Source organism: Micromonospora gifhornensis (assembly GCF_016863515.1).
In the GTDB taxonomy this organism is placed as follows: Bacteria; Actinomycetota; Actinomycetes; order Mycobacteriales; family Micromonosporaceae; genus Micromonospora; species Micromonospora gifhornensis.
The window spans coordinates 1-85,229 of sequence record NZ_BOPA01000022.1; the positions used below are offsets into that span (position 1 = coordinate 1).

Annotated in this window: 77 protein-coding genes; 28 read left to right on the forward strand and 49 right to left on the reverse strand. The window is 71.4% G+C overall.

The window, feature by feature from the left end:
• The first annotated feature begins 298 nt into the window (after positions 1-298).
• A complete protein-coding gene (locus Vgi01_RS16810; protein WP_204291636.1) occupies positions 299-1,177 on the forward strand; it encodes an inositol monophosphatase family protein in 879 nt (292 codons plus the stop codon).
• On the forward strand, positions 1,123-2,406 hold the full coding sequence (locus tag Vgi01_RS16815; protein WP_239089017.1) for a hypothetical protein: 1,284 nt from the start codon (positions 1,123-1,125) through the stop codon (positions 2,404-2,406). The genes Vgi01_RS16810 and Vgi01_RS16815 overlap by 55 nt, the downstream gene beginning before the upstream one ends.
• 40 nt (positions 2,407-2,446) lie before the next feature.
• Here Vgi01_RS16815 and Vgi01_RS16820 read toward each other — a convergent pair whose 3' ends face one another.
• From Vgi01_RS16820 to Vgi01_RS16830, 3 genes are all read right to left on the reverse strand, one after another.
• A complete protein-coding gene (locus tag Vgi01_RS16820) occupies positions 2,447-3,652 on the reverse strand; it encodes a helix-turn-helix domain-containing protein (protein ID WP_204291637.1) in 1,206 nt (401 codons plus the stop codon).
• Positions 3,636-3,806 (reverse strand): hypothetical protein, encoded by a 171-nt coding sequence (locus Vgi01_RS16825; RefSeq protein ID WP_204291638.1) that lies wholly within the window; start codon positions 3,804-3,806, stop codon positions 3,636-3,638. The genes Vgi01_RS16820 and Vgi01_RS16825 overlap by 17 nt, the downstream gene beginning before the upstream one ends.
• Positions 3,807-3,940: 134 nt before the next feature.
• Positions 3,941-5,125 (reverse strand): helix-turn-helix domain-containing protein, encoded by a 1,185-nt coding sequence (locus tag Vgi01_RS16830; protein ID WP_204291673.1) that lies wholly within the window; start codon positions 5,123-5,125, stop codon positions 3,941-3,943.
• A 240-nt stretch (positions 5,126-5,365) separates the two neighbouring features.
• Between Vgi01_RS16830 and Vgi01_RS16835 the strand changes: the two genes are divergently transcribed.
• Entirely contained in the window at positions 5,366-6,799 is a 1,434-nt protein-coding gene (locus Vgi01_RS16835; RefSeq protein WP_204291639.1) for a RelA/SpoT-related domain-containing protein, read from the forward strand.
• On the opposite strand, the gene treZ is transcribed toward Vgi01_RS16835, so the two are convergent.
• From treZ to glgX, 3 genes are read right to left on the reverse strand one after another with little or no spacing between them, the layout of a single operon-like run.
• The gene (treZ, locus tag Vgi01_RS16840) at positions 6,794-8,515 is read right to left on the reverse strand and encodes a malto-oligosyltrehalose trehalohydrolase (protein WP_204291640.1); all 1,722 of its coding nucleotides are present in this window, start codon (positions 8,513-8,515) and stop codon (positions 6,794-6,796) included. The genes Vgi01_RS16835 and treZ overlap by 6 nt on opposite strands.
• Positions 8,516-8,531: 16 nt before the next feature.
• Positions 8,532-10,823, reverse strand: a complete 2,292-nt coding sequence (gene treY, locus Vgi01_RS16845; RefSeq protein ID WP_204291641.1) for a malto-oligosyltrehalose synthase — start codon at positions 10,821-10,823, stop codon at positions 8,532-8,534.
• 1 nt (position 10,824) lies between these two features.
• Positions 10,825-12,942, reverse strand: coding sequence for a glycogen debranching protein GlgX (gene glgX, locus Vgi01_RS16850; protein ID WP_204291642.1), 2,118 nt, complete (start codon positions 12,940-12,942; stop codon positions 10,825-10,827).
• A 394-nt stretch (positions 12,943-13,336) separates the two neighbouring features.
• On the opposite strand from glgX, the gene Vgi01_RS16855 reads away from it, so the two are divergent.
• The 4 genes from Vgi01_RS16855 to Vgi01_RS16870 all read left to right on the forward strand — a co-directional run bounded on the left by Vgi01_RS16855 (position 13,337) and on the right by Vgi01_RS16870 (position 19,021).
• Positions 13,337-14,740, forward strand: a complete 1,404-nt coding sequence (locus Vgi01_RS16855; protein ID WP_204291643.1) for a glycosyltransferase family 4 protein — start codon at positions 13,337-13,339, stop codon at positions 14,738-14,740.
• Between the two features lie 573 nt (positions 14,741-15,313).
• Positions 15,314-15,970, forward strand: coding sequence for a response regulator transcription factor (locus tag Vgi01_RS16860; protein ID WP_102656369.1), 657 nt, complete (start codon positions 15,314-15,316; stop codon positions 15,968-15,970).
• Positions 15,971-16,100: 130 nt separating this feature from the next.
• Positions 16,101-18,263 carry a M14 family metallopeptidase gene (locus Vgi01_RS16865; protein WP_239089018.1) on the forward strand — a complete coding sequence of 721 codons (2,163 nt, stop codon included), beginning with the start codon at positions 16,101-16,103 and terminating at the stop codon, positions 18,261-18,263.
• An 89-nt stretch (positions 18,264-18,352) separates the two neighbouring features.
• Entirely contained in the window at positions 18,353-19,021 is a 669-nt protein-coding gene (locus Vgi01_RS16870; protein WP_146017418.1) for a fasciclin domain-containing protein, read from the forward strand.
• 145 nt (positions 19,022-19,166) lie between these two features.
• On the opposite strand, the gene Vgi01_RS16875 is transcribed toward Vgi01_RS16870, so the two are convergent.
• The 4 genes from Vgi01_RS16875 to Vgi01_RS16890 form a co-directional block, all read right to left on the reverse strand.
• Entirely contained in the window at positions 19,167-20,450 is a 1,284-nt protein-coding gene (locus Vgi01_RS16875; protein WP_102656366.1) for a citrate synthase, read from the reverse strand.
• A 215-nt stretch (positions 20,451-20,665) separates the two neighbouring features.
• Positions 20,666-22,699: a sulfatase-like hydrolase/transferase gene (locus Vgi01_RS16880; RefSeq protein ID WP_204291644.1), complete on the reverse strand. Its 2,034-nt coding sequence runs from the start codon at positions 22,697-22,699 to the stop codon at positions 20,666-20,668.
• Positions 22,692-24,188: a class I SAM-dependent methyltransferase gene (locus tag Vgi01_RS16885; RefSeq protein WP_239089019.1), complete on the reverse strand. Its 1,497-nt coding sequence runs from the start codon at positions 24,186-24,188 to the stop codon at positions 22,692-22,694. Before Vgi01_RS16885 ends, Vgi01_RS16880 begins: the two co-directional genes overlap by 8 nt.
• Positions 24,189-24,194: 6 nt before the next feature.
• Entirely contained in the window at positions 24,195-24,344 is a 150-nt protein-coding gene (locus Vgi01_RS16890; RefSeq protein WP_013734425.1) for a hypothetical protein, read from the reverse strand.
• 180 nt (positions 24,345-24,524) lie between these two features.
• Here Vgi01_RS16890 and Vgi01_RS16895 point away from each other — a divergent pair, with 180 nt between their 5' ends.
• A complete protein-coding gene (locus tag Vgi01_RS16895) occupies positions 24,525-24,929 on the forward strand; it encodes a VOC family protein (protein WP_204291645.1) in 405 nt (134 codons plus the stop codon).
• Between the two features lie 76 nt (positions 24,930-25,005).
• Here Vgi01_RS16895 and Vgi01_RS16900 read toward each other — a convergent pair whose 3' ends face one another.
• The 4 genes from Vgi01_RS16900 to Vgi01_RS16915 all read right to left on the reverse strand — a co-directional run bounded on the left by Vgi01_RS16900 (position 25,006) and on the right by Vgi01_RS16915 (position 28,382).
• Positions 25,006-25,731, reverse strand: a complete 726-nt coding sequence (locus Vgi01_RS16900) for a helix-turn-helix domain-containing protein (RefSeq protein WP_204291676.1) — start codon at positions 25,729-25,731, stop codon at positions 25,006-25,008.
• A gap of 153 nt (positions 25,732-25,884) precedes the next feature.
• Complete coding sequence (locus Vgi01_RS16905) at positions 25,885-27,324, reverse strand: sensor histidine kinase (protein WP_204291677.1); 1,440 nt, start codon at positions 27,322-27,324, stop codon at positions 25,885-25,887.
• 17 nt (positions 27,325-27,341) lie between these two features.
• A complete protein-coding gene (locus Vgi01_RS16910) occupies positions 27,342-28,085 on the reverse strand; it encodes a response regulator transcription factor (protein ID WP_373306981.1) in 744 nt (247 codons plus the stop codon).
• 75 nt (positions 28,086-28,160) lie between these two features.
• Positions 28,161-28,382: a DUF8847 domain-containing protein gene (locus tag Vgi01_RS16915; RefSeq protein WP_102656362.1), complete on the reverse strand. Its 222-nt coding sequence runs from the start codon at positions 28,380-28,382 to the stop codon at positions 28,161-28,163.
• 155 nt (positions 28,383-28,537) lie between these two features.
• On the opposite strand from Vgi01_RS16915, the gene Vgi01_RS16920 reads away from it, so the two are divergent.
• The 3 genes from Vgi01_RS16920 to Vgi01_RS16930 all read left to right on the forward strand — a co-directional run bounded on the left by Vgi01_RS16920 (position 28,538) and on the right by Vgi01_RS16930 (position 31,116).
• On the forward strand, positions 28,538-29,479 hold the full coding sequence (locus Vgi01_RS16920; RefSeq protein WP_102656361.1) for a serine/threonine-protein kinase: 942 nt from the start codon (positions 28,538-28,540) through the stop codon (positions 29,477-29,479).
• Between the two features lie 59 nt (positions 29,480-29,538).
• Entirely contained in the window at positions 29,539-29,961 is a 423-nt protein-coding gene (locus tag Vgi01_RS16925; RefSeq protein ID WP_013734432.1) for an OsmC family protein, read from the forward strand.
• Between the two features lie 279 nt (positions 29,962-30,240).
• Complete coding sequence (locus Vgi01_RS16930; RefSeq protein WP_204291646.1) at positions 30,241-31,116, forward strand: hypothetical protein; 876 nt, start codon at positions 30,241-30,243, stop codon at positions 31,114-31,116.
• A 30-nt stretch (positions 31,117-31,146) separates the two neighbouring features.
• Here the strand turns inward: Vgi01_RS16930 and Vgi01_RS16935 are convergent, their stop codons facing one another.
• The 4 genes from Vgi01_RS16935 to Vgi01_RS16950 form a co-directional block, all read right to left on the reverse strand.
• Positions 31,147-31,599: a response regulator gene (locus Vgi01_RS16935; protein ID WP_199180067.1), complete on the reverse strand. Its 453-nt coding sequence runs from the start codon at positions 31,597-31,599 to the stop codon at positions 31,147-31,149.
• Positions 31,600-31,655: 56 nt separating this feature from the next.
• Positions 31,656-32,009: an STAS domain-containing protein gene (locus Vgi01_RS16940; RefSeq protein WP_204291647.1), complete on the reverse strand. Its 354-nt coding sequence runs from the start codon at positions 32,007-32,009 to the stop codon at positions 31,656-31,658.
• A 77-nt stretch (positions 32,010-32,086) separates the two neighbouring features.
• Positions 32,087-33,148 (reverse strand): cobalamin B12-binding domain-containing protein, encoded by a 1,062-nt coding sequence (locus Vgi01_RS16945; protein WP_204291648.1) that lies wholly within the window; start codon positions 33,146-33,148, stop codon positions 32,087-32,089.
• Positions 33,145-34,875 carry a PP2C family protein-serine/threonine phosphatase gene (locus Vgi01_RS16950; RefSeq protein ID WP_102656357.1) on the reverse strand — a complete coding sequence of 577 codons (1,731 nt, stop codon included), beginning with the start codon at positions 34,873-34,875 and terminating at the stop codon, positions 33,145-33,147. The genes Vgi01_RS16945 and Vgi01_RS16950 overlap by 4 nt, the downstream gene beginning before the upstream one ends.
• A gap of 244 nt (positions 34,876-35,119) precedes the next feature.
• On the opposite strand from Vgi01_RS16950, the gene Vgi01_RS16955 reads away from it, so the two are divergent.
• Positions 35,120-35,476 (forward strand): STAS domain-containing protein, encoded by a 357-nt coding sequence (locus tag Vgi01_RS16955; RefSeq protein WP_233196587.1) that lies wholly within the window; start codon positions 35,120-35,122, stop codon positions 35,474-35,476.
• 99 nt (positions 35,477-35,575) lie between these two features.
• A complete protein-coding gene (locus tag Vgi01_RS16960; protein WP_102656356.1) occupies positions 35,576-35,920 on the forward strand; it encodes an STAS domain-containing protein in 345 nt (114 codons plus the stop codon).
• A gap of 58 nt (positions 35,921-35,978) precedes the next feature.
• On the opposite strand, the gene Vgi01_RS16965 is transcribed toward Vgi01_RS16960, so the two are convergent.
• Entirely contained in the window at positions 35,979-36,272 is a 294-nt protein-coding gene (locus Vgi01_RS16965) for a hypothetical protein (RefSeq protein ID WP_102656401.1), read from the reverse strand.
• Positions 36,273-36,490: 218 nt separating this feature from the next.
• Here Vgi01_RS16965 and Vgi01_RS16970 point away from each other — a divergent pair, with 218 nt between their 5' ends.
• A complete protein-coding gene (locus tag Vgi01_RS16970) occupies positions 36,491-37,471 on the forward strand; it encodes a 4a-hydroxytetrahydrobiopterin dehydratase (RefSeq protein ID WP_102656355.1) in 981 nt (326 codons plus the stop codon).
• Positions 37,472-37,591: 120 nt separating this feature from the next.
• Here the strand turns inward: Vgi01_RS16970 and Vgi01_RS16975 are convergent, their stop codons facing one another.
• The 5 genes from Vgi01_RS16975 to Vgi01_RS16995 form a co-directional block, all read right to left on the reverse strand.
• Positions 37,592-38,893 carry an NAD(P)/FAD-dependent oxidoreductase gene (locus Vgi01_RS16975; RefSeq protein ID WP_204291649.1) on the reverse strand — a complete coding sequence of 434 codons (1,302 nt, stop codon included), beginning with the start codon at positions 38,891-38,893 and terminating at the stop codon, positions 37,592-37,594.
• A gap of 51 nt (positions 38,894-38,944) precedes the next feature.
• Entirely contained in the window at positions 38,945-39,229 is a 285-nt protein-coding gene (locus Vgi01_RS16980; protein ID WP_204291650.1) for a DUF6510 family protein, read from the reverse strand.
• Between the two features lie 52 nt (positions 39,230-39,281).
• Positions 39,282-40,004, reverse strand: a complete 723-nt coding sequence (locus Vgi01_RS16985) for a ferredoxin reductase (RefSeq protein WP_204291651.1) — start codon at positions 40,002-40,004, stop codon at positions 39,282-39,284.
• Positions 40,005-40,012: 8 nt separating this feature from the next.
• Positions 40,013-40,603 (reverse strand): sulfite oxidase-like oxidoreductase, encoded by a 591-nt coding sequence (locus Vgi01_RS16990; RefSeq protein ID WP_204291678.1) that lies wholly within the window; start codon positions 40,601-40,603, stop codon positions 40,013-40,015.
• 74 nt (positions 40,604-40,677) lie between these two features.
• Entirely contained in the window at positions 40,678-41,694 is a 1,017-nt protein-coding gene (locus Vgi01_RS16995; RefSeq protein WP_204291652.1) for a TerC/Alx family metal homeostasis membrane protein, read from the reverse strand.
• Positions 41,695-41,915: 221 nt separating this feature from the next.
• Between Vgi01_RS16995 and Vgi01_RS17000 the strand changes: the two genes are divergently transcribed.
• Entirely contained in the window at positions 41,916-43,082 is a 1,167-nt protein-coding gene (locus Vgi01_RS17000; protein WP_204291653.1) for a CaiB/BaiF CoA transferase family protein, read from the forward strand.
• A 118-nt stretch (positions 43,083-43,200) separates the two neighbouring features.
• Here Vgi01_RS17000 and Vgi01_RS17005 read toward each other — a convergent pair whose 3' ends face one another.
• Complete coding sequence (locus Vgi01_RS17005; RefSeq protein WP_102656349.1) at positions 43,201-43,611, reverse strand: DUF2267 domain-containing protein; 411 nt, start codon at positions 43,609-43,611, stop codon at positions 43,201-43,203.
• A 142-nt stretch (positions 43,612-43,753) separates the two neighbouring features.
• On the opposite strand from Vgi01_RS17005, the gene Vgi01_RS17010 reads away from it, so the two are divergent.
• Positions 43,754-44,026 (forward strand): DUF2795 domain-containing protein, encoded by a 273-nt coding sequence (locus Vgi01_RS17010; protein ID WP_204291654.1) that lies wholly within the window; start codon positions 43,754-43,756, stop codon positions 44,024-44,026.
• Positions 44,027-44,248: 222 nt separating this feature from the next.
• On the opposite strand, the gene Vgi01_RS17015 is transcribed toward Vgi01_RS17010, so the two are convergent.
• The 5 genes from Vgi01_RS17015 to Vgi01_RS17035 all read right to left on the reverse strand — a co-directional run bounded on the left by Vgi01_RS17015 (position 44,249) and on the right by Vgi01_RS17035 (position 49,903).
• The gene (locus Vgi01_RS17015) at positions 44,249-44,911 is read right to left on the reverse strand and encodes a hypothetical protein (RefSeq protein ID WP_204291655.1); all 663 of its coding nucleotides are present in this window, start codon (positions 44,909-44,911) and stop codon (positions 44,249-44,251) included.
• 49 nt (positions 44,912-44,960) lie between these two features.
• On the reverse strand, positions 44,961-45,932 hold the full coding sequence (locus Vgi01_RS17020) for a pirin family protein (RefSeq protein WP_204291656.1): 972 nt from the start codon (positions 45,930-45,932) through the stop codon (positions 44,961-44,963).
• A 195-nt stretch (positions 45,933-46,127) separates the two neighbouring features.
• Positions 46,128-46,766, reverse strand: a complete 639-nt coding sequence (locus tag Vgi01_RS17025; RefSeq protein ID WP_102656346.1) for a hypothetical protein — start codon at positions 46,764-46,766, stop codon at positions 46,128-46,130.
• A 13-nt stretch (positions 46,767-46,779) separates the two neighbouring features.
• Positions 46,780-48,564, reverse strand: coding sequence for a DUF4012 domain-containing protein (locus tag Vgi01_RS17030; protein ID WP_204291657.1), 1,785 nt, complete (start codon positions 48,562-48,564; stop codon positions 46,780-46,782).
• 79 nt (positions 48,565-48,643) lie between these two features.
• On the reverse strand, positions 48,644-49,903 hold the full coding sequence (locus Vgi01_RS17035; RefSeq protein ID WP_102656344.1) for a glycosyltransferase family 4 protein: 1,260 nt from the start codon (positions 49,901-49,903) through the stop codon (positions 48,644-48,646).
• A gap of 159 nt (positions 49,904-50,062) precedes the next feature.
• Between Vgi01_RS17035 and Vgi01_RS17040 the strand changes: the two genes are divergently transcribed.
• Positions 50,063-50,617, forward strand: coding sequence for an arsenate reductase/protein-tyrosine-phosphatase family protein (locus Vgi01_RS17040; protein ID WP_204291658.1), 555 nt, complete (start codon positions 50,063-50,065; stop codon positions 50,615-50,617).
• Here Vgi01_RS17040 and Vgi01_RS17045 read toward each other — a convergent pair.
• Positions 50,598-52,055, reverse strand: coding sequence for a tyrosine-protein kinase domain-containing protein (locus Vgi01_RS17045; RefSeq protein WP_102656342.1), 1,458 nt, complete (start codon positions 52,053-52,055; stop codon positions 50,598-50,600). The two genes, Vgi01_RS17040 and Vgi01_RS17045, sit on opposite strands and share 20 nt — an antisense overlap.
• A gap of 362 nt (positions 52,056-52,417) precedes the next feature.
• Here Vgi01_RS17045 and nhaA point away from each other — a divergent pair, with 362 nt between their 5' ends.
• A complete protein-coding gene (gene nhaA, locus Vgi01_RS17050; protein WP_204291659.1) occupies positions 52,418-53,746 on the forward strand; it encodes a Na+/H+ antiporter NhaA in 1,329 nt (442 codons plus the stop codon).
• 4 nt (positions 53,747-53,750) lie between these two features.
• Here nhaA and Vgi01_RS17055 read toward each other — a convergent pair whose 3' ends face one another.
• The 9 genes from Vgi01_RS17055 to Vgi01_RS17095 all read right to left on the reverse strand — a co-directional run bounded on the left by Vgi01_RS17055 (position 53,751) and on the right by Vgi01_RS17095 (position 61,283).
• Complete coding sequence (locus Vgi01_RS17055) at positions 53,751-54,041, reverse strand: hypothetical protein (RefSeq protein WP_102656340.1); 291 nt, start codon at positions 54,039-54,041, stop codon at positions 53,751-53,753.
• Positions 54,038-54,403 carry a DUF1622 domain-containing protein gene (locus tag Vgi01_RS17060; RefSeq protein WP_102656339.1) on the reverse strand — a complete coding sequence of 122 codons (366 nt, stop codon included), beginning with the start codon at positions 54,401-54,403 and terminating at the stop codon, positions 54,038-54,040. Before Vgi01_RS17060 ends, Vgi01_RS17055 begins: the two co-directional genes overlap by 4 nt.
• 51 nt (positions 54,404-54,454) lie before the next feature.
• The gene (locus tag Vgi01_RS17065) at positions 54,455-55,042 is read right to left on the reverse strand and encodes a TMEM165/GDT1 family protein (protein WP_204291679.1); all 588 of its coding nucleotides are present in this window, start codon (positions 55,040-55,042) and stop codon (positions 54,455-54,457) included.
• Between the two features lie 258 nt (positions 55,043-55,300).
• Complete coding sequence (egtD, locus tag Vgi01_RS17070; RefSeq protein ID WP_204291660.1) at positions 55,301-56,266, reverse strand: L-histidine N(alpha)-methyltransferase; 966 nt, start codon at positions 56,264-56,266, stop codon at positions 55,301-55,303.
• A 41-nt stretch (positions 56,267-56,307) separates the two neighbouring features.
• Entirely contained in the window at positions 56,308-57,054 is a 747-nt protein-coding gene (gene egtC / locus Vgi01_RS17075; RefSeq protein ID WP_204291680.1) for an ergothioneine biosynthesis protein EgtC, read from the reverse strand.
• Between the two features lie 10 nt (positions 57,055-57,064).
• Positions 57,065-58,402 carry an ergothioneine biosynthesis protein EgtB gene (gene egtB, locus Vgi01_RS17080; RefSeq protein WP_373306977.1) on the reverse strand — a complete coding sequence of 446 codons (1,338 nt, stop codon included), beginning with the start codon at positions 58,400-58,402 and terminating at the stop codon, positions 57,065-57,067.
• Positions 58,399-59,634, reverse strand: coding sequence for an ergothioneine biosynthesis glutamate--cysteine ligase EgtA (gene egtA / locus Vgi01_RS17085; protein ID WP_204291661.1), 1,236 nt, complete (start codon positions 59,632-59,634; stop codon positions 58,399-58,401). Before egtA ends, egtB begins: the two co-directional genes overlap by 4 nt.
• Before the next feature lie 130 nt (positions 59,635-59,764).
• Complete coding sequence (locus tag Vgi01_RS17090; RefSeq protein WP_204291662.1) at positions 59,765-60,652, reverse strand: hypothetical protein; 888 nt, start codon at positions 60,650-60,652, stop codon at positions 59,765-59,767.
• A 1-nt stretch (position 60,653) separates the two neighbouring features.
• A complete protein-coding gene (locus tag Vgi01_RS17095; protein WP_102656335.1) occupies positions 60,654-61,283 on the reverse strand; it encodes an RNA polymerase sigma factor in 630 nt (209 codons plus the stop codon).
• Between the two features lie 341 nt (positions 61,284-61,624).
• Here Vgi01_RS17095 and Vgi01_RS17100 point away from each other — a divergent pair, with 341 nt between their 5' ends.
• On the forward strand, positions 61,625-63,007 hold the full coding sequence (locus Vgi01_RS17100; protein ID WP_102656334.1) for a serine/threonine-protein kinase: 1,383 nt from the start codon (positions 61,625-61,627) through the stop codon (positions 63,005-63,007).
• Between the two features lie 118 nt (positions 63,008-63,125).
• Complete coding sequence (locus Vgi01_RS17105) at positions 63,126-64,388, forward strand: nucleotide sugar dehydrogenase (RefSeq protein WP_204291663.1); 1,263 nt, start codon at positions 63,126-63,128, stop codon at positions 64,386-64,388.
• Positions 64,389-64,443: 55 nt separating this feature from the next.
• On the opposite strand, the gene Vgi01_RS17110 is transcribed toward Vgi01_RS17105, so the two are convergent.
• The 4 genes from Vgi01_RS17110 to Vgi01_RS17125 form a co-directional block, all read right to left on the reverse strand.
• Entirely contained in the window at positions 64,444-66,912 is a 2,469-nt protein-coding gene (locus Vgi01_RS17110) for an ABC transporter permease (RefSeq protein ID WP_308441787.1), read from the reverse strand.
• A 27-nt stretch (positions 66,913-66,939) separates the two neighbouring features.
• Entirely contained in the window at positions 66,940-67,740 is an 801-nt protein-coding gene (locus tag Vgi01_RS17115) for an ABC transporter ATP-binding protein (protein ID WP_204291665.1), read from the reverse strand.
• 131 nt (positions 67,741-67,871) lie between these two features.
• A complete protein-coding gene (locus Vgi01_RS17120; protein ID WP_013734471.1) occupies positions 67,872-68,555 on the reverse strand; it encodes a response regulator in 684 nt (227 codons plus the stop codon).
• Positions 68,552-69,757 (reverse strand): sensor histidine kinase, encoded by a 1,206-nt coding sequence (locus Vgi01_RS17125; RefSeq protein ID WP_204291666.1) that lies wholly within the window; start codon positions 69,755-69,757, stop codon positions 68,552-68,554. Before Vgi01_RS17125 ends, Vgi01_RS17120 begins: the two co-directional genes overlap by 4 nt.
• A gap of 151 nt (positions 69,758-69,908) precedes the next feature.
• Between Vgi01_RS17125 and Vgi01_RS17130 the strand changes: the two genes are divergently transcribed.
• The 5 genes from Vgi01_RS17130 to Vgi01_RS17150 all read left to right on the forward strand — a co-directional run bounded on the left by Vgi01_RS17130 (position 69,909) and on the right by Vgi01_RS17150 (position 74,250).
• On the forward strand, positions 69,909-71,363 hold the full coding sequence (locus Vgi01_RS17130) for an LVIVD repeat-containing protein (protein WP_204291667.1): 1,455 nt from the start codon (positions 69,909-69,911) through the stop codon (positions 71,361-71,363).
• 118 nt (positions 71,364-71,481) lie between these two features.
• The gene (locus Vgi01_RS17135; RefSeq protein ID WP_013734474.1) at positions 71,482-71,703 is read left to right on the forward strand and encodes a DUF2188 domain-containing protein; all 222 of its coding nucleotides are present in this window, start codon (positions 71,482-71,484) and stop codon (positions 71,701-71,703) included.
• A 140-nt stretch (positions 71,704-71,843) separates the two neighbouring features.
• The gene (locus Vgi01_RS17140) at positions 71,844-73,055 is read left to right on the forward strand and encodes an ArsB/NhaD family transporter (protein WP_102656326.1); all 1,212 of its coding nucleotides are present in this window, start codon (positions 71,844-71,846) and stop codon (positions 73,053-73,055) included.
• Positions 73,056-73,153: 98 nt separating this feature from the next.
• Positions 73,154-73,888: a hypothetical protein gene (locus Vgi01_RS17145; RefSeq protein ID WP_204291668.1), complete on the forward strand. Its 735-nt coding sequence runs from the start codon at positions 73,154-73,156 to the stop codon at positions 73,886-73,888.
• Complete coding sequence (locus Vgi01_RS17150) at positions 73,885-74,250, forward strand: winged helix-turn-helix domain-containing protein (RefSeq protein WP_204291669.1); 366 nt, start codon at positions 73,885-73,887, stop codon at positions 74,248-74,250. Before Vgi01_RS17145 ends, Vgi01_RS17150 begins: the two co-directional genes overlap by 4 nt.
• 44 nt (positions 74,251-74,294) lie before the next feature.
• Here Vgi01_RS17150 and Vgi01_RS17155 read toward each other — a convergent pair whose 3' ends face one another.
• Both Vgi01_RS17155 and Vgi01_RS17160 read right to left on the reverse strand, forming a co-directional pair.
• A complete protein-coding gene (locus Vgi01_RS17155) occupies positions 74,295-75,905 on the reverse strand; it encodes an asparagine synthetase B family protein (RefSeq protein ID WP_204291670.1) in 1,611 nt (536 codons plus the stop codon).
• A 4-nt stretch (positions 75,906-75,909) separates the two neighbouring features.
• A complete protein-coding gene (locus Vgi01_RS17160) occupies positions 75,910-76,866 on the reverse strand; it encodes a DUF5715 family protein (RefSeq protein ID WP_102656321.1) in 957 nt (318 codons plus the stop codon).
• A gap of 185 nt (positions 76,867-77,051) precedes the next feature.
• Between Vgi01_RS17160 and Vgi01_RS17165 the strand changes: the two genes are divergently transcribed.
• On the forward strand, positions 77,052-78,752 hold the full coding sequence (locus tag Vgi01_RS17165; protein WP_102656320.1) for a DEAD/DEAH box helicase: 1,701 nt from the start codon (positions 77,052-77,054) through the stop codon (positions 78,750-78,752).
• 197 nt (positions 78,753-78,949) lie between these two features.
• On the opposite strand, the gene lon is transcribed toward Vgi01_RS17165, so the two are convergent.
• Entirely contained in the window at positions 78,950-81,280 is a 2,331-nt protein-coding gene (gene lon, locus Vgi01_RS17170; protein WP_204291671.1) for an endopeptidase La, read from the reverse strand.
• A 267-nt stretch (positions 81,281-81,547) separates the two neighbouring features.
• Here lon and Vgi01_RS17175 point away from each other — a divergent pair, with 267 nt between their 5' ends.
• On the forward strand, positions 81,548-81,892 hold the full coding sequence (locus Vgi01_RS17175) for a histone-like nucleoid-structuring protein Lsr2 (RefSeq protein ID WP_102656318.1): 345 nt from the start codon (positions 81,548-81,550) through the stop codon (positions 81,890-81,892).
• Between the two features lie 107 nt (positions 81,893-81,999).
• On the opposite strand, the gene Vgi01_RS17180 is transcribed toward Vgi01_RS17175, so the two are convergent.
• Together Vgi01_RS17180 and Vgi01_RS17185 are read right to left on the reverse strand one after the other, a co-directional pair.
• Positions 82,000-83,268, reverse strand: a complete 1,269-nt coding sequence (locus tag Vgi01_RS17180) for a hypothetical protein (protein ID WP_102656317.1) — start codon at positions 83,266-83,268, stop codon at positions 82,000-82,002.
• A gap of 273 nt (positions 83,269-83,541) precedes the next feature.
• Positions 83,542-84,402, reverse strand: coding sequence for a hypothetical protein (locus tag Vgi01_RS17185; protein ID WP_102656316.1), 861 nt, complete (start codon positions 84,400-84,402; stop codon positions 83,542-83,544).
• A 235-nt stretch (positions 84,403-84,637) separates the two neighbouring features.
• On the opposite strand from Vgi01_RS17185, the gene Vgi01_RS17190 reads away from it, so the two are divergent.
• Complete coding sequence (locus tag Vgi01_RS17190; RefSeq protein ID WP_373306982.1) at positions 84,638-85,189, forward strand: hypothetical protein; 552 nt, start codon at positions 84,638-84,640, stop codon at positions 85,187-85,189.
• The last annotated feature ends 40 nt before the right edge of the window (positions 85,190-85,229 follow it).

The window sequence follows — 85,229 nt, forward strand, 5'->3', positions numbered from 1 at the left end:
CGATCCGACATTGAGCACGATCTTGTGACGAGGTCAGGCGACGATGGGCTCCCTTTGGCGAGATCACGCTCTCGCCACGCAGGCGGGTTCCGGTGACGGTTACCGCACCGCGTCGCCAGAGCCACGATGATGATCGACATGCGGGAGACTTGTCGCCATCGGTAGGCAATCAGCGCGATGGTGAATGCGCCCCGAGCTGTGACCCTCATCTGTCACTCGGCGGATCAGTGCCAGAGTGGAATGATGACCTCGTCCATCGAGTGGCCCCGTCGAGTTGGTCGCGAGGAGAGTCGAGCCGATGAATCTTGACAAGCTGTGGACCGACCTAGCCACAGAACTGTTGGGCGTGCTCACGGCGTACCGGTCACGGGTGGCCGACTTGGACGTGCAGGAGAAGGCCGACCAAACCCTGCTCACCGAGGCCGATCTCGCGGTTGAAGAGTTGGTTATCAACCGGATCCGGGCCCTGGATCCGGCTGCTCGGGTGCTGGCGGAGGAGTCCGGCAGCGGTACCTGGCGGCCCGGTGAGGACGAGGAGCCCGAGCGGATCTGGGTGATCGACCCGATCGACGGCACAGCCGAGTTCGTCAATCCCAGCAGCGCGGAGTTCTGTTCCGTGATCTGCCTGCTGGAACGACGGGAACCGGTCGCCACGCTCATCGTCGCACCCGAGTTGGGGACCGACCGCACACCGATCGTGGTGGTCGCCTCCCAGGCTGAGCGCACGATCACGGTCAACGGCAGACCGGCGAGACACATCAACGAACCGGTTCGTGTCGCATCCCTGACTCGTAGCGCTCGTTCCGAAGCCCCACCACACGAAACCGCTATGGCTGCGGCTGGCTACACCCTGAAGACGCGGACGACGTCACAGACGCTGGACATGCTGCGTACCGCCGTGGATCTTACCGATTTCGCGGCCGATGCGCCGCGCTTCGACCTCTTCTACCGTCCTCGACAGAAGGTCTGGGACGGTCTCGCAGGCTTGTGTCTCGGTGAGATCGTCGGTCTAATGTCCACGGATGCGAAAGGGGTTCGGCATCTCCCCGTATCCATGGAAACACTTGCCCAACCAGAGCCGACGTTCGCCAGCACCGTGATGGGTCGCCCGGAGGCCGTCAAGTGGTTCGTAGAGCAGGCGCAGGGCTCCCCCACCGCAATACGGAAGTCCTCGTAGACGTCACATCGATCATCAGTGCCGAGGACTTCGTCGTTGCGCAGAACCGGGTCAGCCGGCCTGACGATCCGTTCGCCCGTCAGGCATTTGTCGAGCTGATCCAGTCCCTGATCTTCATGGAACGGGTATGGGTGGCCCACCCGGTGCTCGCTCGCCCTTCGGCCGCTGATTTCGGTGGTAAGCCATACCTCCTCCGAGCGTTGGCCGACGCTGGGCTGCTGCATCCATTGCAGTTGGATGTCGACGAGACCAGCCGGGTGCGCGACGCCGAGGACCTGGCGCTGCATGAGTTGCAGAGTTGGCGCGGCCACAAGGTCCTTGGCCAGTTCATCGAGCAGGCGGTCGCCTGCGACGATGCCCTGCCTGATCAGCGCAACTCACTATCGAAGCGTATTCACGGCTGGTGCGCTTTCCAGGCAGCCAATGTACGCGTGGCCGGCCACCACTCGGATCGAATCGCCACACCCGACGGGGTGGAGGACGACCCTTTCGGCGCTTGGGCGCGAGCGGCATCGATCGTGCTGCGAGGCCCCCTTCAGTCCATGGCGCCCACCGGTGAGGAGGTCTACGTCGCGGCAACCCTGGCGCGTGGGCTTAAGTATCAGGCGCGCGCGGATGCCACCCGTCTCTCCTACCAGGCACACCCCGTCAGACGCGACTTCCTGCTGACCTTTGACCTCTCCACCGAGGGTGCCACCGAGACCGTGGTGTTGGACGTCATCAAGGCCATTCGGGGCATCCATCAGTCGCTCGTCACGGCGGCGGATGACAGCGACACCCACCGAGTTCAGCTGCTCGAACTAGAACTACCACTGCTCGGAGGCCGGCTCTGGCAGGCGGGCGAGATCGGCCAGATGGGCGATCGTGCCTGGGTCGACCTTGTCGTCGCCCGCATCGCCGAATATCGCGACAAGGCCGCCGACTTACGCGCTGCCGTGGCCCGCTGCGTTACCGACGAGGACTACCTTCGCCTCGCTCGCGACATCAACGGCGCGAAACGACAGCTACTCGAACGCCTCGGCTTGCGCAAGGTCGCCCTGTCGCCGGTAGAGCAGGAACTGGTCAACGGGGTGGCCTCGGTGACCGAATCGGTGCCCGGTGTCCCCAAGGTGGCCGGCATGTGGATTGGAGCACGGGTCCTCGGCAAGCAGGTCACCGCCACGGGCACGCCGGTGCAGCGCTTCCTCTACAAGGAGTTCTACCGCGCCTGGAAACGCGCCGGCCGCTGAACCATCATCGGGGCGACGAGCGTCGTTGGGCAGCGGTGGGTCAGCGGGTGAGGCCGACGAGGGTGGCCAGGCGGGTTACGCCGGGTGGGGTGGGGCGGCCACGAGCTACCTCGGTGAGGAGGGTACGCGCCGACGGCCGCAACCGGACCTCAGCGGGCGCGACTCCATCCGCCGCGACCAGCATCCGTCCCGCCCCGGACAGGTCACCGGCCAGCAGGTACGCCCGCGCGGCGTCCACCAGGTAGGCGCCCCGGTACTCGGGCGACAACCGCCGCCACCCGTCCCGCCGGATCAGCAGCTCGTGCCGACCGACCGCCTCGGCCGCAGCGCCCCGCTCGACCGCCACCACCACCCGCGCCAGCTCCACGGCGACCGGCCCGAAACTCGTACCGTACGGATCGTCGGCGACCTCGACCCGGCCCGCCACCGCTGCGGCCTGGTCGAGCAGCACCCCGGCCTGCCCAGGCTCGCCGCAGCCCGCCGCGGCGAGAGCGGCCTGGAGCAGCAGCGTCCCACCTACCGCCAACTCCTGCGCCCGCCGACCCGACGCCACCCCATCCCCCGCCGGTCGCGCCGCAACGCCGGTCAGCCGCTGCGCGGCGGCAACGGTGGCGGCCAGCGCCAGCCGCTGCCGACCGGCGAGCCGCAGCGCCTGCCCGATCGAGATGGCCGCCGCACCCGCCAACACCGCATCCTCGCCGGCCGCCGCCACCGCCCGGTCGGCGGTCAACCACCCGAGGTCGGCCTCACCCAGCTTCACCAGCACCGACGAGGCGACCCGGTACGCCTGCACCGGCAACTCCCCGTCCTCCGAACCCGACGACAGTTGCACGGCGTCCAGCAGCCCAGGCAGCGCACGCACCACCTGGGCGTACTGCCCATGCTGAAAGCTCAACCAGGCATGCCCCACCCGCCGACGCAGCTCCGCCACCGGCACCTCACGCGCCGACGCCTCGAACACCCCGTACCGCGCGAGCGCCGCTCGCACCCCGTCAAACCCATCGCGTACGTCGCCGCCGGTTGACAGCGGATGCTGGCCGAGCAACACCGCCGGGTCGATGCGCAGCACCTCGGCGATAGCCTGGATCACCGAGAACCTGTCGAGTCGACGGGCACCTCGCTCCACCTTGTCCACCCAGCTCTTCGACTTCCCCAGCCGGTCGGCGAGGCCCTGCTGCGTCATCCGCCGCCGCATCCGCCACTGCGCCACCCGCCGCCCGATCGGCACCTCACTGCGGCCGGTCACGCCGCCACCGCCGATCCGGCACCGCCCGAGTGGTCTCCTCCATCGGTACGCGCTCCGCCTCGGCCTGCTCCAACAGCCGCCGCTTCGCCGCCTCCCGCTCAGCCGCCTGAATCTGCTCACCCCGACTGACCGACTCGTCGCCCTGACCTGGCATCCCTACCTCCAACAGACCCGGCCGTGGAGATCGTGATCAGGAGGGGCTGCTCGCCGTCTCATCTGGCCGAGGAAGGCGATCGCCTTCCCAAACCGGACGCTAAGACAGTGCGGTAGTTACTTAATTACCACCAGTTATGCAGCCAGGTGGATGCCCATCCGGCTGGCAAGCAGCCGCAGGTCTTCCGAGACAGCCCGCCGCCTCGCCCGCTGGGCAAGGGCCACCACCGCATCGCGGGCTAGCGGGTTCAGCGCGAACGGTACGGGTGCGGCCCGCTCGGCCTGCACGAAGGCACCCAGCGCTTCGGCATCCCGACGACCGGTGTCGGCGAACGCCCGACCAAGATCGAGCCAGTACGACATCTGGCGATTGGTGGCCGCGAGAACCTGAGGCCGCACCGCTCGGGACAGCTCGATCACCTTGCCCATCTCGCCCTGCTCTGCGGCGATGGACATCTTCCAGAGACCCACGTTGGTCGGACCGAACCCGCACCCGTTGAAGCCGCCGCCGTCCACAGGATCCCCGAGGCTCGTCGCCTCGCGGCTCGCCTCAGCCAGATGGTCCCGGGCGACGTCTACCCGGCCGTCCACAGTCGAAGTCAGGGCCGCCGACAGGTGAAGTTGACCGAGCATCTGTCGCACCTGCTCATCACCAGCGTCGTTTTGCAACTCGACAAGCGATCGGCCGGCGGCCCGGGCAGCCAGCGACGCGGACTCGATCGGCAGGCTCTGTACATAGGCAAACCGTGCCGCACCGATCCATGCGGAGTGCTCGGCCTCCTCGGCGGCGGAAACGGCGACGCGAGCCGCGTTCAGCGCCAGATGGCGGTACCCGAGGTGCCGCAGACATGTCGCAGCCTGGTAGGCCGCTTGAGCGAGCACGGTGCCGCCCGCGGCAGCGGACTCCAGCAGCAGGTCGGGAAGCATGCGCGCCATCGCCGGGTAGTTACAGAGGTTGCGAAGCTGATCAGTGCGCGCCAGGTCTGCCGTCAACTGCTCCTGCGTACGGGTAGACGGTCGACGCTCACCGTCCTCAATCTCGATCAGCGCGGACCAGATCGCCGGTACGCACTCGGCGGCACCCTCGCGGGCCGGATCGCCCGGTTCCGTGCCCTGACCGAGAAGGTCAGCCACGGTGACCTGTAGGGCTGCGGCGAAGGACACGAGAGTGGAGCGCCGGTCGATGGTCTTCCGACCCGACTCGATCTGCGAGACATAGGGCTGGCTGACGCCAGCGAGCCCGGCGAGGACGGCCTGCGACATCCCGCCCCGACGCATCCGCCAGTAGCGGATCCTCGCCCCTACGGTGTCCGTATTCATCACCACGCTTACCGCCTACCTCCCGTGTGGTTGGCCTGGTTAGCGGGCGGCCACCAAGCCGCCTGTCGGACGCTACCCTTCCTCACCACCGAGCGCGACCCTCGCAAGCGGCGAAAGGGAACCTTGAGCAGCACCTATTGACCACGTCGGATCATCTGCCATGCGCGAGGAAGTCGCTCCCGACAAGGACCGGCCAAACCACCCCTCCCTTTTGGATGCAGCCGCCGGTAGCATCCAGGCGTGTCCCACGGCGAAGACATGGAAATGGTCCCCACTCACCTGTGGCGCTACGCGCAGGATCAGCCATTCTTGGCCGAGGTGGCCGACGAGACGAGACGCTTCCTCACGGAGTTGGCGCGGGACGCCAGCATTGACGTGCACCTTGTGAAGGCACGCCCAAAGACGCTTGCCTCGTACAAGGACAAGTCAGCGAAGCTAAAGGACGATGGAACTCCGAAGTACTCCGACCCCGCTACAGAGATCCATGACTGCGTGGCGGCGCGTGTCATCGTCTACACCACCCGAGCGCGCAACGACATGGCCAACCTCATCGAGAATCGCTGCGAGTGCCGGGAACGGCACAACCCCGGCGAAAAAAGACACAACGGATACGACAGCGAGCACCTCGTCATCACGGGCCTCAAAGATCCCGATTTGCAGCTCCGCTACAGCGCTCTCACGAAGTTCTTCGACAACTACAAGGGCTTGGAGATCCAGGTGCGCAGCGTGGCGGGCCACGCCTGGGCAGAATACGAGCACGACATCCGCTACAAGTCCGGCGGCTACAAAGAACTGCCATCCAATGACAAAGGTCGAGTCGATCAGTACTTCATTGAGGCCGGCGGTATGCGCCGGTACATGGACGAGATCTTCGACAAGATCGAAGAGTTGCTCCGGCCGCAAGGTGCGGATGATGCAGCAACAGCTGACGAGCCCGTGATCGAAGTCGACGAGCCGTCACCGGAAACGCTCGACCCGACTCTCCTGGGCCCGGCGTCGTTGGGCGCACTGGTCGCCAGTCGTTTCCCAGACGATGAGCCGGGCGACACGCTGTCACTCGCCGTTCTCGTCGACCAACTGGCGGAACTTGGTGTGACCACGGTCGGTCAGTTGGAGGCCGCGCTCTCAAACCTCGGCCAAGGCCAAGTCGCACGGCTGATGGATTATCCGATCGAGACGACCCGCGTCCGAAAATTGGACGACGAACTGCTCGCCATCTTCCTGGACCGCTATGTCGCGGCTGCTGCAGACGATGGCCGACGGCAACTCCTACGCCTGCGACTCCGCCGTGTACGGGGACGGTTCACGATCTACTCATTGGAGGGGCCGAGCGGCACCCGACGCCCTGTCACCGCCGCGCGAGCGGTACGCGATCTTGCGAAGTTCGTCGCCGAGCGTCAGGGCGTCGCGGCGGCAGCATACAACGGCTTCATCAGTGCGAGCAGAAGCGACATCTCGCCAGGCTATTTCCCGAAGGAGGTAAGGACATCCGCCGGTCCGGTGTACGTCGCGACGAACTTGTCTCGCGCCCACGCGGAGAGCCTCATGGGCGAAATGGTCTCGCGGGTTCCCGGCGTTGGGCTGCGGGTCAAACGAGCCGGTGACCTTCTCTTCGAGGCGGCTCCGGATGTCAGCGCCACAAACCCCGAGACAAGCTCAGGGCCAGGGTCATAGCGCCACTATCGCGGCTGTTTCTGCTGGTAGGTCGATGCGGTCTCGGGTCACCGTGACCCCCTCCCCCGTCGCCAGCAGCACCCGTCGCGCCACCCCCGGCAACGTCACCCGCTGCGGCTTGTCGGCCAGGTTCGCCGCTACCAGGCACCCACCGCGCCGCATCACCAGGAACCGGTCCCCGTGGCGCACCTCGACGGCGAACAGGTGCGGATCCGACAGCTCGGGCCGTGACTTCCGCAGGGCGATCAACCGCCGGTAGAAGTCGTACATCGCGCGGTGTTCGGGTTTGTCCAGCTCGGCCCAGTCCAACCGGGAGCGTACGAACGTCTGCCGGTCCTGCGGGTCCGGCACCGCCTCGGCGGTCCAGCCGTGGGTGGCGAACTCCTGACGGCGACCCAGCACAACGGCGGTGGCCAGTTCGGGTTCCGGGTGGGAGGTGAAGTACTGCCAGGGCGTCGAAGCAGCCCACTCCTCCCCCATGAACAGCATCGGGGTGAAGGGCGAGGCCATCAGCAGCACCGCGCCGACCCGGAGCATGGCGGGCGACAGCGACGCCGAGAGGCGATCACCGACCGCACGGTTGCCGATCTGGTCGTGATTCTGCAGGTACGCCACGAAGCGGTGCCCGGGGGTGCGCGGGTCGACCGGGCGGCCGTGTTGGCGGTTGCGGAAGCTGGACCAGGTGCCGGTGTGGAAGAAGGCGCCGGTCAGCACCTCGGCGAGGCATTCCATGGTGCCGAAGTCGCCGTAGTAGCCCTGCCGTTCGCCGGTGAGCAGGGTGTGCAGGGCGTGGTGGGCGTCGTCGTTCCACTGGGCCTGCAGGCCGTAGCCACCGGCCTCGCGTGGGCTGATCAGCCGGGGGTCGTTGAGGTCGGATTCGGCGATCAACGACAGCGGGCGGCCCAGGTGCACCGACAGACTCTCGACCTCGACGGCGATCTCCTCCAGCAGATGCACCGCGCGGGTGTCGGGCATGGCGTGTACGGCGTCCAGGCGCAGGCCGTCGACGTGGTAGTCGCGCAGCCACATGAGCACGCTGTCGAGGATGAAGCGGCGTACCCCGTCGGAGTGCGGGCCGTCGAGGTTGACGGCCTGTCCCCAGGGGGTGGTGCGGTCGCTGAGGTACGGCGCGAAGCGCGGCGCGTAGGCCCCGGAGGGCCCGAAATGGTTGTAGACGACGTCGAGGATCACCCCCAGACCTTTGGCGTGGGCGGCGTCGACGAGCCGTTTCAGCCCGTCCGGGCCGCCGTACGGTTCGTGCGGGGCGAACCAGCAGACGCCGTCGTACCCCCAGTTGTGTTCGCCGTTGAAGGCGTTGACCGGCAGCAGTTCGATCATGTCGACGCCGAGGTCGACCAGGTGGTCGAGCTTGTCGATCGCGGCGTCGAAGGTGCCTTCGGGGGTGAAGGTGCCGACGTGCAGTTCGTAGAGGATGCTGCCGGGCAGTTGGCGGCCGGTCCAGGCGCTGTCGGTCCAGGCGAAGGCCGAGTGGTCGTAGGCGCGGCTGACGCCGTGCACGCCGAAGGGCTGCCACAGGGAGCGGGGGTCGGGCAATGCCTGGTCGTCGTCGTCCAGCAGGTACGCGTAGTCGGAGCCGGCGTCGGGGACCTCGACGCGCCACCAGCCGCCCCGGCCGGCTCTCATCTCGTGGTCGGCGTCGGGCAGGCGCAGCCGTACCCGTTTCGCCTCGGGCGCCCAGACCGTGAATTCGGACATGACGCAGCCTCCCGGGTCAGGTGGTGGGCACCAGCAGAGCGACGGGATATGTGGCCAACAGGTCCGCGAGTCGGACCCGTCCATCACTGTAGACCCGACCGGTGAACAGGCACGACATCTGATTAACGGGCAATGACAGGGTGGTGTCGCGCCAGCCGCCCTCGGCGGCCAGCCGCAGTGGCAGGCGGGTGGCCACGGCTACCGCGCCACCCCGGTCGAAGACGACGGCGTGGCGGGCCGCCGGGCCGTGCACGAGCATCGGCTGGTAGTCGCCGAACAGCTCCGGCCGGTCCCGGCGGGCCCGCAGGGTGCGGGACACCACGAGCAGCTTGGCCGCGCCGGTGTCGTCCACCGCCGGCTGCCAGCCGGCGTCGAGCCGGGCCAGCAGTTCCCGGCGTACGCCGAAGTCGACCGGGCGGCGGTTGTCCGGGTCGACCAGGGAGTTGTCCCACAGTTCGGTGCCCTGGTAGGTGTCCGGCACCCCGGGCATGGCGAGTTGGATCAGCTTCTGACCGAGCGAGTTGGACCAGCCGGCCGGGGTGATCTCGGCGGCGAAGGCGGCCAGCTCGCCACTGACGGCCGGGTCGTCGTACATGGCGTCGACGAGGGCGTGCATGGCCTGCTCGAAGGCCGGGTCGGGGTCGGTCCAACCGGTCGAGACCGCGGCCTCCCGGGCGGCTTTCTCGGCGTACGCGTGCAGGCGCTCACGCTCGACGGGCCAGGCGCCGACGGCGGTCTGCCACAGCAGGTGCGCCAGGGCGGCGTCGGGCAACGGCACGGCCGCCATCCAGCCGGTGACCAGCTGCGCCCAGCGTTGCGGCAGTTCGGCGAGGACGGCGAGGCGGGCGCGGACGTCCTCGCCGCGTTTGGTGTCGTGGGTCGACAGGGTGGTCATGCTTGTCGGCCAGCGGTCGTGTCGGGCGACGGCGAAGCGGTGGAACCGGCCGGGCAGGGTGCCGAAGTGGGCGGGGCTGCCTCCGACCTCGTTGAGTGCGACGAACCGGCTCCACCGGTAGTAGGCGGTGTCCTCCACCCCCTTGGCCATCACCGCGCCGGTGAACTGGGGGAAGCGGCGGGCCAGTTCGTCGTCGGGGTCGCGCAGCCGCCGGGTGATCGCGTCCAGGGCCCCGGTCAGGTCGGTGCGGCGGCGGCCGGCCTCGGCGCGGGCGTTGGCCAGGTGGCGTACCCCGTCGGGCGGGTAGCCGCGGTAGACCGGGAACGCGGCGGCCAACTCGGCCAGGGCGGCGCGGGCGGCATCGGCGTCCACCTCGGGGGCGAGGGCGGCCAGTCGGGTCAGCTCGGCGGCGAGCAGTCGGGTGGCGGCGCCGAGTTTGGTGTCGTGGGTCAGGTCGGCCCAGGAGGTGGCCCGGCCGGTCAGCCGGGTGTCCAGGGCGGTGAAGTCGGCTTCGGCGTCACCGTCGACGAAGATTCCGCAGACCGCCGCGAGGGCGTCGTACCCGGTGGTGCCGTCGACCGGCCAGCCGGGCAACTCCTCGCCGTACTCCAGGATCTTCTCCACGATCAGCCACGTGTCGGGGGCGGCGTCGCGTAGCCGGGCCAGGTAGCCGGCCGGGTCGCGCAGCCCGTCGGGGTGGTCGACCCGGATGCCGTCGATCTCGCCGGCCGCCGCCCAGGCCAGGATCAGCTCGTGGGTGGCGGCGAACACCGCCGGATCCTCCACCCGCAGCCCGGCCAGGCTGGAAACGGCGAAGAACCGGCGGTACGTCAGCTCGGCGTCGCCGCGCCGCCAGCAGACCAGTTCGTAGTGCTGCCGGTCGTGCACCTCGCGGGGGCTGCCGTCGCCGGTGCCGTCGGCGATCGGGAACCGGTGCTCGTGATAGCGCAGTTCCCCGTCGACGATCGTGAGGGCGTCCAGCGCGTCGGGGTCCTCGGCGAGCACCGGCAGCAGCAGCCGGCCCCGCGCCCAGTCGATGTCGAACCAGTCCGCATACGCCGAGTCCCGTCCCCGGCGCAGCACGTCCCACCAGGCCGGGTTGGCGGCCGGTACGGCGACCCCGGCGTGGTTGGGCACGATGTCCACGACCAGGCCGAGCCCGACGGACCGCAGCGCCCGCAGCAGCCGCTGCCGGGCGGGTTCGCCGCCGAGTTGCGGGTTGACCTGAGCGTGGTCGACCACGTCGTAGCCGTGTGTGCTGCCCGGTGCGGCGGTCAGCAGCGGCGCGCTGTAGAGGTGGGTGACGCCGAGGTCGGCGAGGTAGCCGGCGAGGCCGGCGGTGGCGTCCAGGTCGAAGTCGGGGCGCACCTGCACCCGGTAGGTGGCGCCGACCGGTCGAGGGGTGTCGGTCATGTCAGGCGACCCTCTCCAGCACCACCAGGGACCGGTCCGGTACGCAGACCGTGCCGCCGGCCTCGACGGTGGTGCCCTTGTCCTGGTCAGGTTCGGCGGTGCTGATCACCAGTTCCCACCGCTGGCCGAATTCGGCCGGCGGTGACGTGAAGTCCAGTGGCGCGTCGTGGGCGTTGAAGCAGAGCCAGAAGGAGGTGTCGTGGTGGCGTTGGCCGTACTGGCCGCGTTCCCGGATGCCGTCGCCGTTGACGAACAGCGCCACCGAGCGGCCGAAGTCGTTGCCCCAGTCCTCGCCGGTCATCTCCCGCCCGTCGGGGGTGTACCAGGCCAGGTCGGGCAGGGGTTCGTCGGCGCCCCGGCCGCGTACCGGCAGGCCGGTGAAGAAGCGGCGGCGTTGGAACACCTGGTGTTGACGGCGGAAGGCGACCAGTCGGCGGGTGAAGTCGAGCAGGTCGTGGTCGATGTTGTCCCAGTCGACCCAGGCCAGTTCGCTGTCCTGGCAGTAGGCGTTGTTGTTGCCGCGCTGGGTGCGGCCCAGCTCGTCGCCGTGACCGATCATCGGCACTCCCTGGGAGAGCAGCAGGGTGGCGATGAAGTTGCGCCGCTGCCTGGCGCGCAGGGCCAGCACCCCGGGGTCGTCGGTGTCGCCCTCGACGCCGCAGTTCCAGGACCGGTTGTGGCTCTCCCCGTCCCGGTTGTCCTCGCCGTTGGCCTCGTTGTGCTTGTCGTTGTACGACACCAGGTCGGTCAGGGTGAACCCGTCGTGGCAGGTGACGAAGTTGATGCTGTGGAAGGGGCGACGCCCGTCGTCCTGGTACAGGTCGGCGGAGCCGCAGATGCGGGAGGCGAACTCGGCGAGGGTGGCCGGTTCGCCGCGCCAGAAGTCACGCACGGTGTCGCGGTACTTGCCGTTCCACTCGGTCCACTGCGGCGGGAAGTTGCCCACCTGGTAGCCCCCGGGACCGACGTCCCACGGCTCGGCGATCAGCTTGACCCGGCTGACCACCGGGTCCTGCTGCACCACCTCGAAGAAGGTGGAGAGCCGGTCCACCTCGTAGAACTCGCGGGCCAGGGTGGCGGCCAGGTCGAAGCGGAACCCGTCGACGTGCATCTCGGTGACCCAGTACCGCAACGAATCCATGATCAGCTGGAGTGAGTGCGGGTTGCGCACGTTGAGGCTGTTGCCGGTGCCGGTGTAGTCGACGTAGTACTGCCGGTTCTCTTCCGACAGGCGGTAGTAGCTGGGGTTGTCGACGCCCTTGAAGCTCAGCGTCGGGCCGAGGTGGTTGCCCTCGGCGGTGTGGTTGTAGACCACGTCGAGGATGACCTCGATGCCGGCGGCGTGCAGCGCCTTCACCATGCCCCGGAACTCCTGCACCTGCTGGCCCAGGTGGCCGAGGGCGGAGTAACCGTGGTGCGGGGCGAAGAAACCGATGGTGTTGTAACCCCAGTAGTTGCGCAGCCCCAGGTCGGCCAGGCGGTGGTCGTGGACGAACTCGTGGACCGGCATCAGCTCGATGGCGGTGACGCCGAGCCGGGTCAGATGGTCGATCATCGGGGGTGAGGCGATGCCGGCGTACGTGCCACGCAGTTCCTCCGGGATGCCGGGCAGTCGCATGGTCAGTCCGCGTACGTGTGCCTCGTAGATGACCGAGTGGTGGTACGGGATGCGCGGTGGGGCGTCGTTGCCCCAGTCGAAGTACGGGTTCACCACCACCGACTTCGGCATGAACGGTGCCGAGTCGGTCTCGCTCATCCGCTCCGGGTCACCGAGGGTGTAGTCGTACACCGCCGGGTCCCACCGCACGTCGGAGTCGATCGCCTTGGCGTACGGGTCGATGAGCAGCTTGTGGGGATTGCAGCGCAACCCGTTCGCCGGGTCGTACGGGCCGTACACCCGGTAGCCGTACCGCTGTCCCGGTCCGATCCCCGGGATGTAGGCGTGCCAGACGTACGCGTCGACCTCGCGCAATTCGACCCGGCGCTCATGGCCGACGTCCCACTCGTCGAAGAGGCAGAGTTCGATGCGCTCGGCCACCTCGGAGAAGATCGCGAAGTTGGTGCCCATCCCGTCGTACGTCGCCCCGAGAGGGAACCGCTCGCCCGGCCAGACCTGCATGTCGCTCCTTCGGCAAGAATCATGAGCGCGCCCGCATCATGAGCGCACCGTCCGGGGGCCGGGCGGATGCGCGCGGCGGTAATGCCCCGCACGGTCGGCCATCAATCCATCCGATCGGATGAATGCCTGGTATCCGCCCGACTGACCCCGAGTGAATTCCTACGGTGCCGTCAGTCACTGTGACCGTCCTCAAGGTGCGGAATCGGCCAAGATGACGTTTCCTTGTTGCGGGCAGACGTCCATGCGCCGGTGATCGTGCAGGTTCGCTGGCGCCTGGTCGCGCATGCCTCGATCCTCGCACCGCCGGACGCGTCCGCGCGTGTCCGAAACCCAACCTTGTTCCTTCGCCGCCATCGACGCCGGCGCGTTCCTTCCTGCACGGACGGAGACTGATGTGACGACCCTGCGGGTCGGCGGGCGGACCGCCACCGCCACGGACCGGACCCACCGGCCCACTCTCACCTCGCGAGCCCAGATCCCGACGCAGCCCGGCCCGGCCACCCCGCCGCGCAGCCACCGCATCCTGATGCTGTCCTGGGAGTTCCCGCCGGTGCTCGTGGGTGGCCTCGGCCGGCACGTGCACGCCCTGTCGGTGGCGCTGGTCGCCGCGGGCCACGAGGTCACCGTCGTCACCCGTCATGCCGAGGGCGCGCCGCTTGAGGAGTACGTCGACGGGGTGCGGGTCGTCCGCGCCGCCGAGGACCCGGTGACCTTCCCGCTGGCCACCGAGAGCCTGCTGGCCTGGACGATGGCGTTCAACCACACGCTCACCCGCGCCGCCCTGCGCGCCGTCTCCACCGGCGGGTACGACGTCATCCACGCCCACGACTGGCTGGTCGCGCACACCGCGATGACCCTGCGCGAGCACCTCGACCTGCCGCTGGTCAGCACCATTCACGCCACCGAGGCGGGCCGGCACCAGGGCTGGTTGCCCGAGGAGATGAACCGCACCATCCACGGTGTCGAGCAGTGGATCAGCACCGAGTCGACCCGGGTGGTGGTCTGCTCCGGCTACATGCGCGACGAGGTGACCGGGCTGTTCGGCGTGCCGGCCGGTCGCGTCGACGTGGTGCCCAACGGGGTGGAGCCGCACCGCTGGCGGGTGCCGGCGAGCGCGGTGGCGCAGGCCAGGGCCCGGTTCGCCGGGGACGGTCCGCTTGTCACCTTCGCCGGTCGACTGGTGTACGAGAAGGGTGTGCAGCACCTGCTCGCCGGGTTGCCCCGGCTGCGGGAACGGCACCCGGGTCTGCGTGCGGTGATCGTCGGTGACGGCCCGTACCGTGGCGAACTGGAGGCCGACGTACACCGACTCGGTCTGGCCGACACGGTCAGCCTGCCCGGCTTCCTCGGCGGCACGGACCTGCCGGCGGTGATGGCCGCCTCGGACTGCTTCGCGGTGCCCAGCATCTACGAGCCGTTCGGCATGGTCGCCCTGGAGGGGGCCGCCGCCGGTGCGCCACTGGCGGTCGCCGAGACCGGCGGGCTCGCCGAGATCGTCGAGCCGGGTGTCACCGGAGTGACCTTCCGTCCACATGATCCGGAGGCGTTGACCGACGCGGTGCACACCCTGCTCGCCGACACTGACCACGCCCGGGCGCTGGCCCGACGTGCCCGCGCCATGGTGCACGAGAAGTACGGCTGGGCGGCCATCGCCAGCCGCACCGCGTCCGCGTACGCCTCGGCGATCGCCCAGGCCCCGGCCGTGGCGGCCGAACGCGCGGCCCAGCAGATGGCGCACGGCCGGCCTCGGCTCACCGTGCCGGAGGGCAACCTGCTCGCCGCCGCCGGCCTGCGCTGACCGCCACCTGTTCGCAGTTGGCGTCGCCCGACGTCCCACGGTCCGCGATGTCGCCACCTCGGCGTCGCGGACCGCGGCGTCGGACGGTGGCGTCGGACGGTGGCGTCGCAGAGTGTGGGATCGCCTGCCGTGGTGTCACGGACCGGGATGTGGCGTTGCGTGACCGATACGGTGATCAGCGACTATTCCCCCACCGCCCTTTGCTCTGCTTCAACCCACGCAATAGCGCCTGAGCTGGGCGGATCCGGCGGGCGGCAGAAGCGGACGCGCAGTGTCCCGCACTGTCGGTGACCGTTGCGTGGGTTGAAGCAGAGCAAAGGGGACAGTGCGGGGACGGCCGGGCGGCGGAGCTGATACAGGCGGTGACGACCGCGGGCCGGGTCGTGGTGACCGAGCCGTCGCGCCCGGCACGTAGGGTGATCGTCACACGACAGTGCGCAGTCTCGGGTTGCCGCCAGGGCCGTTCGGGTAGCCGTTTCTAGCGTTACGATCTTGTATCCGCACTGGTCAACGCACGTTCACATCCGACAGACTCGCGTACATCCAGCGGGGGCGGGTCGAGGAGGGATGTAGGTGCGGGTGCTCCTGGTGGAAGACGATCTGCGTGTGTCGGCGGGGCTCGCCTCGGCGCTGCGACGACGGGGGCACGAGGTGGTGCAGGCGCTCACGGCCGCCGAGGCGGCCGAAGCCGAGCCGGTCGACCTCATCCTGCTGGACATGAACCTGCCGGACCGCGACGGTCTGGAGGTGTGCCGGCGGATCCGCCAGCACAACGAGGAAGTCGCCATCATCGCGGTGACCGCCCGCGCGGAGGAGCACGACCGGGTGGCGGGGCTGCGCGCCGGTGCCGACGACTACGTGGTGAAGCCGTTCTCGATGGTCGAGTTGCAGGCCCGTATCGATGCGGTGATGCGGCGGACCGGCCGTGCGGTGCGGGCGGCGGCGGCCCTTCAGATCGGGCCGCTGCGCATCGACGTCGACGCCCGCCGGGTCTGGATCCGCGAGCGGGAGGTCGCCCTGTCCCGCAAGGAGTTCGACCTGCTCGTGGCGTTGGCCCGGCAGGCAGGGACGGTGGTGCCCCGGGACCGGTTGCAGCTGGAGGTGTGGCAGACCACCTGGGCCACCCGGCACAACCTCGACGTCCACGTCGCGGCGTTGCGCGGCAAGTTGGAGAACCCCCAACTGGTGGAGACCGTACGCGGAGTGGGATATCGATTGCGGGTGGACTGAGTCGGCGGTCAAACCGGGATGTGAGGTGAACCTCAGATGATCCTCAAGAATCCCAGCTACCGGCCCCGCGCCCAGTCCGCGGCGGGTGTGCTGTCTGACACCCAGCCATACCTCCTGTTTGGAGATCCCTTTGCGATACAGACGGACAAAGGCCGGTGTCTTCTCCAGCCTCCTTGCCGCCATCCTCGCGGTGACGGCGCTGCCGGCGCTGGCACACGGAAAGCCGGCCGCCACCGCTCTTCAGATGCAGGCGGAGCCGAACCAGGTTCAGAACGTGACGGTGGTCCAGGGCGACGGCTACGCGACCCTGGCCTGGACCCACGTCGACGGCGCCACCGACTACCAGATCGAGCGGACGCCCGTCGCAGAGGACGGCAGCGCGACCGGCAACGGTGTGATCGTCGGTCTCTGGCGGCCGAACCGTCAGATCAACAACGACAAGCCGACCTTCGCCGACGCTGGGTTCGCTCCCGGTGACCGCTTCCAGTGGCGGGTCCGGGCGCGCTTCGGCACCGAGGCGCAGCCGTACTCGGCCGCCGTCGTCGGCACCACCAAGCCGCACTGGGGCGACCCGAACATCCCGGGTCAGAACCTGCGGACCCAGTGGGAGCAGACCCTCGGCGCGCAGTACACAAGCGACGTCAACGAGTACGCGTACACGGCGGCCATCGACGAGCTGAGCGACCGGGTGCGCGTGACGGAGATCGGCCGCACGGTCCTCAACCGGCCGATCAACATGTTCATCATCGGCTACCCGAAGCCGCCGGCGACCCCGGAGGCGGTGGCCGCGACGAGCCCGCTGGTCGTCAACTGCAACGTGCACGGCAACGAGCCGGGTGACCGTGAGGCGTGCTTCATCATGGCGCGTCAGCTGGCCTTCACCCAGGACCGGGCCACGCTCAACCTGCTGTCGAAGACCACCGTGCTGATCGTCCCGACGATCAACGGTGACGGCCGGGCGGCCAACAGCCGGGGCAACTCCACCGGTCAGGACCTCAACCGGGACCACTCGCTGATCCGTCAGCCGGAGACCCAGGCCTTCGCGGAGATGGTCCGCGACTACCGGCCGATCGCCGGCTACGACGGCCACGAGTACGGCAACGCCAACACCGGTGACCTGCCGATGCTGTCGCCGCGGCACGCCAACGTGCCTCAGGGCATCTTCGACGAGTCGCAGGACATGATCGAAGGCCACATGTACACCCAGGGTGCCAAGGACGGCTGGTGGGCCTGCCCCTACGGCTGCACCCCCGGTGCCACCGTGGGTCTGGGTCAGGAGACCATCCTGCGCAACACCCTCGGCCTGAAGAACGTGGTCAACTCTCTGCTGGAGCTGCGCAGCTCCGGTGGCCCCACTCGGCCGAACGAGAGCAACACCGCCAACAACCGGCGGCGTAAGACCTACTCGGGTCTGTGGACGTTCAACCAGTTCTTCCAGTACCACGGCGCACAGCTCAAGGACCTCAACAAGGCCCGGGCCGAGGCGATCCAGTTCCAGTCCGCGAACACCGGACCGATCGTTCTCGAGGGCTCCCGGGAGATCAAGGCGTACCCCGCCCCGCACCCGGGTGAGGCCCCGCCGCCGGTCGACGCTCCGCGCGAGGAGAACATCCTCCAGCACGCGCCGTGCGCGTACAAGCTCACCGAGGAGCAGTACAACGGCGCCCGCACCGACGGTCCGGGCGGCCAGGGCACCACGGTCGCCCAGCGGCTCGCCGCGCACGGCTGGAAGGTCATCAAGACCAACGACGGGTACATCGTTCCGCTGTCCCAGCCGCAGCGGGGCCTGGTGCCGCTGCTGCTCGACGAGCAGGCCGTCGCCGGCCTGGTCGCCGCCGAGCGGATCATGCCGACCGTGACCGGTACCCGCAAGGGTGCGCTGACGGTCTCCGGTGTCACCTGCATCGCCGACGCCACCGTGCGGGGCGCGATCACGGTGAAGAAGGGTGCCACGCTCATCGCCACCGGCAGCACGATCAACGGTCTGGTCAACGCTGACCGCGCGGCCGGGTTCGTGCTGACCGACAGCAAGGTCAACGCGATGGTCAACGTGCTCAACACCGCCGGCCCGGTCATCATGGTCGGCAACAAGATCAGCGGCTCGGTGCTGGTGCACGGCACCAAGGCCAGCGGCCCGGCCAACGTGGCCAACGGTGTCATCGGGGCGCCGCTGGTGGCGGGCAACACCCTCACCGGCCTGCTGACCTGCACCAGCAACGCCGTCACGCCGGTGAACCTGGAGACCCCCAACACCGTTCGGGGCCTCAAGATCGGCCAGTGCGCTCGTATCTGAGTCACTGACCGTCAACCGGTAACAGACGTACCGGCAGGCCGGATCCGCGCCCGGCCTGCCGGTACACCAAGTGCGGAGTGGAGAACATCGTGACCGACGTCTTCCTCGACACCATGAGGCCGACACCACGGCGGGTCCGACGGGCCGGCCCGGCCGCAGGGCTGGCGCTGGCCACGCTGCTGGCGGTCACGGGGTGTACCGGTGGCGACGCGACGGACGGTGACGGGATCACGCCCGTCGCGTTCACCGTCACCGGTCCACTCTGTGCCGAGCTGCCGGCGGGCACCGAGCCGGGAAACCCGGAGTCGCTCGCCGGCATGCCCGCCGACCAGGCCGTGCAGTGGATTCCCGTGCTGACCACCTTCGACGCGGCGGTTCGGGCCACGGGCCTGGCCGGCGAGCTGACCGGGGTGACCGTCCTGGCGCCCACCGACGACGCGTTCGCCGAGAAGTTCTCCCGGACCAACCTCGACGAGCTGCTGCTGCACGACACCGACGAACTACGTGAGTTGCTGCGCGAGCACCTGGTGACCGCGCCGATGTCGGTCGCCGAGATGGTCGCCGCCGGCACGGTCAAGACCGTCGCCGAGGGCGAACTCACCGTCACCGCTCAGGGGTCGGTTGCCCGGTTCGGCAACGAGGCCGAGACGGTGTGCGCCGACTACCAGGCGACGAACGCTCGCATCCACGTCATCGACCACGTCCTCGGTTCGCTGCCCACCACGGCCGGCGGCGAGGACGACCATCCGTACCACTAGGCCCGCGGGGTACAAACCCCCTCCTCGCGGACCACGAACGGCCGCCGACCCCGATTCCGGGGCGGCGGCCGTTCGTGTTTCGTCGCTTGTTAAGAAGGGGCCCCTCCTCTACGCCAGGCGTTAAGAAGGGGCCCTTCCTTACGGGTCAGCGGTTTTCGAGCGGGAGGTAGTCGCGCTCGGTGGCACCGGTGTAGATCTGCCGCGGCCGACCGATCTTGGTTTCCGGGTCGTTGATCATCTCACGCCACTGTGCGATCCAGCCGGGCAGCCGGCCCAGGGCGAACAGCACGGTGAACATCTTCGTCGGGAAGCCCATGGCCTTGTAGATCAGGCCGGTGTAGAAGTCCACGTTCGGGTAGAGCCGCCGGGAGACGAAGAAGTCGTCGGCGAGGGCGATCTCCTCCAGTTCCATGGCGATGTCCAGCAGCGGGTCGGGCTTGGCCATCCGGCCGAGCACGTCCTGGGCCGCCTTCTTCACGATCGCGGCACGCGGGTCGTAGTTCTTGTAGACCCGGTGGCCGAAGCCCATCAGCTTGACGCCGTCCTGCTTGTCCTTGACCTTGCGGACGAACGACTGCACGTCGCCACCGCTGGCCTGGATGCGCTCCAGCATCTCCAGCACGGCCTGGTTGGCGCCGCCGTGCAGCGGGCCGAACAGGGCGTTCACGCCGGCGGAGACGGAGGCGAACAGGTTGGCGTTGCTGGAACCGACAAGCCGTACGGTCGACGTGGAGCAGTTCTGCTCGTGGTCGGCGTGCAGGACGAAGAGCATGTCCAGCACCCGGGCCATCACCGGATCCACCTCGTACGGCTCCGCCGGCACGCCGAACGTCATCCGCAGGAAGTTCTCCACGTAGCCCAGCGAGTTGTCCGGGTACAGCAGCGGCTGACCGATGGACTTCTTGTAGGCGTACGAGGCGATGGTCGGGACCTTCGCCATCAGCCGGACCGTGGACATCTCCACGTGCTGGGCGTCGAACGGGTCCAGGCTGTCCTGGTAGAAGGTGGAGATGGCGCTCACCGCCGAGGAGAGCACCGCCATCGGGTGCGCGTCCCGGGGGAAGCCGTCGAAGAACCGGCGCATCTCCTCGTGCAGCAGCGAGTGCCGACGGATCCGCTCACTGAACTCGGTCAGCTGCTCGCTGGTCGGCAGCTCACCGTAGATCAGCAGGTAGGAGACCTCCAGGAAGGAGCTCTTCTCGGCCAGCTGCTCGATCGGGTAACCCCGGTAACGCAGGATGCCCGCGTCCCCGTCGATGTAGGTGATCGCGGACGAGCAGGCGGCCGTGTTGACGAAACCGGGGTCGTACGTCGTGAGTCCGGTTTCCTTCAGGAGCTTGCCGACACCGATGCCGGCGGGGCCCTCGACCGCGGAATGTACCGGCATCGACAGCTGCCCGCCGGGGTGATCGAGCTTGACTTCCGTCATGTGTTTCCTCGCTTCGCCGGCAGATCTACGTTGAATTGCCTTCGCTTCTACCGTAATTGCGGTTGCGACAACACCGCCCGCCGTGGTTCTGCGGTGAGGTATGCGTCACCCGATTCCCGACCAGGCGGCGGGGAAACCCCGACGATCAGGACACACAGGCACGGAGGGCACACGGAGCGTGGAAGTTCCCTGTCGAAACGGGACTGTGCGACGACTCAGGAGATGGTGAGCTGCCGCAGGGTGCCGGTCGGCTCGACCAGGTACAGGTCGAGGCGGTTCGCGCCGGCCCGGAAGAACCGGTCGTCGGCGATCAGGGCAGCGAACCGCCGTCCTGACGGGTCGGGGGCGACCACCGGCACCACCGAGGCGACTGTGCCGTTGACGGCTACCGCCAGCAGCGTGCCGTCGGGGACCTGTTCGGGCAGGGTGCCCCAGATCAGTGCCGGTAGTTGGCCGCTGTCCGGGTCGACGGCCCGGAAGCCGTCCTGGCCGCCGATGCGGACGGTGCCGCCGGGCGCAGCGTCCGCCACGACGGTGCCGACCAACGGATGCGGGGCCGGCGGTGGCAACGGGTCGGGCACGCCGCCGGCGATCGGGGTCGGTTCGGCGGGCCGGTCGTAGAACACCTTGCCCGGCTCGGTGCGCGGCGCCTGGCGGGCGGAGCGGCCGTCTACCCGCCACGGCAGCGAGATGGCGGCCTCGTCGGCGATGGTGGGCAGCAGGTCGACGTGCTCCCAGTTGCGGTCGTCGACCCGGCCGGCGCGTTGTCCCGGTGTCTTGACGAAGGTCGGCACCCAGGCCACCTCGTCGGCGGCGGCCCGGATGGCGTCCATCCCCCGGCCCTGCGCGCCCTTGGTGAAGCTGACCCCGTGGTCGGCGGTGACCACCACAAGCGACTGGTCCCACAGGCCGGTCTCGCGCAGCGTCCGCAGCGTCTCGCCGATCAGCCGGTCGGTGTAGCCGAGCTGTGCCAGGTGACGGGCGCGGGCCAGGTCCACCCAGCCGTCGCCCTCGTTGGGGAACTCCTCCGGCGCCTCGTAGCGCGCCCCGGAGGGCAGGTACGCCCAGGGCGAGTGCGGCATCAGCAGGTGCAGGAAGTGCAGCGTCGGTCGAGGTGCGGGGGTCAGGCCGTTGAGGAAGCTGGTGAAGCGGGCCGGCTGGTTGACGTTCAGGCTGTCCCAGCGGAACTTCGGGTCGTCCGGCACCGGCTCGGCGGCGTCGATGCCCGCCTCCTCGGCGGTGCGTTCCCGGTAGGAGTTCTCCGGGTCGATCCGGCTGTCCTGCGGCGACGTCACCTGGCGCAGCAACTGGCCGGTCTCCCGCACCAGGACGCCGAGCCCCTGCTCCGGCATGATCGGCTGCTCGCACCGGCTGGGCGGGCAGAGCCGGGTGATGCTCTCCTCGGCGCGGATGTCGTACAGGCCGCCGAAGGCGGTGAACAGGTTGTCCGGGTAGTGCGAGTAGTGCGGGGCGTACGGCTGCGCCGGGTAGCGGCCGGTCAACATGGCCGGCAGCGCGTAGGGCGTCCAGCCGCTCACCCCTGTCGCGTTGCGGTACCAGGTGGATGCGGCGGCCAGTTCGGCGAAGTGCGGGAACCGCTGCGCGTCGATGCCGCCGTCCGGGCCGAGCAGGGAGACCAGCGGCAGCTCGTCGAGGACCAGCACGACCACCGGCGGATGCCGGTTGCCGGTGGCGGTGCCGGCCGCGCCGCCGTCACCACGGGGCAGCACCACCGGCGCGGTCGGCGAGGCGAACAGGAACAACCCGACGAAGATCAGCGGACCGACGGCGGCCACCCGCAGCACCCGGCCCGCCGCCCGCCAGCGCCGGTGGGCGTACGCCCCGACGGCGCCGACCACCCCGGCCACCAGCAGCAGCGGTACGCCCCGCAGCGGCGTGAGCTGCCGACCGACCTGTACGGCCAACGCGGCGACCAGCAGGCCCACCAGCAACGTGTGGGTACCCGCCCGCACGGTCGGCCCGAGCAGCCCGCCGGCCAGCCCGAGCAACCCGACGGCCACCGTCGGCAGCACCGCGACCAGGGCCACCAGCAGCAGGATCTCCCGACGGTCGGCGCGGTGGAACAGGAAGAAGTCCGGACTGCGCCCGAGCACGTCCAGCAGCGGCTGGGTGATCACGAGGCCGAGCAGCGCCGCGACCTCCAGCAGTCGACCCGCCTCGGTGCGCCAGCCGCCCCACCCCCACCGCCAGCGGCGTGTCCGCTGCCCGGTGTCGGGCTGGTCAGCCACCCAGGGCCACCCGGTACAGCGTCCGGCTGCCCGACGGCAGCTCCCACCGTTCCTCGACGGTGCCGTGCGTGGCGAGCAGCGCCTCGAAGGCGTCCCGCCGGTAGTCCGGGAACAGCCCGTCGGGCTTGTTGGCCAGCAGGCGGCGGGCCATCGGGTCCTCGGGGTGGACGAACTCCACCACCAGCCGGCCGCCGGGGGCGGCCAGGGCGGTGAGGCAGGCCAGCACCTCGGGCAGCGGCACGTTGCGACCGATCGCCAGGTGATGCACCAGCGCCAGGGCCAGGACGGTGTCCGCGCCGGTGCGGGCGGCGAAGGAGGCCCGTTCGATCCCGCGCCAACCGCCGCCGGGTGACGGGTCGGCCAGGTCCATCACCAGCGGCAGCACCCGCCGCTCGCCCTCGCCCCGCAGGGTGCGGTAGAGCCGGTCCACGACCGCCGGGTCCTGTTCCACCGCGACGACGTAGTCGGCGTGCGCGGCGGCCAGTCGGGCGTACCGGCCGTCGTTGGCGCCCAGGTCGAGCACGAGTCGCCGCTGGGCGGCGCTGGTCAGCGCGGCGGTGACGAAGCGTTCCTTGGTCGACCGGTCGGCCTCGGAGTAGCCGCAGGTGCGCTGGTAGTCCACCCAGTGGCTGGTCGGCGGCTGGTGGTCCAGACGCCGGACCAGCTTCTCCATCCCGCGTACGGTGGCCAGCGCCAGCTCACGGCTGTAGCCGGCGTCGCGCAGCTGGGCGCGTACGTCGGTGGTGGTGCGGGCGGCGTTGCGGCGTTGCACGCTGCCGTGCAGGTGGACGTGGGTCAACACGCCCGGCAGCAGGCGGCGTACGCCCCGGAAGAGGCGGCCCATCTGGTCCGGTTCGATGCCGTCGATCTGCGCGCGCAGCCACGGACGGAAGTCGACCCCGAGATGGGCGTTGAGCAGCAGCGGGTAGAGCAGCGTCTGGCAGAACTGCCGGTAGCCGGCCCAGGGCTCGCCCTCGCGGAGCGGGGCGAACGATCCCACGTCGATGAAGACCGGTTCGGTGCCCCGCCACTGCAGGTTGTACGCCGACCCGTCCTTGGTGGTGAAGCCGGCCGGCAGGGCCTCCCGGAGGATCTCCAGGTGCAGCAGCGCGGCGTCGCGCAGCATCGTGAACGACCACTCGTACGGGTGGGACACGAACGGGATGCGGTCGTGCCGCAGCACCGCCGCCCACCGCTGGGGTGCCGTGGCCGCCGGCATCTCCTCGGTGCCGCAGACCTTGCCGGCGGCCATCAGCGGCGGGAAGAAGTCACTGCCGGCCAGGGCCCGCCAGTGTGCCGCCGCGGTCTCGTCGAGCGCGCGCAGCACGTCCTGGCCGGCGTGGAAGACCCGGTTGGCCGGATCGCGGAACGATCCGGGCTCGGCGCGCAGGTCACTGCCGGGCTCGGCGGGCAGGTCGGTGCCGGGCAGGTCCGGGCGGGAGGAGGGGGCGCCGGGCGGTGCGGGGTGGTGCAGGTGCGGGATCGCCATGCCAGGTCAGCTCTGGTCGGTGGGCTGGCGGCGGAACCGGCTGACCAGTCTGCGCCAGTAGAGCTTGGCTGCGACCGCGACGCCAGCGACCCCGCCGACCACCGCCTGCACGATCAGGCTGCCGGATCCCGCGTCCAGGTAGGCCAAGTGGTTCACCGACCGCTCCTTTCCCTCGCCGTGTCGAACCCCGGCTACACCGCAACAAAGCTCACATTCATGGTCTAGCCGGACTTCTGCCACCGTACGCCGATCTTCGGTGTCCTGTCGGGCACAACGCCCACATCTGGCGTCCGTTTCGTTCAAGACGGTGGCCGACGATCGCCGTAGCCTGCGGCCATGACCCCAGAACTCGACCTCATCGGCATGGTCAGCACAGACCTGGCCCGCACCGTCGCCTTCTACCGTCGGCTCGGCATCGACATCCCGCCGGACGCGGAACGCGAACCGCACGTGGAGGTACGACTGCCCAACGGTCTGCGACTGGCCTGGGACGACGTCGCCACGATCCGTTCCTTCGACCCGGACTGGACCCCACCGGTGGGTGGCGCGCGCACCGCGCTGGCCTTCCGCTGCGCCGACCCGGCCGAGGTGGACCGGTGGTACGCCGAGCTCACCGCAGCGGGCGGTCATGGGCACCGGCCGCCCTGGGACGCGGTATGGGGGCAGCGCTACGCCGTCGTACACGACCCGGACGGCAACGCCGTCGACCTCTTCGCCCCGCTGCCGCCTGCCGAGTCGTGAGCACCGCCGGAGCTGCTCGCCACCGGCGAGCCGGTGCCTTGGTCGAGCCGGTGCCGAGCTCAGGCCGGTGCCGGGCTCAGGTGGTGAGCAGTGCGGTGGGTGGCACACCGGCGAGGGCGCGCACCTCGCGGGTCAGGTGCGCCTGGTCGGCGTAGCCGGCCCGGGCGGCCACCTCGGCCAGCGACATGCCCGCCCGGGCCAGGGCCAGCGCCCGGCGCATCCGCAGGATCCGGGCGAGGGTCTTCGGGCCGTACCCGAACAGGTGTCGGCTGTGTCGCAGCAGGCTGCGCTGGTCGAGCCCGGCCCGGGCGGCGGTCTCGGCCACGGTGGCTCCCGCGGCCAGGGCGGCGGCCATCCGCAGGCCCCGCGGGTCAGCTCCGCCGGCCGCCCGCAGCCGGCGCACCGCCACCGTCGCCAGGAGCGTGCCGACCTCGTACGGCCCGGCATCGGCAGCGCCACGGCCCGCCACCGCGTCGGCCGCCTGGTCGGCCAGGACGCGGGTCGCCCGGGCACCCCAGAGGTCGGCCAGGGGCACCCGCTTGTCGCGCAGTTCGACGGCGGGGACTCCGAAGACGGCCGGACCGACACCGGGCGGCAGGCGCAACCCGACCCAGTGCTCGGCCGGCGCGCTCGTACTCAGGTGCGCGGTGCGGTCCGGCCCGGCGACCAGCAGCCCGAGCCGGCTGGACCAGAGCAGATCCAGGCATCCGTCGGGAAGCACCCGGACGGGTCGCGGGTGCGTCGGGGCGCTGCTGGTCCACAACACCGCCCCGGCCACCCCGGCCGGACGTTCCCGATACACGCCGCCAGTCTGCCCCGCTGCGGCGACGTCCACCCCGCCGCCGCGCCCGAGCGGCAGCTCGGTGACCGGCCCGGGCAGCGCCATCGTGTGGCGGGGCCGGCAGGGCGGGGCCGCGGTTGGCCGGCTGTGGAGCCTTCGGCGGGGGCGGCCCGGCTATCCGCCGTCCAGGGTGGGGTCGGGCAGCCGGACGGTGAACACGGTGCGGCCGGGCCGGCTGTCGAGGGTGACGCTGCCGTGGTGGGCCGCCACCACGGCAGCGACGATGGCCAGGCCGAGGCCGGTGCTGCCGTGGGCGCGGGAGCGGGAACTGTCGCCGCGGGCGAACCGTTCGAAAACCTCGGCCCGTAGCTCGGCGGGGACGCCGGGGCCGTCGTCGGTGACGCTGAGTTCGGCGGCCTCGTCGGCCAGCCGCAGGCTGGTGGTGACGGTGCTGTCGGGCGGGGTGTGCACCCGCGCGTTGGTCAGCAGGTTCGCCAGCACCTGGTGCAGCCGGGCAGGATCGCCGGGCACCCGGATGACCTGGTCGGGCAGGTCGAGCTGCCAGCGGTGGTCGGGGCCGGCGACGTGCGCGTCGCTGACCGCGTCCACCACCAGCGCGGTGAGGTCGACCGACTCGACCGCCAGCGGACGACCCGAGTCCAGCCGGGCCAGCAGCAGCAGGTCGTCGACGAGGCTTGTCATCCGGGTGCTCTCGGACTCGACCCGGCGCAGGGCGTGCGCCACGTCGGCCGGTACCTGGTCGTGGCCGCGGCGGGCCACCTCGGCGTAGCCGCGGATCGCGGCCAACGGCGTACGCAGTTCGTGGCTGGCATCGGCGACGAACTGGCGTACCCGGGTCTCGCTGGCCTGGCGGGCGGCGAGCGCTGCGGCGACGTGCCCGAGCAGCCGGTTGAGCGCGGCACCGACCTGCCCCACCTCGGTACGCGGGTCGGTGTCGGCGGTCGGCACCCGTTCGGAGAGCGCCACCTCGCCCCGGTCCAGCCGCAGTTCGCTGACCCGGCCGGCGGTGGCGGCGACCCGGCGCAGCGGCCGCAGGGTGGCCCGGACGATCACCATGGCGGCGGTGCCGGCGACGAGCAGCCCGGCGGCGGTGACCCCGGCCTGGGCCAGCACCATCCACCACACGGTCTCCTGCACCCCGGACAGCGGCACGCCGAGCACCCGGACGGTGCCGGCGGTGGACTGCCTGGCGACGAGCCGGTAGCTGCCCCGGTCGCCGAGGTCGCGGCTGTGCGCGCGGCCGTCGGTGGGCACCGTGGCCAACGCGGCGACCTCGTCGACCGGTACCGCCCGTTCCTGCCGGTCGGCAAGCGTCCACGCCTCGGTGACCTGCCCGTCGACGACGCGGGCGTTGATCGTGCCGGGCGGGAAGCCGCGCGGCACCCGCACGTCGTTCCAGGACGGCGCGCCCGGTCCCGGCTCCCAGGGCGTCCCGGCGCGCATCCCCGCCATCGGGAGCAGTTGCTCGTCCAGCCGGGAGACCAGGAACTCCCGCAGCGCCGCCGTGGTGATCCCGCCGATGGCCAGGCTGACCACGGCCAGCAGGGCCACCAGGGTGACCACCAGGCGGGTCCGCAGGGACCACCCTGCCACCCAGCGGCGCAGCACGCTCACTCCGCCGGTTTGAGCAGGTATCCGGCGCCACGCAGCGTGTGGATCATCGGCTGCCGACCGGCGTCGATCTTCTTGCGCAGGTACGAGATGTACAGCTCGACCACGTTGGCCTGGCCGCCGAAGTCGTAGTTCCACACCCGGTCGAGGATCTGCGCCTTGCTCAACACCCGACGGGGATTGCGCATCAGGTACCGCAGCAGCTCGAACTCGGTGGCGGTCAGGGTGATCAGCTGACCGCCGCGGCGTACCTCGTGGCTCTCCTCGTCCAGGGTGAGGTCACCGACGGTCAGCACCGCCTCCTGCCGGGCGGTGACGGCGAAGCCGGAGCGGCGCAGCAGGGCGCGCAGCCGGGCGATCACCTCTTCCAGGCTGAACGGCTTGGTCACGTAGTCGTCGCCGCCCACGGTCAGCCCGGCGACGCGCTCCTCCACCGCGTCCCGGGCGGTCAGGAAGAGCACCGGCACCGTGGCGTTGTCCTCGCGCAGCTTGCGCAGCACCTGGAAGCCGTCGAGGTCGGGGAGCATCACGTCGAGCACCACGGCGTCGGGCTGGAACTGTCGGGCGGTGCGGATCGCACCCATGCCGTCGCCGGCCGTGCGCACCTGCCAGCCCTCGTAGCGCAGGGCCATCGACAGCAGGTCGGTCAGGGTCGGCTCGTCGTCGACCACCAGCACCCGGACCGGTTCGCCGTCGGGCCGGCGCAGCTCGACCCGACCCGGCCCGGCCTCCCTCTCGGTCATCATGAGCTCATCGTGGTCCGGCACGTTGGAGACGGCTTGTGCGGATTCTGTGAGCCGGCTGTGCGTACCGGTGGGTCATTCGGTCACCCCGACCGGGTCGGTGCGCACGTAGCGCATCGTCCAGGCCGTGCCGTCGGGTCGCTGGCGGGCGTAGAGATGGTCGGCGGCCGGCGTGGGCGCCGCCTCCGGTCGCCGCAGCACCCACAGGCGGGGCGGAGCACCGTCGGGGCCGGCCGGTAGCTCCCGAACCAGGTCGTGGGCCGGGCCACCGACAAAACGTACGGTCACCTCACTCATCACCCGTATCCCTCCAGACTCCCTGGTATCGCGCTCCCGGCTCGCACGCTAACGCACCGACCGCGATCTCAGGCCGGTTTGCCCTGATCGGCGGCGGGGTACGGGTGCCGAAGCCGCCGGTGAGGCAGGCACGAGGCGAGGGCAAGGGGCGGTCGATGAGAACGCTGGACGGGCGGTACCGGCTCGAACAGCGCATCGGTGTCGGCGGCATGTCGGAGGTCTGGCGGGCCCACGACACGGTGCTGGACCGGCCGGTGGCGGTCAAGCTGGTGTCCCCGGATCAGCCGGACGGCACGGCGTCGGTGGAACGGATCCGGGCCGAGGCGCGATCCGCCGCCCGGTTGGCGCATCCCAACATCGCCAGCGTGCACGACTTCGGCACCTGCGCCACCATTCCGGGCCGGGAGACGCCGTACCTGGTGATGGAGCTGGTGCAGGGCGAGACGCTCGCCGCCCACCTGCGCGCCGGCCCGCTGGACTGGCGCATCGCGGTGCGGGTGTGCGCGGAGGTGAGCGCCGCCCTGGCCGCCGCGCACGGGCACGGCATCGTGCACCGCGACGTCAAACCGGCAAACGTGATGCTCACGCCGTCCGGGGTCAAGGTGCTCGACTTCGGCATCGCCACGCCCGCCGGGGCCGCCGACACCGCCGGCGAGGGCATGGTCGTCGGTACGCCGGCCTACCTGGCCCCGGAACAGCTGCGTCGGGCGCCCAGCACGCCGGCAGCCGACATGTACGCCCTCGGCGTGCTGCTCTACTACTGCCTGACCGGGCGGCTGCCGTACACCGCCGACAGTGTCACCCAACTGCTCGGGCCGCAGCGGCGGCAGCCGCCGCAGCCGCTGCCCGAGGTGCCCGGGCTGCCCGCCGAGGTGGCCGAGATGTGTCGGCGCTGTCTCGCCGAGGAACCGCTGCTGCGGCCGAGCAGCCTGGTCACGGCGCTGCTGCTGGCCGAGGTGGTGGACGCCCGGGTGTACGTGCCGATGCACGAGCCCCTGCTGCCGCGACAGCGCGCGGTGAGCCCGTGGACGGAGCAGGCGGCCGCCGAGGCCACCGAGGCGGTGGTCGGGGCGCAGTGGAGCCGGCACGGCGGCTGACTTCCGGTTTCACCTGAGCGGCGTCGGGTAGCCGGGCGGTGAGTGACGGGAGGAACGCGATGCCGAGTTCCTGGCTGAACGAGGTTGCCGCCGCGACCGCCGAGGGCGGTCACATTCACACCGACGACGAGGCGCTGTCCACCACCCTCGCCTCACCGCTGGCACCACACAGCACGGGGCTGACCCCCTCGCAGCTGCTCGCCGCCGCGTACGCGTCCTGCCTGCACCATGCCGCGGTGGAGGCGGCCGGCGGGATCACCGACGAGGCCCACACCGTGCAGGTACGCGCGGAGGCGAAGCTGGGTCGCGACGACGACGGGCGGTACCGGGCCGACGTGCACGCCTCGATCTCCTCGGTCGGCCTGAGCCGTGAGCAGCTCGCCGAACTGGTCGAGCACGCCGACCGGCTGTGGCCGTTCTCCCGCGACGACGGCGGCCGCCACCGGCTCACCGTCACCCCGGCCGAGAACGGACGGCACTAGGCAGTCATCGTCAGGGCGGCCGAGGCGGCCGCCCTGGGGGGCCGATGGCGGGTCGACCGTTCGGTGGATGCCGACCATCGCGGCCAGATCCCCGACCAAGATCACCTTTTCCTGCCGGTTTCCGATGACATTCCGGTCATGGCGGAAATAGCAGGTTGGTGCTTATCGTCAGCTGTGGGTGCTGCTGCGCAGAATCACCCGGCCGTTAGCCGCAAAATGTGACTCATGCCATCAAGCCACCCGGATGGCAGGACGCCGAGACCTCTTTAACCTCGGCGGATGCACCCCGACGACGACTTCGACCAGAAGCTGCCCCCACAGCAACAGGCGAGCCGATCGGCCGATGGTTCATCACCCGAAAGGGTGGTCGGCCGGCATCGCGCCGCGGTAGCGCCCCGTCGCGGCATCGCCGCCGTGCTCGGCGGCACCGGGCTGCGGGTGGCCCTGGCCACCGGGGTGGCCTGCTGCCTCGGCGCGACAGCCGTGGCGGTGGCGTCGACTCGCGACACCGACGAGGCTCCCCGCCCTCAGGTGGCCGAGGCCGTGGCCGACCGCGCGCTGGCCGCCGAGGACGGCGCCGCCTCCCGGTCCCTGGACCGCTCCAGCCCTTCCCCCGCCCCGTCGAGCAGCCCCAGCCCGTCCGCCTCCCCCACCGTGAAGCCGTCCGCCACGCCCAAGGCGAAGAAGACGACGGCCAAGCCGAAGAAGCCCTCCCGCCCCAAGCCGGTCGCCGGGCTGACCCAGGCGCAGATGGACAACGCCAAGGTGATCGTGGACGTCGGCGTCGACATGAAGATCCCGCGCAAGGGCCTGGTCGTCGCCGTCGCCACCGCCATGCAGGAGAGCACCCTGCTCAACTACGCCAGCGGTGTGCTGCCCGAGTCGCAGAACTACCCCCACCAGGCCATCGGCTGGGACCACGACTCGGTCGGGCTGTTCCAGCAGCGCCCGAGCAGCGGCTGGGGCACCGTCCGCGACCTGATGCGTCCCGCCTACTCGGCCCGCGCGTTCTACGAGGCCCTGCTGCAAGTGCCCGGCTGGGAGCAGATGAGCCTGACCCTGGCCGCGCAGGCCGTGCAGATCTCCGCCTTCCCGTACGCGTACGCACAGCACGAGGAGCGGGCGAACACCATCGTCGCCGCACTCCTGAGCTGAGGTCGCCGCACTCGCGACGTCAGGCGAGGGTCAGGGGCGCTGCTTGGGCAGCACGACCACCCGGCCGAAGAACTCGTCGATGCGGTGCACCACGTCGTTGAAGTCGTCGAGGTCGATCGGCTTGGTGACGTACGCGTTGGCCTGCAGGGTGTAGCTGCTGATGATGTCGGTGTCCGCGTTGGACGTGGTCAGCACGACGATCGGAATGGTGCGCAGGTCCGCGTCGCCCTTCACCTCGCCCAGCACCTGACGCCCGTCCATGCGGGGCATGTTGAGATCGAGCAGGATCACGTCCGGGCGGTGCGCGGCGCTGTGTCGACCCTCGCGGCGCAGGAACTCCATCGCCTCCTGGCCGTCGCTGACCACGTCGATGACCTTGTCGACGTCGGAGGTGGCCAACGCTTCCTCGATCATGAGCACGTCACCCGGGTCGTCGTCCACGACGAGGATGCGAACCGGGTCAAGGGCACGAGCGGCCATCATTTACCTGCCTCAGGTCGGCGCGGACGGGATCTGCGATTCCCACGCTGGCGGGGAATCTAACCCATTCCGGCACGATCGTCCGGGCCCGGGTCGGCAGAACCGTACCCGAGCACATCGGCCAGGCCGGTCACCTTGAGCACCCGCTCCACCCGACCGGTCGCGCCGGTGACACGCAGCCAACCGCCATGCTCGGCAGCACGGTTGTCGCCGCGTACGAAGACGGCGATCCCGGTCGAGTCACAGAACGTGAGCTCGGTCAGGTCGATCAACAGGCGTCGCTGCCCGGCGGCGGCCAACCGGTCGATCGCCTCGTTCAACTCGGGGGCGCTGCTCATGTCGAGCTCGCCGACGAGACGGAGGCGGGCCGGGCCGCCACCATCACGTTCGGCGTACGTGACGGTGAGCGTCACGGTAATCCCCTCTCGCCGCCCGGGACGAATGCTTGCCGTGCGGCAAGTATAGTGCGCACCACACGGCGGGCCGCATCTTACGCCTCCGGTGACTGACTGTGCCGACGCCCCGCCGCCGGCAGCGACGCGCCACCGGCCCGCACGTACGCTCCGGCGCGCGGGAAGTCGTGCAGCACGCCCGCGTAGTGCCGCAACGTCGCGCCCACCGCGGCGGCTGGCACCCCTCGACTGGCCAGCACGGTCACCAGCCAGTCGACGAACTCGGTGAACAACGAACCGTCGTCGACATAGAGCGCGGCGGCCAGGAAGTCCAGGATGTAGCCGAGATCGCTGACCGTCGAGTCGAGTTGGGCCGGGGTGTAGTCACCGAAGCCCGGTATCCGCTGCGCCAGGTCGGCCAGCGCGCTGTCGATCAGTTCGCCACGTCGACCGACCAGGCCGGCGTACTCGTCGTCGGCCAGGTGGGCCAGGTCGGCGGGTGCCACGGCCCGCAGCACCCGCTCGTCGCCGAGCAGATCGGCGGCGGTGGGACCGTCCGGCGCCCAGGCCACCCCGAGCCGACGCGCCCAGCGGCCGTCCGCGCCGAACCCCCGACCGCCGACCACGACCGGCACGTCCGAACGCTGACAGGCCTCGATCATCCGGTGGGCCTGGGGCAGCCGCATCGGCAGCGCACAGGCCAACGCGACCGCGTACGCGTCATGCCGGTGCAGGTACGACACCAGATGCGCGGCGGGCACGCTGGCCCCCAGGAAGGTCACCTGCCAGCCCCGCAGCCGCAGCACCTCGGCGACCAGCCGCGCCGGCAGGGCGTGCCACTCACCGTCCATACAGGCCACCACGATCCGACCGCGGTCGCCCCGGGGATTGGCGTACGCGGCAATCGACGCCACCACCCGCTCGCTGACGTGCGTGGCCGCGTGTTCCTGGGCCACACTCCACTCGTTGCGCGCCCACCGCTCCCCCACCTCGGCCTGCGCCGGTGCGACCAGGTCCAGCAGTACCCGGTCGGCGGGCACACCCGCGTCGAGCAGTTCCCGCGCCACCTCGACGGCGGCCGGTTCGTCGGCTTCGGCGAGGCAGTGCAGATATCGCGGGTAGAGCGCAGCGGGAGAGGTGCCCGTCGTCGCCGTGGTCACGATGTCGTCGTCCCTTCCCGCACCACCGGAGTCGGAGTGGGCACCGCGTGCAGGTGCCGGTGTGGCCGGGTGCCGGTGGCACGCAGCGCCAGCACCGCTATGTCGTCGTGGTCGCGCTGGGCCAGCCAGTCGCAGGTGATCTGCTCGACCCGTTCGGCGAGGGCCGGCGCCGGCATCCGCTGGCAGCCGGTCAACGCCTGCATCAGGCGCTCGGTGCCGAGTTGCTCCGCGCCCCGGCGACCGCCGCGTGCCTCGGTCACCCCGTCGCTGTAGAGCAGACAGGTCTCGCCGGGGGCGAGTCGGGTGGAAACCTGGCTGACCCGCGGGTCCGGGACCACCCCGATGAGCATCCCGTTGAGCGGGAGCTGCTCCACCTCACCGGAGGACCGCACCACAAGCGGGGGCAGGTGGCCTCCGCCGGCCAGCGTCAGCGCCAGGCCGCCGTCACGGTGCGGCCGGACCACACCCAGCACCATCGTGGCGAACCGGCCCTGCCCGTGCGCCAGGGTGCTCTCCAGCAGCGCGTCGTTGAGCAGCCGCAGCAACCGGGCCGGCTGCGCCTCGATGCGGTGCAGCGCGTGCAGGCACTGGCGCAGCTGGCCGGTGAAGACCGCGGCCTCCACCCCCTTGCCCGAGACGTCGCCGAGAAAGAACACCGCGCCACCGTCGGGCAACCGGTGGGAGCCGTAGAAGTCGCCGCCGATGCGCAGACCGGCCTGCGCCGGCCGGTACGCCGTGCCCCACTGCACGCCCGACACCTCCGCCGGCTCCACCGGCAGCAGGCTCGCCTGCAACGTGTCGGCCACCTCGGCCTGGTTGCGGTAGAGCAGGGCGGTGGTCAACGCCGCGCCGGCGCGGTCGGCGAAGGCTCGCAGCAGGTCGAGATCGTCGTCGGTGTACCAGCGGGCCGCCGGCCGGGCCACCAGCAGCACGCCCACCGGCGCGTCCCGACCGGGCAACGCCACCAGTCGGACACTGGCGTCGGCGGCGTCCATGCCGGGCAGCCAGCCCGCTTCGACGGCCTGTTCGGCGAGCCAGTCGACGGCGTGCGGCTGTACACCGTGCAGGCTGTCGGTGACGGCTGCGGGCAGCTCCGCCGCGGCCAGCACACCTCGGTCCAGAGTGGGCAGGTCGTCGTCGTCCCGGCGGGCTCGCCACCACCGGGCCCGCCCCGAGCGGGGTGCCAGGATCAGCACGGCCACCTCGGCCAGGGTCGGCACGGCCAGCCGCACCACGGCAGCGGCGGCGCGGTCGGGATGCAACGGGTTGCCGAGCTTCTCCCCCACCACCGCGAGGAAGGCCGAGCGGGCGCGTTCGGCGGCCAACTCGTCGGCCGGGCCGGTGTCTTCGCTGACGTCCTCGACGTACCAGCAGGTCGGGCCGGCGGAGAGCGGCACCCGCCGGACGCGCAGCCGACGTCCGTGGTGCACGATCTCGGCGCTCGAGCCGTCCAGCCCGTCGAATGCGGCGCAGGCACCGCCCACGACGATCTCCGGCAGCAACCGTTGGGCGACCGGGCTCACCTGCCACACCAGGCCGTCCGGACCGCACAGCACCAGCCCTTCCCGGAGGTGCTCGACGATCTCCGGCCAGCCGGCGAACTCCGACGAATCGATGGTGGGCGGGACGGCGGTGGACGCGGCAGGGCTCCACGCCGGGGCCTGCGGGGGACTCGGCGTGAACCGTCCGTCGCCGGGGTCGATGTCCCTGACGTCGGCACCAGTCACCAGGTAAGCCCCACTCCTTCTCGATGCCGCACCCGCGCCGCGGTGTGCCTGGTCGCGTTCCGTCACCAGGGTACGCCGGTGTCAGCGCACCGCCAGTCGGGCGGCGCTCCGACGCTACCGTCCGCCCCTCACGCGGGTCGGCGACAAGGTTGTTACGATCCGGACGCCCGTGCCCGCCTGCCAGCCGCGGAAGGCGTGATCGTTGCTGTCCCACGGTCGAAGACCCGAGACCACGCCACTGAGCGTGATCGTCGACCGGTCCGATCCCGACATGCCGGTGATCCGGGTGGGCGGCGATCTCGCCTACACCACCGCGAGCCCGCTGCGTTCGGAGATCGACCGGGAACTACAGGCCGGTCCCGCCACTCTCGTGCTCGACTTCGCCGACCTCCAGTTCATCGACAGCACCGGGCTCAGCATCATCGTGCACACCTGGCGTGAAGGGCTGCGCGACGGCGTCACCCTGCGGCTGCGCGCGGTGCCTCGGTTCCTGGAGACCATCCTGGACATGACCGGGGTCACCGGCCTGCTCGCCCGCTCGACGAGCGGCGACGCACCGCTGGGCACCGAGCCGGACGGGCAACCCACGGTCACCGTCTGAGCGACCCGCGTGGTCGGCGAGACCCCGGCCCGTTCGCGCCGCGGTGAATCGCGCACCCCCGCGACTTGCGTTCCGCGGTGGGGCTGGGAGCATGGAGGCATGTCCTCCCAGCTGTTGGCCATCGAGGTCAGCCGGTTCGATGTCGGACGTGCGGAGCTGCGGCTCACCGGTGACCTGGACTTCGACAGCGCTCCGGAACTGGTGAGCGCCGTCGAGAAGCTGCGCCGGGACGGCTACCAGCACCTTGTCATCGACCTGGCCGGAGTGGCGATGTGCGACTCCTCGGGTCTGAGTGCGCTCGTGGTGGCCCACCGGGGCGGTCCGGTCCCCGTCCGGCTGGTCGGCATCAACCCCAACCTGCGGCAACTGCTCGACCGCACCGGTCTGGCCGAGTTGCTCCAGGTGTCGACCGCCGCCGACGGCGACACGCAGGCCGCCGGCTGACACCGGCGTCGGGGGTGCCCCCGACCCTGGGACCAGGGGCCGGGGGCCGGAGGATGGCTCAGGGTGCCGTCACGACCGATCCGGCACGGCGGGCCTCGGGCATCGGCTCCGCGTCGTCGGGCGGACCCGAATCCGGCGTCTGGAATAGATAGCGGACGAACTCCGCATCCGTTCCGCCGTCGCCGGGCCACTGTCCCGCACAGTCGACGCCGATCACCTCACGTCCGGTGCCGTCGGCGTCCTCCAGCAGAGCCCACAGGCTCACCGGATAGCAGCGGGTGTTCTCGGGGGCCAGCCGCCAGCGGGCGTACCAGCCGGGCCGAGCCGGGACGATCTCGACAATCCGCTTCATCATGACCTGCCCTTCCGCCGTGCCTCGGAAGATCTCCGGTCCGCTGCGATCATCGACGCCGGTCGGGTGAGCGGCCCTCACCCGACCGGGATGAAGCGTGGCGATCGTCGCCCACCCGCGCCGTCTCCCGGTCCGGGCCGATCGTTTCGTGCCCGGTAGCGGTGGGAAGGCCACCGGCGAAGCCCGAAGCAGTACACCAGCGGAAGCGAGGTGTCAGCATGCGCAAGCAGATGGAGGGCGACAACCAGCGGCGACGGGCGCTTGCCCGACAGGCCCGCGAGCGCGGCCTTCAGGCCGCCGACACGGGCGCCAGCCTGAGCGCGTCGAAGCAACTCACCCATCTCGACCAGTCCCGACGATCCGGCCCGCCCGCGGCCGGTCAGCGCCACAAACCGAACACCACGCGTGGTGGTCCCGCGCCGCCGCCGGCCGGCGTCCCGCAGAACAGTCGACCGATGCCCGAGGCGGGCGTGGGCAACCCCGGCGTCACCACTGTGGGCTACCACGATCTCGTCGCGGACGTCGGCCGGCGAGCCGGCGTCGACTTCCGCACCGCGAAGGTGGGTGTGGAATCGACGGTGCTCGTGCTGGCCTGGGCGTTGGGCACGGCCGAGCGCCAACGCCTGCTGGCGGCGGTGCCGACGTCGCTGCACGACGTCGTGCCGGTCGACGGCATCGAACGGCGCGAGGATCTGCCCGGCTTCCTGTCCGAGGTGGGACGGATCAGCGGCCGCAGTCCCGAGCAGGCCCGTTACCAGGCCGAGGCGACCCTTGCGGCCCTCGCCGAGCGCGACGGTGACCTGGTCGAGTCGCTGCACGTGCCGGACCAGTTGCGGGAACTGCTGGAACCGATGGACGTCGGCGGTGGCCTGGTCGGCGCCAGCAGCGCCACCGCGCCACTTACCGGCTCGGAACTGGCTGCCGCGCTCGATGCTCTGCCGTACTGGTCGGGCGACGACGAGGTCCTGACCCGCACCCTTGAGCTGCCGTCGGACAATCTCGACCGGGTGCTGGACCGGCTCGACCAACTCCGCGTCCAGACCGGTCGAGGGCCGCGCATCGGCCGGGCGGACCCGACCACGGCGGTACTCACCGTCCGCACCGGCAGTGCCGGTGGGGTGACCGCGCTGGATGTCGACCTGGCTCACACGGTCGACGCCGCGATCGACGAGGCGGGCGCAGGTCTGGCCGCCGGCTGAGCCGGCCGGATCGATCGGGCCCGGCGACGCGGGCAGCAGGAACGAGGCCGGTGGGCATGCTGTCCACCGGCCTCGTGGCCTGCCCGTTCCGATCATCGGCACCGGTCCCCCGCCGCCGGCTCAGTGCGCCCAGGCGGGCACCTCCGGCGAGGTGCTCTCCAGCGGGACCGCATGGGCCGGCACGAGGCCCAGTTGGGTCGACGAGCGGGGCAGCGTCGCGTCCAGCACCCAGTCGGCGCTCACCCTGGCCCGGTTGCCGGGCATGGCCAGCAGGTGGTACCCGCGGGTGACCGCCTTCGCCGGCAGGCCGGACAGCGGCACCTTGAGCGGATTGGCCGCCGCGTGCTTGCCGCCCAGGTCGACCACCCAGCCCAGGTCGTGGTGCTTGTACGGGCGACGCCGGCCCTGACCGTAGGAGGCGGCGATGTTGTGCGCGGCGAGCTTGCCCTGCCGCTGAGCGTGCTGGGCGGTCATCGTGCAGATCTCGCCCGGCCGGGTCAGATCCGGCACCGCGGCGGCGTCACCGCAGGCGTACACCTCGGGGAAGCCGGGGACGTTGAGGTACTCGTCGACGACCAACCGCCCCTTCTCGGTACGCAGACCCAGTTGCGCCACGAACGGGTCGGGGCGTACTCCGACGCACCAGACCAGCGAGCAGGTGGGCACGTACTCCCCGTCGGTGAGCTTGACGCCGTCGGCGGTCGCCACCGCGACCGAGGTGCCCATCCGGACGTCCACGCCGCGTCGGCGCAGCACCCGGTCCGCGGTGCGCGACATGTGCTGGTCCAACTCGGGCAGCACCCGTGGCGCGACGTCCAGCAGCATCCACTTCGGACGGATCTTCAACCGGGGTCGTTGGCTGGCGAGTTCGTCGGTGAAGAGCTGGCCGTGCGCGGCCACCTCCGTACCGGTGTAGCCGGCCCCCACCACCACGAAGGTCGCCCGGGCCTGCTGCTCGACCGGGTCCGTCGTCTGCTCGGCCAGTTCGATCTGCCGGATCACGTGGTCGTGCAGGTACAGCGCCTCGGGCAGGCCCCGGAAGCCGTGCGCGTACTCGGTCACCCCGGGGATCGGCAGCAGCTTGTTGACGCTGCCGACGGAGAGGACCAGCCGGTCGTACGCCAGCCGGTTACGGTCCCCCTCGGGCTGGGTGAAGGCGACCCACCGGTTCTGGAGATCGACGTGATCGGCCTCGCCGATGACCACACGGACGTTGTCCAGCGTGCCGGTCAGCGGCACGGCGATCCGGCTGGGCGCCACCACACCCGCCGCCACCTCGGGCAGCAGCGGCAGGTACAGGAAGTAGTTCGTCGAGTTGAGCAGGACGATCTCGGCCCGGCCACGGGCCAGCCGGCTCAGCGTCTTCGCCGCGTGGTAACCGGCGAACCCGGCTCCCACGATCACCACACGAGGTTTCGTCATCCTGGGCCGGTTCCCCTGGATGACTGAGACAAACGTCCACGCCGGCCCCGGTCACCCTCCGGCGGGCACCTGCGGCATCGGCAGCTGGAGCAGGGCGGTCCCGCGCAGGTCCAGGAAGGCCCTCTCTGGCGCGCGGACCAGTCGCATCATCACCTCGGTGCAGGTCGGGCAGCGCGCCACGAGTCCCGGTGCGTGCGAGTAGACCCGCAGGGCGGCCACCGGGCCGGTGGCGCCGCAGTGGGCGCAGCGGCCGGTGGCCGTGCTCATGTCGACCGCGAACACCTCCCCCAACGGGCCGTCGAGCATGTTGCCGTCGACGTACGGCAGCGTGGTCATACCGGGCCTCCTTCACTCAGCCGCTCGGGCGGTACTCAGCGGGTCGGGTTACTCAGCCGGTCGGGCCGAAGCGTTCGGTCCGCACCAGGCGGGCCGGGTGTCCCAACCCGACGAGCAGGTCGGCGACGGTCTCCACGAACCCGGTGGGGCCGCAGACGTACACCCGGGGTTCCAGCTCCGGCGGCCAACCGTGGGTGTTGACGTCGGCGAGACCGATCCGGTGCGGCCGGCCCGGCCACTGCTCGGGTGCCTCGCGGGTGTAGACGTACGCGACGTCGAGACCGGCATCGTCACGGACCCGCTGACGCAACTCCTCGGCGTAGAACACGTCGTCGGGGGTGCGTACGGAATAGATCAACCGGAACGGGACGCGACTGCCCGCCGCCCGACGGGCCCGGACCATGGCCATCAGCGGCACCACACCCGACCCGCCGGCGACCAGCAGCAACGGTTCGGTCTGCTGCGGTCGCCAGATGAACCAGCCACCCAGGGGCCCACGAACCTCCACCGGGTCGCCCACCTGATAGCCGTCCACCAGGAACGGCGACACCTCGCCGTCGGGCACCCGCTGCACGGTCACCTCGATCCGGTCGCCGTCGGCGGGACCGGCCAGGGAGTACGAGCGGGCGGCCTGGTAGCCGTCGGGGGCGGTGAGGCGGATGTCGACGTGTTGGCCGGGCAGGTGGCCGGGCCAGTCCGGCACCTCGAGCACCAGGGTCTGCGCGGTCGCCGTCTCGACCCGGCGGCTGACCAGCCGGGCCGGCTGCCAGCGCATCCGCCCGCTCAATCGCCCTGGTACCGCTGCTCACGCCACGGGTCACCGTAGTCGTGATAGCCGGCGGTCTCCCAGAAACCGGGGGTGTCCTCGTGGCCCAGGTGGATGCCGCGCACCCACTTGGCGGACTTCCAGAAGTAGAGGTGCGGCACCAGCAGTCGGGCCGGACCGCCGTGTTCGGCGGGGAGTTCCTCCCCGTCGAAGGTGTGCACCAGCCAGGCCTGCCCGTCGAGCAGGTCGTCAAGCGGCAGGTTCGTGGTGTAGCCGCCGTAGCAGTGCGCCAGGGCGTAGTCGGCGGCGGTGTCCACGTCCTCGAAGAGGGTGTCCAGGGAGACCCCCTGCCAACTGGTGCCGAGTTTCGACCAGCGGGTGACGCAGTGGATGTCGACGGTCGGCGTCTGTTGGGGCAGCGCCATCATCTCGTCCCAGCTCCACCGGTGCTCGGCGCCGGTCTCGGTGGTGATGACGAACTCCCAGGTGTCACGCGGCACCTTCGGCGTGGGGCCGGCGGAGAGCACGGGAAAGTCAGGTGTCAGGTACTGCCCGGGCGGCAGCTCCGGCGCAGCGGAGCGCGGCCGACCCGAGAAGCCCGGCGTGATGATTCCCACCGCTCAGTCCTACCACGTCCGACAGGACGCCGGGCCGGCTTCGCGGGCCGGTCCGGCGTGTCTGGTCACCGTCGTTCGGTGACGACCTCCTTCGATCCGGGTACGACGTTGCGGGTGGCCCGCAGGCTGGTGATGGTGACGACGATCAGCACGGCGACGATGACCATCAGAGAGATCTCGGTCGGGATGATCGGGACGTTCTCCCAGATGCCGTGCGCCCAGTGCAGGCCGAGCTTGACCCCGATGAAGGCCAGGATGATCGCCAGACCGTAGCTGAGGTGCACCAGCCGGCTCAGCGCCGCGTGCAGCACGAAGTACAGCGCCCGCAGGCCGAGCAGGGCGAAGGCGTTGGTGGCGAAGACCAGGTACGGGTCCTCGGTGATGCCGTAGACGGCGGGCACCGAGTCGACGGCGAAGACCACGTCGGTGGCGAGGACCGCCACCACCACCAACGCCAGCGGCGTCAACGCCCGGCGACCGTCGACGCGGACTGTCATCTTGGTGCCGTGGTACTCGTTGACCACCGGCATGAACCGGCGCAGCAGGCGCACCGAGCGCATGCTGGCGATGTCGACGCTCTGCTCATGGCCGGTGAAGGCGTCCCGGAGCAGTTTGGCCGCGGTGAACAGCAGGATCAGCGCGAAGATCAGGAAGGCGAAGTCGAGTGTCTGGAGCGCCGCCGCGCCGAGGGCGATGAAGATGCCGCGCAGCACCAGCGCACCGGCGATGCCGAACAGCAGCACCCGCTGGGCGAGCACGCTCGGCACCGCGAAGGCGGCCAGCAGCAGCATGAAGACGAAGAGGTTGTCGACCGACAGCGACTTCTCGACCAGGTAGCCGGCGAGGTAGTCGATGCCCTCCTGTCTGCCGTACTGCGACCAGACCCAGGCACCGAAAGCCAGCGGCAGGGCTATGTAGAAGGCGGACCAGCCGAGTGCTTCCTTCAGCGACACCTCGTGCGGGCGTCGGGTCACCACGAAGTCGAGCACCAGCAGCGCGATGACTCCGGCAATGGTGATCGCCCAGAGCGAGGGCGTGCCAATGGACTGCAAACCCGCAGCTACGTACGACATTTCGGACATGGGGCCTCCTCGAACACCGTGTCATGTTCGAGGTCTCCTTCACCCACGGAATCGTGGGCAACCACCCGAGGCGCACCCTGGGTACGCCGTACTGACCGGTATGGTTCGTGGGAAGTACTCCCCTCGTCCCGACAAGGTTAGGACAGCCCGAACCGGCTCGCCAGGCGGGGCAGCCGGGTCGTGTTCCACAGGCGTGGATGCGAGCCCTTATCGTGACCGAGATGACCGCTGAGCTGCCGAGCGGCCCGTTGACCGGCGTACGCGTGATCGAGCTGGCCGGCATCGGGCCCGGCCCCTTCGCCGCGATGATGCTCGCCGACCTCGGCGCCGACGTGATCCGGGTGGACCGGGTCGGCGACGTGGATCCGAGCAGCTTCGGCACCCCGCACCCGGACCTGCTCAACCGGGGGCGTCGCTCGATCGCCGTGGACCTCCGGTCCACCGACGGCCGCGAGGTGGCGCTGGCCCTGATCACCGACGCCGACGCCCTGATCGAAGGCTTCCGCCCGGGCGTGACCGAGCGGCTCGGCCTCGGCCCCGCCGACTGCCACGCGATCAACCCACGACTGGTGTACGGCCGGATGACCGGCTGGGGGCAGGACGGCCCGTACGCGCCGTACGCCGGACACGACATCACCTACCTGGCCCTGACCGGCGCCCTGCACGGCGTCGGCCGGGCCGGAGAGCCGCCGGTGCCCCCGCTCAACCTGCTCGGCGACTTCGGCGGCGGCGGCATGATGCTGGCCCTGGGCGTCGTCGCCGCGCTGTACGCGGTACGCGGCGGGGCGGCCGGCCAGGTGGTCGACGCGGCGATCGTGGACGGCGTCGCGGTGCTCAGCACCCAGATCCATGCGCTGCGCCGACTGGGCATGTGGCAGGACCCTCGGGGGGTGAACCTGCTCGACGGCGGCGCCCCGTTCTACGACAGCTACGAGTGCGCCGACGGCCGGTACATCGCCGTCGGCGCGTTGGAGCCGAAGTTCTACGACGAACTGGTCCGCCGCACCGGCTTCCCGCTGCCGCCGGACGAGGCGCTCGACCGCACCGACCCGGCGAACTGGCCGGCCCTGCGGGCGGCCTGGGCGCGGTTGTTCCGCACCCGACCCCGCGACGAGTGGGCGGCCCTGCTCGCCACCTCCGACTCCTGCCTGGCGCCGGTGCTCGACTGGCAGGAGGCGCCGGAGCACCCGCAGCTGGCCGCCCGGCGGACCTTCGTCGTCCACGACGGGGTACGCCAGCCGGCACCGGCCCCCCGGTTCTCCGGCAGCCCCACCGCACTACGCCGACCACCACCGTGGCCCGGTGAACACACCGACGAGGTGCTCGACGAGATCGGCTACCCGGCGGACCGGGTGGCGCAGCTGCGGACCGCAGGCGCGATCGGCTGAGCCCGCCCTGCCCGGCATCGCGCCGCCCCGCCGCCGGGTCGTCCTGCCGCCGGGTCGTCGTGCCGCCGGGTCGTCGTGCCCCCGGGTCGTCGTGCCCCCGGGTCGGCCCGTGGGCCGGTCAGCGGCGGCGCAGGGTGGCGCCGGGGGCCATCGCGGGCTCGACGATGTCGCGGTAGTCGCGGGGCAGTTGCACGACCAGCTCGTCGAACTCGCCGCCGGTCACCGCCTCACGGATGGTGGTGAACACCGCGCTGATCACGCCGCGGGCCGCCGACTCGTCGATCCGGGCGCGCAGCGCCACCCGGGCGACGAACTCACCGGCACCGAAGCGCTCCGCCGCCTCGGTGGCGGGTGTCGGTCGCAGCGGCAGCCGCAGCGGCTCGGGCAGTTGAACGGCCAGATCCAGCACCTCGCCACCGGTCAACCGGTCGGCGAGCGTCGCCAGAGTGGCCTGGATCAGCTCCACCGCCCGTTGCGAGGACGTGCCGGTGCGCTGGGCGACCTGATCGACGAACGTGTCGTAGTTCATCGCGTACCCCCCTCGTCGCGCGGTTACCCGCCGCGACGCGCCGGAAACGGCTGCCGGTTTTCCCGCTCGCGGCGCGTGACACCGGCTCGGCCGGGTAACCGCGCCCGGTCGTGGCGGATCGAAGCCGGGAGGAGCCGACACCATGGCGAGTTACGCCGACGTACTGCACTACCTGTCCAGTTTGGACTTTCCCGCCGGCAAGGACGACGTGCTACGCGAGGCCGAGCGGGAGGGAGCGCCGCCGGATGTGCTGCGTGCCCTGCGCGCGTTGCCACCGGTGGACTATGCCAACGGCCCGGAGGTGGCCCGCTCCGCGGGCATCGAGGCAGCTCCCGAGGTGGACGACGCACAGCGCGCCGCCGCCGGCCGGGACAAGCGTCATCAGCGGGTCTCGCAACACCTGCGCAGCATCTGAGAACCGGCGGCGCGGCGGCCGGAGCGTCAGGAGGGCGCCCCGGCCACGAACCGCGACCGGCGGCGCCCCTGAGTAGCCACCTGCCCTGGTGGCGTCCCGTCCGAACCGGTCGGGACCACCAGGCGGCCCACAGCTCACCCGAACCGGGTGACTGCTGCTACCGCGAGAATCATACGACACGCATCAGCCGAACGGTCAACAGGGGGTCGCCGAACGAATATCTCACGCAGGCAGCTCCGCGTACCGGCGCTCCAGGTCGATCCGGGCCAACGCCCCGACCAGCCAGGCCAGCCGTTCCGACTCACCACCGCCGGCCAGCACGGCGAGGTCCTCGGCGGAGCGGCCCAGCTTGAGCCGGCGGGCCGCGGCCAACGCCCGCCGGTCGGCCACCGGCGCCACCTCGCCCCACAGCGCCTGTACCTCGCGCAGGAAGAGCTCGACGACCGCGGCGTCCACTCCGGGGAGCGCGGTGAGCAACTCCCGTTCGCGGTCCGGGTCGTACCCGGCGGCGGAGCGCAGCCGCCGCAGGTCGCCCCGGTACCGCTGCACCACGGTACGGGCCAGGTCACCCAACAGGTCCGCCAGCGCTTCGACGTCACCGCGTTGACCGCGCTCGCGCAGCACCCGGACCAGGTCTTCGTGCAGTGCGCGGGCCAACCGGGCGGCGCTGTCCCACCCGGCGTCCGGCAGCGCGTGCGCGCTGTCCAGGGCCCGCCGGTAGTCGCCCCGGCGAGCCAGCAGGATCGCGAGGCAGAGCAGTTGGAACAGGCTGGCCGGATTGTTCGTCACCCGGAAGCCGTACTGCTCGGCGAAGCCTCGACCGCTGCCGGCCAGCCGGCGTACCAGACGCTTCTTGTCCTCGATGGTGGATGTCGCCGTTGCCATGCCGGCTACTACCCGCGCCCGGGCCGCTCACGCCTGCGGTGGTGGCCGGTCAGTCCCGCCAGCCGCCGGCCCGGTCGCGGGCCTTGAGACGGACGGTCGGCAGGGCGGGCGCGGGCAACGGGGGATCCGGGTCCTCGGCGACGGTGCCGAACCGGCGGCCGGCCATCCAGTCCTCGCGGGCGGCGTGGATCTCCTCGTGGCTACGACCGACGAAGTTCCACCACATCACCAGCGGCTCCTCGAAGGGTGCGCCGCCGAGCAGCATCAGCCGGGTGCCCGCCGCGCCGCGCAGGGTGAACTCGGCGCGTCCTGTGCCCAGCCAGAGCAGGGCCCCGGGTGCGACAGGTACGCCGTCGACCTCCGCCGCGCCGTCGACGGCCAGCAGGGCGTACTCGAAGTCGGGCCGCAACGGCAGGCCGACCGGCCCGGTGCCGGTCAGTTCCAGCTGTGCGCCGACCAGCGGGGTGTGCACCCGGGCGGGTGACCGCTCACCCTCCAGCTCGCCGACCAGCAGCGTGACGTCCAACGCCCCGTCGCGCCAGCGGGGCAGCTGCGCGTGGTGGGCGAAGTCGGCCGGGCCGGACCGGACCGGGTCCGGCAGCGCCACCCACAGCTGCACGCCGTGCATCAGCGGCGGGTGGTCGACCGGCGACCGCTCGGAGTGGGCGATGCCGTGGCCGGAGGTCATCACGTTGAGCTGCCCCGGACGGATCGACTGGACGCTGCCGAGGCTGTCCCGGTGCAGGATCTCACCGTCGAGCAGCCAGCTCACGGTCTGCAGGCCGGTGTGCGGGTGGGGCGGCACCTCCATGCCGGGACGTTCTGCCACGTCGTCGGGGCCGAAATGGTCGACGAAGCACCAGGCGCCGACCATCCGCCGGGTGCGTTGGGGCAGCAACCGCCGGACCGTGGTGTAGCGGCCCAGCGGCACGTCGTGGCCGGGCAGCAGGACGCTGCCGGGATCGACGGTCGCCACCCCGGGCGGTCGGGTCTGCGCCGGCATCGACTCGGTAGGCTCCACGAGCCGACTCTACGCCGACCCGCCTCGTCCTCGGCGTGGCCGGACCGGCGTCACCCCCAGCGCTCACCGCCGGATCGGTCGGTGATCCGGCCGGCGAGCGAGGTCGAATGGCGAACCGCCACACGGCCGGTGCCCGCCGGAGGTGTCCGACGGGCACCGGCTACGGTGCTTCCGGGCACTGCCCGGAGTACGGGATCAGCGTGCGCCACCGGTCCCGAAGCGGTTACGCCGCCGCCAGAGCATCGTGCCGAGCAGCATCACACCGCCCACCGCGACCAGGCCACCACCGACCTTCATCGGGGTGCCCAGGCTGCTGCCGGTGACCGGCAGGTGCGGCTTCTTCTTGTGCAGCACCCGCAGCTCGGTCGAGGCGGTACGGTCCGACTCGCGCCCAGTGGCGGTGATGGTGAGCAGGCCGGTCACCCGCGGCGTGTACCGCCGGGTGAAGACGCCGGCGGCGTTCGTCCGGGCGGTGAAACGGTCGACCGCGGCGGCCGCCTGGAAGGCCACCGGTGCCATGGCGACGGTGCTGCCGTCGCTGCGGCGGGCGGTGCCGGCCGCGGGCGCGGCGAGCGGCTGGGCCGTGACCACGATGTCGACTGTCTCGTTCGGCCCGAAGTTGCGGCCGGTGATGACCACCGTCTCGCCGAGGAAGATGGTGGGCCGGTTCACCGTAAGCGTCGTCACCAGGTTCGGCGGGTACGGCGGTGGTTGAGGCGGATCGGTGACGGTGGGCGATGGCGACGGCTGCGGCTGCGCCGCCCCCGCCACGGCCGGCACGGCCACTACGGCCAGACCGACCGTGAGCGCCATGATGATGCGGGATAGCCGCATTTCTCGTTCCCTCCTACTGTGAACAGCTAGGTGCGGTAACAACTTGGGTGGTCCATGGGGCGGTGGTCGGGGTCAGCCACAGCTCGGCATCTCCCGTGTCCGTCTTGCCGGTGAGCAGGGAGACCTCCAGGGTCTTGCTCCCGCCCGGGCCGATCTCGACGTTCACGGTGGCCACCTGCCGGCGCCGTTCGGTGCCGGTGGCCGTCACGGTCTCGTCCCCGTCGAGGCGGATGTCGAGCACCGCCCCGCCGGCCGGCGCGTACACCGAGACCAGGGTGCGGACGGTGTACGGGTCGCCCGACCTGGCCAGACCGAGGACCGATTCGCTGAGCCCGGAGGACGGTGCGGTGGAGCGCATCGTCACCCGCAGGCGCAGTTCGCGGCGTCCGTCCCCCTGACATTCACCGACCGCCAGGTCGGCGCTCTGCCGGAGGTAGTAGCCGAGCTTGGCGCCGCTGCCGTCGTTGAGGAAGACGCCGACTGTCGGCACCGCGTCCTGTTCCGGAAGCGTCCCGGCCATCCGGCTGTCACCGAACGTCCGCTGTTCCTCCGGACGGGCACTCCAGAACAATATCCGGCGTTCAGTGACAGAACGGTCAAACGCGGATAGCAACCCACTTGGGGGAATCTTCCGCTCGAAGAGGGCGTCGAACACCGAGCCGGCGGCGGCGGCGAAGAAGGCGTCCTGCTCGGCCGGCTCCATCCGCTGGTAGGTATCGCTGAGCAGCGTCTTCACCACGTTGTCGGCGGTCAACTCGACCCCGGACGGCACCCGGACCGGACCGGTCACCCGTAACAGGTACGACAGCGCCACCGGATCCACGGCGAGCACCCCGTCGACCGTGTCCTGCGCGCTCCGCCGGTACATGTCGCGGTAGAGCGCGGCGGCGGTCGGGAAATGCGGGGTCAGGTTGACGTCGGCGGGATAGATGCCGGGCAGGTCGCCCCAGAGGGCCTTCACCTCGGCCGGCACCTTCAGCGGCTTGGTGAACGCCCCGAAGCCCGCCGAACTGCCCTGAGAGCCCATCCTGAGCCGGCCCTTGTTCGCCTCGATCAGGGCGTACGCGCCGAACATGCCCCCGGTCGCGCGCAACTCGGCGAGGTTCTGCGACACCAGCAGATAGCGGCGCGGGCCGTCGGCGCCGAGCAACGGTGGCAGCAGCCGGCCGGCCCGGTCCGCGGCGGAGGTCAGGTCGGCGAGCCGGTCGATCTCGCCCCGCAACCGGACCACCGCCTCGCGGACCTGGTCGATCAGCCGATCGTCGTCGATGGCGAGCAGGTCCGACCGGGTGCGCCGCACCGTGGCGTCGACCTCGGTCAACCGGGTGGCGACGGCCTGCAGGTCGGAGACGTCCAATCGGCCCTCGCGGGGCACCAGGCCACTGAGGTCGACCTCCAGCAGCGCCGGAAATGCCTGCCGGGCCAGGTCGTCGATGGCGATGGAGATCTGCCGTACGGCCGTGAGGTTGCCGCCGGCGTACGGCACCTGCCGGCCCAGCCACCAGCCGGGGTCGCCGGTCGCCCGGCGGGCCGCACCCGACTGCTCCTGAAGTGCGGCGAGTGTGCGCTGCGCCCGGGCGGTGTCCCCGCCGACCAGATGGCCACTGAGCTCGCTGGCCAGACCGGCGGCGTTGACCAGGTGGGCCCGGGCCTGCCAGCCCCGGAATCCCACCCAACCGCCGATCGTGAGCACCAACGAGGTGACCACCAGCGAGGTGAGCAGGACGCGACGCAGTCGGGCACGCCGCCGTCGGCGGGATCGACTCCGCCGCCGACGCGGACTTTCACTGTCCGTCACACTTACCTCACTTCTGGCGATATGGACAGAAGGCACCATAGTTCTAACAGTTGGTGACCGTTTTATGGCTGTTATCGCCTCATTCGGCCGGAATGAGGGTGGCCTTCGACGTATCCGCTCCACCCCTCGAATCGCCCACCGCGGCCTCCCGCAGGAGTCGTTCGATCCGATCCACGCCCCCCGGCAGCGACATGTCCCGCAGGTACGCCTCCCGGCCGCGACGGCCCATCTCGGCTCGTGCGGGCGGGGGTATCTGCGCGGCGAGCCAGAACCGGTCCGCCAGGCTGGCCCAGTCCTCCGGCGGGCAGGACAGTCCCGCCCGGGCCCGTTCCACGAGCGCGGCGGTGTCGCCGCCGGCCGAGGCCACCACGGGTGCCGCGCAGGACAGGGCCGCCGGGAGCTTGTCCGGTACGGTGCTGCGCAGCGCCGGCAGATCCCGCAGCATGACCAGCTGGTAGTCGGCGGCCGCGTACAACTCCGGCATGTCCAGCGGCGAACGCCGGTCGACGAAGCGGATGTTGTCGGCCCGCAGCTCGGCGGCGAGCCCCCGCACCCGCCGCTCGTGCGCACCCGAGCCCACCAGGACCAGATCGATGGTGTTCTCCAGCGCTGCCGCCGCCCGTACCGCCGTCTCCAGCCCCTGCCGCGCGCCGATGGTGCCGGCGTGCATCACCACGCACCGCTCGTCGCGGCGGACCAGTCCCCGGGCGGCCGAGCCGGCCGGCGCGGGCCGGAAGATCCGCTCGTCGGTCCAGTTGAGCACCACCTGGACCCGGTCCGCATCGGCGCCGACCGCGACCACCGCGTCACGCAACGACGGCGTGCTCACCGCGATCGCGCTGGCGGCCCGGTAGGTCCGGGTCATGGCGGCGCGTACCCGTGCCGCCCAGCGGCCGTCGTCGGTGTCGTCCGGCGCCTGCTCCGCCCACACGTCCGGCACGTGCAGCACGACCGGTTTGCGGCCGAGCAGCCGCAGCAGCGTCGCCGAGGCGAACGCCGTCGCCGGCGGCTGATGGACGTAGAGGACGTCGACGTCGGCGAGGTAGCGTCGACCGACCAACCCGGCACTGGCGGCGAAGGAGAGCCAGGACGCCATCCGGGGCCGGACACCCCCGTCACCCGTGCTGTAGCGGGGCACCCGGCGCACGGTCAGTCCGCGGCTGCGGGTCTCGTGCCGCCAGCGCTGCCGCCAGCCCGGGTAGACGTGACCGCCGGGATAGTCGGGAAACCCGGTCAGCACCCGCACCTCGTGGCCGCGCGCGGCCAGTTCCTCGGCCAGGCTGCCCGGGATGAACGCGGGCTCGGGCGGAAAGTGGTAGGTCAGGATGCCGATGCGCACCGGGACACCCCCGCTCCCGCCCGACCCGGCGCGGCGTCCGCGACGAGGGGCTGTCCCGCTGCGTACGATGCCGGCAACCCCTCCCGGGACGGGTGCCGGTGGCGGCCGTCCTTCGTTGCGGCGCCAGCGTGTGCGGCCGCCTCGTCGAGAGGGTTCCCGATGGTCAACGCAGTTCTGTTCGTCTGCCACGCCAACCTGTGCCGGTCACCGATGGCCGAGTACACCGCGCGCCGCATGCTCGCCGGGCTGCCGGTGACCGTGGCCAGCGCCGGCACGGACGCGGTGACAGGACGCGCCATGCACCCGTACGCGGCGGCCGTCGTCGCCGAGGCCGGTGCGGATCCGGAGACCTTTCGCACCCGACGGCTGGCAGCGGAGCACCTCACCGACGCGGTACTGGTGCTCACGGCGACCCGCCGCCAGCGTTCGGTCTGTACCGCGATGGCGCCGGCCGCGCTGCATCGGACGTTCACCCTGCGCCAGTTCGGCCGCCTGGCCGCGGCCGTCGAGCCGCCGCTGACCGAGCAGGATGGTCCGCTGGCCGCCGCGGTCACCGCCGCCACGCTGGCTCGGGCGCGGCTGCAACCCGCTCCCGGCGACGCCGACGACCTGCCCGACCCTGTCGCCGGTACGCCTGAGCAGTTCCGGCGCTGCGCGGAGGAGATCGAACGGTCGCTGCGACCACTGGCGGTGCTCATCGGGACAGCCGGGTGAGTTCCTGGGTGTGGTCGACCGGCTCGGCAGCGCCTCGACGCTCGGCGTGCCGGCCGGCCGAGGACCGCGCTGCCGACGTCGACGCGGCGTCCGTCACCACTCGGTAGGCCTCGTACTGGTAGGCGTCGGTCTTGGGCACCCGCGCCATGTTGAGCACGCAGCCGAGCAGCCGTACGGAGACCGAGTGCAGGGCCCGGGCGGCGGCGGCCACCTGTGCCCGCGAGGTGCGTCCCTGCTGGCTGACCAGCAGCGCGCCGTCGGCCTGCACGGCCACCACCACGCCGTCGGTGACGGCGAGCAGCGGGGCGGTGTCGATGATCACGATGTCGGCCGACTCGCGCAGTGCCAGCAGCAGATCCGACATGGCCTTGGAGCCGAGCAGTTCGCTCGGGTTGGGCGGTGCCGAGCCGCTGGGCAGTACGAGCAGGGACTTGTCGCCCCACCGCTGCACCACGTCGCCGACGTGCACGTCGCCGACCAGCACGTCGGTCAGTCCGACCCCGGAGTCGACGCCCAGATAGTGGCCGACCTTGGGCCGACGCAGGTCGGCGTCGACAAGCAGCACCCGCCAGCCCGCCTCGGCCAGGGCGATCGCCAGGTTGCACGACAGGGTGGTCTTGCCCTCGCCCTGCAGCGCGCTGGTGACGGCGATGACCCGGGCCGGTTCGTGCACGTCGACGAAGCGCAGGTTGGTCCGCAGCTTGCGGATCGCCTCGGCCCGGGCCGAGGTCGCGGCGTCCCCGACGATCAGCGGGGCCACCCGGGCGCTGCCGTCCAGCGGGATCTCACCGAGCAACGGGCTGCCGGTGACCCGCCGCAACGCGGCGGCGTCACGCAACCGGACGTCGGCCATCCCGCGCAGCACCGCCAGGCCGACACCGGCCAGCAGGCCGAGCAGGGCGCCGATGACGGTGTTGCGGACCGGCTGCGGGGAGACCGGGCTGGGCGTGACGCGCGGGCCGCTCACCACCTCGATCTTGATCGGGCCGGCAGAGCCGTCCGGCTTGGTCTCGACCTTCTGGACGAGTTCCACGAAGTTCGCCGACAGCGCCTCGGTGACTCGCAGCGCCCGCGCCTGGTCGGTGTCGGTCACCGAGGCCCGCAGCAGGACTGTGCCGTTCTCGGTGGAGGTGCTCACCCTGCGCTGGATCTCCTCGGCGGTCAGCCCGACCTGCCGATCGGCGGCGGCACTCTGCGCCAGGCGGTCACTTGTCAGCAGTTCGGCGTACGACTTGACCCGCTGCTGGAGAAACAGGCCGCCCTGGTAGGCGTCGGTGACGCCCTGGCTCGGGGTGGTGACGAAGAAGGTGACCGAGGCGACGTAGCGGGGCTGCGCCCGGACCGTGATCAAGGCGGTCACGCCGAGCGCCACCATGACGGTGACCAGGACGATCCACCAGTGCTGCCGCACGAGGCGCAGCTGGCGCAACAGGTCCATCAGGCACGCCTCCGGATCGGCCCGGTAACGCCAAAGAACTTCACGAAAACCCCCAAGGTCGACTGAATCTCGTGAAACCATTAAAGCGGCTTATGTGGCCTGTGTCCGGAGTTAGGCGTTTTCCTGGCGGCGACTCCGCTCCCCCATGCCCAACCGGACCGAGCGTCCGTCGGAATCGCCCTCGCCGCGGAAAAGATGCGGTTTGACGCAGGGAGACATCGACGAGCCGGTGGCCGGATGGGGGTCGCCCGATCGCCGCTCTCGCGCCCGCCTCCGCCAGGGGATAAGGTCGTGGCCGGTGTGCCGGGAAGTCTGGTCGGCGACGAGATCCGTACTCCCCGATCGACAGGTGGAATCTGCGCATGACCGACCACGACCCACGCCCGCAACACCGCGGCGTGCGCCGCCTCTTCTCCCGTACCTCCTGGCCGGAGGCCCGCTTCCTGGCCGACGTGCTGCGCACGGAGACCGTCGGTGGCGCCCTCCTGCTGGTCGGTGCGGTGATCGCGCTGATCTGGGCCAACTCCCCGTGGGGGGACTCCTACAGCGAGCTGGGGCGATGGGTGCCGTGGCCCGGCGGCTCGGCGCTGCACCTGGACCTCGACCTCGCCGCCTGGGCCGCCGACGGGCTGCTGGCGATCTTCTTCTTCGTGGTCGGCCTCGAACTCAAACGCGAGTTCGTCGCCGGCGAGCTACGCGACCCACGCCGGGCCGCGCTGCCGGTCGTGGCGGCGGTCGGCGGCATGGCGCTGCCCGCACTCATCTACGTCGCCGTCAACATCACCGCCGGCGGCGAGGGGCTACGCGGCTGGGCGATCCCCACCGCGACGGACATCGCCTTCGCGCTGGCCGTGCTGGCGGTGATCGGGGCGTACCTGCCGCAGGGGCTGCGTGCCTTCCTGCTCACCCTGGCAGTGGTCGACGACCTGCTCGCGATCACCATCATCGCGATCTTCTACACCGACGACTTCAACCTGCTCCCGCTGCTCGGCGCCATCGCGCCCATCGCTTTGTTCGCGCTGCTCGTGCAGCGGCGGCGCACCTGGTGGTGGGCACTCATCCCGTTGGCGGTGATCGCCTGGACCCTGGTGCACTCCTCCGGGGTGCACGCCACGGTGGCCGGCGTGCTGCTCGGTTTCACCGTGCCGGTGCTCGCCGGCAAGGGCCGCGACGGACGCCCCGCGCCGGGTCTGGCCGAACACCTGGAGCACAAGTGGCGGCCGATCTCGGCCGGCTTCGCCGTACCGGTGTTCGCGTTCTTCGCCGCCGGGGTCTCGCTGCGCGGCGCCGACCTGGGTGCGGTGGCAAGCGATCCGATCGTGATCGGCATCGTGCTCGGTCTCGTGGTCGGTAAGACCGTCGGCATCCTCGGCTCCACGTTCCTGCTGGCCCGGTTCACCCGGGCCCGACTCGACGAGGACATCACCTGGTCGGACCTGCTCGGTGTGTCGCTGCTGGCGGGCATCGGGTTCACCGTCTCGCTGCTCATCGGCGAACTGGCGTTCGGTGCCGAGAGCATGGCGGGCGCCAACGTCAAGGCCGCGGTGCTGGCCGGATCGCTGATCTCGGCGCTGCTGGCCACCGTGGTCCTGGTCCGCCGCAACCGGGCCTACCGGTTGATCGCCATGAAGGAGCAGGTCGACCTCGACCAGGACGGCGTGCCGGACGTCTACCAACGACCCGACGCCTGACGTCTCACCGGCTCGACGCCCGGTCGGCCTGTCCGGCCGGGCGTCGGCGAGCCGAGGCCCGCCAGCGGTCGTCGGCGAGCAGCCCGGCCCGCAGCATCCGACGCACCGCCACGAGCACGACCACCGCCGCCAGACCCGACCAGGACGTCCCACCGGCCAGCCGCACCAGCCCGGCGGCGACAAGCATGTCCAGCAGCACCTCGACAGCCGTCGGCACCGACCGGGTGGCGAGCAGCGCCACACCGGCGCTGAGCACGCCGAGCGCGCCGACCACCGCGGCCAGGGCCCCGATCATCGTGTCGCTTCCCGGGGCTTCTCCACCTGCCGTTGCTCCTGCTCGATCTCCTTGCGCAGGACACGGTTCAGGCCGGTCCGGATGGCCGCGACCGCGGCGAGCTGACCGATCTGGGCGAACGTCGGCGACAACGCGGTACGCAGGATGTCCGCGGCCAACTGGAACTCCAGGCCCAGAACGAGGAAGCGGCCCAGGGTCAGCCGGATCCGGGTGAACACCACGGCGTCGCGGCACCGCAGCCCGTCGACCACGAACCGCAGCGCCGCCCAGCCCACCCCCGCGACGATCACCACGACACCGACCAGCTCGACCGCGGTCACCACGAGCTGGTGACCGCGGTCGACAACCTCCTCGACGTTCACCCCGGCGCCTTACCCGGCCGGCACCCGGGTAGTCGGTGCCGGGGCGGCCGTTCAGAGCAGTTCGGTGAGCGCGTCGATGATCAACCAGATGCCGCTGATCGCGAACAGCGCGGCGGCACCGTACTTGATGGTCCGTTCCGGCAGCTTCCGGCCGAGCAGCCGGCCGACGATGATGGCGAGCGCGTCGGCGGCCACCATGCCGATCGTCGAACCGACCCAGGTGCCGAACCACCCGTACTGGGTGGCCAGGGTGATCGTGGCGAGCATCGTCTTGTCGCCGAGTTCGGCGAGGAAGAACGCGACACCGACGGTGAGCACCGCGGACTTTCCGCCCCGGGCGGCCTTGCGCTTGTCCTCCTCGGTGAGGCTGTCACCGCGCAGGGTCCACAGCCCGAAGCCGATGAAGGCCGCACCCGCCAGCAGTGAGATCCAGCCGGTCGGCAGAGCCGAGCCGAGGCCGTACCCGATGGCCACCGAGGCCAGGTGCACCACGGCGGTGGCGACGGTGATGCCGATCAGAATCGGCATGGTGCGATATCTGGTGGCGAAAGCCAGCGCCATGAGCTGGGACTTGTCTCCCAGCTCCGCAACGAAGATCACGCCGAAGCTGACGGCCAGCGCGACGAGGAACCCCTCCATGACATCCTTCCGGATCATGCCGGGAGGAGGTACGGGGATGCCCTCGACCCGGCTGTGTACAGCCTGGTCGAAGGTCTCGCCCGCCTCGCTGCGCGAGGCCCCGTGGCCGGATGCGGAACGCACCAGTATGTCGACCACGATGTTGCGGGCTACTCCCCTTCGCTGCGCCCAGCCTAGCCGACCACCCGAGGGTCGGACGGCCGGGTGGGGTGGCTGGCGTCGAGGCCCGGCGGACGCGTCGCCCCCCCCCGGCAGGGGTCAGTCGGCGCGGGCCAGGGTCACCCCGAACAGGCCGTCCGGGTCGGTCCAGAACCGGTACGCGGGCAGCCCGGCCGCAGCCAGTTCGGCGGCGATCCCCTCGGGGCGGAACTTCGCCGAGACCTCGGTCCGCATCTGCTCGCCGGCGGCGAAATCGACAGCCATGTCCAGCACCCGGACCCGCATCGGTCGTTGTGCCCGCAGTCGCATCTCGATCCACTCCCGCTCCGGATCCCAGAGCGCGACATGGTCGAAGGCCTCCGGATCGAAGTCGGCACCGAGTTCCCGGTTGAGCACCCGCAGCACGTTGCGGTTGAACTCGGCGGTCACCCCCGCCGCGTCGTCGTAGGCGGGCACGATCACCGACGGGTCCTTGACCAGGTCGGTGCCGACCAGGAACCAGTCCCCCACCTCCAGGGCGGCCCGCATCCGGGTCAGGAACTCGGCCCGCTCGGCCGGCAACAGGTTGCCGATGGTGCCGCCGAGGAAGATCACCAGCCGTCGCCCACCGGCCGGCAGCCGATGCAGGTCACGGGTGAAATCACCGACGATGCCGCGCACCCGCAGCCCGGCATAGTCGGCCGCGAGAGCGGCGGTGGAGCCCCGCAGCGCGCTTACCGACACGTCCAGCGGGACGAACGTGCCCAGGCCGCCCCGACGGGTGAAGGCGTCCAGGAGCAGCCGGGTCTTCTCCGACGACCCGGACCCGAGCTCGATAAGCGTCTTCGCGCCTGTCGACTCGGCGATCTCGGCCGCGTGTTCGGCCAGCACGGCCCGCTCGGCCCGGGTCGGGTAGTACTCCGGCAGCCGGGTGATCTCGTCGAACAGTTCACTGCCCCGGGTGTCGTAGAACCACTTCGGGGGCAGCCACTTCGCCTCGGCGCTCAGCCCCACGCGTACGTCCCGACGCAGGCTCTCGGCCACGTCCCGGTCGTCCAGGTGTATCTCCAGCGGTTCGGCGCTCATCTGCTTCCTTTCGGTGATGCTTGTCGGTTCGTCCGGGTGGTTCACGGCCCGGTGAGCGCCCACTGGCGCACCATGGTCGCGGTGGCCTGCACGAGGTGGCCGTCCGGCACCTCTCGCCAACCCGGGTCGTCGTCGTGCGGCTCGGAGGCGAGCAGCACCGATGCGGGTGTGGCCCGCAGGGACAACGCGTGCCCGACGGTCGTGGCGACCGCCGTGTGCCCGTCGGTGAGCAGCAGGTTGAGCCGGGAACCGGGGGCGGCCGCGGCGACCCGGGTGACCGTCTCGGCGACCGCCTGCTGCGGTGCGACGCCCGCGCGCAGCCGGTGCCGCACCAACGCCCACAGCAGCGCCGAGTCGGTCGTCGCGTCGAGCGTGAGCAGGTCGCGTACGGGTAGTTCGGCGGCGAGCGGCACCATCGAGTCCGGCCAGCCACGCACCACGCCGTTGTGGCTGAACAGCCACCGGCCCTCGGTGAACGGGGCGGCAGCGCCGTCGACGACCGCCATGCCGACCGTGGCGGAACGCACCGCGGCCAGCACCGCCGTGGTCGAGGTGACCGCCGCGAGGTCGGCGATTGTCGGATCGCTCCAGATCGGCTGCGCCCGCCGGTACCGCACCGGCGGGCCGTCGCCCGGATACCAGCCGACACCGAACCCGTCGGCGTTGATCGTCCCCCCGCCGCGCATGTCGCGGGGGGCCCAGGACTGACGCAGCAGCGAGTACGGCGGATCGAGGAGCACCTCGCGCAGGGTCACCGGTGGTCCCAGGTAGACCAGGTGGCGGCACATCAGCCCACCGTCACCGGCGGGCCTGCTCGGCGTCGGCGTCACGGGCACAGCGGAAGCCGCTGAAGATCTGCCGCCGGATGGGGTAGTCCCAGTTGCGGAACGTGCCCCGGCAGGCCGCCCGGTCGGTGCCGAAGGAACCACCCCGCAGCACCTGGTGGTCGTCGCCGAAGAAGACCTCCGAATATTCGCGGTACGGGAAGGCGACGAAACCCGGGTAGCCCCGGAAGGTGCTGGAGGTCCACTCCCACACGTCGCCGATGAGCTGGTGCACGCCCAGCGGCGAGGCACCGGCCGGATAGGCGCCGACGGGCGCCGGCCACAGGTGCCGCTGCCCCAGGTTGGCGTGCGCCGAGGTCGGGTCGTCGTCACCCCACGGGTAGCGCCGGGAGCGGCCGGTGGCCGGATCCCAGCGGGCCGCCTTCTCCCACTCCGCCTCGGTGGGCAGTCGCTTGCCCGCCCAGCTGGCGTACGCCTGCGCCTCGTGGTAGCAGACGTGCACCACCGGCTCGTCGGCGCGGACCGGGGCCCACCGGCCGAAGCGCCGGTACGCCCACCCGTCGCCGTCACGCCGCCAGTGCAGCGGCGCGCTCAGCCCGGCCTCCTGACGGTGCTGCCAGCCCCGCTCGCTCCACCAGCGCGGATCGTCGTACCCGCCGTCGGCGATGAACTCGGCGTACGCCCCGTTCGTCACCGGCGTGGCGTCGATGAGGTACGCAGGCAGCTCCACCCGGTGGCCGGGACGCTCGTTGTCCAGTGCCCACGGGTCGGCGTCGGTGCCCATCACGAACGGGCCGGCCGGCACCAGCACCTCCGCGGCGGGCCGTACGGTCGGTTCGGGTGGCGGCGGCGCCTGCAGCACCGCCGGCCCGGAGCGCAACTGGTGGGTGGCGAGCATGGTCTCGTCGTGCTGCTGCTCGTGCTGCACGATCATGCCGAAGGCGAAACCGTCGGCGACAAGTGGACGGCTGTCGAAGGCGACCCGGTCGAGCAGGTCGAAGACCTTGTCCCGGACGGTGGCCACGTACGCCCGCGCCTCGGTCGGCGGCAGCAGCGGCAACGAGGGGCGGTCCCGGCGGGGCTGCTTGAAGGCGTCGTACAGGTCGTCGATGTCGCACCGCACCGGCTCCCGGCCGCCGACGTCGCGCACCAGCCAGAGCTCCTCCTGGTTGCCCACGTGGGCCAGGTCCCACACCAGCGGGGACATCAGCGGCGAGTGTTGGCGCATCAGGTCGGCGTCGTCCACCACCTCGGTCAGCAGGGCGGTCCGGGCCCGGGTGCGTTCCAGTTCCGCGGCGATCCGGCTGCGCAGTGCCTCGGCGTCCGCCCCTTCGGTCACGGTGTGGGTCACCCTTGCCTCCTTCGTGCCGCGGCCCGCCGTCGGCGCAGCCCTCGGTCGATGTCGTCGTGCAGTTCCGCCGGCAGGTCGAGCCGCGGCAGTGCCGCCCGGGCCAGGTCGAACAGGGCGGCGGCGGCCGAGGCCAGGGCCGGGTCGCCCAGGCCGTGCCGGGCCGCGCTCTGCCACCTGTCGGCCACCGGCGCCGCGACCGCGACGGCCGAGTCGATCGTCTCGGCGTCGGCTAGCAGGGCGGCGAGCACCGCAAGCGGGAGTGTCCAGTCCCGGCCCGGCTGGGCGTCCAGGTAGCGCAGTTCGAGGTAGCCACGCGGGCGCACCGGCGGAAAGAGCGTGCTCGCGTGATAGTCGAGGTCGTCGACGGTGGGTGGTCGGGGCAGCGCCCCGTCGAGCCAGTCGGCGAAGGTGACGCCCGGTGGCGCGGTCCAGTCGCCGTCGGGGTCGCGGACGCAGAGCAACGGCGCGGCGAGCACATACGCGGTCCAGGCGGCGACCGGATCCTGGTCGGGTCGGCCGGGGTCCCAGACCGCGGCGGTACGAGCCGGGTCGATGCGCAGCCACGCGCCCATGCGGGCCGAGGCCCAGCCGGTGTCCCGGCCGGCGTGTCTGCCTGAGGTGGCGAAGGCGGCCAGCAGTGGTGGCCCGATCATGTGCACCACCGCCCAGCGGGCCGCCACCTGACCCGGTTCGCCCGCATCCAGGCAGACCTGCAGGCCCGCGGTGCCGTACATCATCGTGCGCCCAGCCGGGCCACGTCTGTCGAAGGCCAGACGCATGGCGCGGTAGCGAGGAGTGTCGAGCAACGCTCCGGGCGGACGGTGGGGATCGATTCCGGTGCTGCCCAGCCGCAGACCGGCGGCGCCCAGCAGGCGGGCGACCTGGTCGATGTCGGACTGGGTGGCCTCGATCAGGGCCGCCACGGAGGCGCGCGGTGGGGTGGAGATCTCCACCTGGCCACCCGGCTCGACGGTCACCGCGCCGCCGTGCAACAGTCGCAGCGCGGGGCTGGTCGGATCCAACGTGGTGGGGCTGTAGGGCCCGAGCGCCGCGCGCAGCCGCTCGGCGTCGACGGGACGGGTCGGGTCGACGGCATCGTGGACAGTCCATTCGAGCTCGACGCCGGTGTAGGTCGGTGGGCCGGTCTTGAAGCAGATCCGGGCGAGATGCCGGGCGGCCGCAGCGCGATCACGCAACTCCTGGACCCGGTCCAGCTCCGGTGACATCACCATGCGACGGCTCCCCTTGGCACCATGCGACGGCTCCCTTCGGCGCTGCCGGCTCAGCCCTGTCAGTCACGGTAACCCGTACCTGTGACATCGGCGGACCGCCACCTTCTGTCTAGCAGGCATCAACCGAACGTCAAGGGGAAATCCTCCGCAGGGCAGCCGGGAGGAGTCCCGCCGCGTCGGTGGACCCGGCGGCGGGACCGTGTCTGGCCAGCCACTCCGGGTCGGTCTCGGCCAGCACCGCCTGGCAGTACGCCAGTACGTTGTCGGCACCGCCGGCCGCGACCACCAACTCGCTGAACGCGGGGGTCCTCAGCGCCTTCTCCCGCTGGCGCTCCGGCTTCGACAGGTAGGCCTTGCAGAGCCCTGGCCGGTCGGCGGTGTTGTCGGAGTTGCCCGGGCCGGCCTGCACCGTACGGTCCACCGCCGGCTCACGCTGCTGAGGCGGTTCGGGTGTGGGCGAGGCCGACGTCGTCGGGTCCGGCGCGCCCTCGGTCGGCTCGGCGCTGACGCCGGGGGTGACTCCCGGGGAGGCGGTGGGTGCGGCGCCGGGCACTCCCTGGGACGGGGTGCCGCCACCCCGATCAGGTTGCCCGCCCGCTGCGCTCGGCGACGGCGCGACGGGACGGGTGATCGGGGTCGACGGCGGCGCCGACCGCTCGTGCGGCCAGTCGAGCCGTACCGCCGCCAGGGCGGCACCGGCGGTGGCGGTGGCGGCCACCCCGGCGATCCAGACCACGACGCCGGCGGTGAACCGCCGCCGGCGCGTGGGGCGGGACGGTGGAGCGGTCAGGCCGGCCTGCCGGGCGGCCCGGAAGGCGGCGAGCGCCTTCTCCTCGCCGACGAGTTCCGCCGGGCGGGGCGGGCCGGCGGCGGCCCGCAGCAGCCCGGCGACCGGATCCGGCGAGTCGGACGGCCCAGCCGTGGGGCGTGGTTCACGCGCGGCGTCGAGCAGGTGGTCGTGGTCGGTCGGCACTCCGGTGCCTTCCAACCGCCGCAGGTACATGCGTAGTCCCCTCACGTCAGCCGTCCACCGGCTCGGCATGCGGCGTCTGTGAAGCGGTACGCGGAAGTGGCGGCGTGGCCCGTGTCGCGGCGGGCTCGTCGCACTCCTCGGTCGGCTGACCCAGCATCAGCGCCAGCCGACGCAGGCCGCGGTGCGCGGCGGTACGCACCGCCCCGGCCCGGCGGCCGAGGACCCGCCCGGCGGTCTCGGCGTCGAGCCCGACGACGGCACGCAGCAGCACCGCCTCCGCCTCCCGGGGCGGAAGGCTGGCGATCATCGCGAGGGCGGCCTCGGTGCCGATGCTCTCCCCGGCCCGCTCGGCCGTGTCGGCGTCCCCGGCCAACTCGCTGAGTTCCTGCACCGGCACGGGCAACGCGGGGCGACGGCGTTGCCGCCGCAGGTGATCCATGGCCCGGTTCCGGGCGATGGTGACGGCCCAGGCACGAAACTCCCCACCGCTGAAGTTCGGCAGGTCGCGTGCCACCTGCAACCAGGTCTCCGAGGCGACGTCCTCGGCGGCGTCGGCGCCGACCAGGGCGGTCAGGTAGCGCAGCAGCCCGGGCTGGAGGCTGCGGTAGAGGAAACGGAACGCCTCCTCGTCGCCGGCCTGAGCCGCCTCGACGGCCTGACTCAGTTCACCGGACATGGCCTTGCCGCTTCCGTTCTACCGGTCCTTCCATGGGTCGCCCGAACCACAGGCGCAGCGGGCACGGGTCGATTGTCCGGGCTGGCACCGTTCCCCGCACCCCGCCCCCGTCGACCTGCTCGCTTCCGGGCCGTTGTGGCCCGGATGCGGATTGTTCCCGACAGCACCGCCGACCACAACCACCGGTCGCGGAACCCGAGCCGACCCGAAATGCGCCGTGCAAGCACCTCGTCACCGGTGGTCACCATCGGGTGCCGTACGCTCATCGCGGCCCGTCGGGAGGCCTCCCGCAGCCGGGCCGCCGGCGCGCCGATCAGGCTCATCATGGGTACGGTGGTGCCGTGTTGTCTTCGGAGGTCGTACTCAGCGGTCGATACCGCTTGGACGAACGCGTCGCCACCGGCGGCATGGGCGATGTCTGGCGAGGCACCGACCTGATCCTCGGCCGGCAGGTCGCGATCAAGGTGCTGCTGCCCGCGCTGGTGTCCGACCCCGATTTCATCGCCCGTTTCCGCGCCGAGGCCCGGATGATGGCGGCGCTGCGTCACCCGGGCATCGTGCAGGTCTTCGACTGCGGCGAGGACGACCTGGCCGGCGGCGGGCGGGCCGACTACCTGGTGATGGAGTTCGTCACCGGCCAACCGTTGTCGAAGCGGATCGAGGCCGAGGGTCGTCTGGACGTCGCCGAGACCATGTCCGTGGTGGCCCAGGCCGCACAGGCCCTGCACGCCGCACACCAGCGCGGCATCGTGCACCGTGACGTCAAGCCGAGCAACCTGCTGGTCCAGGAGGACGGGACGGTCGTTCTCGTCGACTTCGGCGTCGCCCGATCGGTCAATGTGACCAGCATCACCAGCACGAACGCGGTGCCGGGCACCGCCCTCTACATGGCCCCCGAGCAGGCTGCGGGACGACCCGTCTCCGGAGCGACCGACCTGTACGCGCTCGGCGCGGTCGCCTACTGCTGCCTCATCGGCAGCCCGCCGTTCACCGGCGACAACCCGCTCCAGGTCGCCGTACGGCACCTCGACGACCCGCCGCCGGAGCTGCCCCACGACATTCCGGAAGCGGTGCGGGCCCTGGTCGAACGTGCCCTCGCCAAGGATCCCGCGGACCGCTTCAGCAGCGGCGCGGCGATGGCGGAGGCGGCCCGCAGCGCGGTCTCGGACAGTTCCCTGCCCACCGCTATGGTGCCGGCGGCGGTACGCGGTCCCGGACCGGACACCCGCACGGCGAACACGGTGGCGCAGGCCGTACCGGCCGGCTCGCGTTCGCGCCGCGGGCGCGGCACGCTTGTCGGCGCGCTCACCGCGGTGGTGGTGGGTCTCGTCGCGCTCGGCGCGGCGCTCGGCGCAGCCCGCCACGCCAACACCCCGGCGGTGCAGGTGCCGAGCAGCGTCCCGGCCACCGGTTCGGTCGTCGAGGCCGAGGAGCCGTCGGACGCGACGGAGAGCAGGCCGGCACGGGTGCCGCCGTACCGGCCGGCGGGCTCGACGGGCAAGGCGACCGATTCGCCCTCGGCCTCACCCAGCACCGGGACGCCCAGCGAGTCGAGCGAGCCCGAGTCACCCGACCCGGCGCCGAGCACCGACACTCCCGCTCCCGGTCCCGTCACCAGCACCCCCGCCACGGAGCCCGCGACACCGCCGACCTCAGCGCCGGCCCCGACGACCGCACCGCCCGGCGGCGACACCCCGCCCGAGGACGATGCCGAGGCCAGCTGACCCGCACCAGATCGACCCAACCACACCAACAGCCCCGGAATCCCCAAAACGGACACCCGGCATCATAATTCACCTTAGGCTCCTACCAGCAATTACCGCCTGACGTTCGGGAGCCCGGATGAGTGTGGAGAAGCTGGTCGTCGTCGGCCAGGGGTACGTCGGCCTACCGCTGGCCATGCGAGCCGTCGAGGCGGGCTTCGACGTCGTGGGACTCGACGTCGACACCGATCGGGTGAAGCGCCTCGCTTCGGGTGAGTCGTTCGTCTCGGACATTCCGGCTGACCGGCTCGGTCGGGCAACGGCGACCGGGCGGTACCGCCCGAGCAGCGAGTACGCCGACGCCAAGGACTTCGACTTCTGCGTGATCACCGTGCCCACGCCGCTGCGCGACGGCACTCCCGACCTGAGCTTCGTCGAGGAGGCCGGCACGGCGATCGCGCCGTACCTGCGTCCGGGCTGCACGGTCATCCTCGAGTCGACCACCTACCCGGGTACCACCGAGGAGCTGCTCCGGCCGCTGCTGGAGTCGGCCAGCGGGCTGCGCAGCCCCGGCGACTTCCACCTCGGCTACAGCCCGGAGCGGATCGACCCGGGCAACCGCACCTGGCGGCTGGAGAACACCCCCAAGGTGGTCTCCGGGATGGACCCGGCCGCGCTGGACCGTGTCGACGGCTTCTACCGGCGGCTGGTGGAGCGCACCGTCCCGGTGGACTCCACCCAGGTGGCCGAGCTGACCAAGCTGATCGAGAACACCTTCCGCCAGGTCAACATCGCCCTGGTCAACGAGCTGACGATGCTCTCGCACCAGTTGGACATCGACGTGTGGCAGGCGATCGAGGCGGCGGAGACCAAGCCGTTCGGTTTCATGCCCTTCAAGCCGGGCCCCGGCGTCGGCGGGCACTGCCTGCCGATCGACCCCTGCTACCTGTCCTGGCAGGTCAAGCGGCGGCTCGGGCGGCAGTTCCGGTTCATCGAGCTGGCCAACGACATCAACCACGAGATGCCCGAACACGTCGCGCAGCGGGTGATGGCCGGGCTGAACCGCTCCGGTAAGGCGGTCAGCGGCGCCCGGCTGCTGGTGCTCGGGCTGGCGTACAAGCCCAACACCGGTGACATGCGGGACTCCCCGGCGGTCGACGTGACCCGGCGGTTGCGCGAGCTCGGCGCCCAGGTTCGCGCGGTCGAGCCGTACGCCGCGGCGCACCACCTGCCCGACGGGGTGCTGACCGTGGACCTCAGCGAGCGGGAGATCCGCGAGGCCGACTGCGTGGTCGTGATCACCGACCACGACGTGTTCGACTACGCCCTGGTCGAACGGCACGCCCGGTACGTCTTCGACGCCCGCAACCGCTGCTCCGGCCCGAACGTGGAACGCCTCTAGGGCAACGGCAACGCAACGGCCCCCGCCGGGTTCGGCGGGGGCCGTTCGTACGCCGTCACAGGTCCGCGAGCGCCTCCACCACCGGTCGACGCAGCGCGCGGCGGGCGGGCAGCACCGAGGCGGCCAGCGCGGCCAGCACCGCGACGGCGAGGATGCCGCCGAGCTGCCCCCACGGCACGGCCAGCATGAAGCCGCCGCTGAGGCTGGCCAGCATCGCCATCGCCGAGCCGGTGACCGCGGTGCCCAGGGCGACGCCGAGCAGCGCGCCGACCAGCGCGGTGAGGACGGCCTCGACGGCGAGCATCGCGCGCATCCGTCCCCGGGTCAGGCCGACGGCCCGCAGGACCGCGTTCTCCCGGGTCCGCTCCAGCACCGACAGGCTCAGCGTGTTCGCCACACCCACCAGGGCGATCACCACGGCCAGGCCGAGCAACGCCACCACGAACGCGAGCAGCATGTCCACGGTGCTTGTCAGCATCCGCTTGTACGCCGCCTGGTCCATCAGGTTGACCGTCGGATAGTCGGCCAGCACCGATTCGATCACGTCCCGGGCCGCCGCCGACGACACCCCCTCGGCCGGCTCGATCTCGACCAGGTAGCCGCGCTCGTCGGGGAAGAGCCGGGTGAAGTCGGCGGCGACCAGCTCGACGACGCGACCGGGCGACACCGGCCCGTCGGCGGCATCCGGGCCGACGACCACGGCGGCCACCTCGAACGAGTGCCCGTGCAGGTCGATCCGGTCACCGGGCGACCAGCCACGCTCGGCGGCCAACTCCCGGTGCACCAGCACCCGGCCCGGCCCGAAGCTGCCGACCTGCCCGGCCAGCACGCTCTCCAGCTGACGCTCGACAAGCGCCGGATCGGCCGCGCGGATCCTGCCCTCGTCGACGATGCGGGACCGCTGCTCGTGCACCACGCCCAGCTCGGGCCGGGCGGCCAGCGCGTCGACCACCCCGGCGGGCAGGTCCCCGCCGATGCCGGTCACCACGAAGTCCACCCCGATCTGGGCGTCCACGCTGCGTTCGATGACGGCCTTGGTGCTGTGGGCACCCACCACGAAGGACGAGACCAGGCCGATCCCGATCACCAGGGCGGTGGCGGTGGCGGCGACCCGGCGGGGGTTGCGGACCGCGTTGGCCACCGCGAGGCCGGCGGTGATCCCGAAGGCCCGTCGGGCGACGACGCCGAACATCCGGACCAGCGCCGGCACCAGCACCGGACCGAACAGCACGATGCCGAAGAAGCTCAGCATCCCGCCGAGGGCGACAAGCGCGATCTGCCCGGTGCCGCCCGCGCCGGCCAGGGCCGCGACGCCGGCCGCGAGGACCAGCCCGCCGAAGATCAGGCGCAGTCGGCCGGCGGTCCGGGTGACCTGGAGGGCGGCGTCGGTCAGCGCGGCCACCGGGGCGACCCGGGTGCCCTGCCAGGCCGGTACGAGGGCGGCGCCGACGGTGAGCACGGTGCCGATGACGAGGCTGCCGAGCACCGTGGTGGCGGTGACCGTCAACTCGCCGTTGAGCGCAATGTCCAGGCTGTTCATCAGGGCGCTCAGCGCGGCGGCCATGCCGATGCCGATCAGCACACCGACTGCCGAGGCGACCAGGCCGAGCACCGCGGACTCCAGCAGGGTCGCCCGGAACACCTGTCCCCGGGTGGCGCCGACCAGCCGCAGCAGGGCCGTCCGTCGGGTGCGCTGGGCCAGCACGATGGTGAACGTGTTGGCGATGACGAACGCCGCCACCAGCACCGCCACCGCGGTGAAGACGAGCAGCACCATGTTGAACTGGTTGACGTCGCGTACCGCGTCGTCGACGGCGGCGTCGAGGATCTCCGCCCGGGTGTGCACCGTCGTACCGGCGCCGGTGACCTCGGCGATCCGTGCGGCGAGCGCCTCGTCGGCGACGCCCGGCTCGGCCGCGACGAGGATCCGGTGGTAACCCGACTGCTCGGTGACCGCGAGCGCCTCGGGCCCGAACAGCCCGATGAACGGCCCGCCGATGTCCCGCGAGGTGCCGGCCACGTCGACCACACCGACCAGGGTGTACGGCTCGGCCGCACCGCCGGCACCGCCGACCCGCACCTCGGTGCCGACGGCGAATCCCTCGTCGGCGACGGTCCGCTCGTCGAGCACCGCCTCGCCGGCCCGTTCGGGCAGCCGCCCGGCCAGCACGTCGTAGGACTGCAGGGCAGGCTCGGCGGGGACGGCGACGAGCACCCCGAAGCCGAGCACCGGACGGCCGTCGGCGCCCACCACCCCGCCGGTGCCGACCAGTTCCGCCGCCGCGGCCCGGACGCCCTCGATTGCGCGCACCTTCTCGACGAGCGCGGCGTCGATCAGATCCGGGTCGGTGTCGACGTCCGGATCGGGGTACACGCCGACGTCGGTGTGCCGGTCGAAGGTGGCTGCCCGGTCGTAGGCGCCGGCCCGCATGCCGTCGACGAAGATCAACGTTCCGGCGATGAAGGACACGCCGAGGACGACGGCGACTGTGGACATCAGCATGCGCGCGAGATCGGCGCGCATGGAGCGCAGGGTCAGACGCAGCACGGGTCACCGCCCCCGCTGCGCCGCGACGGCGTCACCGGCCCGGTCGGCACCGGGGTCCAGGTGGGCGAGCACGTCGAGGATCCGCTCGGCGGTCGGTGCGGCCAGGTCGCGGACCAGCCGGCCGTCGGCGAGGAAGACCACCCGGTCGGCGTGGGCGGCGGCGGTCGGATCGTGGGTGACCATCACCACCGTCTGTCCCAGGGTGTCCACCGCCTCGCGCAGCAGCCGCAGCACCTCGTTGCCGGCCCGGGAGTCGAGGTTGCCGGTGGGCTCGTCGGCGAAGACCACCCACGGCTTGGTGACCAGCGCGCGGGCCACCGCGACCCGCTGCTGCTGGCCACCGGACAACTCGGCCGGTCGGTGCCGCAGCCGGTCGGTCAGCCCGACGGCGGCGACCACCTGGCGGAACCAGTCGGGTTCCGGTCGCCGACCGGCGATGGCCAACGGCAGCAGGATGTTCTCCTCGGTGCTGAGCGCGGGCAGCAGGTTGAAGCGCTGGAACACGAAGCCGACCCGGTCCCGGCGCAGCAGGGTCAGCCGCCGGTCGTCGAGGCTGCCCAGTTCCGCGTCGCCGATGCGTACGGTGCCGGCGGTGGGCCGGTCCAGGCCCGCCAGGCAGTGCATCAGGGTCGACTTGCCGGAGCCGGAGGGGCCCATGATGGCGGTGAATCGGCCGGCGGCGAAGGTGACGTCGACGTCGTCGAGGGCGACGACGGCGGCCTCCCCGGTGCCGTACTGCTTGCGCAGGCCGTGGGCGGTGACGGCGACGCCGGCGGTGACGTGGACGGGCGGGGCGAGGGACACGTGGATTCTCCGAGCAGGCGGTGATCTCTGACGTCTTCAGACGCTACGGAGATCACCGCCGGTGGAGATCAACCTGCGCGCTCGACCTGGGTACGACCCAGGTGGCCCCGGACCGGGGGCACCCGTACGCCTCAGGTCGTACGCCCGGACTCCGCACCGGGCACGACCAGCCCGCTCTCGTACGCCAGTACCACCGCCTGCACCCGGTCGCGGAGCTGGAGTTTGGCCAGGATCCGCCCGACGTGGGTCTTCACCGTCGCCTCGGCGACGTGCACCCGTTCGGCGATCTCGGCGTTGGCCAGCCCCTGCGCCACCAGCAGCAGGATCTCCCGTTCCCGCTCGGTGAGCTGGGCCAGGCGGGGGTCCTCGCCGGGGGTGGTGCCGAGTTGACCGGCGAACCGGTCGAGCAGCCGTCGGGTGATCGACGGGGCGACCACCGAGTCGCCCTGGGCGACGACCCGGATCGCGGCGAGCAGTTCCTCCGGGGGCACGTTCTTGAGCAGGAAGCCGCTGGCCCCGGCGCGCAGCGCGGCGAACGCGTCGGCCTCGGTGTCGAAGGTGGTCAGCACCAGCACCCGCGGTGGGCCGGCGGGACGGTCGGCGCAGAGCCGGCGGGTGGCCTCCACCCCGTCCATGGTGGGCATCCTGATGTCCATCACCACCACGTCCGCCTCGACCCGGGAGAGCAGGCGCAGCGCGTCGGCACCGTCGATCGCCTCGCCCACCACCTCCAGGTCCGGCTGGGAGTCGAGCACCATCCGGAAGCCGGCGCGGACCAACGCCTGGTCGTCCACGATCACCACCCGCACGGTCATGCCGCGATCACCTCCGCTGTCGGCGACGACGGTAGCGGCAGCCGCGCCAGCACCTGCCAGCCCCCGGCCAGCCGCGGACCGGCGGTGAGGGTGCCGTCGTACACCGACACGCGTTCGCGCATCCCGACGAGGCCGTGACCGCCCGACGGCGGCGGACCGGCCGGGGTGCGGCCCTGCCCGTCGTCGGTGACCCGCAGCGTGACGGCACCGCCGACGTGGGCCAACTCGACCTGCACCTGTGCGCCCGGCCCGGCGTGCTTGAGGGTGTTGGTGAGGGCCTCCTGCACCAGGCGGTACAGGGTCAGTTCGAGTGCCGGGGGCAGCGGGCTGGGCAGGTCGGTGACCGTGTATCCCACCCGCAGCCCGGCGTCGCGGAAGCGCTCCAGCAGGGCGGGCAGTTCGGCCACCACCGGACGCCGGTGGACCGGTTCGGCGGCGGGCGCATGCGGGGCGTCGGCGGGCGGTTGCGGCTCCCGGAGTACGCCGACCAGGCGGCGCATGTCGTCCAGGGCGCGGCGGCCGGTGTCCGCCACGGTCCTGACCGCCTCACGGGCGGTCTCCGGGCTGCTGTCGAGCACGTACCGGGCCCCGTCCGCCTGGGCGATCATGACGGCCATGCTGTGGGCCACCACGTCGTGAAGTTCCCGGGCGATGCGGGTGCGTTCCTCGGCCACCGCTGCCCGGGCCTCGGCCTCCCGTTCCCGTTCCAGCGTCGCGGCCCGCTCCTCCAGGCTGAGCACGTACAGCCGGCGGGTACGGACGTTCAGGGCGAACAACCAGACCGCGCCGATGACCAGGGCGTAGAAGATGGCGGTGAAGTACCAGATGCCCGGGGTGGAGGTGCGGACCGCGGCGAACACCGCGCCGCCGACGGCGACCAGTCCGGCGATCACCCCGGGCCGCAGCCGGTCGGCGTACTTGACCACGCTGTAGAGCGCGACCAGCACCGCCAGGTCGTACGGCAGCGGCGCCCAGCCCAGGGCGACCTGGACGAAGGCCAGCACCGCCACGACGGCGGTCACCGCCACCGGTCGGGCCCGGCGGGCCAGCAGGGCGGCGCCCATCGCCGCCCCGATCGCGGCGGCCCACCAGCCACCGGGCTGGACCGGGGCACCGGCTGCACTGACAAGCATCACCGGCGCGGCGACGACCACGTCGAAGGCGACGCTGCGCAGCGGATGGCCGAAGACCGTCGTTCTCATCGGCACCTAGCGTACGCAGGGGATTCGGGCCGCCCGGCGGGCCAGTACACGGTGGCGGACCACCGCAATATATGTGATGCAGATCACATCGATGACCTCCACTGGGGCGTATGGTACGAGAAAGGTCCTTCCTTCCCGAAGGGTGTCGCCGATGGTCATACCGACTCCGGCGCGGGCGCGGTGGTTACGCGTCGCCAGCGCCGCCGCCACCGGGCTGCTCCTCGCCAGCATCGCCGCCGCACCCGGCAACGCCGGGCCGGTCACGCAGGCGGTCGCCACCTCGACGTCGGCCGCCGCGCCGCCGCTCGGCGTCGACGAGATCGCCCACAGCCCCAACCTCAGGCTGATCGCCAACCTGCCGAAGCAGTCGCCGTTCAACACCACGAACGCCCTCGGCACCGACATCGCCTTCCAGGGCAGGTACGCCTTCGTCGGCAACTACGACGGCTTCGTCATCTACGACGTGTCCCGGCCCAGCCAGCCGAAGATCGTCTCGCAGGTGCTCTGTCCGGGTTCCCAGAACGACATCTCCATCTACGGTGACCTTCTCTTCCTGTCGACCGACTCGTCCCGCAGCGACGACTCGTGCAGCAGCGTCTCCCAGCCCGCATCGGTGAAGGAGTCGTGGGAGGGCATCAAGATCTTCGACGTCCGGAACAAGCAGCAGCCGCGCTACATCAAGTCGGTGGAGACCGCCTGCGGCTCGCACACCCACACCCTGGTGCCGGCCAAGAACACCAAGTCGGTCTACCTGTACGTCTCCTCGTACAGCCCGCAGGACGCCTTCCCGGACTGCCAGCCGCCGCACGACTCGATCAGCATCGTCAAGGTGCCGCTCAAGAAGCCGACCGACGCCGCCGTGGTCGCCACCCCGAACCTCTTCCCCGACGGCGGCTACGAGGGCCGCACCGGCGCCTCGGCGACCACCGGCTGCCACGACATCACCGCCTACCCGCAGAAGGACCTGGCCGCCGGCGCGTGCATGGGCGACGGGGTGCTGCTGGACATCAGCAAGCGGGAGGCCCCCCGGGTGCTGCACCGGGTCCGGGACACCACCAACTTCGCCTTCTGGCACTCGGCCACCTTCAACAACCGCGGCACCAAGGTCGTCTTCACCGACGAACTGGGCGGTGGCGGCGGTGCCACCTGCAACGAGACCGTCGGCCCGGAGCGCGGCGCCAACGCGATCTACGACCTCACCGGCCGGGGCGACAAGCGCAAGCTGGAGTTCCGCAGCTACTACAAGATCCCGCGGACCAACGGCGACACCGAGAACTGCGTGGCGCACAACGGCTCGCTGATCCCGGTGCTCGGCAAGGACATCATGGTCCAGGCGTGGTACCAGGGCGGCATCTCGGTGTGGGACTTCACCGACTCCCGCCGGCCCACCGAGATCGGCTTCTGGGAGCGGGGACCGCTGTCGGACACCCAGCTGGTCGTCGGCGGCTCCTGGTCGGCCTACTACTACAACGGACACATCTACTCGTCCGACATCCAGAAGGGGCTGGACGTGCTGGACCTCAACGACTGGCGGACCTGGACGGCCAAGCTGGTCCAGTTCCGTGAGCTGAACGTCCAGACCCAGCCCAGTTATCTGAGCTGGTAGGAGATCGCCGGGGCGGACGGCGTCCGCCCCGGCGCATCCCCCTGGTTCCCTGTCGCGTTTTGTCCCTCGCGTCCCGGGTACCTCGTCGGCACCTCTGGTACCAGGAAGGGATGCCGAGATGACCCGCACCGAGTATCACGTCGTGCCCGACGGTGGTGGCTGGAAGGTCGAGCAGGGCGGCACCACGGTCGGCACGTACGACACGAAGCACCGCGCGGTCGAGGCCGGACGCGAGGCGGCCCACGGCAGCGAGCCCAGTCAGCTCGTGGTGCACACCGCCGACGGCCGCATCGAGACGGAGTACACCTACCAGGACGACCCCTACCCACCGGCCGGCTGACCGTCAGCCAGACCGCCGGCCGGCGCCTGACCGCAGGTGGCGCCGGCCGGCGGCGTGTTTCATCCCCCCGGTGCCGCCGCCGTCACGTCGGCCGGCTCCGGCGCCGGTGAGACATCGCGGACGTGCGAGGATGGCCGGCCGTGACCGCCATCGGGGACGCCCCGACACCACCTGGCCGCAGGCCACACCCGCTGGACGTGATCGCCGTCGGGCTGGCGCTGGCCGGTGCCGCCTGTGTCGCGACCGGGCTGCTGCCCCGCGCCGACGCCGCCGCCACCCTCACCCGGATCCTGCCCCTGCTGATCTTCCTCGGCACGGTGGTGGTGCTCGCCGAACTGACCGCCGCCGCCGGCGTCTTCGACGTGCTGGCGACCCGGATGGCCCGCGCCGCCCGAGGGCGCTGGCCCGCGCTGTTCGCGCTCTGCGTCGGCTTCGCCGCGCTGACCACCATCGTGCTCAACCTGGACACCACGGCGGTGCTGCTCACCCCGGTGATGCTCGCGCTGGCAGTGACGCTGCGCACCGCGGTGGCACCGCTGGCGGTGACCACGGTCTGGCTGGCCAACACGGCGAGCCTGCTGCTGCCGGTGTCCAACCTGACGAACCTGCTGGCCAGCGAACGGATCGGGCTGGACCCGCTGGCCTACCTGGGCGTCATGTGGTTGCCCCAACTGGCGGCGATCGCGGTCACCACCGTCCTGCTCTGGTGGTTCTGGTGGCGGCGGGACCAACCACCGGACGGCCGGTTCCCGCCACCGCCGACACACCGGCCCACCGACGCGGTGCTGTACCGCACGGCGCTCGTCGCCTGCCTGCTCTTCGTCGCCGCCATCCTTCTCGGGGCGCCGGTCGGGCTCGCCTCGGCCGTCGCCACCTGCCTGCTGCTGCTCGGCTTCGCGATCCGCTCCCCCGGCACGTTGCGCCCGGCTCTGCTGCCCTGGCGGCTGCTGGTCTTCGTCACCGGGCTGTTCCTGGTGATCCAGACCATCGGCGTGCACGGGCTCAACGACCTGGTCGCCTGGCTCGCCGGTGACGAAGGGGGCACGTCGGGGGTGCTGCGCGCCGGCGGCACCGGCGCGCTGCTGGCCAACCTGGTGAACAACCTGCCCGCGTACCTGGCCGGCGAGGCGGTGCTGCCGACCGGCGACCGGCAGCGCCTGCTCGCGCTGCTGGTCGGCACCAACGTCGGCCCGCTTGCCCTGCCCTGGGCCTCCCTGGCCACCCTGCTGTGGCTGGAACGATGCCGGGCCGCGCGGGTACGGGTGCCGCTGGCGCGGTTCCTGCTGACCAGCACCGTGCTGGCGGTGCTCGGCACCCTGGCCGCGGTCGGCGCCCTGCTGCTCACCGGCTGAACCTGCCCAGTCCTTGTTCTCGGCCCCCACCGGCCATAGACTTTGCATTGCAAAGTTCTCTCCATGACCGAGTCAATGGCAGCAGGTGGGAGTGACACATGGTTCAGGGAAACGCCGACGACGCGGCCACGACCCTCGCCGCCCTCGGTCGACTGCGCGAGCGGGCACACCGGCGGGCCCATGGCGGGGCGTGGCTTCCGGCCCTCGGCTTCGCCGTACTGCTGGTGGCCAGCGCCGCCCTCTACCGCCACCCACTGACCCGGCCCTACTCGATCGACGCGAAGCACCCGTTCTGGGCGGGACTGCCCGACGAGCAGGTCAGCCCGGTGGCGTCCTACCTGTTCTGGTTCCTCGGCACACCGTTGCTGTTCGCCGTCATCGCGCTCTGGTACGCGTGGCGGGCCCGCCGTCACGGCGTACGGGTCGGCTGGCCGTTGGCCGCCGCCACCGGGCTCGGCGTCCTGGTGCTGCTCGCCGTGCTCGCGGCGGTGCCGGTCGGCCCGGTTCCGGACGGCCTCGTCTCCGCCTCCGGCCCGCACTGGGCCGGCCTGTTGACCCCGCTGCTCCCCCTGGCCGCCGCCGTCATCGTGCTGGGCCGGGCCGAGCACAGCCGGGGCCTGGTCGCCGCCGGCATCTGGATCGCCGCACTCACCGCCTGGCTGTGCACCTCCTTCCCGCTCGGGCATCTGCCCGGCTGGACCAGCGTGCTCATCGGCGGTAGTGGTGCCGGCGGCCAACTGTCGCTGCGACCGGCCCACTATCTTGTCCTGATGGCCCTGCCCCTGCTGGTCGTCGCCGCCGTCAACCTGGCGACAGCCCGCCGCCCCAGGTGACCGAGTCACGCTCCGGCGGCCCGGACGCCGGGTCGTCGCCGCACCCGGCGACGGCCCTCGACGACGTGGTGCACCAGCGGGTACGCCTCGGCATCCTCACCGTGCTCAGTGAGGCGACCGAGTGCCGCTTCGCCACGCTCCGCGACGAGTTGGGCCTCACCGACGGCAACCTCAACCGGCACCTGCGGATCCTGGAGCAGGCCGGACTGCTCCAGTCCACCAAGGGCTACGAGGGCCGCCGACCGGTCACCTGGTTGCGGCTGACCCGGGCGGGCCGCACCGCGCTGCGCGCCGAGGTGGCCGCCCTGGAGCAACTGGTCAGCCGGATCCGGACCGCCACCGCCGCCGACGACGAGAGCTGAGGCGCGCGTCGCTGCCACCGCGCACCGGGCGGCGGACCGGGGCGTCAGCCGGGCAGGGGTGCGCCGTCGCCTCGGTTGCGGCGCGGGGTGACCAGCCGACGCACTATCGGGGCGGCGTTCCACCGGGCCGCGCCGACCAGGTCGCGGGCGTGTTCCAGCACGGTGTAGTCCCGCCGTTCCCGACCGGCCGCGATCGCCGCGTCCAGGTCGTTGTCGCAGCTCGTCAGGACGCTGTCGAAGTCGCGGCGGACCGGCTCCAACAGGTGGTAGCCGAACGTGCGGTGCAGCCGGGCGAACAGCGGCTTGTACAGCCGGGCCCGCTCGTGCAACCCGGAGGAGTACGACATCGGGTTCTTCGGCCGCCGCCGAATGTAGTCGGGCAGCAGGTCCGCGAAGGCCTGCCGGACGATCCACTTCTCCTGCCCCTCGCGCATCTTCAACTCGATCGGCAGGCGCATCGCCAACTCGACGAGGGCCAGGTCGAGAAAGGGCACCCGGGCCTCCACCCCGAAGCCCATGCTGGTGCGGTCGACGCGCTGCAACTCCGTACGACAGAGGTTGCGGATCTTGTGCAGGAACAGCCGCCGCGCCGCCTGGGGGCCGACCTCGTGATACATCGGGTAGCCGCCGAACAGCTCGTCCGAGCCGTCGCCGGTGAGCACGACCTTGACGCCCAACTCGGCCAGGCGTCGGAAGATGGGCACCGAGACCACCGCGTTGATGATGTCGCCGTACTCGGTCAGCTCGGAGATCCGGATCGCCTCCCGCACGTCGGCCAGCCGGATGTCGCGGGGCCGCAGCTCGACGACCTCGTGCCGGACACCGAGTTCCCTGGCCAGCCGCCGCGCGTACGCCACGTCGGGGCTGTCCGGCACGCCGACGGTGACCGCGACGCAGTCCGGGTGCCGCTGCGCGGCATGCAGCAGCACCAGGGAGCTGTCCAGCCCGCCGGAGAGCACCACACCCACCGTGAGGTCGGTGTCCAGCCGCACCTGGATGCTGTCGGTGAGCGTGGTACGGACGAGCAGGGCGGCCTCGTCCGGATCCGTCACCATCGGGGCATCGGCACCGAGGGAGAGCAGGTCCACGTACGGTCGCAGGTGAACCTGGTGGTCGGCGTCGACCCAACCGTGGTGGCCGGGCGGCACCTCGACCACCGGTGCGCCCGCCCGGACCAACGCCTTGACCTCGCTGGCGACGTGCAGACAGCCCGGCGTACGCGACAGGTACAGCGGCTTCACCCCGAGCGGATCCCGCACCAGGTAGGCCCGGCCGGTGGCCCGCTCCACGATGGCGAACGCGTACTCGCCGCGCAGCCGGGTCACCATCTGCTCGCCCCACTGCGCGAAGGCGGCGAGCACCACCTCGGTGTCGCTGGCGCTGCGGAAGCGATGACCCAGCCCGCTCAGCTGCGCGCGCAGCTGGTGGTGGTTGAAGACCTCGCCGTTGTAGCAGAGCAGCCAGCGTTCGTCGGCGGAGACCCACGGCTGCACCGCCCGGTCCCGGTCCACCACCCGCAGCCGGCGGGTGCCGGCGAGCAGGCCGGCCTCGTACCGGGTCTCGGTGACCTCGCCACGGGCGGCGAGCACGGCGAGCATCCTGCGGAAGATCACCGGATCGGCCTCCGGACCGAGGCTGAGTACGATCCCGCACATCGCGTCAGATCCCCATCTCGGCTTCGTACGCCCGGCGCAGGCGTGCGGTCGCGGTCGGTGCCAGACAGACGTGCCAGGCCTGACCCTCGTCGACCACGTTGATCTCGCCGGAGCGCTGCCGGTTCAACAGGAGCCCGGCGAGGGTGTCCCGGACGCCGTACCGGCCGAACCACTCCATCTCCAGGTCGACCGCCCAGCCGAGGCAGTGTCCGCTGGGGACCATCGCGGCGTAACCCAGCCGGCGCAGCCGGTACTGGTGCTCGGCGCTGCGCACCAGGCTGGTCACCCACAGCGGCGGGGTGCCCGCCGGGGTCACCGCGGCGAACTCACGACCGATGTCGTTGAGCAGCGCGACCACCTCCCGCCGCGCCCGGCGGAACAGCAGACCGGCGGTACGCGGAGTGGCGTCGGGGAGCACCCGGCGGCGCAGTGCGCGTACTCCCCGTCCGACCAGGGTGCGGGGCTGCTCGGTGTAGCGGAAGTGCAGCAGGTCCCGACGCCGCAGCCAGTCCAGGTCGACCAGGTCGACGCTGTGGTGGACCTCGATGTCGGTGAGGAAGGTGCCCGCGTCCCGCCACCACATCACGTCGATGCGGGACAGCAGATAGATCCGCACCAGGGCGGTCAGGTCCGCGGCCGAGCTGCGCGCGTTGGGCTGGTATCTGGCCATCTCCAGCAACAGGGTCTCCCGGGCGCCGATCAGCCCCTGAGGCGTGGCGTCGAGCACCGCGGCGATGGCCGGCTCGCGCAGCCGCTGGTCGATCAGCACCTGGCGGGCCTTGGTGCTGCTGGCCGACGCGAGCGCACCCACCTCGACGAGCAGTTCCGCCACGGCGGCGCGGTAGGCGTCCAGATCGGGACCGTTCGCGGCCGGCTGCCGTCCCGGGCCACGCGGGCGACGCCGGGCCGGTGCGGCAGGAGGACCAGGCCGCTGTCCCGGACTTCGACTGGGCACTCGCATGGTCGGGTCCTCTCTCCCGGTGTGGGTTCGCCTGTTGCCGACAGTAACCACACTTTGCGGGATGAGTCCGAGCAATCCTCCCATTTTCCCTGAATGGGTGCGCACCGTCCTTATCGCCGCCGGTCGTTGGCGGTGTTGCGGTGGTCGCCGCAATGCGGCCGGGGGCGTAATGAAAAACTTGACCCATGAGTTCCACGCCCGTACTGCCGGACCCGTCCACCGAGCCGCCCGCCTTCGCGGACCTTGGCCTGCGTTCCGAACTGCTCGCCGCGCTCTCCGCGCTCGGCTACGAGGAGCCCACGCCGATCCAGCGGGAGGCCATCGGTCCGCTGCTGGCCGGTCGGGACCTGCTCGGGCAGGCCGCCACGGGCACCGGCAAGACGGCCGCGTTCGCCCTTCCGCTGCTGCAACGCATGCCCGACGAGCGACCCACCGGCGACCCGGTCGCCCTGGTGCTGGTGCCGACGCGGGAGCTGGCCGTGCAGGTCTCCGAGGCCTTCCACCGCTACGGCAAGGATCTCGGTGCCCGGGTGCTGCCGATCTACGGCGGACAGCCGATCGGCCGGCAGTTGCGCGCCCTGGACAACGGGGTCGACGTGGTGGTCGCCACGCCGGGCCGGGCACTCGACCACATCGCCCGGGGCACGCTGCGGCTGGGCAACCTCGCCACGGTGGTGCTCGACGAGGCCGACGAGATGCTCGACATGGGCTTCGCCGAGGACATCGAGGCGATCCTGGAGCACACCCCCGAGCAGCGACAGACCGTGCTGTTCTCGGCGACCATGCCGTCGCGCATCGACGGGATGGCCCGCGCCCACCTGACCGATCCGGTCCGCATCCTCATCGCCCGGGAGCAGCCGGTGGCCGGCGAGGCCCCCCGGGTACGCCAGAGCGCGTACCTGGTGGCGCGGGCGCACAAGCCGGCGGCGCTGGGCCGGGTGCTGGACGTCGAGTCGCCGACCGCGGCGATCGTGTTCTGCCGCAGCCGGGAAGAGGTCGACCGGCTCACCGAGACGATGAACGGGCGCGGCTACCGGGCCGAGGCGCTGCACGGTGGGATGAGCCAGGAACAGCGCGACCGGGTGATGGGCCGGCTGCGCGGCGGCACCGCCGACCTGCTGGTCGCCACCGACGTGGCGGCCCGTGGGCTGGACGTCGAGCAGCTCAGCCACGTGGTCAACTACGACGTGCCGTCGGCCCCGGAGTCGTACGTGCACCGCATCGGCCGGGTCGGCCGGGCCGGGCGGGAAGGGGTGGCGATCACCCTCGCCGAGCCGCGCGAACACCGGATGCTCAAGACCATCGAACGGGTCACCGGGCAGCGGATCACCATCGACAAGATCCCGACGGTGGCCGACCTGCGTACCCGCCGGCTGGAGCTGACCCAGGCGGCGCTGCGGGAGAGCCTGCTGGAGGACGACCTCGATCCGTTCCGGGTCATCGTCGAGACGCTCAGCGACGAGTTCGACCTGATGGAGGTGGCGCTGGCTGCGGTGAAGCTGGCCCACGAGGCGACCCTGCCCGGTGCCGAGGAGGCCGCCGAGGAGATCCCCCAGGTGGCCGTCCGCGCCCCGCGGGAGTCCCGGCCCGGTGCCGATGCCCGCGGCGGCGACCGCCGCCCGGCCCGGCCCCGCAGCAACGGCACCACCCAGGTCTTCATCGGTCTGGGTCGCCGTGCCGGGGTGCGCCCGCAGGACCTGGTCGGTGCGATCACCGGGGAGACCGGCATCCGGGGCCGCGACATCGGCTCGATCGAGATCGCCGACCGGTTCTCCCTGGTCGAGGTGCCGATCGCCGTCGCCGACGAGGTGATCGCCGGGCTGCGTGGCAGCACCATCAAGGGCCGCAAGGCCACCGTCCGCCGCGACCGCGACGACCGCCCCTGAGGCGTACGGGGTGTGTGCAAGGAAGGGCACCTTGTTAACGCCTCGCGTATAGAAGGGAACCCTTCTCACCCCACGCGCAACGACATACGGGCACCTGTGCCGCCTTGCGTGGCGGCACAGGTGCCCGTGGCTTGCCCGTTGTTAACAGGGGCACCCTGCTATGCAGAATGCGTTAACAAGGTGCCCTTCCTTACACCTCAGGCGGGGGTGAGGTTGGGGGTGATGAGGGTGTCGGCGTCGGCCGGGCGCAGGGCCAGGGCGAGGACGTCGGCGACGTCGGCCAGGGTGTGCACGGTCAGCGCCTCGCGGACCTCGGTGGGCAGATCGTCGAGGTCCGGCTCGTTGCGGGCCGGGATGATCACCTCGGTCAGGCCGGCCCGGTGCGCGGCGAGCAGCTTCTGCTTCACCCCGCCGATGGGCAGCACCCGACCGGAGATCGTCACCTCACCGGTCATCCCGAACTCGGGGCGTACCGGGCGTCCGCTGGCCAGCGAGGCCAGGGCGGTGACCATGGTGATGCCCGCACTGGGGCCGTCCTTGGGCACCGCGCCGGCCGGCACGTGCAGGTGGATCCGCCGCCCGGCCAGGGCGTTGGGGTCCAGACCCAGCCGGCGACCGTTGGCCCGTAGGTAGGACAGGGCGATGTGCGCCGACTCCTTCATCACGTCACCGAGCTGACCGGTAAGGGTCAGTCCGGGCTCACCCTCCATGCTGGTCGCCTCGATGAACAGCACGTCTCCCCCGGCACCGGTGACCGCCAGGCCGGTGGCCACCCCCGGCACCGCCGTACGCTCCGCCGACTCCGGCGTGTGCTTCGGCCGGCCGAGGTAGCGGACCAGGTTTTCGGCGTCGACGCGGACCGGCGCCGGGTCGTCGGTGAGCGCCACCGCGACCTTGCGCATGATCTTCGCAAGCGCCCGTTCCAGCTGCCGTACGCCGGCCTCCCGGGTGTACTCCCCCGCGATGCGGCTAAGCGCCGAGGGGTCCACGTCGACCTCGTCGGCGGTCAGCCCGGCCCGCTCCCGCTGCCGGGGCAGCAGGTGATCCCGGGCGATGGCCACCTTCTCGTCCTCGGTGTAGCCGTCCAGGGTGACCAGTTCCATCCGGTCCAGCAGGGGGCCGGGAATAGCCTCCACCACGTTGGCGGTGGCCAGGAACAGCACGTCGGACAGGTCGAGGTCGACCTCCAGGTAGTGGTCCCGGAAGGTGTGGTTCTGCGCCGGGTCGAGCACCTCCAGCAGGGCGGCGGCCGGGTCGCCCGCGTACCCCGCGGAGAGCTTGTCGACCTCGTCGAGCAGCACCACCGGGTTCATCGAGCCCGCCTCGCGCAGCGCCCGGACGATCCGGCCTGGCAGCGCGCCGACGTAGGTGCGTCGGTGACCGCGGATCTCCGCCTCGTCGCGGATGCCGCCGAGGGAGACCCGGACGAAGCGGCGGCCGAGTGCCCGGGCGACGGATTCGCCGAGGCTGGTCTTGCCGACACCGGGCGGACCGGCCAGGGCCAGCACCGCGCCGGAGCCGCGACCGCCGATCACGCCGAGGTCACGCTCGGCCCGCCGGTTGCGCACCGCCAGATATTCCAGAATGCGATCCTTCACATCGGACAGACCGGCGTGGTCGGCGTCGAGCACGGCCCGCGCCGCGGTCAGGTCGGTGTTGTCCTCGGTACGCGTGCTCCACGGCATTTCCAGCACGGTGTCCAGCCAGGTACGAATCCAGCCCGCCTCCGGGGAGGCGTCGCTGGCCCGTTCCAGCTTGCCGACCTCGCGCAGCGCCGCCTCGCGTACCTTCTCGGGCAGGTCGGCGGTCTCGACGCGGGCCCGGTAGTCGGCCGAGCCGTCCGGGGCGTCCTCGCCGAGTTCCTTGCGGATCGCGGCGAGCTGCTGGCGCAGCAGGAACTCCCGCTGCGTCTTCTCCAGCTCTTCGCGTACCTCGGAGTTGATCTGCTCGGTGACCTCCTGCTCGGCCAGGTGGTCCTTCACCCAGCCGACGAGCAGTTCCAGCCGCGCGGTGACGTCCGGTGCGGCAAGCAGTTCGGTCTTCTGCGCCAGGCTGAGCCAGGGCGCGTAGCCGGCCGAGTCGGCCAGCTCGCCGAGGTCGGTCATCCGCTCCACCGCGTCGATGACCTGCCACGCGCCGCGTTGCTGGAGCACGGCGGTGACCAGGGCGCGGTACTCGCGGGCCAGTTCCCGGGCTCTGCCGGCCGGGGCGGGTTCGTCGATCTCGGACGCCTCGACCCAGAGCGCCGCGCCGGGACCGGGCACCCCGGAGCCGATGCGGGCACGGGCGATGCCGCGGATCACGGCGACCGGTTCGCCGCTGGGCAGCCGGCCGACCTTCTCGATGGTGGCGATCGCGCCGACGGAGCCGTACTCGCCGTCCAGGCGGGGCACGGCGAGCAGCTTGTGGTCGCCGGTGGCACGGGCCGCGTCGACCGCGGCCTGGGTGGTCGGGTCGAGGGTCACCGGGATGACCATGCCGGGCAGCAGTACGGCGTCGGTCAGTGGAAGTACCGGAAGAGTTGCCATCGAACACCTGCTATCCCATTGAGTTGAGCGTGTCAGGCTCAAGTCGCGAGGAGCGCTCATTGTTCCGTGATGTGATCCAGGACACTTGAAGCGGCCGGATGCGACCGCTGCCGGGCGCTGACACCACTACTGGAAGCAAGGTCGCCAAATCGGGATTTCGATGAACCGCAAAACGCGACGCGCAACAAGGGGTGCTTTTGTTGCGCAATTGGCTGGGCATACGTCAAACTTTGACCACACCCCGCCACACACAGGGAGTAATCAACGATGGCGAGAAAAGTAATCACGGTACTGACTGACGACCTCGACGGCGGAAAAGCCGACCGGACGGTCGAGTTCAGCCTGGATGGCGTGGCGTACACCATCGATGTCTCCGACGAGAACGCGGGCGTCCTCCGCAAGGCGCTGGACCCGTTTATCAATGCCGGCCGCAGACTCGGGCGTGGCACCGACACCACCCGCAGCGTTCGCCGCGTCACCGGCCCGGCGACTCCGGGAATGAACCGTGAGCAGAACCGCGCCATCCGCGAATGGGCGATCAGCAACGGTTACAAGATTTCCGAGCGGGGTCGCATCCCGGTCGAGGTCGTCGAGGCGTACAAGAACCGCTGAACAGCGATCGCCCGCGGCAACTCACCGCGTGCGCTCTTTCACGACCAGGGCCGCCCGGAGGAAGTCCTCCCGGGCGGCCCTGGTCGTTGTCGAGTCAGTTCACCGGATCAGTTGACCTGAATCCGTACCGCGTCGAAGGCGGGAGTCTGGTTCGCCCGCTCCGACATCGGGATACGGTGCGAGCCGTCACCGGCCCAGACCGCGCACTGCGCGGTACCCGACTCCGGCAGGCCCGGAATCTGGATGACCACGCTGTCCGGCTGGCTACCGCCGCCGCCGTCCTCGGTGGCGACGAAGAAGGCGGGCACCGGTTCCGGCGCGGGCGCCTCGTCGGTGTTGTTCAACATCCGGCACGCGGTGTGGAAGTGACCGCGGGTCAGTCCTTCACCGTTGAGCAGCGAACTCTCCAGGTAGTAGCCGCCCTGCCCGGCCGGCAGGAAGCGGTCCCGGACCAGGTTGCGGGTGCTCACCCGGATGGCGAAGCCCTGGTTGCGGTCGATCTGCTGCGGGAACTCGGTGATCAGCAGCGACGGGTTGTTGGCCGCGGCACCGACCTCACCGAAGGCGGTGCTGATGCAACGGTTGCCGTTCTGGAAGCCGTCGTGCGGCTGCAACTGGCTGTTGTTGCAGTTGTTCGCCAGCACGTCGAGGCCGTTGTTCGGGTTGCCCCCGTTGTTCCCACCATTGTTCCCGCCGTTGTTGCCACCGCCGTTGTTGGGGTTGCCGTTGTCGGGGTTGCCGCCGTTGTTGTTGTTGACCGGCCGCGCCTGGCACTTGGCGAGGTCGGCCAGACCGCGCGGCCGGGGGCCGAACCGGTCGATGGCGATGGTGATCCGGTCGAGCGTGGCGCGTCGCTTGCTGGCCAGCGGAGCCAGGATGGCGTTGTTGATGAAGCCCTGACCCTTGTTGCCCTCGGCGGCGAGCCGCTTGTCGGCGTCGGTGATCTGGGTCTGCAGCAGGGCCAGGTTACGGTCCACCTCGGCGCGCGCCCGGTCCGGCACCTGCGGCAGCCGGCTGACCACGTCGGGGCAGGCCACGGCGAGCGAGCCGGTGGTCGCGCCACCGCCGCTGCGGGTCTCCTGGCATTCTTCGATGGTCTGCTGTCCGTCACCCCAGTGGTTGGTCACCCAACGGCCGTTCTGGAAGGTGCGGGTGGTGGTGGCGCCACGAGCGGCCGGCGCGGTGGCGCCAGGGCTCGGCGCGACGCATTCGGCCGCGACCGGACGGGTCTGCTTGTGCGGCCGTCGGTCACCGGCCGATGAGATCTGGGTCACGGCGACCACACCGCCGAATACGGCGAGCGTGGCGCCGATGGCCAGCAGTCGCTTCGTCCGCGTGTTACCGGATGGTCGGCGCGACCGGGGGGACCTGCGCATCGAATTGCTCTCCTTCTCGATCCGGTACCTGATTCGTGACTCGACGGACCGAACGGAATCGTGGTGGCACGCCCGGCGGACATCCGAACGCGCCGATGGCACGTCGACTAACGACGATGCCCTTTCCGCACCGTCTCCCGCGCCTGTCGGTGCGGGTCGGGGATCCTGTCCATTCCCGGTGAGGTACGGACCCGCCACGACGGGGGTTCAAAGTCGGCGGAGTTTTTTTCGGCGCAGGTACGCCGGATCAGTCGATGCGTCGACCGGCAGGCGTCATGCCTGGCAGAGATGGTCGTAGGCGAAGCCGTCGGCGAGTTCGTCGCGGCGTTCACGTAGTCGCCGAATGTCACCGAGCAGTTCCGCACGATCGACCAATATCGGAATGTCGGCGTCCGGCTTGCGCAGCCGGTCGCCGACCGCGAGCGCGGCCAGATCCTCGGCGAGTCGAGCGGGGTCGACGCCACAGGAGAGGCGGTGCGCGTGCAGCGACACCCGTTCCACGAGGCACTGCCCGGGGCGTACCTCGACCCAGGCCCAGCCCTCGGCCGGGCCGGCCGTCCAGCGGACGTGCAGTCCCCGCAGGATCGGGTCGGCCAACCGCCGGGCCACGTACGCCTCGACCGCGTCCGCCCGAGCGAGCGCGCCCAGGTCGTTCACCGGCCCGGTGCGGCCGTCGGGCAGCCGGCCGACGATGTCTCGGAAGCCGACGGCGGCCACGTCGGTCCCAGCGGCGCCCTCGGCGTACCGGCGGGCGTCGAGCAGGTACGTGACGATCCCCGGCCCGTGTTCGGCCGCGTTCAGGGTGGACGACACGATCCGCAGCACGGGCAGCCCGACGGCGGCGGTGACCGCTGCGGTGGCCCGTTCGACGCGACGGGCGGCCGGGTCGGACGACGGCGGCCGGAACGCGACGGCGAACTCGACGTCGTCGCTGTCCACAGCGGACACCACGAGGTCGAGACGTTCCCGGCCGGCGATGTTCCACTGGTGTGCGGTCAGGCCCGCCGGACGACGCCGGACCAGGTCACCGAGGCGTAGCCCGGCATGCACCCGCTGGCCGGCCCGCGCCAGCACGTCACCACGTGTGCCCTCGGCCGGGATCGTCGCCGTCGAGGAGTCGTCGCCACTGGTCATCGTCGCATCCACCCCATCCTGCCGCCGACCGCCCGAGTCTAGGATGGCGATCATGCCCACCCCCTGCCCCGGGTGGGCCGTCCCCCCGCCAGGTCCCGTCGGGGCGGGTACAAGGTCCCGCCCGGTCATGGCCCGGTCGGCCCTGCACACCACCTACCCGGCCGGCGTCCAATGGAGATGTCACCGGGACAGCGGTGCGAAGCAGAGAAGGGACGTGGACACGATGACCGCGATGATGGAGCGGAACACCGCCACCGCCAAGACTCCCGGGGCCCCGACCGTCCAGGAGCGCACCGCCCGCAAGCGCGCCACCCGCTACCTCCTCGGCGGGCTCCGCCTGGCCCTGGGCTGGATCTTCCTCTGGGCCTTCCTGGACAAGCTCTTCGGTCTGGGATTCGCCACCGAGGCGAAGAGCGCCTGGATCAACGGTGGCAGCCCCACCAAGGGCTTCCTGACCTTCGGCGCCACCGGCCCGTTCCAGGGGTTCTACAACAGCATCGCCGGCGCCGCCTGGGCGGACTGGCTGTTCATGATCGGCCTGGCGGCCATCGGCACGGCGCTGATGCTCGGCATCGGGGTACGCGTCGCCGCCGCAGCCGGTGGCCTGCTGCTGGTGCTGATGTGGACCGCCGCCCTGCTGCCCGCCAACAACCCGTTCATGGACGACCACCTGATCTACGCCGGTGTGCTGGCCCTGCTCGCGGTGACCAACGCCGGTGACACCTGGGGTCTGGGTCGCACCTGGGCCCGGCTGCCGATCGTCCAGCGGTTCGGTTGGCTCCGCTGACCTGACTCAACTCCCCCCGCGCGGCGGGCGTCACCACCAG

Coding starts and splice junctions, on each gene's coding strand:
- Vgi01_RS16825 (WP_204291638.1), bottom strand. CDS start 3,806: ATGCCAGGTCAGGGCGACGAGTCGGTCAGTCGGGGTGAGCAGATTCAG.
- nhaA (WP_204291659.1), top strand. CDS start 52,418: ATGACCGACCACGACCCACGCCCGCAACACCGCGGCGTGCGCCGCCTC.
- Vgi01_RS17010 (WP_204291654.1), top strand. CDS start 43,754: ATGGCGAGTTACGCCGACGTACTGCACTACCTGTCCAGTTTGGACTTT.
- Vgi01_RS17000 (WP_204291653.1), top strand. CDS start 41,916: ATGACCGCTGAGCTGCCGAGCGGCCCGTTGACCGGCGTACGCGTGATC.
- Vgi01_RS16925 (WP_013734432.1), top strand. CDS start 29,539: ATGCCGAGTTCCTGGCTGAACGAGGTTGCCGCCGCGACCGCCGAGGGC.
- Vgi01_RS17190 (WP_373306982.1), top strand. CDS start 84,638: ATGGAGCGGAACACCGCCACCGCCAAGACTCCCGGGGCCCCGACCGTC.
- Vgi01_RS17160 (WP_102656321.1), bottom strand. CDS start 76,866: ATGCGAGTGCCCAGTCGAAGTCCGGGACAGCGGCCTGGTCCTCCTGCC.
- Vgi01_RS16935 (WP_199180067.1), bottom strand. CDS start 31,599: ATGATGGCCGCTCGTGCCCTTGACCCGGTTCGCATCCTCGTCGTGGAC.
- Vgi01_RS17015 (WP_204291655.1), bottom strand. CDS start 44,911: ATGGCAACGGCGACATCCACCATCGAGGACAAGAAGCGTCTGGTACGC.
- Vgi01_RS17025 (WP_102656346.1), bottom strand. CDS start 46,766: ATGCGGCTATCCCGCATCATCATGGCGCTCACGGTCGGTCTGGCCGTA.
- Vgi01_RS17040 (WP_204291658.1), top strand. CDS start 50,063: ATGGTCAACGCAGTTCTGTTCGTCTGCCACGCCAACCTGTGCCGGTCA.
- Vgi01_RS16910 (WP_373306981.1), bottom strand. CDS start 28,085: ATGACCGAGAGGGAGGCCGGGCCGGGTCGGGTCGAGCTGCGCCGGCCC.
- Vgi01_RS16965 (WP_102656401.1), bottom strand. CDS start 36,272: ATGAAGCGGATTGTCGAGATCGTCCCGGCTCGGCCCGGCTGGTACGCC.
- Vgi01_RS16960 (WP_102656356.1), top strand. CDS start 35,576: ATGTCCTCCCAGCTGTTGGCCATCGAGGTCAGCCGGTTCGATGTCGGA.
- Vgi01_RS17095 (WP_102656335.1), bottom strand. CDS start 61,283: ATGTCCGGTGAACTGAGTCAGGCCGTCGAGGCGGCTCAGGCCGGCGAC.
- Vgi01_RS17120 (WP_013734471.1), bottom strand. CDS start 68,555: ATGACCGTGCGGGTGGTGATCGTGGACGACCAGGCGTTGGTCCGCGCC.
- egtD (WP_204291660.1), bottom strand. CDS start 56,266: ATGAGCGCCGAACCGCTGGAGATACACCTGGACGACCGGGACGTGGCC.
- Vgi01_RS17135 (WP_013734474.1), top strand. CDS start 71,482: ATGACCCGCACCGAGTATCACGTCGTGCCCGACGGTGGTGGCTGGAAG.
- Vgi01_RS17125 (WP_204291666.1), bottom strand. CDS start 69,757: ATGAGAACGACGGTCTTCGGCCATCCGCTGCGCAGCGTCGCCTTCGAC.
- Vgi01_RS16895 (WP_204291645.1), top strand. CDS start 24,525: ATGACCCCAGAACTCGACCTCATCGGCATGGTCAGCACAGACCTGGCC.
- Vgi01_RS16810 (WP_204291636.1), top strand. CDS start 299: ATGAATCTTGACAAGCTGTGGACCGACCTAGCCACAGAACTGTTGGGC.
- Vgi01_RS16970 (WP_102656355.1), top strand. CDS start 36,491: ATGCGCAAGCAGATGGAGGGCGACAACCAGCGGCGACGGGCGCTTGCC.
- Vgi01_RS16830 (WP_204291673.1), bottom strand. CDS start 5,125: ATGAATACGGACACCGTAGGGGCGAGGATCCGCTACTGGCGGATGCGT.
- Vgi01_RS17130 (WP_204291667.1), top strand. CDS start 69,909: ATGGTCATACCGACTCCGGCGCGGGCGCGGTGGTTACGCGTCGCCAGC.
- Vgi01_RS16995 (WP_204291652.1), bottom strand. CDS start 41,694: ATGTCCGAAATGTCGTACGTAGCTGCGGGTTTGCAGTCCATTGGCACG.
- Vgi01_RS16915 (WP_102656362.1), bottom strand. CDS start 28,382: ATGAGTGAGGTGACCGTACGTTTTGTCGGTGGCCCGGCCCACGACCTG.
- Vgi01_RS17165 (WP_102656320.1), top strand. CDS start 77,052: ATGAGTTCCACGCCCGTACTGCCGGACCCGTCCACCGAGCCGCCCGCC.
- Vgi01_RS16985 (WP_204291651.1), bottom strand. CDS start 40,004: ATGCGCTGGCAGCCGGCCCGGCTGGTCAGCCGCCGGGTCGAGACGGCG.
- Vgi01_RS17055 (WP_102656340.1), bottom strand. CDS start 54,041: ATGATCGGGGCCCTGGCCGCGGTGGTCGGCGCGCTCGGCGTGCTCAGC.
- Vgi01_RS16930 (WP_204291646.1), top strand. CDS start 30,241: ATGCACCCCGACGACGACTTCGACCAGAAGCTGCCCCCACAGCAACAG.
- Vgi01_RS17155 (WP_204291670.1), bottom strand. CDS start 75,905: ATGTGCGGGATCGTACTCAGCCTCGGTCCGGAGGCCGATCCGGTGATC.
- treY (WP_204291641.1), bottom strand. CDS start 10,823: ATGACCGACACCCCTCGACCGGTCGGCGCCACCTACCGGGTGCAGGTG.
- Vgi01_RS16975 (WP_204291649.1), bottom strand. CDS start 38,893: ATGACGAAACCTCGTGTGGTGATCGTGGGAGCCGGGTTCGCCGGTTAC.
- Vgi01_RS17045 (WP_102656342.1), bottom strand. CDS start 52,055: ATGGACCTGTTGCGCCAGCTGCGCCTCGTGCGGCAGCACTGGTGGATC.
- egtC (WP_204291680.1), bottom strand. CDS start 57,054: ATGTGCCGCCACCTGGTCTACCTGGGACCACCGGTGACCCTGCGCGAG.
- Vgi01_RS17175 (WP_102656318.1), top strand. CDS start 81,548: ATGGCGAGAAAAGTAATCACGGTACTGACTGACGACCTCGACGGCGGA.
- Vgi01_RS17180 (WP_102656317.1), bottom strand. CDS start 83,268: ATGCGCAGGTCCCCCCGGTCGCGCCGACCATCCGGTAACACGCGGACG.
- Vgi01_RS17005 (WP_102656349.1), bottom strand. CDS start 43,611: ATGAACTACGACACGTTCGTCGATCAGGTCGCCCAGCGCACCGGCACG.
- Vgi01_RS16885 (WP_239089019.1), bottom strand. CDS start 24,188: ATGGCGATCCCGCACCTGCACCACCCCGCACCGCCCGGCGCCCCCTCC.
- Vgi01_RS17110 (WP_308441787.1), bottom strand. CDS start 66,912: ATGCGCGCCGATCTCGCGCGCATGCTGATGTCCACAGTCGCCGTCGTC.
- Vgi01_RS17105 (WP_204291663.1), top strand. CDS start 63,126: ATGAGTGTGGAGAAGCTGGTCGTCGTCGGCCAGGGGTACGTCGGCCTA.
- Vgi01_RS17065 (WP_204291679.1), bottom strand. CDS start 55,042: ATGGAGGGGTTCCTCGTCGCGCTGGCCGTCAGCTTCGGCGTGATCTTC.
- Vgi01_RS16980 (WP_204291650.1), bottom strand. CDS start 39,229: ATGACCACGCTGCCGTACGTCGACGGCAACATGCTCGACGGCCCGTTG.
- lon (WP_204291671.1), bottom strand. CDS start 81,280: ATGGCAACTCTTCCGGTACTTCCACTGACCGACGCCGTACTGCTGCCC.
- Vgi01_RS17185 (WP_102656316.1), bottom strand. CDS start 84,402: ATGACCAGTGGCGACGACTCCTCGACGGCGACGATCCCGGCCGAGGGC.
- Vgi01_RS16875 (WP_102656366.1), bottom strand. CDS start 20,450: ATGACGGAAGTCAAGCTCGATCACCCCGGCGGGCAGCTGTCGATGCCG.
- treZ (WP_204291640.1), bottom strand. CDS start 8,515: ATGTCCGAATTCACGGTCTGGGCGCCCGAGGCGAAACGGGTACGGCTG.
- Vgi01_RS17145 (WP_204291668.1), top strand. CDS start 73,154: ATGGTTCAGGGAAACGCCGACGACGCGGCCACGACCCTCGCCGCCCTC.
- glgX (WP_204291642.1), bottom strand. CDS start 12,942: ATGCAGGTCTGGCCGGGCGAGCGGTTCCCTCTCGGGGCGACGTACGAC.
- Vgi01_RS16920 (WP_102656361.1), top strand. CDS start 28,538: ATGAGAACGCTGGACGGGCGGTACCGGCTCGAACAGCGCATCGGTGTC.
- egtA (WP_204291661.1), bottom strand. CDS start 59,634: ATGGTGATGTCACCGGAGCTGGACCGGGTCCAGGAGTTGCGTGATCGC.